At 54.4% G+C, this 115,343-nt stretch carries 96 protein-coding genes, 1 tRNA gene and 3 pseudogenes (1 of these 100 running past the window's edge); 61 read left to right on the top strand and 39 right to left on the bottom strand.

From position 1 onward, the window contains the following. Positions 1-401, bottom strand: a pseudogene (locus JJB97_RS01720) (transposase); the annotation flags it as partial. A 194-nt stretch (positions 402-595) separates the two neighbouring features. Between JJB97_RS01720 and JJB97_RS01725 the strand changes: the two are divergent. Beyond that, positions 596-2,428, top strand: coding sequence for an SLC13 family permease (locus JJB97_RS01725; protein WP_238712080.1), 1,833 nt, complete (start codon positions 596-598; stop codon positions 2,426-2,428). A 102-nt stretch (positions 2,429-2,530) separates the two neighbouring features. Here the strand turns inward: JJB97_RS01725 and yfbR are convergent, their stop codons facing one another. After that, the gene (gene yfbR, locus JJB97_RS01730) at positions 2,531-3,130 is read right to left on the bottom strand and encodes a 5'-deoxynucleotidase (protein ID WP_238712081.1); all 600 of its coding nucleotides are present in this window, start codon (positions 3,128-3,130) and stop codon (positions 2,531-2,533) included. A 122-nt stretch (positions 3,131-3,252) separates the two neighbouring features. After that, entirely contained in the window at positions 3,253-4,467 is a 1,215-nt protein-coding gene (gene alaA / locus JJB97_RS01735) for an alanine transaminase AlaA (RefSeq protein WP_238712082.1), read from the bottom strand. A 946-nt stretch (positions 4,468-5,413) separates the two neighbouring features. Here alaA and JJB97_RS01740 point away from each other — a divergent pair. The 16 genes and pseudogenes from JJB97_RS01740 to JJB97_RS01815 all read left to right on the top strand — a co-directional run bounded on the left by JJB97_RS01740 (position 5,414) and on the right by JJB97_RS01815 (position 23,619). Continuing rightward, complete coding sequence (locus tag JJB97_RS01740; RefSeq protein WP_238712083.1) at positions 5,414-6,349, top strand: LysR family transcriptional regulator; 936 nt, start codon at positions 5,414-5,416, stop codon at positions 6,347-6,349. 632 nt (positions 6,350-6,981) lie between these two features. After that, positions 6,982-7,425: an NADH-quinone oxidoreductase subunit NuoA gene (nuoA, locus tag JJB97_RS01745; protein WP_238712084.1), complete on the top strand. Its 444-nt coding sequence runs from the start codon at positions 6,982-6,984 to the stop codon at positions 7,423-7,425. Positions 7,426-7,440: 15 nt separating this feature from the next. Then, positions 7,441-8,115 carry a NuoB/complex I 20 kDa subunit family protein gene (locus JJB97_RS01750; protein WP_238712085.1) on the top strand — a complete coding sequence of 225 codons (675 nt, stop codon included), beginning with the start codon at positions 7,441-7,443 and terminating at the stop codon, positions 8,113-8,115. Positions 8,116-8,204: 89 nt separating this feature from the next. Further along, positions 8,205-10,017 (top strand): annotated as a pseudogene (gene nuoC / locus JJB97_RS01755) (NADH-quinone oxidoreductase subunit C/D). A gap of 2 nt (positions 10,018-10,019) precedes the next feature. Next, positions 10,020-10,520, top strand: coding sequence for an NADH-quinone oxidoreductase subunit NuoE (gene nuoE, locus JJB97_RS01760; protein WP_238712087.1), 501 nt, complete (start codon positions 10,020-10,022; stop codon positions 10,518-10,520). Then, entirely contained in the window at positions 10,517-11,854 is a 1,338-nt protein-coding gene (gene nuoF, locus JJB97_RS01765; protein ID WP_238712088.1) for an NADH-quinone oxidoreductase subunit NuoF, read from the top strand. Before nuoE ends, nuoF begins: the two co-directional genes overlap by 4 nt. A gap of 222 nt (positions 11,855-12,076) precedes the next feature. Continuing rightward, positions 12,077-14,797: an NADH-quinone oxidoreductase subunit NuoG gene (gene nuoG, locus JJB97_RS01770; RefSeq protein ID WP_238712089.1), complete on the top strand. Its 2,721-nt coding sequence runs from the start codon at positions 12,077-12,079 to the stop codon at positions 14,795-14,797. A gap of 3 nt (positions 14,798-14,800) precedes the next feature. Next, positions 14,801-15,778 carry an NADH-quinone oxidoreductase subunit NuoH gene (nuoH, locus tag JJB97_RS01775; RefSeq protein ID WP_238712090.1) on the top strand — a complete coding sequence of 326 codons (978 nt, stop codon included), beginning with the start codon at positions 14,801-14,803 and terminating at the stop codon, positions 15,776-15,778. A gap of 14 nt (positions 15,779-15,792) precedes the next feature. After that, positions 15,793-16,335 carry an NADH-quinone oxidoreductase subunit NuoI gene (gene nuoI, locus JJB97_RS01780; protein ID WP_238712091.1) on the top strand — a complete coding sequence of 181 codons (543 nt, stop codon included), beginning with the start codon at positions 15,793-15,795 and terminating at the stop codon, positions 16,333-16,335. A gap of 10 nt (positions 16,336-16,345) precedes the next feature. Continuing rightward, the gene (gene nuoJ, locus JJB97_RS01785; RefSeq protein WP_238712092.1) at positions 16,346-16,900 is read left to right on the top strand and encodes an NADH-quinone oxidoreductase subunit J; all 555 of its coding nucleotides are present in this window, start codon (positions 16,346-16,348) and stop codon (positions 16,898-16,900) included. Then, entirely contained in the window at positions 16,897-17,199 is a 303-nt protein-coding gene (nuoK, locus tag JJB97_RS01790; protein WP_238712093.1) for an NADH-quinone oxidoreductase subunit NuoK, read from the top strand. Before nuoJ ends, nuoK begins: the two co-directional genes overlap by 4 nt. Next, complete coding sequence (gene nuoL, locus JJB97_RS01795; RefSeq protein ID WP_238712094.1) at positions 17,196-19,037, top strand: NADH-quinone oxidoreductase subunit L; 1,842 nt, start codon at positions 17,196-17,198, stop codon at positions 19,035-19,037. Before nuoK ends, nuoL begins: the two co-directional genes overlap by 4 nt. 119 nt (positions 19,038-19,156) lie before the next feature. Further along, the gene (gene nuoM, locus JJB97_RS01800) at positions 19,157-20,686 is read left to right on the top strand and encodes an NADH-quinone oxidoreductase subunit M (protein WP_238712095.1); all 1,530 of its coding nucleotides are present in this window, start codon (positions 19,157-19,159) and stop codon (positions 20,684-20,686) included. A 7-nt stretch (positions 20,687-20,693) separates the two neighbouring features. Further along, the gene (gene nuoN, locus JJB97_RS01805; protein ID WP_238712096.1) at positions 20,694-22,151 is read left to right on the top strand and encodes an NADH-quinone oxidoreductase subunit NuoN; all 1,458 of its coding nucleotides are present in this window, start codon (positions 20,694-20,696) and stop codon (positions 22,149-22,151) included. 341 nt (positions 22,152-22,492) lie between these two features. After that, a complete protein-coding gene (locus JJB97_RS01810; protein WP_238712097.1) occupies positions 22,493-22,975 on the top strand; it encodes a cold shock domain-containing protein in 483 nt (160 codons plus the stop codon). A 104-nt stretch (positions 22,976-23,079) separates the two neighbouring features. After that, entirely contained in the window at positions 23,080-23,619 is a 540-nt protein-coding gene (locus tag JJB97_RS01815) for a DUF2058 domain-containing protein (RefSeq protein WP_238712098.1), read from the top strand. Between the two features lie 550 nt (positions 23,620-24,169). Here the strand turns inward: JJB97_RS01815 and rnz are convergent. Next, positions 24,170-25,102 (bottom strand): ribonuclease Z, encoded by a 933-nt coding sequence (rnz, locus tag JJB97_RS01820; RefSeq protein WP_238712099.1) that lies wholly within the window; start codon positions 25,100-25,102, stop codon positions 24,170-24,172. A 411-nt stretch (positions 25,103-25,513) separates the two neighbouring features. On the opposite strand from rnz, the gene JJB97_RS01825 reads away from it, so the two are divergent. The 8 genes from JJB97_RS01825 to menE all read left to right on the top strand — a co-directional run bounded on the left by JJB97_RS01825 (position 25,514) and on the right by menE (position 33,536). Beyond that, positions 25,514-25,957, top strand: a complete 444-nt coding sequence (locus JJB97_RS01825; RefSeq protein WP_238712100.1) for a GNAT family N-acetyltransferase — start codon at positions 25,514-25,516, stop codon at positions 25,955-25,957. A gap of 70 nt (positions 25,958-26,027) precedes the next feature. Continuing rightward, positions 26,028-26,336, top strand: coding sequence for a stress response protein ElaB (elaB, locus tag JJB97_RS01830; protein WP_238712101.1), 309 nt, complete (start codon positions 26,028-26,030; stop codon positions 26,334-26,336). Positions 26,337-26,449: 113 nt separating this feature from the next. Beyond that, entirely contained in the window at positions 26,450-27,754 is a 1,305-nt protein-coding gene (gene menF / locus JJB97_RS01835; protein ID WP_263457828.1) for an isochorismate synthase MenF, read from the top strand. Between the two features lie 83 nt (positions 27,755-27,837). Beyond that, positions 27,838-29,508, top strand: coding sequence for a 2-succinyl-5-enolpyruvyl-6-hydroxy-3-cyclohexene-1-carboxylic-acid synthase (menD, locus tag JJB97_RS01840; protein ID WP_238712102.1), 1,671 nt, complete (start codon positions 27,838-27,840; stop codon positions 29,506-29,508). Continuing rightward, positions 29,505-30,275, top strand: coding sequence for a 2-succinyl-6-hydroxy-2,4-cyclohexadiene-1-carboxylate synthase (gene menH, locus JJB97_RS01845; protein WP_238712103.1), 771 nt, complete (start codon positions 29,505-29,507; stop codon positions 30,273-30,275). The genes menD and menH overlap by 4 nt, the downstream gene beginning before the upstream one ends. 2 nt (positions 30,276-30,277) lie before the next feature. Next, complete coding sequence (gene menB, locus JJB97_RS01850) at positions 30,278-31,135, top strand: 1,4-dihydroxy-2-naphthoyl-CoA synthase (RefSeq protein ID WP_238712104.1); 858 nt, start codon at positions 30,278-30,280, stop codon at positions 31,133-31,135. Continuing rightward, a complete protein-coding gene (gene menC, locus JJB97_RS01855; RefSeq protein ID WP_238712105.1) occupies positions 31,135-32,100 on the top strand; it encodes an o-succinylbenzoate synthase in 966 nt (321 codons plus the stop codon). The genes menB and menC overlap by 1 nt, the downstream gene beginning before the upstream one ends. Next, a complete protein-coding gene (gene menE, locus JJB97_RS01860) occupies positions 32,097-33,536 on the top strand; it encodes an o-succinylbenzoate--CoA ligase (protein ID WP_238712106.1) in 1,440 nt (479 codons plus the stop codon). Before menC ends, menE begins: the two co-directional genes overlap by 4 nt. A 194-nt stretch (positions 33,537-33,730) precedes the next feature. Here menE and JJB97_RS01865 read toward each other — a convergent pair whose 3' ends face one another. After that, the gene (locus tag JJB97_RS01865; protein ID WP_238712107.1) at positions 33,731-34,651 is read right to left on the bottom strand and encodes a LysR substrate-binding domain-containing protein; all 921 of its coding nucleotides are present in this window, start codon (positions 34,649-34,651) and stop codon (positions 33,731-33,733) included. 298 nt (positions 34,652-34,949) lie between these two features. On the opposite strand from JJB97_RS01865, the gene JJB97_RS01870 reads away from it, so the two are divergent. Genes JJB97_RS01870 through JJB97_RS01885 form a run of 4 tightly spaced genes read left to right on the top strand, consistent with a single transcriptional unit; the run spans position 34,950 to position 38,943 of the window. Further along, on the top strand, positions 34,950-36,281 hold the full coding sequence (locus tag JJB97_RS01870) for an MFS transporter (protein ID WP_238712108.1): 1,332 nt from the start codon (positions 34,950-34,952) through the stop codon (positions 36,279-36,281). 51 nt (positions 36,282-36,332) lie between these two features. Beyond that, positions 36,333-37,082: an SDR family NAD(P)-dependent oxidoreductase gene (locus JJB97_RS01875; RefSeq protein ID WP_238712109.1), complete on the top strand. Its 750-nt coding sequence runs from the start codon at positions 36,333-36,335 to the stop codon at positions 37,080-37,082. A gap of 14 nt (positions 37,083-37,096) precedes the next feature. Then, entirely contained in the window at positions 37,097-37,945 is an 849-nt protein-coding gene (locus tag JJB97_RS01880; RefSeq protein ID WP_238712110.1) for a transketolase, read from the top strand. Beyond that, complete coding sequence (locus JJB97_RS01885) at positions 37,942-38,943, top strand: transketolase family protein (protein ID WP_238712111.1); 1,002 nt, start codon at positions 37,942-37,944, stop codon at positions 38,941-38,943. The genes JJB97_RS01880 and JJB97_RS01885 overlap by 4 nt, the downstream gene beginning before the upstream one ends. Before the next feature lie 242 nt (positions 38,944-39,185). Here JJB97_RS01885 and JJB97_RS01890 read toward each other — a convergent pair whose 3' ends face one another. Beyond that, positions 39,186-39,371 (bottom strand): hypothetical protein, encoded by a 186-nt coding sequence (locus tag JJB97_RS01890; protein ID WP_238712112.1) that lies wholly within the window; start codon positions 39,369-39,371, stop codon positions 39,186-39,188. 374 nt (positions 39,372-39,745) lie between these two features. Here JJB97_RS01890 and JJB97_RS01895 point away from each other — a divergent pair, with 374 nt between their 5' ends. After that, the gene (locus JJB97_RS01895) at positions 39,746-40,945 is read left to right on the top strand and encodes a nicotinamide mononucleotide deamidase-related protein YfaY (RefSeq protein WP_238712113.1); all 1,200 of its coding nucleotides are present in this window, start codon (positions 39,746-39,748) and stop codon (positions 40,943-40,945) included. Between the two features lie 293 nt (positions 40,946-41,238). Continuing rightward, positions 41,239-42,588 carry a glycerol-3-phosphate transporter gene (glpT, locus tag JJB97_RS01900; RefSeq protein WP_238712114.1) on the top strand — a complete coding sequence of 450 codons (1,350 nt, stop codon included), beginning with the start codon at positions 41,239-41,241 and terminating at the stop codon, positions 42,586-42,588. 77 nt (positions 42,589-42,665) lie between these two features. Here glpT and JJB97_RS01905 read toward each other — a convergent pair whose 3' ends face one another. From JJB97_RS01905 to JJB97_RS01920, 4 genes are read right to left on the bottom strand one after another with little or no spacing between them, the layout of a single operon-like run. Next, positions 42,666-44,204, bottom strand: coding sequence for an ABC transporter substrate-binding protein (locus JJB97_RS01905; protein WP_238712115.1), 1,539 nt, complete (start codon positions 44,202-44,204; stop codon positions 42,666-42,668). Beyond that, positions 44,205-46,034, bottom strand: a complete 1,830-nt coding sequence (locus tag JJB97_RS01910; RefSeq protein WP_238712116.1) for an ABC transporter ATP-binding protein — start codon at positions 46,032-46,034, stop codon at positions 44,205-44,207. 10 nt (positions 46,035-46,044) lie between these two features. Next, a complete protein-coding gene (locus tag JJB97_RS01915) occupies positions 46,045-46,887 on the bottom strand; it encodes an ABC transporter permease (protein ID WP_238712117.1) in 843 nt (280 codons plus the stop codon). Position 46,888: 1 nt separating this feature from the next. Continuing rightward, positions 46,889-47,914, bottom strand: a complete 1,026-nt coding sequence (locus JJB97_RS01920; RefSeq protein WP_238712118.1) for an ABC transporter permease — start codon at positions 47,912-47,914, stop codon at positions 46,889-46,891. 289 nt (positions 47,915-48,203) lie between these two features. Here JJB97_RS01920 and JJB97_RS01925 point away from each other — a divergent pair, with 289 nt between their 5' ends. The 3 genes from JJB97_RS01925 to JJB97_RS01935 are packed head-to-tail and all read left to right on the top strand — an operon-like array spanning position 48,204 to position 50,777. Continuing rightward, positions 48,204-49,004, top strand: coding sequence for a hypothetical protein (locus JJB97_RS01925; RefSeq protein WP_238712119.1), 801 nt, complete (start codon positions 48,204-48,206; stop codon positions 49,002-49,004). Between the two features lie 41 nt (positions 49,005-49,045). Further along, entirely contained in the window at positions 49,046-50,107 is a 1,062-nt protein-coding gene (locus tag JJB97_RS01930; RefSeq protein ID WP_238712120.1) for an LLM class flavin-dependent oxidoreductase, read from the top strand. A gap of 28 nt (positions 50,108-50,135) precedes the next feature. Continuing rightward, positions 50,136-50,777 (top strand): cysteine hydrolase family protein, encoded by a 642-nt coding sequence (locus tag JJB97_RS01935; RefSeq protein WP_238712121.1) that lies wholly within the window; start codon positions 50,136-50,138, stop codon positions 50,775-50,777. 24 nt (positions 50,778-50,801) lie between these two features. Here JJB97_RS01935 and JJB97_RS01940 read toward each other — a convergent pair whose 3' ends face one another. From JJB97_RS01940 to ubiG, 5 genes are all read right to left on the bottom strand, one after another. Further along, on the bottom strand, positions 50,802-51,794 hold the full coding sequence (locus JJB97_RS01940; protein ID WP_238712122.1) for a helix-turn-helix transcriptional regulator: 993 nt from the start codon (positions 51,792-51,794) through the stop codon (positions 50,802-50,804). A gap of 449 nt (positions 51,795-52,243) precedes the next feature. Beyond that, entirely contained in the window at positions 52,244-52,504 is a 261-nt protein-coding gene (yfaE, locus tag JJB97_RS01945; protein ID WP_238712123.1) for a class I ribonucleotide reductase maintenance protein YfaE, read from the bottom strand. A gap of 2 nt (positions 52,505-52,506) precedes the next feature. Next, the gene (gene nrdB / locus JJB97_RS01950; protein WP_238712124.1) at positions 52,507-53,637 is read right to left on the bottom strand and encodes a class Ia ribonucleoside-diphosphate reductase subunit beta; all 1,131 of its coding nucleotides are present in this window, start codon (positions 53,635-53,637) and stop codon (positions 52,507-52,509) included. Positions 53,638-53,853: 216 nt separating this feature from the next. Next, positions 53,854-56,139 (bottom strand): class 1a ribonucleoside-diphosphate reductase subunit alpha, encoded by a 2,286-nt coding sequence (gene nrdA / locus JJB97_RS01955; RefSeq protein WP_238712125.1) that lies wholly within the window; start codon positions 56,137-56,139, stop codon positions 53,854-53,856. Positions 56,140-56,873: 734 nt separating this feature from the next. Beyond that, positions 56,874-57,629, bottom strand: a complete 756-nt coding sequence (ubiG, locus tag JJB97_RS01960; protein WP_238712126.1) for a bifunctional 2-polyprenyl-6-hydroxyphenol methylase/3-demethylubiquinol 3-O-methyltransferase UbiG — start codon at positions 57,627-57,629, stop codon at positions 56,874-56,876. A gap of 157 nt (positions 57,630-57,786) precedes the next feature. Here ubiG and gyrA point away from each other — a divergent pair, with 157 nt between their 5' ends. After that, on the top strand, positions 57,787-60,420 hold the full coding sequence (gene gyrA, locus JJB97_RS01965) for a DNA topoisomerase (ATP-hydrolyzing) subunit A (RefSeq protein ID WP_238712127.1): 2,634 nt from the start codon (positions 57,787-57,789) through the stop codon (positions 60,418-60,420). A gap of 405 nt (positions 60,421-60,825) precedes the next feature. After that, positions 60,826-63,687 (top strand): two-component system sensor histidine kinase RcsC, encoded by a 2,862-nt coding sequence (gene rcsC / locus JJB97_RS01970; RefSeq protein ID WP_238712128.1) that lies wholly within the window; start codon positions 60,826-60,828, stop codon positions 63,685-63,687. 396 nt (positions 63,688-64,083) lie between these two features. Here rcsC and rcsB read toward each other — a convergent pair whose 3' ends face one another. Then, entirely contained in the window at positions 64,084-64,734 is a 651-nt protein-coding gene (gene rcsB, locus JJB97_RS01975; protein ID WP_238712129.1) for a response regulator transcription factor RcsB, read from the bottom strand. Between the two features lie 15 nt (positions 64,735-64,749). Continuing rightward, positions 64,750-67,419, bottom strand: coding sequence for a phosphotransferase RcsD (gene rcsD, locus JJB97_RS01980; RefSeq protein WP_238712130.1), 2,670 nt, complete (start codon positions 67,417-67,419; stop codon positions 64,750-64,752). A gap of 793 nt (positions 67,420-68,212) precedes the next feature. Here rcsD and JJB97_RS01985 point away from each other — a divergent pair. From JJB97_RS01985 to JJB97_RS02005, 5 genes are all read left to right on the top strand, one after another. Next, on the top strand, positions 68,213-69,316 hold the full coding sequence (locus JJB97_RS01985) for a porin OmpC (protein ID WP_238712131.1): 1,104 nt from the start codon (positions 68,213-68,215) through the stop codon (positions 69,314-69,316). An 852-nt stretch (positions 69,317-70,168) separates the two neighbouring features. After that, a complete protein-coding gene (gene apbE / locus JJB97_RS01990; RefSeq protein WP_238712132.1) occupies positions 70,169-71,215 on the top strand; it encodes an FAD:protein FMN transferase ApbE in 1,047 nt (348 codons plus the stop codon). 72 nt (positions 71,216-71,287) lie between these two features. Then, positions 71,288-72,343, top strand: a complete 1,056-nt coding sequence (ada, locus tag JJB97_RS01995; protein WP_238712133.1) for a bifunctional DNA-binding transcriptional regulator/O6-methylguanine-DNA methyltransferase Ada — start codon at positions 71,288-71,290, stop codon at positions 72,341-72,343. A 2-nt stretch (positions 72,344-72,345) separates the two neighbouring features. Further along, positions 72,346-72,987 carry a DNA oxidative demethylase AlkB gene (gene alkB / locus JJB97_RS02000; protein WP_238712134.1) on the top strand — a complete coding sequence of 214 codons (642 nt, stop codon included), beginning with the start codon at positions 72,346-72,348 and terminating at the stop codon, positions 72,985-72,987. A gap of 86 nt (positions 72,988-73,073) precedes the next feature. Beyond that, positions 73,074-74,720 carry a multidrug ABC transporter permease/ATP-binding protein gene (locus JJB97_RS02005; RefSeq protein ID WP_238712135.1) on the top strand — a complete coding sequence of 549 codons (1,647 nt, stop codon included), beginning with the start codon at positions 73,074-73,076 and terminating at the stop codon, positions 74,718-74,720. Positions 74,721-75,040: 320 nt separating this feature from the next. Here the strand turns inward: JJB97_RS02005 and JJB97_RS02010 are convergent. From JJB97_RS02010 to JJB97_RS02020, 3 genes are all read right to left on the bottom strand, one after another. Continuing rightward, a tRNA-Pro gene (locus JJB97_RS02010) sits at positions 75,041-75,117 on the bottom strand. A gap of 76 nt (positions 75,118-75,193) precedes the next feature. Beyond that, the gene (yejM, locus tag JJB97_RS02015) at positions 75,194-76,957 is read right to left on the bottom strand and encodes an LPS biosynthesis-modulating metalloenzyme YejM (RefSeq protein ID WP_238712136.1); all 1,764 of its coding nucleotides are present in this window, start codon (positions 76,955-76,957) and stop codon (positions 75,194-75,196) included. Positions 76,958-76,976: 19 nt separating this feature from the next. Beyond that, positions 76,977-77,204: a YejL family protein gene (locus JJB97_RS02020; protein ID WP_238712137.1), complete on the bottom strand. Its 228-nt coding sequence runs from the start codon at positions 77,202-77,204 to the stop codon at positions 76,977-76,979. A gap of 234 nt (positions 77,205-77,438) precedes the next feature. Between JJB97_RS02020 and yejK the strand changes: the two genes are divergently transcribed. After that, positions 77,439-78,449 (top strand): nucleoid-associated protein YejK, encoded by a 1,011-nt coding sequence (gene yejK, locus JJB97_RS02025; protein ID WP_238712138.1) that lies wholly within the window; start codon positions 77,439-77,441, stop codon positions 78,447-78,449. A gap of 73 nt (positions 78,450-78,522) precedes the next feature. Here yejK and rplY read toward each other — a convergent pair whose 3' ends face one another. From rplY to cspE, 4 genes are all read right to left on the bottom strand, one after another. Then, positions 78,523-78,807: a 50S ribosomal protein L25 gene (rplY, locus tag JJB97_RS02030; RefSeq protein ID WP_238712139.1), complete on the bottom strand. Its 285-nt coding sequence runs from the start codon at positions 78,805-78,807 to the stop codon at positions 78,523-78,525. Between the two features lie 203 nt (positions 78,808-79,010). Further along, positions 79,011-79,280, bottom strand: coding sequence for a hypothetical protein (locus JJB97_RS02035; RefSeq protein ID WP_238712140.1), 270 nt, complete (start codon positions 79,278-79,280; stop codon positions 79,011-79,013). A 24-nt stretch (positions 79,281-79,304) separates the two neighbouring features. Further along, positions 79,305-79,523, bottom strand: coding sequence for a cold shock small protein YmcF (ymcF, locus tag JJB97_RS02040; RefSeq protein ID WP_238712141.1), 219 nt, complete (start codon positions 79,521-79,523; stop codon positions 79,305-79,307). Further along, positions 79,507-79,719, bottom strand: coding sequence for a transcription antiterminator/RNA stability regulator CspE (cspE, locus tag JJB97_RS02045; protein WP_238712142.1), 213 nt, complete (start codon positions 79,717-79,719; stop codon positions 79,507-79,509). Before cspE ends, ymcF begins: the two co-directional genes overlap by 17 nt. A 330-nt stretch (positions 79,720-80,049) precedes the next feature. Between cspE and JJB97_RS02050 the strand changes: the two genes are divergently transcribed. Next, positions 80,050-80,253 (top strand): YnfU family zinc-binding protein, encoded by a 204-nt coding sequence (locus tag JJB97_RS02050; protein WP_238712143.1) that lies wholly within the window; start codon positions 80,050-80,052, stop codon positions 80,251-80,253. A 145-nt stretch (positions 80,254-80,398) separates the two neighbouring features. Here JJB97_RS02050 and JJB97_RS02055 read toward each other — a convergent pair whose 3' ends face one another. Further along, on the bottom strand, positions 80,399-82,159 hold the full coding sequence (locus tag JJB97_RS02055) for a DEAD/DEAH box helicase (RefSeq protein WP_238712192.1): 1,761 nt from the start codon (positions 82,157-82,159) through the stop codon (positions 80,399-80,401). Positions 82,160-82,309: 150 nt separating this feature from the next. Here JJB97_RS02055 and rsuA point away from each other — a divergent pair, with 150 nt between their 5' ends. The 3 genes from rsuA (at position 82,310) to JJB97_RS02070 (ending at position 85,149) form a co-directional block, all read left to right on the top strand. Then, the gene (gene rsuA, locus JJB97_RS02060) at positions 82,310-83,017 is read left to right on the top strand and encodes a 16S rRNA pseudouridine(516) synthase RsuA (RefSeq protein ID WP_238712144.1); all 708 of its coding nucleotides are present in this window, start codon (positions 82,310-82,312) and stop codon (positions 83,015-83,017) included. 13 nt (positions 83,018-83,030) lie between these two features. Then, positions 83,031-84,224: a Bcr/CflA family multidrug efflux MFS transporter gene (locus JJB97_RS02065; RefSeq protein WP_238712145.1), complete on the top strand. Its 1,194-nt coding sequence runs from the start codon at positions 83,031-83,033 to the stop codon at positions 84,222-84,224. A 580-nt stretch (positions 84,225-84,804) separates the two neighbouring features. Continuing rightward, positions 84,805-85,149: a YejG family protein gene (locus tag JJB97_RS02070; RefSeq protein WP_238712146.1), complete on the top strand. Its 345-nt coding sequence runs from the start codon at positions 84,805-84,807 to the stop codon at positions 85,147-85,149. A gap of 5 nt (positions 85,150-85,154) precedes the next feature. Here JJB97_RS02070 and JJB97_RS02075 read toward each other — a convergent pair. From JJB97_RS02075 to yeiP, 6 genes and pseudogenes are all read right to left on the bottom strand, one after another. Further along, positions 85,155-85,331, bottom strand: a pseudogene (locus JJB97_RS02075) (microcin ABC transporter ATP-binding protein); the annotation flags it as partial. A gap of 312 nt (positions 85,332-85,643) precedes the next feature. After that, positions 85,644-87,242, bottom strand: coding sequence for a cyclic di-GMP phosphodiesterase (locus JJB97_RS02080; protein ID WP_238712147.1), 1,599 nt, complete (start codon positions 87,240-87,242; stop codon positions 85,644-85,646). 176 nt (positions 87,243-87,418) lie between these two features. After that, entirely contained in the window at positions 87,419-87,988 is a 570-nt protein-coding gene (gene mepS / locus JJB97_RS02085; protein WP_238712148.1) for a bifunctional murein DD-endopeptidase/murein LD-carboxypeptidase, read from the bottom strand. A gap of 400 nt (positions 87,989-88,388) precedes the next feature. Next, the gene (locus JJB97_RS02090; RefSeq protein ID WP_238712149.1) at positions 88,389-89,102 is read right to left on the bottom strand and encodes a phosphatase PAP2 family protein; all 714 of its coding nucleotides are present in this window, start codon (positions 89,100-89,102) and stop codon (positions 88,389-88,391) included. Positions 89,103-89,150: 48 nt separating this feature from the next. Then, entirely contained in the window at positions 89,151-90,128 is a 978-nt protein-coding gene (locus JJB97_RS02095; RefSeq protein WP_238712150.1) for a CobW family GTP-binding protein, read from the bottom strand. Positions 90,129-90,434: 306 nt separating this feature from the next. Then, positions 90,435-91,007 carry an elongation factor P-like protein YeiP gene (yeiP, locus tag JJB97_RS02100; protein ID WP_238712151.1) on the bottom strand — a complete coding sequence of 191 codons (573 nt, stop codon included), beginning with the start codon at positions 91,005-91,007 and terminating at the stop codon, positions 90,435-90,437. 163 nt (positions 91,008-91,170) lie between these two features. Here yeiP and JJB97_RS02105 point away from each other — a divergent pair, with 163 nt between their 5' ends. Beyond that, the gene (locus JJB97_RS02105) at positions 91,171-91,425 is read left to right on the top strand and encodes a YkgJ family cysteine cluster protein (protein ID WP_238712152.1); all 255 of its coding nucleotides are present in this window, start codon (positions 91,171-91,173) and stop codon (positions 91,423-91,425) included. Here the strand turns inward: JJB97_RS02105 and setB are convergent. After that, positions 91,398-92,603, bottom strand: a complete 1,206-nt coding sequence (gene setB, locus JJB97_RS02110) for a sugar efflux transporter SetB (protein WP_238712153.1) — start codon at positions 92,601-92,603, stop codon at positions 91,398-91,400. The genes JJB97_RS02105 and setB overlap by 28 nt on opposite strands. 365 nt (positions 92,604-92,968) lie before the next feature. On the opposite strand from setB, the gene fruB reads away from it, so the two are divergent. The 4 genes from fruB to JJB97_RS02130 all read left to right on the top strand — a co-directional run bounded on the left by fruB (position 92,969) and on the right by JJB97_RS02130 (position 97,730). Beyond that, a complete protein-coding gene (gene fruB / locus JJB97_RS02115; RefSeq protein WP_238712154.1) occupies positions 92,969-94,108 on the top strand; it encodes a fused PTS fructose transporter subunit IIA/HPr protein in 1,140 nt (379 codons plus the stop codon). Next, on the top strand, positions 94,105-95,040 hold the full coding sequence (fruK, locus tag JJB97_RS02120) for a 1-phosphofructokinase (RefSeq protein ID WP_238712155.1): 936 nt from the start codon (positions 94,105-94,107) through the stop codon (positions 95,038-95,040). The genes fruB and fruK overlap by 4 nt, the downstream gene beginning before the upstream one ends. A 20-nt stretch (positions 95,041-95,060) precedes the next feature. Then, complete coding sequence (fruA, locus tag JJB97_RS02125; protein ID WP_238712156.1) at positions 95,061-96,743, top strand: PTS fructose transporter subunit IIBC; 1,683 nt, start codon at positions 95,061-95,063, stop codon at positions 96,741-96,743. 96 nt (positions 96,744-96,839) lie between these two features. Further along, the gene (locus JJB97_RS02130; protein WP_238712157.1) at positions 96,840-97,730 is read left to right on the top strand and encodes an alpha/beta hydrolase; all 891 of its coding nucleotides are present in this window, start codon (positions 96,840-96,842) and stop codon (positions 97,728-97,730) included. A 252-nt stretch (positions 97,731-97,982) separates the two neighbouring features. Here the strand turns inward: JJB97_RS02130 and nfo are convergent, their stop codons facing one another. Beyond that, positions 97,983-98,840, bottom strand: coding sequence for a deoxyribonuclease IV (gene nfo, locus JJB97_RS02135; RefSeq protein WP_238712158.1), 858 nt, complete (start codon positions 98,838-98,840; stop codon positions 97,983-97,985). Between the two features lie 330 nt (positions 98,841-99,170). On the opposite strand from nfo, the gene yieE reads away from it, so the two are divergent. The 4 genes from yieE to JJB97_RS02155 all read left to right on the top strand — a co-directional run bounded on the left by yieE (position 99,171) and on the right by JJB97_RS02155 (position 105,647). Next, on the top strand, positions 99,171-100,043 hold the full coding sequence (yieE, locus tag JJB97_RS02140) for a DNA-binding transcriptional regulator YeiE (protein ID WP_238712159.1): 873 nt from the start codon (positions 99,171-99,173) through the stop codon (positions 100,041-100,043). Positions 100,044-100,224: 181 nt separating this feature from the next. Then, positions 100,225-101,694 carry an amino acid permease gene (locus JJB97_RS02145; protein ID WP_238712160.1) on the top strand — a complete coding sequence of 490 codons (1,470 nt, stop codon included), beginning with the start codon at positions 100,225-100,227 and terminating at the stop codon, positions 101,692-101,694. Positions 101,695-102,135: 441 nt separating this feature from the next. After that, positions 102,136-104,124: a catecholate siderophore receptor CirA gene (gene cirA / locus JJB97_RS02150; protein WP_238712161.1), complete on the top strand. Its 1,989-nt coding sequence runs from the start codon at positions 102,136-102,138 to the stop codon at positions 104,122-104,124. A gap of 581 nt (positions 104,125-104,705) precedes the next feature. Continuing rightward, entirely contained in the window at positions 104,706-105,647 is a 942-nt protein-coding gene (locus tag JJB97_RS02155) for an EamA family transporter (RefSeq protein ID WP_238712162.1), read from the top strand. Here JJB97_RS02155 and fghA read toward each other — a convergent pair. After that, a complete protein-coding gene (fghA, locus tag JJB97_RS02160) occupies positions 105,644-106,480 on the bottom strand; it encodes an S-formylglutathione hydrolase (protein WP_238712163.1) in 837 nt (278 codons plus the stop codon). The two genes, JJB97_RS02155 and fghA, sit on opposite strands and share 4 nt — an antisense overlap. A gap of 254 nt (positions 106,481-106,734) precedes the next feature. Here fghA and folE point away from each other — a divergent pair, with 254 nt between their 5' ends. Both folE and yeiB read left to right on the top strand, forming a co-directional pair. Then, positions 106,735-107,403, top strand: a complete 669-nt coding sequence (gene folE, locus JJB97_RS02165; RefSeq protein ID WP_238712164.1) for a GTP cyclohydrolase I FolE — start codon at positions 106,735-106,737, stop codon at positions 107,401-107,403. 21 nt (positions 107,404-107,424) lie between these two features. Further along, the gene (yeiB, locus tag JJB97_RS02170; RefSeq protein ID WP_238712165.1) at positions 107,425-108,558 is read left to right on the top strand and encodes a DUF418 domain-containing protein YeiB; all 1,134 of its coding nucleotides are present in this window, start codon (positions 107,425-107,427) and stop codon (positions 108,556-108,558) included. 447 nt (positions 108,559-109,005) lie between these two features. Here yeiB and sanA read toward each other — a convergent pair whose 3' ends face one another. The 4 genes from sanA to JJB97_RS02190 form a co-directional block, all read right to left on the bottom strand. Continuing rightward, positions 109,006-109,752, bottom strand: coding sequence for an outer membrane permeability protein SanA (sanA, locus tag JJB97_RS02175; RefSeq protein WP_238712166.1), 747 nt, complete (start codon positions 109,750-109,752; stop codon positions 109,006-109,008). 122 nt (positions 109,753-109,874) lie between these two features. After that, positions 109,875-110,759 carry a cytidine deaminase gene (cdd, locus tag JJB97_RS02180; RefSeq protein ID WP_238712167.1) on the bottom strand — a complete coding sequence of 295 codons (885 nt, stop codon included), beginning with the start codon at positions 110,757-110,759 and terminating at the stop codon, positions 109,875-109,877. Between the two features lie 127 nt (positions 110,760-110,886). Further along, positions 110,887-111,582 (bottom strand): CidB/LrgB family autolysis modulator, encoded by a 696-nt coding sequence (locus JJB97_RS02185; RefSeq protein WP_238712168.1) that lies wholly within the window; start codon positions 111,580-111,582, stop codon positions 110,887-110,889. Then, on the bottom strand, positions 111,575-111,979 hold the full coding sequence (locus JJB97_RS02190; protein WP_238712169.1) for a CidA/LrgA family protein: 405 nt from the start codon (positions 111,977-111,979) through the stop codon (positions 111,575-111,577). The genes JJB97_RS02185 and JJB97_RS02190 overlap by 8 nt, the downstream gene beginning before the upstream one ends. A gap of 271 nt (positions 111,980-112,250) precedes the next feature. Here JJB97_RS02190 and dusC point away from each other — a divergent pair, with 271 nt between their 5' ends. After that, complete coding sequence (gene dusC / locus JJB97_RS02195; protein WP_238712170.1) at positions 112,251-113,186, top strand: tRNA dihydrouridine(16) synthase DusC; 936 nt, start codon at positions 112,251-112,253, stop codon at positions 113,184-113,186. After that, entirely contained in the window at positions 113,183-113,353 is a 171-nt protein-coding gene (locus tag JJB97_RS02200) for a hypothetical protein (RefSeq protein WP_238712195.1), read from the top strand. The genes dusC and JJB97_RS02200 overlap by 4 nt, the downstream gene beginning before the upstream one ends. Positions 113,354-113,399: 46 nt before the next feature. Here JJB97_RS02200 and JJB97_RS02205 read toward each other — a convergent pair whose 3' ends face one another. After that, complete coding sequence (locus JJB97_RS02205; RefSeq protein WP_238712171.1) at positions 113,400-113,987, bottom strand: DedA family protein; 588 nt, start codon at positions 113,985-113,987, stop codon at positions 113,400-113,402. A 180-nt stretch (positions 113,988-114,167) separates the two neighbouring features. Here JJB97_RS02205 and JJB97_RS02210 point away from each other — a divergent pair, with 180 nt between their 5' ends. Together JJB97_RS02210 and pbpG are read left to right on the top strand one after the other, a co-directional pair. Then, a complete protein-coding gene (locus JJB97_RS02210; protein ID WP_238712172.1) occupies positions 114,168-114,755 on the top strand; it encodes a Yip1 family protein in 588 nt (195 codons plus the stop codon). Positions 114,756-114,924: 169 nt separating this feature from the next. Next, positions 114,925-115,343, top strand: partial view of a D-alanyl-D-alanine endopeptidase gene (pbpG, locus tag JJB97_RS02215; protein WP_238712173.1) — the 5' end (the start) only. The gene runs 499 nt beyond the window's last position; 419 of the gene's 918 nt are visible here — the first part of the coding sequence; the start codon lies at positions 114,925-114,927; its stop codon lies beyond the right edge, outside the window.

Below are 115,343 nucleotides of genomic sequence, written 5' to 3' on the forward strand. Positions count from 1 at the left end.
TGGAAATAAAAATGGCCCTCACATCGCCCATATTCAGCCCTGACCAGCGTTCCTGCCCCCAGATATTTTGCTTTACTGCTGGCTCGCAACATTTTCAGTTTTAACCATCGTTCAGGAAGACAGGCCAGCCGGAACTGGACGTTTCCCCGTATCCGGCCAATAAAATCCCAGCCCAGTGAGCGGACATGACGGAACCAGGCGCTCTGGAAACCAGCATCAGTAATGATGATGACTTTTTTATCCGGAGAGATGGCTGCTGCAAGTGCATTCAGAAAATCCTTATGCACCTGAGCGTGTTGCTGCCGGGATGAGGGGACAACCTGACTTAGAAGCGGTATAGAACGCCCGTCGCAAACCAGGCTGGCACGCAGAACGTGGAATGCCTGAGAGGGATAGCCACTCCNGGAAAAACTTCTGGCATAATGAACGAACGGGCATAGAGGTGATCTCCCTGAATTGTTAGCACAACCAGTAGATCACAAAACTCTATGCTCGTCCTTTTTTACCCGCCCATTACTGGGGATTCCTCAGCGCATCGCTGGGGCTTTTTTATGGCATGATTTTGTCATCTTTCAACGCATTACAAGGAACGGTTGTGAACAGTGAACTCATCTGGGTGCTGGCCCTGCTTGCCGCCGCTGTCGTGATGTTCGCCACTGGCAAAATCCGCATGGACGCTATCGCGTTGCTGGTGATTGTTGCCTTTGTGCTGAGCGGCACGCTGACCGTCGGCGAAGCGTTTTCCGGCTTTAGCGATCCGAACGTTATTCTCATCGGCGCTTTGTTTATTATCGGCGAGGGGCTGGTACGTACCGGCGTCGCGACTCGCATGGGCGCATGGCTGATACAGATGGCCGGTAGCAGTGAAATTAAAATGCTGGTGTTGCTGATGCTGACTGTGGCGGGCCTGGGGGCATTTATGAGTTCGACTGGCGTGGTGGCGATTTTTATTCCGGTCGTGCTTAGCGTCAGTATGCGTATGAAAATTCCGCCGTCGCGCCTGATGATGCCGCTAAGTTTCGCCGGGCTTATCAGCGGTATGATGACGCTGGTCGCCACGCCGCCGAACCTGGTGATTAACAGCGAGCTGGTACGGGAAGGATTGCAGGGATTTTCATTTTTTAGCGTTACGCCAATAGGCCTGACGGTGCTGGCGCTGGGTATTGGCTATATGCTGGTGATGCGCTTTGCGCTGAAGGGGCAGAAAAATGAAGAGGGCAAAGAGCAGTGGAAGCGCCGCACTTTCCGCGAGCTGATTAAAGAGTATCGCCTGACCGGGCGGGCGCGCCGCCTGGCGATACGCCCGGGTTCGCCGCTGGTGGGCCTCCGGCTTGACGATTTGCGCCTGCGTGAAAGTTATGGCGCGAACGTTATCGGCCTTGAGCGCTGGCGGCGTTTTCGTAAAGTGATTGTCAATGCCACCGGCGGCACTGAGCTTCGCGCGCGCGATGTGTTATTGATAGATATGTCCGCTTCCGATGTCGATCTTCGTGAATTTTGCGGCGAGCATATGCTGGAGCCGATGGTGCTGCGCGGCGAGTATTTTTCTGACCAGGCGATGGATGTAGGAATGGCGGAAGTTTCTATGGTGCCGGAGTCGGCGCTGCTGGGGCAAACGCTGCGCGATATTGGTTTTCGCAGCCGCTACGGCCTGAATATCGTGGGGATTAAGCGCAGCGGCGAGGCGCTGGAAGGTACGCTTATTGATGAGTCGCTCCAGATTGGCGACATTCTGCTGGTTGTGGGGAACTGGAAGCAGATACGCCAGCTTGGCCTGCGTAACCGCGACTTTGTCGTGCTTAACCTGCCGGTGGAAGAGCAGGATGCCTCACCGGCGCACACACAGGCGCCGCATGCGATATTCAGCCTTGCGCTGATGGTGGCGCTGATGTTGACAGACGAAGTTCCAAACGCCATTGCGGCTATTATCGCCTGTTTGCTGATGGGGAAATTCCGCTGTATTGACGCCGTGAGCGCATGGAAATCTGTTCACTGGCCGAGCATTATACTGATTGTGGGCATGATGCCGTTCGCCCTGGCGTTGCAAAAAACCGGCGGCGTGGATCTTATCGTGCGCGGGCTGCTGGAGCTGGGAGGCGGTTACGGACCGCATCTGATGTTGGTGTGCCTGTTTGTGTTGTGCGCAAGCATCGGGCTGTTTATCTCCAATACGGCGACAGCGGTGCTGATGGCGCCAATTGCGCTGGCGGCGGCGAAATCAATGGGGGTATCGCCGTATCCTTTTGCTATGGTCGTGGCAATGGCCGCTTCGGCGGCGTTTATGACGCCGGTATCTTCGCCGGTCAATACGCTGGTGCTCGGCCCGGGAAATTACCGCTTCAGCGATTTTGTTAAAATCGGCGTGCCGTTTACGGCCATTGTTATGGTGGTGTGCGTGCTGCTTATTCCGGCGCTGTTCCCGTTCTGATTACCCGGCGGGGACGGGGCGTTAATCTCGCCAGCCTGCGCTGGCGAGGGCGTTGTGGCGTGAACGTATGCGCTTTATACCGATGCCTGGCGGGCCGCTTTACTACAGCGGTGAATCCTGGCTTATTTCATCCAGCGACAGATGAAAACTGGGGACGAACGTTTGCATAAAGTAGTCCATTTCATCGCCGCGTCGATCGGCCAGCGTTTTCTCCAGACGGCTTTTCGCCAGCACAAATTCATTGTTGCCTGCCGACAGCTCTTCCAGGCACTTCAGATAAGCGCACAGCGCGTCCGCCTGCTTAACCAGCGCTTTTTCCTCGTCGCTGTAGCGCTGTTCATCGATAAGCGGTTCAAAAATATCGCGCAGATCGTCTGGCACCATCTCAATGAGTTTGCGCTGGGCAATCTTCTCAATCGCCTTGTATTCAAGGGCAATCTGGGTATTGAAGTATTTCACAGGCGTGGGGAGATCGCCGGTCAGCACTTCGCTGGCATCGTGGTATATCGCCAGCAGCGCGATCCGTTCAGCGTTGACCTGGCCGCCGAATTTGCGGTTTTTGATAACCGCCAGCGCGTGCGCCACCATAGCGACTTGCAGGCTGTGCTCTGAAACGTTCTCAGTGCGTACGTTGCGCATTAGCGGCCAGCGACTAATGAGCTTCAGGCGGGACAGATGGGCGAAAAAATGACTTTGATTCATCGGCATGTTCCGTACTGCGCAAAAAGGACCGGACGCCCGAATGCGGGCGCCTGTGAAGCTAAGCGTTAAAAACAGTGTGGGGGCTTGCGCGGGAAGTTGCAATAACGCCTTGCCCCGGAGAGTTACTGGTGATAGCCAGACAGGAAACGTCCAAACTTTTGAATGGACATTTCCAGCTCGTCCACCCGTGGCAGCGTCACGATACGCACATGATCCGGCCAAGGCCAGTTAAAGGCCGTGCCCTGCACCAGCAGCACTTTTTCCTGTAGCAAAAAATCGAGCACCATTTTCTGGTCGTCATGGATATTAAACCGTCGGGCGTCGATACGTGGGAACATATACAGCGCGCCGCGCGGTTTTACGCAGCTCACGCCCGGAATGTCGTTTATCATTTCCCATGCGCGGTTGCGTTGTTCATACAGGCGGCCGCCGGGGGCGATAAACTCGCTGATGCTTTGATAGCCGCCAAGCGCGGTCTGGATTGCGTGCTGCGCCGGTACGTTGGCGCACAGGCGCATCGAGGCCAGCATTTCCAGCCCTTCGATATAGCCTTTAGCGTGTTTTTTCGGCCCGTTTAGCACCATCCAGCCCTGGCGAAAGCCCGCTACGCGATAGGTTTTGGACAAGCCGTTAAATGTAACGGTTAACAGATCGGGCGCCAGCGCGGCAATAGAGTGATGTTCAGCATCGTCGTAGAGGATCTTGTCATAGATCTCATCGGCAAAAATAATCAGATTGTTCTGGCGGGCGATTTCCACAATTTCCATCAGCAGCGCTTTTGAATACACCGCGCCGGTAGGGTTGTTCGGGTTGATAATGACAATACCGCGGGTGCGTGGCGTAATTTTAGCGCGGATATCGTCGGGATCGGGAAACCAGTCTGAGGACTCGTCGCATAAATAGTGCACGGCTTTGCCGCTGGACAGGGATACCGCAGCGGTCCACAGCGGGTAATCCGGCGCGGGGACCAGCATTTCGTCGCCGCTGTTAAGGAGCGCCTGCATGGATTGCACAATCAGCTCGGAAACGCCGTTACCGATATAAATATCCTCTACCGTTACATCCAGCATTTCGCGCTGCTGGTAATGCTGCATAATGGCCTTGCGCGCGGAGTACAATCCTTTTGAATCGCAGTAGCCCTGCGCTGTAGGCAGATTGCGGATGACGTCTACCAGAATCTCATCAGGCGCCTCGAAACCAAAAGGGGCCGGGTTGCCAATATTGAGCTTCAGAACTTTATTGCCTTCTTCTTCCAGTCGCTTAGCTTCTTTAAGAACCGGGCCGCGGATGTCATAACAGACATTCTCTAACTTGCTTGATTTTTCGATGGGGGACATGGATGAGACCTTTGTAGTGTTACCGGCTTCCAGCCATGGAAGCAGTCCGTCTGCCAATGTAACTCTACGGCGCTTTATTTTGAAGTATGCTATTGCATAACGAATAAAAACAGATGATTTAACTAAATGGTCGTGAAGGGTATTGGATACGATGCCTGTTATGGGTTGTTTCAATAATGAACGGCTGAACCGGCAGGAGGATGTACGATATATTCATCTTAATGCCGCAAAAAATTATGCCTGTTGCAGCCAGCTAAAACGAATTCTCGATACAGGCAACAGAACCATCATATTCCTAAGGACGGTTAATATTTTCTATGGTAAAAACGGCAACCCAGCGATACGACGCAGCATGAGCCTTATGATAAGTCGCTGTTATTCTTAATCGTAAAACAAATCAGCTTTTTTTTATTAAAACGTTAAAAGTGACGAGTGCCGTTATCTTAAATATTCTGAAACAGGAGGATATATGGCATAAGATGAGATTAATCGCAAATGTGCTTATAAAAAGCATCCGCCTAAGGTAAGATGTGCATCCTTAGGGGCCTGGGACCGGGTGCTGCGAGCTTGCTACATCCAGTTATAGCCCCTTCGTTATGCGGTATTATCCGTAAGGGACATTCTCTGCCGATTAAGTTGCGTCAGCGAAAAAGCGCTGTTACATCGCAACGAAAATTGACAAAAATTACCGACATTTAATTATCTGGACTAGTATGTCAGTTCAAAAGTTTGTATGTTGCATGCGTTGTCTTAACCTATAAGTAGTAACTATGCAGCTGACAATAAAAGATCATTGTCGGTAATGGATCTATCAATAATAAATGCAGGGTTATCTGTCAGATACCGTCTGGAAACTTGATTCGAAAGGGATTGATTTATCTCTTTGATTACACATAGATATTGAACCGGGGCTGCTCTAAAAAAGCACACCTACTAGTGAAAAAATATGATAAACGCGAATCGCCCGATACTTAATCTTGACCTTGATCTGCTAAGAACTTTCGTTGCCGTCGCCGATCTGAATACGTTTGCCGCCGCTGCCGCCGCTGTTTGCCGTACACAGTCCGCCGTAAGCCAGCAAATGCAGCGTCTGGAGCAGCTGGTAGGTAAAGAACTTTTTGCGCGTCATGGCCGTAATAAACTTTTAACGGAACATGGCATTCAGCTACTTGGTTACGCCAGAAAAATTTTGCGTTTTAATGATGAAGCGTGCAGTTTCGTCATGTTTAATGACCTTCAGGGCGTGCTGGCACTCGGCGCGTCTGACGAATGCTCTGACACTATCCTTCCTTTTTTGCTTAACCGCATTAGCGCCACTTGGCCTAAAGTGGCGCTGGATGTCCGCGTGAAGCGTAGCCCTTGCTTTACCGATCTGCGGGCGGATGAACAAACCGATCTGCTGTTGACAACGGTGCATCCCGGCCAGGGCGACTGCCTGACGCTGCGCACCTCCCCGACATTATGGTTCTGTTCGGCCGATTATGTTTTTCAAAAGGAAGAACCGGTGCCGCTGGTATTGCTTGAAGAACCCAGCCCTTATCGTGAAATGATGGTAGAACACCTTAACGAGGTGGGCATTGCGTGGCGCATTTCCTATGTCGCCTCCACGCTCTCGGCGGTGAAGGCGGCGGTGAAGGCCGGCCTTGGGATCACGGCGCGCCCTGTGGAGATGATGGGCCCGGAGCTGCGCGTTCTGGGCTTTTCCGACGGCCTACCGGTTCTACCTGAAACGCAATACCTGCTGTCGCGAAACGCAGATTCTCAAAACGCGCTGGCAGAAGCGATATTTCGCGCGGTGGAGAACGATCTTAACCCCTGGAATATTTACAGCATTTCCGCTGAAGCAACGCTGGCCTCCGTGGGGGAAGACCCGGATGTCTAACTTTTAGCCCGCCCGGCTATCGGGTCGTAAACATTTATAGAGTAAAAAACGGGCTTTCGCCAGGCTTTACCGCCGGAAGGCTCGTTTTTTACTTGTTCGTCTTCTCTCTCTACCACTTTTGTTTAATCCTTATGTTTTTTAAGGGTATATTGTCTCTTTTTTCTTCATGTCTGCGTTACGCTTTACAGATTTGCGTGCATTGGCTACGTTAAAAATTGCGTAACATTAACGCCTGTTTTTTCATATGATTTAATAAAAACGTGTCCTGGATCAAAAAAATAGCCTGCGCGAGGGGGAGGAAAGCGCGCCATTTCCTGCCAAAATAAAAGGGTTATTCCTAATTCACACAGTGACGGACACGACTCAACACTGGCTTCCTGTACTTTGATTTTTGTTCCGTCAGGATTAGATAACGCATTAAGTGTTAATGGAATTGTGCATATGTAACTTAATGTGTGGATACTTTTGTTAAAGTTGACAAAAGGTTATAGAAAGGAGTAAAAACCTCGTAATCTGCTGTCTTACGGTTTTTCTGGTAGATAATTAGGTTTTTTTCCTCCCCGTGAATCGATGCGGCGCTCAACTGTCGGAAAACAGGCAGTGGTATTAGCGCCGCTTTTGATGAGTAAGCAATGAGTATGTCAACATCCACTGAAGTCATCGCTCACCATTGGGCGTTTGCCGTCTTTCTTATTGTTGCTATTGGCCTGTGCAGCCTGATGTTGATCGGAGCCTGGTTTCTGGGCGGGCGCGCTCGCGCAAGGCATAAGAATACGCCTTACGAATCCGGTATCGACTCCGTCGGTTCCGCGCGTTTACGCCTCTCCGCCAAGTTCTATCTGGTGGCTATGTTCTTCGTCATCTTTGATGTCGAAGCGCTCTACCTGTATGCATGGGCAACCTCCATACGCGAAAGCGGCTGGGTTGGGTTCGCCGAGGCCGCAATTTTTATTTTAGTGCTACTGGCAGGCCTGGTTTATCTGGTGCGTATTGGCGCGCTGAACTGGACGCCTGCGCGTTCCCGTCGTGAACTGATGAACCCGGAAACGGACAGTTACACTAACCGTCAACGCTAATCGCGAGGCAATAAAATGGACTATACGCTCACCCGCATAGATCCCAACGGTGAAAATGACCGTTATCCCCTGCAAAAGCAGGAGATTGTAACCGATCCCCTTGAGCAGCATGTGCATCGCAGTGTGTACATGGGCAAACTCGAACACGCTCTTCACGATATGGTGAACTGGGGACGTAAAAACTCCCTGTGGCCTTATAACTTTGGCCTTTCCTGCTGCTATGTGGAAATGGTGACGTCGTTTACCGCCGTTCATGATGTGGCGCGTTTTGGCGCTGAAGTATTGCGCGCATCCCCCCGTCAGGCGGACTTTATGGTGGTTGCAGGCACCTGTTTTACGAAGATGGCGCCGGTGATTCAGCGCCTTTATGACCAGATGCTGGAACCTAAGTGGGTCATCTCCATGGGGGCCTGCGCCAACTCTGGCGGTATGTACGACATCTATTCCGTTGTACAGGGCGTGGATAAATTCCTGCCGGTCGATGTGTATATTCCCGGCTGCCCGCCGCGCCCGGAAGCATATATGCAGGCGCTGATGCTGCTTCAGGAATCTATCGGCAAAGAGCGTCGTCCCCTCTCCTGGGTGGTTGGCGATCAGGGTGTGTACCGCGCCAACATGCAGTCAGAACGTGAGCGCAAGCGTGGCGAACGCATTGCTGTTACGCAACTGCGTACACCAGACGAAATTTAACAGGCGTCCGTCATGGCGGAAAACCACCTCGCATATAAATCAAACACAGCGCGAGGCCGCCAGCGTCAGCCGCCACTGAACCATTTGCAATGGTGAACAATTATGACCGAATTTACCGCGCATGAAGCTGCCCAGCCCGTCTGGAAAACCCGCGATCATCTGGATGATCCGGTAATCAGCGAACTGCGCAACCGCTTTGGGCCGGATGCTTTTACCGTTCAGGCTACCCGTACCGGCGTTCCGGTTGTGTGGGTCAAAAGAGAGCAGTTGCTCGCAGTCGTTGATTTACTACATAAATTGCCTAAGCCTTATACCATGCTATTTGATCTGCATGGAATGGATGAACGGCTTCGTACACACCGCGAAGGCTTGCCTGCCGCGGATTTTTCCGTTTTCTACCACCTGATTTCCATCGATCGCAACAGCGATATCATGCTCAAGGTGGCGCTGGCGGAAAACGATCTTAACGTACCGACGCTCACCTCTATTTTCCCTAACGCCAACTGGTATGAGCGTGAAACCTGGGAAATGTTTGGCATCACCTTCAACGGCCACCCCCACCTGACGCGTATTTTGATGCCGCCAACGTGGGAAGGGCACCCGTTGCGCAAAGATTACCCGGCGCGCGCAACGGAGTTCGATCCGTTTACGCTGACCAAACAGAAAGAAGATCTGGAGATGGAGGCGCTCACCTTCAAGCCTGAAGACTGGGGCATGAAGCGCGGCAATGAAAACGAAGACTTCATGTTTCTGAACCTTGGGCCAAACCATCCGTCTTCACACGGCGCATTCCGCATCATTTTGCAGCTTGACGGCGAAGAGATTGTCGATTGTGTACCGGATATCGGCTACCACCATCGCGGCGCTGAAAAAATGGGTGAACGCCAGTCCTGGCACAGCTATATTCCGTACACCGATCGTATTGAATACCTCGGCGGTTGCGTTAACGAAATGCCGTATGTGCTGGCGGTGGAAAAGCTGGCAGGCATTACCGTGCCGGAGAGGGTTAATGTCATTCGCGTCATGCTCTCTGAGCTATTTCGCATTAACAGCCACCTGTTGTATATCTCCACATTCATCCAGGACGTCGGCGCGATGACGCCGGTGTTCTTTGCTTTTACCGACAGACAGAAAATCTATGATGTCGTAGAAGCCATTACCGGTTTTCGTATGCACCCGGCCTGGTTTCGCATCGGCGGCGTGGCGCACGACCTGCCGAAAGGCTGGGAGCGCCTGCTGCGTGACTTCCTCGACTGGATGCCCAGGCGCCTGGATTCTTATGAGAAAGCGGCGCTGCGCAACACTATCCTCAAAGGCCGCTCTCAGGGCGTTGCCGCCTATGGCAAGAAAGAGGCGCTGGAGTGGGGCTGTACCGGCGCTGCGCTGCGCGCTACCGGTATCGATTTTGACGTGCGTAAATCGCGGCCGTACTCCGGTTATGAGAACTTCGATTTTGAGGTGCCGGTAGGCGGCGGCGTAAGCGACTGCTATACCCGCGTTATGCTGAAAGTAGAAGAGTTACGCCAGAGCCTGCGTATACTTGAGCAGTGCCTGAACAATATGCCTGAAGGCCCATTCAAGGCCGATCATCCGCTGACCACGCCGCCGCCGCGCGAGCGTACGTTGCAACATATCGAAACCCTCATTACCCACTTCCTGCAGGTTTCCTGGGGGCCGGTAATGCCAGCCAACGAATCTTTCCAGATGGTGGAGGCGACGAAGGGAATTAACAGCTACTACCTGACCAGCGACGGCGGCACCATGAGCTATCGCACCCGTATCCGCACCCCGAGCTATGCGCATTTGCAGCAGATCCCGGCGGCGGTGCGCGGCAGCCTGGTTTCCGACCTTATTGTCCATCTGGGTAGTATCGATTTTGTTATGTCTGATGTGGATCGCTAATTATGCACGAAAATCAACAACCACAGACTGAGGCTTTCGCGCTGAGTGCGGCCGAGCGTGAGGCGATTGAGCACGAAAAACATCACTATGAAGATCCGCGTGCGGCGTCCATTGAAGCGCTGAAGATAGTACAGAAGCAGCGCGGCTGGGTGCCGGACGGCGCGATTTACGCCATTGCCGATGTGCTGGGCATCCCGGCAAGCGACGTGGAGGGCGTGGCGACGTTTTACAGCCAGATTTTCCGCCAGCCGGTCGGCCGGCATATTATCCGCTACTGTGACAGCGTGGTATGCCATATCACCGGCTTTCAGGGTATTCAGTCAGCCATTGAAAGCCACCTGAAGATTAAACCCGGTCAGACCACCTTCGACGGCCGCTTCACGCTGCTGCCGACCTGCTGTCTGGGCAACTGCGACAAAGGGCCGACGATGATGGTGGACGACGATACGCACAGCTATCTGACGCCGGACGGCATCCCCGATCTGCTGGAGCAGTACAAATGAAAACGCTTACTCTGACTGCTGAAAGCCATCCGCTGACCTGGCGTTTGCGCGATGATAAACAACCGGTATGGCTGGATGAATACCGCAGCAAAAACGGCTACGAAGGCGCGCGCAAAGCGCTAGGCGGCATGGCCCCTGATGAAATTGTCAATCTTGTGAAAGATGCCGGCCTGAAAGGACGCGGCGGCGCGGGCTTTTCCACCGGGCTTAAGTGGAGCCTGATGCCGAAAGACGAGTCCATGAACATCCGCTATTTGCTGTGCAACGCCGATGAAATGGAGCCGGGCACGTATAAAGACCGCCTGCTGATGGAGCAACTGCCGCACCTTCTGGTAGAAGGCATGCTAATTTCCGCGTTTGCCCTCAAGGCATACCGCGGTTACATCTTCCTGCGCGGCGAGTATATCGAGGCGGCCGTTAATCTGCGTCGCGCCATTGCCGAAGCTACTGAAGCGGGACTGCTCGGTAAAAATATCCTCGGTACCGGTTTTGATTTCGAGTTGTTCGTTCACACCGGCGCGGGCCGCTATATTTGTGGTGAAGAAACGGCGCTGATTAACTCGCTGGAAGGCCGCCGCGCGAACCCACGCTCTAAGCCGCCTTTCCCGGCAAGTTCCGGCGCGTGGGGCAAACCGACCTGCGTGAACAACGTAGAAACGCTGTGCAACGTGCCGGCAATCCTTGCCAACGGCGTGGAGTGGTACAAAGGTCTGTCAAAAAGCGAAGATTGCGGCACCAAGCTGATGGGGTTCTCTGGACGCGTGAAAAACCCGGGGCTGTGGGAGCTGCCGTTTGGCACCACCGCGCGCGAAATTCTCGAAGATTACGCGGGGGGGATGCGCGATGGTCTCAGGTTTAAGGCCTGGCAGCCTGGCGGCGCGGGAACCGACTTTTTGACCGAAGCGCACCTTGATTTGCCAATGGAATTTGCGAGCATTGGTAAAGCGGGCAGCCGTCTGGGTACTGCGCTTGCGATGGCGGTAGACCATGAAATCAATATGGTGTCGCTGGTGCGCAACCTGGAAGAGTTTTTCGCCCGCGAATCCTGCGGCTGGTGTACGCCGTGCCGCGATGGGCTGCCGTGGAGCGTGAAAATTTTGCGTGCGCTGGAGCGCGGCGAAGGCCAGCCGGGCGATATCGAAACCCTGGAGCAGCTTTGCCGTTTCCTTGGGCCGGGTAAGACCTTCTGCGCCCATGCGCCAGGCGCCGTGGAGCCGCTGCAGAGCGCCATTAAATACTTCCGTGAAGAATTTGAAGCGGGCATTAAACAGGACTTTAGTAACCTGAACGCCATTAAAGGTATTCAGCCGAACCTGTTGAAGTCGCGCTGGTAATTATTTGCCCTCATCTGGTGCGGTTTTCCGGGTGAGCAGAGAGAAATTTATAATTAACGCCTTATCAGAAACCCAGTCATTTGTGCTGTGGCAAGGCGGCAACTGAGCGAGTCCCCCGGGCGTTTAGCAACGAAATACCGGGCCGGGGCGAGCGAAGGCAGCCAACACCGCCGCAGTGCAAAGGAGGAAGGTTATTGAGGCTAAACTGGAAGCATGCTGACTATGGCTACTATTCATGTAGACGGCAAAGAGTATGAGGTGGATGGCGCGGACAACCTGCTACAGGCGTGTCTGTCTCTCGGCCTTGATATTCCTTATTTTTGCTGGCACCCGGCGCTTGGAAGCGTGGGCGCCTGCCGCCAGTGCGCGGTGAAGCAATACCAAAACGCGCAAGATACGCGCGGTCGCCTGGTGATGTCCTGTATGACGCCGGCAACTGACGGCGCTTTTATCTCTATTGACGATGAAGAAGCGAAGCAGTTTCGCGAAAGCGTGGTGGAGTGGCTGATGACCAACCATCCGCATGATTGCCCGGTTTGCGAAGAAGGCGGCAACTGCCATCTTCAGGATATGACGGTCATGACCGGCCACAATTTCCGCCGCTATCGATTTACTAAGCGTACCCATCGCAATCAGGAACTGGGGCCGTTCATCTCGCATGAAATGAACCGCTGCATCGCCTGCTATCGCTGCGTGCGCTACTACAAAGATTATGCTGACGGCGGCGATCTTGGCGTGTACGGCGCCCACGATAACGTCTATTTTGGCCGCCCGGAAGACGGTACGCTGGAGAGTGAATTTTCCGGCAACCTGGTGGAAATTTGCCCGACAGGCGTGTTTACCGATAAAACCCATTCCGAACGCTACAACCGTAAGTGGGATATGCAGTTTGCGCCAGGCATCTGCCAGCAGTGCAGCCTCGGTTGTAACACCAGCCCCGGCGAGCGCTATGGCGAATTGCGTCGCATTGAAAACCGCTATAACGGTACGGTTAACCACTATTTTCTCTGCGATCGCGGCCGTTTTGGCTATGGCTACGTCAATCTTAAGGATCGCCCGCGTCAGCCGGTGCAGCGCCGCGGCGAGGATCTTATCGCCCTTAATGCTGAACAGGCAATGCAGGGCGCGGCGGATATTCTGCGTCAGTCGAAGAAAATCATCGGCATCGGCTCGCCGCGCGCAAGCGTTGAGAGCAACTTTGCGCTGCGTGAACTGGTGGGGGCGGATAACTTCTATACAGGTATTGCCGCAGGCGAGCAGGCGCGCATTCAGCTCATGCTGAGCGTGTTGCAGGAAAGCGGCGTGCATATACCTGCGCTGCGTGAGATGGAAAGCTACGATGCGGTGCTGGTGCTGGGGGAAGATATCACCCAGACCGGCGCGCGCGCGGCGCTTGCCGTACGCCAGGCGGTGAAGGGCAAGGCGCGTGAAATGGCGGCGGCCCAGAAAGTGGACGACTGGCAAATTGCGGCCATCATGAATATTGGCCAACGTGCGAAGCATCCGCTGTTTGTGACTAACGTTGACAGCACCCGCCTTGACGATATTGCCGCGTGGACTTATCGCGCGCCGGTGGAAGACCAGGCGCGGTTGGGCTTTGCTGTTGCTCATGCGCTTGACGGCAACGCGCCTGCGGTAGAGGGTCTTGATGATGACCTGAAAGGTAAAGTTGATGTGATTGCGCAGGCATTAGCCGGGGCGAAAAAACCGCTCATTATCTCCGGCACCAACGCCGGCAGCGAGGCCGTGATTCAGGCGGCGGCCAACGTGGCTAAAGCGCTGAAAGGCCGCGGCGCCGACGTTGGTATCACGATGGTTGCCCGTGCCGTTAACAGCGTGGGGCTGGGCCTTATCGGCGGCGGCTCGCTGGACGATGCGTTGTCCGAACTGGAAAACGGCAACGCCGATGCAGTTATCGTGCTGGAAAACGATCTGCACCGCCACGCCTCGAAGGCCCGCGTAGACGCGGCGCTCAGCAAGGCGCCGCTGGTGATGGTAATTGATCATCAGCGTACCGAAATCATGCGACACGCGCACCTGGTGCTGTCGGCGGCGAGTTTTGCTGAAAGCGACGGTACGGTCGTGAACAATGAAGGCCGCGCGCAGCGTTACTTCCAGGTCTACGATCCGGCCTACTATGATAGCAGCGCAGTGATGCTGGAAAGCTGGCGTTGGCTGCATTCGCTGCACGCCACGGTGAACGAGCGCGAAGTGGACTGGACGCAGCTTGATCACGTCATTGACGCCTGTGTCGCCAGGCTGCCGCAACTGGCAGGCATGAAAGATGCCGCGCCGGACGCCGCGTTTCGTATTCGCGGGCAGAAGCTGGCCCGTGAACCTCACCGCTACAGCGGGCGCACCTCCATGCGCGCTAATATCAGCGTGCATGAGCCGCGCCAGCCGCAGGATAAAGACACCATGTTCGCATTCTCAATGGAGGGCAATAACCAGCCAGACGCGCCGCGTTCGCAGGTGCCTTTCGCCTGGGCGCCGGGCTGGAACTCCCCGCAGGCCTGGAATAAGTTTCAGGATGAAGTGGGCGGCCATTTGCGTCATGGCGATCCGGGCGTGCGTCTGATTAAAGCCGCTGACGGTCAGCTAAACTACTTTAGCGATGTGCCGCAGCCTTTTTGCGCCGAAGAGGGCGTATGGCGCGTTGCGCCGTACTACTTTCTGTTCGGCAGCGATGAATTGTCTCAGCGTTCACCGGTGTTTCAGCAGCGTATGCCGCAGCCTTATCTGAGACTAAACCCGGCAGATGCTGCGAAGCTCGGCGTCAACGACGGCGCGCAGATTGCCTTTAATTATGAAGGTCAGTCCATCACTCTGCCGTTGGCCATTGCCGAAGGGCTGGCGCCGGGCCTGGTTGGGCTGCCGATGGGGTTGCCGGGCATAGCGCCGGTGCTGGCTGGCGCGCGTCTTGACAATCTGCGGGAGGCTTAAGTAATGAGTTGGTTAACACCGGATGTTATTGACATCCTCCTGAGTATCCTCAAAGCCGTGGTTATACTGCTGGTGGTAGTCACCTGCGGCGCGTTCATGAGCTTTGGCGAGCGTCGGCTGTTGGGGCTTTTTCAGAACCGCTACGGGCCAAATCGCGTAGGCTGGGGCGGTTCGCTCCAGCTCGCCGCCGATATGATCAAGATGTTCTTTAAAGAAGACTGGGTGCCGAAGTTCTCGGACCGCGTTATCTTTACTCTGGCGCCGATGATCGCTTTTACCTCTCTGCTGCTGGCTTTTGCCATTGTGCCGGTAAGCCCGAGTTGGGTGGTGGCCGATCTTAATATCGGTATCCTGTTCTTCCTGATGATGGCGGGCCTTGCCGTCTATGCAGTGCTGTTTGCAGGCTGGTCGAGCAACAACAAATATTCGCTGCTTGGCGCAATGCGCGCATCTGCGCAGACGTTAAGCTACGAAGTGTTTCTCGGCCTGTCCCTGATGGGCGTGGTGGCGCAGGCTGGTTCATTTAACATGTCTGATATTGTGAACAACCAGGCGCATCTGTGGAACGTGGTTCCACAATTTTTTGGCTTTATCACCTTCGCTATCGCGGGCGTGGCGGTGTGTCACCGCCATCCGTTTGACCAGCCGGAAGCAGAGCAGGAGCTGGCCGATGGCTACCACATTGAATATTCCGGTATGAAATTCGGTTTGTTCTTCGTGGGGGAGTACATCGGTATTGTTACCGTCTCTGCGATGATTGTGACGCTGTTCTTCGGCGGCTGGCATGGTCCGCTTTTGCCGCCGTTCATCTGGTTTGCGATTAAGACCGCTTTCTTCATGATGATGTTTATTTTGATCCGCGCCTCACTGCCGCGTCCGCGCTACGACCAGGTAATGTCCTTCGGCTGGAAAATATGCCTGCCGCTGACGCTTATCAACTTGCTGGCAACGGCGGCTGTCATTCTCTGGCAGGCGCAATAAGGGGTGAGAAGACCATGACCTTAAAAGAATTACTGGTGGGTTTTGGCACCCAGGTCCGCAGTATCTGGATGATAGGCCTTCATGCCTTTGCCAAACGTGAAACCCAGATGTACCCGGAAGAGCCGGTCTATCTGCCGCCGCGTTATCGAGGCCGTATTGTGCTAACGCGCGATCCCGACGGCGCCGAGCGCTGCGTGGCGTGTAACCTGTGTGCGGTTGCCTGCCCGGTCGGCTGTATTTCTCTGCAAAAAGCGGAGACGAAGGACGGCCGCTGGTATCCGGAGTTTTTCCGCATTAACTTCTCGCGCTGTATTTTCTGCGGCCTGTGTGAAGAAGCGTGCCCGACCACGGCGATTCAGCTCACCCCGGATTTCGAAATGGGGGAGTTTAAGCGCCAGGATCTGGTATACGAAAAAGAAGATCTGCTTATCTCCGGCCCGGGCAAATACCCGGAATATAACTTCTACCGGATGGCGGGTATGGCAATTGACGGCAAAGACAAAGGTGAGGCGGAAAACGAAGCTAAACCGGTCGATGTCAAAGGCCTGTTACCTTAAGGAGCCGGGAATGGAATTTGCCTTTTATATTTGCGCCCTTGTGGCGGTGCTGACCACCCTCAGGACGATAACCCATACCAACCCGGTGCATGCGCTGCTGTATCTGATTGTTTCCCTGCTGGCTATCGCCGGGGTGTTTTTCTCACTCGGCGCCTACTTTGCCGGCGCGCTGGAAATTATCGTCTACGCCGGCGCGATTATGGTGCTGTTCGTGTTTGTGGTGATGATGCTTAACCTCGGTAATTCCGTGGTGCAGCAGGAGAGAGAATGGCTCAGGCCGCAGTTGTGGATTGGCCCGGGCCTCGTATCTGCCGTGCTGTTGGTTGTGATGGTATACGCTATTGTAGGCCTTAACGATCAGGGCATTGATGGCAATCCCATCAGCGCTAAAGAGGTGGGCATCGCGCTATTTGGACCGTATGTACTGGCGGTTGAGCTGGCGTCCATGCTGTTGCTGGCAGGCCTGGTCGTCGCCTTCCATATTGGCCGCGAAGATCGGGCCGGGGAAGTGCTGAGCAATCGCAGCGGCGATAGCGTGAAGAGAAAAACGGAGGAGCATGCATGATCCCCTTACAACATGGACTGATCCTCGCCGCCGTGCTGTTCGTCCTCGGACTGACGGGGCTTATGATCCGCCGCAATTTACTGTTTATGCTCATTAGCCTTGAAATTATGATCAACGCTGCGGCGTTGGCCTTCGTGGTGGCGGGCAGCTACTGGGGCCAGGCGGATGCGCAGGTAATGTATATCCTGGCCATCAGCCTTGCCGCCGCAGAGGCCAGTATTGGTCTGGCGCTGCTGCTGCAGCTCCATCGTCGTCGCCAGAATCTGAATATTGATTCAGTAAGTGAGTTGCGCGGATGAATCTGCTTTGGTTAACCATTGTTTTGCCATTGATTGGCTATCTTCTGCTGGCGTTCTCCCGCGGTCGCTGGTCGGAAAACCTGTCTGCGACCGTAGGCATAGGCTCCGTTGGCCTGGCCGCGCTGGTCAGCGCGTTTGCAGGCATGGAATTCCTCGGCGGCGACAGGCAGGCGTTCGTGCAGCCGCTGTGGACGTGGATGTCGGTAGGTAATTTTAACATCGGCTTTAATCTGGTGCTGGACGGCCTGTCGCTGACTATGCTTTGTGTGGTCACTGGCGTCGGTTTTCTTATTCACATGTTCGCTTCCTGGTATATGCGTGGAGAAGAGGGCTATTCCCGCTTTTTCGCCTATACCAACCTGTTTATCGCAAGCATGGTCGTGCTGGTGCTGGCCGATAACCTGCTGCTGATGTATCTCGGTTGGGAAGGCGTGGGGCTGTGCTCGTATCTGCTTATCGGTTTTTATTACACCGATCCGAAGAACGGCGCCGCGGCGATGAAGGCGTTTATCGTCACGCGCGTAGGCGACGTGTTCCTCGCTTTTGCGCTGTTCATCCTCTACAACGAGCTGGGCACGCTAAACTTCCGTGAAATGGTGGAGCTGGCCCCGGCGCACTTTGCTGCCGGTAATACTATGCTGCAATGGGCGACGCTCATGCTGTTGGGCGGCGCAGTGGGTAAATCCGCGCAGCTACCGCTGCAGACATGGCTTGCTGACGCGATGGCAGGCCCGACGCCGGTCTCCGCGCTTATCCACGCGGCAACGATGGTCACTGCGGGCGTGTATCTTATCGCCCGTACCCACGGCCTGTTCCTGCTGACGCCGGAGGTGTTGCATCTGGTGGGGATCATCGGCGCAATTACGCTGGTGCTGGCAGGCTTTGCCGCACTGGTGCAGACGGATATTAAACGTGTGCTTGCGTATTCCACCATGAGTCAGATTGGTTATATGTTCCTGGCGCTGGGCGTACAGGCGTGGGATGCGGCGATTTTCCATCTGATGACGCATGCGTTTTTCAAAGCGCTGCTGTTCCTGTCGTCCGGTTCGGTGATCCTCGCCTGCCACCACGAGCAGAACATCTTCAAAATGGGCGGTCTGCGCAAGTCGATTCCGCTGGTATACGCCTGCTTCCTCGTTGGGGGGGCCGCGCTGGCTGCGCTGCCGCTGGTGACCGCAGGCTTTTTCAGTAAGGATGAAATCCTTGCAGGCGCGATGGCGAACGGCCATATAAACCTGATGGTGGCGGGCCTGGTCGGCGCCTTTATGACCTCGCTTTATACCTTCCGCATGATTTTCATTGTATTCCACGGCAAAGAGCAGATACACGCGCATGCAGGGAAGGGGATTACCCATCACCTGCCGCTTATTGTGCTGCTGGTGCTCTCTACCTTTGTGGGCGCGATGATTGCGCCGCCGCTGGCAGGCGTGCTGCCTCAGACGGCTGAGCTTGAGCATGGTCGCGTACTGACGCTTGAAATCATCTCAGGCGTGGTGGCGATAGCCGGTATTGTGATTGCCGCGGCGCTGTGGCTGGGCAAACGCACGCTTGTGACCGCTGTCGCCAACAGCGCGCCTGGCCGGCTGCTGGGCGCATGGTGGTATAACGCCTGGGGTTTTGACTGGCTTTACAATAACGTCTTTGTGAAGCCGTATCTGGGCGTTGCCTGGCTGCTGAAAAGCGATCCGCTGAATGCGCTGATGAATATACCGGCCATTCTTTCGCGCTTTGCCGGACGCGGCCTGCTGCTCAGTGAGAACGGCTATCTGCGCTGGTACCTTGCCACAATGGGTATCGGAGCCGCCGTTGTGCTGGCGCTGCTGATGGTATTGCGTTGAGTTTGATAAGAATAAGTGAATTTTCGCTGAGAATTCGTTGAAAAACAGGTCTGAAAGGACAGGTATTATCGGCAAGTGAGATAGCCTGAACCAGACTTAAACAAGGAATAAATATCACCATGTTATTACCCTGGTTGATACTAATCCCATTTATTGGCGGCTTTTTGTGCTGGCAGACAGAGCGTTTTGGCGTTCGCGTGCCGCGCTGGATAGCGCTGATTACGATGGGGCTGACGCTGGCGCTCTCGTTACAATTATGGCTACAGGGCGGCTATTCTCTGATGCAGGCAGGCGACCAGCCACAGTGGGGGTCTACTTACCGGCTGGCGTGGATCCCACGTTTTGGCATTAACATTCATCTTGCTATCGACGGCCTGTCGCTGCTGATGGTGGTGCTAACCGGCCTGCTTGGCGTGCTGGCGGTGTTATGCTCCTGGCGTGAAATTCAAAAATATCAGGGCTTTTTCCACCTGAATCTGATGTGGATTCTGGGCGGCGTTATCGGTGTGTTCCTTGCAATCGATATGTTCCTGTTCTTTTTCTTCTGGGAAATGATGCTGGTGCCGATGTACTTCCTGATAGCGCTCTGGGGCCATAAGGCATCCGACGGTAAGACGCGTATCACGGCGGCCACTAAGTTCTTTATCTACACCCAGGCGAGCGGCCTGATAATGTTGGTTGCTATCCTTGCGCTGGTGTTTGTCCATCACGCGGCCACGGGCGTTTGGACCTTCAGCTATGAGCAACTGCTAAAAACCCCGATGTCCAGCGGCGTGGAATATTTACTGATGCTCGGTTTCTTTATCGCTTTTGCGGTAAAAATGCCGGTTGTACCGCTGCACGGCTGGCTGCCGGATGCGCACTCTCAGGCGCCGACCGCCGGTTCTGTCGATCTCGCGGGCATTTTGCTTAAAACGGCGGCTTATGGTTTGTTACGCTTCTCGCTGCCTTTGTTCCCCAATGCTTCCGCTGAATTTGCGCCAGTGGCCATGTGGCTGGGCGTGATTGGTATTTTCTACGGCGCGTGGATGGCGTTCGCCCAGACAGATATTAAACGCCTTATCGCCTATACCTCCGTTTCCCACATGGGCTTTGTGTTGATTGCGATTTACACCGGCAGCCAACTGGCTTACCAGGGGGCGGTCATTCAGATGATTGCGCACGGGCTTTCTGCGGCCGGTCTTTTCATCCTGTGCGGCCAGCTCTATGAGCGCCTGCATACCCGTGATATGACGCAGATGGGCGGGCTGTGGGGCAAAATTAAGTGGTTGCCGGCGATGTCAATGTTTTTTGCCGTAGCGACGCTTGGGATGCCGGGCACCGGTAACTTCGTTGGCGAATTCATGATTTTGTTCGGCAGCTATAAAATTGTTCCGGTGATTACCGTTATCTCTACCTTCGGCCTGGTGTTTGCCTCTGTTTATTCGCTGGCGATGCTGCATCGCGCCTGGTTTGGACGGGCGAAAAGCGATGTGGCGAAGCAGGATATTGAAGGTATGTCACTGCGTGAGCTGTTTATTATTCTGCTGCTGGTTGCGTTGCTGGTGCTGCTGGGCTTTTATCCGCAGCCCATTCTGGATACCTCGCACGCTGCCATGAGCAATATTCAGCAGTGGTTTACCAGTTCAATTTCAACTACAAGGCCGTAATTCGCTCATGACTTTAACTGCTCAACATCTGATAGCACTATTGCCGCTGTTGATCGTTGGATTAACGGTGGTAGTAGTGATGCTTTCCATTGCGTGGCGACGCAATCATTTCCTGAATGCCACGCTATCGGTTATCGGGCTGAACGCCGCGCTGATTTCGCTCTGGTTTGTCGGCCAGGCGGGCGCGATGGACGTCACGCCGCTTCTGCGCGTAGACGGCTTCGCTATGTTCTATACCGGGCTGGTGCTGCTGGCAAGCCTGGCTACCTGTACGTTTGCTTACCCGTGGCTGCAGGGCTATACCGATAATAAAGAAGAGTTCTACCTGCTGGTGCTGATTGCGGCGCTTGGCGGCATCCTGTTGGCTAATGCTAACCACCTGGCTGCGCTGTTCCTCGGTATTGAGCTTATCTCTTTGCCGCTGTTCGGCCTGATTGGCTATGCGTTTCGCCAGAAGCGCTCGCTGGAAGCCAGCATTAAGTATACTCTTTTGTCCGCGGCGGCTTCGTCTTTCCTGCTGTTTGGTATGGCGTTGGTGTATGCGCAATCCGGCGACCTGTCGTTTGGGGCGATCGGCAAGCATCTCACTGACGGCATGATGCACGAGCCGCTGCTGCTGGCGGGCCTTGGCATGATGATCGTTGGCCTGGGCTTTAAACTTTCGCTGGTGCCGTTTCATCTGTGGACGCCGGACGTTTACCAGGGCGCGCCTGCGCCCGTTTCCACCTTCCTGGCGACTGCCAGTAAGATTGCTATTTTCGGCGTGGTGATGCGCCTGTTTCTCTATGTGCCGCTGGGTAATACCGAAGCGGTGCGTATCGTGCTTGGCGTGATTGCGTTTGCATCCATCATCTTCGGTAACCTGATGGCCCTGAGCCAGACCAACGTCAAACGTCTGCTTGGTTTCTCTTCTATCTCCCATCTTGGCTACTTACTGGTGGCGCTGATTGCGCTACAAAGCGGCCAGATGTCGATAGAAGCCGTGGGCGTTTACCTGGCAGGCTATCTGTTCAGCAGCCTTGGCGCATTTGGCGTGGTTAGCCTGATGTCAAGCCCCTACCGTGGCCCGGATGCCGACTCGCTGTTCTCCTATCGCGGCCTGTTCTGGCATCGTCCTGTGCTGGCGGCGGTGATGACGGTGATGATGCTGTCGCTGGCGGGTATTCCAATGACGTTAGGTTTCTTTGGCAAACTTTACGTATTGATGGTGGGCGTTGAGTCGCACCTGTGGTGGCTGACTGCTGGCGTAATTATTGGTTCGGCGATTGGTCTTTATTACTATTTGCGTATGGCGGTAAGCCTCTATCTGAGCGCGCCGCAGCAGCCAAACCGCGATGCGCCGCATAACTGGGCGTATAGCGCAGGCGGGATTGTAGTACTGATTTCCGCGCTGCTGGTGCTGGCGCTTGGCGTATGGCCGCAGCCGCTGATTAACCTGGTGCAAATGGCGCAGCCGCTGATGTAACCCCGCTTTACCTTTTGTAAAACGGCCCTGTATGTATACAGGGCCGTTTTTTCGTCGGCTGTAAAAAAGGTGAAAAAGAGTCTGGTTTTTATTCAGGTATAATATTTCCTGGCGGGCAGGCGTTACGATAAACATCCTTTTCAGGGAAAAGCGGCGCACTGCTTTTCATCGTCTATGCTTAACCGCCGAATGTAGCGTGAAACAGCCTGGTTCGGCGTACTCTCAGGCCTTTCATACCCGAAATTTATCGTCCAGACTTAAGCCAAAGGCATAGTCTGCGCAGGCGTTGTGCTTTACACTGCGCGCTGCAAAAATGTGTAGAAACGGTTAGGTAGGCGGTAATGGCGATGAAAGGCACGATCACAACCTGGTTTAAAGATAAAGGTTTTGGGTTTATCAAAGATGAAAATGGTGATAACCGCTATTTTCATGTGGTTAAGGTCGCTAACCCTGAGCTTATCAAAAAAGATGCCGCGGTGACATTTGAACCTACCAGCAATAACAAAGGTTTATCCGCTTATGCGGTGAAAGTGCAGGCGCAAAGTAAATACCTCTATATCGCGGGCGAGCGCGTCAAGCTCGCGTCTGTTAAGTCCTGGCGGGTTTACAGCGAAGATGTGCCTGCCATTACCCGCATTGATAAAGAAAATGCCGTGCTGTCTGTGGGTTTACTGATGAAAAATATCAGGCCAAAAACGGCTTCCGGGACAGACGATATGCGTTCGCTGAAAAAACTGGCGATTGCCACCTTCCAGGGCACAACGTTAACCTTTAGCGAAGATGAAATAGATATTGATGAGACAGTAAAGCTGCTCAGACGCTGACGGCCTCTTCAGGCGGGCGCTGCGCCAGGGTGCAGCGCCGTCGCCTGCACACTATCGGCGTTAGTCGATGTTTCATCAAATAATTAACGGATCCAGACACGAAGATGACAAAACTTACCTTACAGGAGCAGATGCTCAAGGCTGGGTTAGTGTCCAGCAAAAAAATGGCCAAAGTACAGAAAACGGCGAAAAAGTCGCGCGTTCAGGCGCGCGAAGCCAGAGAAGCAGTGGAAGAAAATAAAAAGTTGCAGCTTGAGCGCGATAAGCAGCTAAATGAGCAGCAAAAGCAGGCTAACCTGGCGAAAGAATACAAAGCTCAGATAAAACAGCTTATTGAAATGAACAGAATAAATATTTCAAAAGGCGATATCGATTTTAACTTCACTGATAATAACGTAATCAAAAAAGTTGTCGTGGATAAACTTATTCAGGCGCAGTTGGTCAGCGGCCGTCTCGCCATTGCGCGCCTGGCTGCGGATAGCCGCGGTGAGAGCGGATATGCGATTATTCCTGCAAGCGTTGCCGATAAAATCGCACAGCGGGATGCGAGCTATATTGTGTTAAATAGTGCGCTGAGTTCGCAAGAGCAGGATGAAGACGATCCGTATGCGGATTTTAAAGTGCCTGATGATTTGATGTGGTAAGTAAGGTTCGCCGTTATCGGTATTTGTTTGCGCTTTGCGCCAGGCTACAGGTTCCTGCCCTGTTTATGGCCAGCGGGGCGCCCGGCATGCACGTTACCGATAGGCGGGCGCTGACGTTAACCCACGGGAGAGCGATATAAGCCGCCTAACGCGTTAAAAATAGCAAGAAACCCCACTGGTGAGGTAACGGGGTTTTTTGTTTACGACTAAAGGTATCGCAGTACGGGATACCCAACAATCCGCACATACTGCTTTGGGGAAATGGTAGGGCTAAGCGGTATGGCTGCACTCCTTACGTAAGGAAAACCGGGTGATTGAGATCCCGACGATTATTAAACTCGTCATCGAAATCATTGCTGCATTCGTGCAACTGATTCTGCTGTTCTTGTAATAGCAGGAAACGTACCTAAGGCGTGGGGGCAACCTTTAACATTTCCGGCTTTGATGCTAATTCAAAACCGGGCGCGCCGCGCCTGTGAAATTGTCGTGCATGCTGAGGGCGATTTTCAACCGGGACGCCGGGCGGCAAAACAGTACGGCTCTGATTTTATCAACGAAACGCATCTGCCCGAACGTCAAACACGGCAAAATCTGCTGCAAGCGCGGTATTGGCAAATACCTCACGGCATTCGGCCAGCAGCGCCGTTGCACCGGCTGAATCATAGCGTGAGCTAAGATGGGTAATGATAAGCCGCCTGACGCCCGCGTCGCGCGCCAGTTCCGCCGCCTGATGCGAGGTGGAATGGCCGCGTGAATTGGCTTTTTGCGCCATAGCGGCTTCCAGGGTGGCTTCATGCACCATGACATCGGCGCCGCGCGCCAGCGCCAGCGCTGCGGGCGTCGGCCCGGTATCGCCAAAAATGGCCAGCGTTTTACCGGGCCTGGGGGGCGCAAGATAATCGAGGCCGTTGATGATACGGCCATCGGCAAGCGTTATCGTTTCGCCGTTTTTCAGGCGCTGAAACAGCGGGCCGGGCTTCACGCCTGCGGCAATCAGCCTTGCGGCATCGAGCGCGCCGGGTATATCGTGCTGCTCAATGCGAAAGCCGTAGCATTCCACCGGGTGCGCCAGGCGCCTGGCGCTTACCCGAAGCTGCCCGTCGTTAAACACCAGGCCTGCGTCAATTTCGACCGTTTCCAGCGGATAGCTGGTCCAGGAGCCGCTCAGGCGCAGCGTAGTGTCGACAAATTCTCGCAGCCCCTTCGGCCCATAAAGCGTTAGCGGCGCTTGACTGCCTGCCATTGAACGGCTGCATAACAGCCCCGGCAGACCAAAAATGTGGTCGCCGTGCAGATGGGTGATAAAAATTTTCTCAATTTTGCCGGCGTTAACGGTGGCGGCCAGCAACTGATGCTGGGTTGCTTCGCCGCAGTCAAAAAGCCATAGCCCGCCGCTGGCAAGCCCCGGATTAAGCACCAGCGCGCTAACGTTGCGCGTGCGGGTGGGCACGCCTGCTGAGGTGCCTAAAAAGTGAAATTGCATGATTACCGATCTGCCCACAAACGTGCCAGAGCGTGAGTATAACAGCGAACGTTTACGCTTAGCACCCGCCGGCCCGATATAACGCTTCATCAGCATACGGGCTAACGGCAATCAGGCTAAGCGTGCGCATGCGGGTGAAAAGTGCTAAGGCGCTGGCGTATCGCCTGAATTTCAGCAGGCTTATTCACGCCTGTAATCCATCCGGGGCGCTTAAAATTACGGCCGCTGGTTTATTTCTTTATAAAGGTAAGGACGCCCGGACAATACAGGAAGAAGGGGGGAAATTGACTGGCCTGCGCAAAAGATAAACATTAATGCCCGTTTATTGGCGAAAGGAATAAAATAGTCGACATACGGATATATGCACGGTGAAGCGTGCTTATCACTTAATCGTTTAAAGAAGGATTAAACATGATTCAGTGGCAGGACCTGCACCATTCACAACTTTCTGTCCCGCAGCTTTACGCATTGTTGCGACTGCGCTGCGCGGTGTTTGTCGTCGAGCAAAACTGCGCCTATCAGGATATTGACGGCGACGATATGGTGGGTGAAAACCGTCATCTGCTGGCGTGGCGCGATAATGCGCTGATTGCGTATGCGAGGCTACTGAAGCAGCCGGGCGAACCGGTAGTCATCGGGCGGGTGATTGTGGCGCCGCAGGCGCGAGGCGAAAAGCTTGGCAACCGGTTAATGAAAGAGGCGCTAAACGTTTGCGCTAACCACTGGCCGGACAGCAGTATTTACCTCGGCGCGCAGGCGCATTTACAGCGCTTCTACAGGCAGTTTGGCTTTATCCCGGTTACCGATGTATACGACGAAGACGGCATTGCGCATATCGGCATGGCGCGCGGCTGAGCGTTACGCAAATGGCGGGGTTATTGTCTATAGTCTGGTAAACCAACTGCCACAATGATGGAGAACCGCAATGGGATTCAAAAACGCTGACAGTTCCAGCCTGGATGACGATTTAACGCTACTGAGCGAAACGCTCGAAGAGATACTGCGCGCCTCAGGCGATCCGGCCGACCAGAAATATATTGAACTTAAAGCGCGCGCCGAGCAGGCGCTGCATGATGTCAAAAACCGGGTCAGCCAGGCTTCCGATACTTATTATTACCGCACGAAACAGGCCGTGTGCCAGGCCGATGATTTTGTTCGTGATAAACCCTGGCAAGGCGTTGGAATCGGCGCAGCCGTAGGGCTGGTGCTGGGGATGTTGCTGGCGCGCCGTTAACACACCCGCCCGCGCCGTTAACGACGCGGGCGTTTGCCCTTCTCCTGAGGTGGAATTCTTTTTGCCTTCTGAACCACGTATACTGCGTCGTTTTCGCAGAGGGTGAGGTCACTTTGAATTCTCTTGCCGACGTGCTGAAGCAGATTCAGCTTGCGCTCTCAGGCGCATTTTCTACGACACCCGGTTTACAGCAAATCACAATGGCATTTTCTCTGGGCGACGGCAGCGACGCGCTGGCATGGCTTGCCGGGCAACGCCTGTGGCCGCAGTTTTACTGGCAGCAACGTAGCGGCGATGAGGAACTGGCGGCGCTGGGGGCGTGCGCGACCTTTAGCGATATGCCCGCAGCGCAGGCGTTTCTGGCGCAGTATGCCGATGCGCCTGAACTTGCGCTTTGCGGCCTTAATGCGTTTGATCCGGCGCAGGGGCGGCTCTTTTTGCCGCGTCTGCTTTGGCAGCGTCGGGGGGCCGTCGCCCGGATGACGCTTAACCTTTACAGCGCCGTTAGCGTAAACGACGACGTTCCCCGGGCGCGCGATTTTCTCGCGCGCCTGTCCTGTTCCCGAGCGCTGAAGCCTTTGCAGCTTGCCTGTATTAAAGAAAGCCAGCAGCCCGACCGCGCGCAGTGGGGCGCGCTTATTGCGCGCGCCACCGATGCCATTGCGGCCGGTGAGTTTGATAAAGTCGTGCTGGCCCGGGTCGATAATCTGCATTTTTCCCGCGCGCCCGATGCGGCGGCGCTGATGGCCGCGAGCCGCAGAGTCAACGGCGGCTGCTACCATTTCTTTATGGCATTCGATGCGGAGCGCGCCTTTCTGGGTTCCTCGCCTGAGCGTTTGTGGCGACGCACTGGCGACAGGCTGCGTACAGAAGCGTTGGCGGGCACGGTTGCAGGCGATCCCGACGATGCGCAGGCCGCGCAGCTTGGCGACTGGCTTATGCATGATGATAAAAACCAGCGTGAGAATATGCTGGTGGTGGAAGATATCTGCCAGCGACTGCAGGGCGTATGCGGCGTGCTGGAGGTGCTTGCGCCTCAGGTTGTGCGCCTGCGTAAGGTGCAGCATCTGCGTCGCTGTATCTGGACTACGCTCAATGCTGGCGGCGATGATCTGCTTTGCCTGGAGCGGCTACAGCCGACGGCGGCGGTAGCCGGGCTGCCGCGCGATGCGGCGCGGCAGTTTATTGCGCGGCACGAGCCGTTTACGCGCGAATGGTACGCAGGTTCAGCGGGCTGGCTTAGCGCGCGGCGTAGCGAGTTTTGCGTTACGCTGCGCTGCGCGCTGATTGAGGGCGCTCGCGTGCGCCTGTACGCTGGCGCGGGCATCGTTGCCGGCTCGCAGGCAGAGCATGAGTGGCAGGAAGTGAATAACAAGGCAGCCGGGCTGCGCTCGCTGTTCTTTGCAACTCCCGATTGAGCGACGCGCACACGATGCATATCAAAATAATACGCGGCGTAATCTTTATAATATTCAGGCAATATTGATACCGGACCACACAGATGTCGACAAGCTCCTTTAACCGCCGCTGGGCCGCGGTCATTCTTGAAACGCTGACCCGCCACGGCGTGCGCCATATCTGCATTGCGCCGGGTTCGCGTTCAACGCCGCTGACGCTGGCGGCCGCCGGAAACGGCGCTTTCATTTGTCATACCCATTTTGATGAACGTGGCCTCGGTCACCTGGCGTTGGGGTTGGCCAAGGCCGGTAAAGCGCCGGTAGCGGTGATTGTTACGTCTGGTACGGCGGTAGCCAATCTCTATCCGGCCATTATTGAGGCCGGGCTGACCGGCGAGCGACTGGTTGTGCTGAGCGCCGATCGCCCGCCGGAACTTATTGACTGCGGTGCGAACCAGGCGATTCGCCAGCAGGGCATTTTCGCTTCCCATCCTTCTGAAACGCTTTCTTTGCCGCGCCCGACGCCGGATATTCCTGCTCGCTGGCTGGTATCCACGCTCGACAGCGCGCTGGGGCGGCTTAGCGCGGGCGCGCTACACGTAAACTGCCCTTTTGCCGAGCCGCTGTATGGCGAGCTTAATGACGGCGGCCTTGCCTGGCAGCAGACATTGGGCAACTGGTGGCAGGATGATAAACCGTGGCTATGCGAGCCACATCAGGCAACCGTGATAAAACAGGACGACTGGCCCGCGTGGCGGCGCAGGCGCGGTGTTATTGTCGCTGGCCGGCTGAGCGCGCGTGAGGGCGCTCAGGTGGCGGCCTGGGCGCAAACGCTGGGCTGGCCGCTGATTGGCGACGTTTTATCGCAAACCGGGCAGCCCCTGCCTTGTGCGGACTTATGGCTGGGTAACGCCCGTGCCGTTACGGAACTGGACGAAGCGGATATTGTGATTCAGTTCGGCGCAAGCCTCACCGGTAAGCGCCTGTTGCAGTGGCAGGCGACGTGTCGGCCGCAGGAGTACTGGATTGTCGATAGCCTTGACGGCCGCCTCGACCCGGCGCACCATCGCGGCCGCAGACTGGTGGCGGATATTGGCGAGTGGCTGGCGCGGCATCCGGCAGAAAAGCGCGCGCCCTGGGCGCAGGATGTGGCAATGCTTTCAGCGCAGGCGCAGGCCAGAGCGGAGAAGATGACCGCGGAATTTGGCGAAGCCCAGGTGGCGCGTCGCCTGCCGCTGCTGTTGCCTGAACAGGGGCAACTGTTTCTTGGCAACAGCCTGGTGGTGCGCCTGGTGGATGCCCTGGCGCGCCTGCCGCAGGGGTACCCGGTATGGAGCAACCGCGGCGCCAGCGGTATCGACGGCCTCATTTCCACCGCCGCTGGCGTACAGCGTGCAAAGGCGCGTCCTACGCTTGCTGTGGTCGGCGATCTGTCTGCGCTCTACGATCTCAACAGCCTGGCGCTGCTGCGCCAGGCGCCTGCGCCGTTCGTGCTGCTTATCGTCAACAATAACGGCGGTCAGATCTTCTCGCTGCTGCCGACGCCGGTAAACGAACGTGAGCGCTTCTACTGCATGCCGCAGAACGTCAGCTTTGAACAAAGCGCGGCCATGTTTGGGTTAAGCTATTCTGCGCCCGACAGTTGGCAGGCGCTGTGCGAGGTGATGTCGGGCGCGTGGCAGCGCCCCGGCGCGACCATTGTTGAACTAAGCGTTGAACAAACCGCAGGCACCCGCACGCTGCAACAACTGCTGGCGCAGGTGAGCCATCTGTGATTTTACATGCGCGGGCAAACAGTGTGGCTGGTCGTCCCTGGCTGGTCTGGCTGCACGGTTTTCTTGGCAGCAGACGCGAATGGCTGCCCTTTGCCGGGGAGTTTACGCACTGGTCGCAGTTGTGGATAGACCTGCCAGGTCACGGCGGCTCGGCGCAGATATTAGCGCGCGATTTTGCCGACGTCAGCCAGCGTCTGCGCGCCACGCTGGCGCATTATGGGGTAACGCATTACTGGCTGGTGGGTTATTCGCTGGGCGGCAGAATCGCAATGTATCACGCCTGTTATGGACATGCCGACGGCCTGGCCGGGCTGGTGGTGGAAGGCGGCAATCCGGGTCTGGCCTGTAAAGCCGGGCGCGAACAGCGAATGCAAAGCGATATGCAGTGGGCGCAGCGCCTGCGCGCGCAACCGCTTCCCGACGTGCTTGACGCATGGTACCGCCAGCCGGTATTTAGCGATCTGACCCCTCTACAGCGTAGCGAGCTGATAGCGCTGCGCGGTCGTAATAATCCACTGTCGCTGGCGGCTATGCTGGAAGCAACCTCGCTGGCGCGCCAGCCGGATCTGGCCCCGGCGCTGCGGGCGTTAACAATACCTTTTACTTATTTATGCGGCGAGCGCGACGCGAAATTTCGCGCGCTGGCCCAGGCGCGCGCGCTGCCGCTGCGGGTTATCCCGGCGGCAGGACACAACGCGCACCGCGAAAATCCCGGCGCGTTTAGTAACGCGCTTCGTGAAATACTGGCTCAGGCCGATGAGGACTAATCATGATCTATCCAGATGAACAAAAGCTCTGCGCGCCGGTTGAATGGCGCGACTGCTCGGAAGGCTACACCGATATTCGTTACGAAAAATCGCCCGACGGTATCGCTAAAATCACCATCAACCGTCCACAGGTGCGTAATGCCTTTCGCCCGCTGACGGTCAAGGAGATGATTCAGGCGCTGGCCGATGCGCGCTATGACGACAGCATTGGCGTGATTGTGCTGACCGGTGAAGGCGACAAGGCGTTCTGCGCGGGCGGCGATCAGAAAATCCGCGGCGACTACGGCGGCTATCGTGACGACAGCGGCGTTCATCATCTCAACGTGCTGGACTTCCAGCGCCAGATTCGCACCTGCCCGAAGCCGGTAGTCGCGATGGTGGCCGGTTACGCTATTGGCGGCGGTCATGTATTGCATATGATGTGCGATCTGACCATTGCGGCGGACAACGCCATCTTTGGACAAACTGGCCCGAAAGTTGGTTCTTTTGACGGCGGCTGGGGCGCTTCTTACATGGCGCGCATCGTCGGTCAGAAAAAAGCGCGCGAAATCTGGTTTTTGTGCCGCCAGTACGATGCAAAACAGGCGCTGGATATGGGGCTGGTGAATACCGTAGTCCCGCTGGCGGAACTGGAAAAAGAAACCGTGCGCTGGTGTCGGGAAATGCTCGAAAACAGCCCGATGGCCCTGCGTTGCCTGAAGGCGGCGTTGAATGCCGACTGCGACGGCCAGGCCGGTTTGCAGGAGCTGGCGGGTAACGCCACTATGCTTTTCTATATGACCGATGAAGGGCAGGAAGGGCGTAATGCCTTTAACGAAAAGCGGGCGCCGGACTTCAGCAAATATAAACGGAACCCGTAATGCGTCAGGCGCAAATCTGGCGTTACCAACTGCCGATGGATGCGGGCGTGGTGCTGCGCGAGCGGCGCCTGAAAACGCGCGACGGGCTGCTGGTGCGCCTGCGCGAAGGCGAAAACGAAGGCTGGGGGGAAATAGCGCCGCTGCCGGGCTTTAGCGCTGAAACGCTCGACGAGACGCAGGCGCAAACGCTGGGGTGGGTAAATGCCTGGCGCGCAGGCGATAACCCGGCATGGCCGGCTGCGCCGTCGGCGGCGTTTGGCCTGAGCTGTGCGGCTGCGGAGCTTACACAGGTGTTGCCGGCTGCGGCGGATTACCGCGCCGCGCCGCTGTGCACAGGCGATCCCGATGCGTTGATCCCTGTGCTGGAAGCGATGCCTGGCGAAAAGGTGGCAAAAATTAAAGTTGGGCTTTATGAGGCGGTGCGTGACGGCATGGTAGTAAACCTGTTGCTGGAAGCGCTGCCTGCCCTGACATTGCGCCTTGACGCCAACCGTGGCTGGACGCCGCTTAAGGCGCAGCAGTTTGCAAAATACGTTTCGCCTGCGCGCCGTTCGCGCATCGCCTTTATTGAAGAGCCGTGCAAAACCCGTGAACAGTCGCGCGCGTTCGCCGCCGAAACCGGTATTGCGATTGCGTGGGATGAGAGCTTGCGCGAGTCGGATTTCGTTTTTGCCGCCGAACCGGGATTAACGGCGGTGATAATTAAACCGACCCTGACCGGCAGTCTTGACATCGTGCGCGGGCAGGTCGCTCAGGCGCATGCGCTGGGGCTGGAGGCGATTATCAGTTCATCGATTGAATCAAGTCTGGGGTTGACGCAACTGGCGCGTATTGCCGCCTGGCTGACGCCAGGCGTGATACCGGGGCTGGATACGCTGTCGCTGATGCAGGCGCAACTGGTACGCCGCTGGCCGGGCAGCGTTCTGCCTTGTCTGGATACCCAGAGCCTGGAGCCGCTGCTATGAGTTTTACCGACTGGCCGTGGCGCTGCTGGCGCAGCGTACGCGGCGATGCCATCGCGCTGCGGTTTGATGAGGCGGCGCTGAGCTGGCGCGCGCTGTGCCGGCGCGTGGACGCGCTGGCGCACGGCTTTGCTCAGCAGGGCGTGATTGACGGCTGCGGCATAGCGCTGTGTGCGGCAAACGGCCCGCGGACGCTACTGGCCTGGCTGGCATTGTTACAGTGCGGCGCGCGCGTTTTGCCGCTGAACCCGAAACTGCCGCAGCCGCTGCTTGATGAACTGCTGCCGGGGCTGACATTGCGCTACGGCCTGGCGCTCGACGATAGCGCCACGCTCCCGGCGCTCCCGGCGCTGCGCTGGCCGGAGCTGCCTGCAGGTTCGCCGGAAACGACGCCGCCGGATGTTAGCGGCGGTCATATAGCGCCTGCCGATGAGGATGCTTTTCGCTGCGCCGTTGCGTGGGATCCGGCCCGCCTGGTCTCCATGACGCTGACGTCCGGCTCCAGCGGTTTGCCGAAGGCGGCCGTGCACAGCGCCGCGGCGCATCTTGCCAGCGCGCAGGGGCTGCTTGCGCTGATGCCATATGGCGGGCAGGATAACTGGCTGCTGTCGCTGCCGCTGTTTCACGTTTCCGGACAGGGGATTTTCTGGCGCTGGCTGTGGGCGGGGGGCTGCCTTACGGTGCGCGACCTGCGCCCGCTGCATACTGCGCTGGAAGGTTGTACTCATGCCTCGCTGGTGCCGACCCAGCTCTGGCGCTTGCTGGCGCAGCCGAAAATGCCGCCGGCGTTGAAAAGCGTGCTGTTGGGCGGCGCGCAGATTCCGGTATCGCTCACGCAGCAGGCCCAGGCGCGAGGCGTGAGCTGCTGGTGCGGCTATGGACTGACGGAGCTGGCCTCTACGGTATGCGCAAAACGTGCCGATGGTCTGCCGGACGTGGGGGAAGCGCTGCCCGGGCGCGAGGTGCGCGTTTGTGATGATGAAATTCAGATTCGTGCGGCAAGCCTGGCCTGCGGCTACTGGCGCGACGGTGCGCTGGTGCCGCTAACGGACAGCGAAGGTTGGTTTCATACCCGCGATCGCGGCGTGTGCAAAAACGGTAGGCTGACGGTGCTTGGGCGGCTGGATAATCTCTTTTTTAGCGGCGGCGAGGGTATACAGCCTGAAGACGTGGAGCGCGTGATTAGCGCGCATCCGTACGTAAGCCAGTGTTTTGTCGTGCCGATAGCGGATGTGGAGTTTGGCCAGCGTCCGGTGGCGGTAGTGGAGTGCGATGACAGCCTCACGCCCGACGCGCTGGCGCAGTGGGTGGCCGATAAACTGGTGCGCTTTCAGCAGCCGGTGCGCTGGTTTCGTCTGCCGCCGCCGCTGAAAAATGGCGGAATTAAAGTTTCCCGCCGGGCGGTACAGGCGTGGGTGGAAAAAGAAGTTCGCCGCTAGCTTCTCAACGTTGCCCTGCGTATGCGGTTTCTTTGTTTGCCGCAAAGCCGTGACGGCGTGCAATGCGCTAAATTTCGGCGGCTTAGGGGCGGGCGGCTGTCGCAGGGGCTTCTTGCTCAAGGGGCGCTTGCTTTTTCCGGCATGAAGGCTGAAAAGTGACGGTTACTTTATCCGCATTAGGCGTAACCTGCGTCCTATATTTCATAACCTTCAGCCGCCAGTTCCTCTCTTATCCAGCTAATAAACACTTTCACTTTGCGGCTACGTTCATTAATGTGCGGCATAACCAGATGATGGGCGTTGACAGGGTAGGCATAGCGCGCCTGGAAAACGGGTTCAAGCTCTCCACGCTCAAGTAATTCGTCTGCTAACAGCGAGCTCTCCAGAATTAATCCCAGCCCCATTTTCCCCGCCTCGAAACTCATATAGGAACGATCGAAACTGAGATGATATTCGGGGTGGCGGGTCGCAATTTTATGAAAAGAAAACCACCTTTCCCAGCTTGCCAGCGTGACGGTGGAGTGCACCAGATTGTGGTTGGGAATATCTTCAGGGCCAGAAACCGGGTGAGTAAGCAGATAGGCGGGTGAGGCCATAACGAGCAGGCGCTCATTTTTAATAGTAAGCGTTTTATAACCGTCCCATTGTGCAATACCGTGGCGGATATCAATGTCAATGTTATCGCGCGAGAATTGCAGGTTTTCGTAAGAACAGGTGAGATTAATCAGTATATCCGGGTGTTTTGCTCTGAAACTACCGAGACGGCGTATTAACCACAGTACTCCGAAGGAGGGCGCAGAATGGATGCGTAAAATATCGCCGTGGGGTTCATTAATTATCTTATCGGTTACGCGCCCAATGAGATTTAATGCTCCGGATATTTGCTGTAAGTAATCTTCACCCAGCGCGTTTATTCGCATGCCTTTTCCACTGCGGATAAATAATTTTCGCCCCAGGAAGGCTTCAAGTGTGGAAATCTGATGGCTGACTGCCGATGGCGTAATATTTAAATTGTCGGCGGCAAGGTTAATACTTCCTGTATTGGCGACTTCAATAAAGGTCTGCAAATTTTTTAATGACGGTAAGGGAAGTTTTTTAAGGGCCGGGTTATGCATTTCTTATACCTGAGCGCGTATTTTACCGCCTCACTGTAAAGGGAAGTGGCAAAAGAAACATTTATGCCATGAAAAATCGCGAAGTGGATCACATAAATTCCTTGCAAGGAACGCAAATTAAGAAACTTGACCGGCGTCACATTTATGGACTTATTTTAATTTCATTAAATTTCTTTCAATATGAAATGAGTTTTTTTGAATTCAAAAACGCGTTCTTATCGATATAGTTAATTTGTACCTGATAAGAGCATCAATGTAATGCTCATATAATAGTTGTTCTTACAAAGAGGTTTTAATAATGTCACGTATAGAACAAATCTTACCTTATGCGAATGCCCGGAAAACAAATTATCGCTTTGTTGTACTGGCACTTATTTTTATTGTTTATGCCCTGAATTATGCTGATAGAACAAATATCGGCGCTGTGCTGCCGTTTATTATTGATGAGTTTCATATCAGTAACTTTGAAGCCGGTAGCATCGCCAGTATGTTTTTTCTGGGTTATGCGCTAAGCCAGATCCCGGCCGGTTTTTTAATTGCGAAGAGAGGCATCCGTGGCCTGGTGGCGCTGTCGATTTTCGGCTTTTCGGCATTCACCTGGCTTATGGGCACCGCGTCTTCGGTGCTGGGATTGAAAGGTATACGCCTTGGGCTGGGCTTAACCGAAGGGCCGTGTCCGGTAGGGCTGGCCTCGACTATCAATAACTGGTTCCCGGCAAAAGAGAAAGCGACCGCAACCGGCGTTTATATCGCTTCCACTATGTTTGCTCCTATCCTGGTGCCGCCGCTGGCGGTGTGGATTGCGCTAACCTGGGGCTGGCGCTGGGTCTTTTTCTCTTTTGCTATTCCGGGCATCATTATCGCTCTTGCCTGGTATTTATTGGTGAAAACGCGCCCGGCTGAAAGCAAATTTGTGTCTAAACAAGAGCTGGGTTATATCAATGATGAATGTACCGCAGGCAAAGGCGCGCGTTGGAATATTGTAATGGATAAGAAGTTCTCTGCACTGGATAAAATGATTCGCGTGCGGGAGCTTACGCCAATTGATAGCGTAAAAGGGGTGTTTACGTCAAAAAATATCATTGGAGACTGCCTGGCGTATTTTATGATGGTTAGCGTGCTTTATGGATTATTAACCTGGATTCCGCTTTATTTAGTGAAGGAAAAGGGTTTTGATTTCATGCGCATGGGGCTTGTCGCCAGTATGCCGTGTATCGGTGGTTTCGTGGGCGCGATTTTGGGCGGCTATATCTCTGATAAACTGCTGGGCCGTCGCCGTAAACCGACCATGATATTCACCGCTATTAGTACAGTGGTTATGATGTTTATCATGCTCAATATTGCGCAAATTACGGCCGACGTTTGCCTGGGTTTATTTTTTGTCGGCTTTTGCCTCAATATTGGCTGGCCTGCTTTTACCGCATACGGTATGGCCGCGTCTGATGCGAAAATCTATCCTGTCACCGCTTCTGTTATCAACACGGGCGGTAATCTTGGGGGCTTTGTCTCCCCGATGCTGGCCGGCTTTTTACTCGATTATACCGGTAGCTTTAATACCGTATTCACTTATTTTGGTATCTGCGCCGCTGTTGGACTTGCGGTCATTTTAATTATTGATGAACCGCGTTAAATAAAAAATCGCCTTTAACACCATCTGAATAATCTATAGCTGGAGTTTATTATGTTACTCAAAGATAAAGTCGCCATCATTACTGGCGCGGCTTCCCCACGTGGTTTAGGTTTCGCAACCGCTAAAGTGTTTGCCGGGCAGGGCGCGAAAGTGGTTCTCATTGACCTTGATGACGGTGCCAGTAAAAAAGCGGCGGCTATGTTGGGCGAACAGCACCTTGGCGTGGCGGCAAACGTTGCGGATGAGCGGCAGGTTAGCGCTGCTATGGAGCAGGTGCTGGCGAAATATGGCCGTGTGGATATCCTGGTCAATAACGCAGGTATTACGCAGCCGATTAAGCTTATGGAGATTAAGCGTGAAAACTACGATGCCGTGCTCGACGTCAGCCTGCGCGGTACGCTGTTAATGTCGCAGTCGGTAATCCCCACTATGCGCGCGCAAAAATCCGGCAGCATTATTTGTATCTCCTCTGTTTCCGCACAACGCGGCGGCGGTATTTTCGGCGGCCCGCACTACAGCGCTGCGAAGGCGGGCGTACTTGGTTTGGCGAAGGCGATGGCGCGCGAGTTGGGGCCGGATAACGTGCGCGTTAACTGCATCACGCCGGGTCTGATTCAGACCGATATCACCGCAGGCAAATTAAGCGACGATATGAAGGCCGGGATAGTGGCCGGTATTCCGTTAAACCGCCTGGGCGAAGCCTCTGATATCGCTAACGCCGCCTTGTTCCTTGGCAGCGATCTGTCTGCCTATTCCACCGGCATCACGCTTGACGTGAACGGTGGAATGTTAATCCACTAATTGAGAGAGCCATTATGTCGCAAACGGTTATACAAAAAGTTGCCGCATCAGCGTGGCGAATTCGCCGCTATGCCCTGCGCATGGGCGAAGTTCAGGGACAGGGATATATCGGGCAGGCGTTAGGTTATGCCGATGTGCTGGCAACGGCGTTTGCCCACATCATGAACTTTCGCCCGGATGCGCCGCAGTGGGAAGCGCGCGATCGCTTTCTGCTCTCCCACGGGCATTACGCGATTGCTTATTACGCCGCGCTGATTGAAGCGGGCATTATTCCTGAAGCAGAGCTTGAAACCTACGGATTTGACGACAGCCGTCTGCCCATGTCCGGTATGGCGACCTATACGCCGGGCATGGAAATTTCCGGCGGTTCGCTCGGACAGGGGTTAAGCATCGCCGTTGGCATGGCGCTGGGCGTGAAACAAAAGGGCGGTCATGCGCGGGTGATTAACTCCATGTCCGACGGCGAGCTGGACGAAGGCTCAACCTGGGAGGCGGCGATGTCGGCTGCGCACTACGGGCTGGCCGGGCTTATCAATCTCGTTGATATCAACAGGCAGCAGGCCGATGGCGATTCGCGCAAAATCCTCGGTTTTGAGCCGCTGGAAGAGAAGTGGGCGTCGTTTGGCTGGTTTGTGCAGCGGGTTAACGGCAACGATGTGGCTGCGCTTGTCGAGGCGTTTGAAAATGCCTGCAATTATCCGCAACAGAAGCCACGCGTAATTTTATGCGACACCCTGATGGGTAAAGGCGTGCCATTCCTTGAAACCCGCGATAAGAACCACTTTATTCGCGTTGATGCCGATGAATGGCAAAAAGCCATTGCCGTACTGGATGCTAACAAACCGGAAGGAGTGAAATCATGAGCCAGAGTACGCAGAATAAACCACGCCTGACGACGTCTGCAATGATTGCCTCCATCGCTGAAGAAGGCCAGGAAACCCGCGCCGCGCCGTTTGGTCATGCGCTGGCGCAGTTGGCGAATTCGCGCCCGGACATCGTTGGTATGACGGCGGATTTATCTAAATATACCGATCTGCATATCTTTGCCCAAGCGCACCCTGAACGTTTTTTCCAGATGGGGATGGCGGAACAACTGCTGATGGGGGCGGCAGGCGGTATGGCGAAAGAAGGCTTTACGCCGTTTGTTACAACCTACGCCGTGTTTGCCACGCGCCGTGCCTATGATTTCATCCACCAGGTGATTGCCGAAGAGCACCTGAACGTGAAAATCTGCGCCGCGTTGCCGGGGCTTACGACCGGCTACGGGCCAAGCCATCAGGCCACGGAAGACATCGCGATTATGCGCGGCATTCCGGGCATGATGGTTATCGATCCCTGCGACGCCGTTGAAATTGCGCAGGCGGTACCGGCAATGGCCGAGCATAAAGGGCCGGTTTATATGCGCCTGCTGCGCGGCAAGGTGCCGGTGGTGCTTGAGAAGTACGACTATAAGTTTGTGCCGGGCAAGGCGCATTTGCTCGAAGATGGAAGGGATGTGCTGATTATTTCCTCAGGCCTGATGACTATGCGCGCGCTGGAAGCCGCTGAAAAGCTGCGCAAAGATAATGTGAGCGTAGCGGTGCTGCACGTGCCGACCATCAAACCGCTGGATGAAAAAGCCATTCTTGAACAGGCGTCAAAACCCGGGCGGCTGGTCATTAGCGCCGAAAACCATACCAGTGTGGGCGGGTTGAGCGAGGCCGTGGCGTCGCTTTTAATGCATAAAGGCGTGCGCGCGGCGTTTAGCGCCATCACGCTGCCTGACGCATTCCTCGACGCAGGGGCGCTGCCTACACTGCACGATCGCTACGGCATTTCGAGTAATGCTATGGTGGAAACTATCAAAGGCAAACTTAAGTGATGTAGTGCCGCCAGGCCTGCGGCGGCGCAGATTGATGACAAAGAGGGCAAAGCGTGGTTTGCCCTCTTTGTGGCCGCTGGAGAAAAAACAATAACTTTTTTTCTGCTCTATTTGATTTTTCGGGCCGATGCCGCATGCGCCGGTGTTTGTCGACAGTCCCTGCCGCCATACCAGGCTGTGGGTAAACAGGGGGGCGAGACTGCTGACAAACCCCATCCTGTCGCAGACAGGATGGATGAAATTCAATAAAAAATAACGAAAATCAATGCATTGATTTTCGCCTGCTTACCACGAAGAAGGAAAAACCCCGTTTTTTCCTTCTTTGTCAACAATCTGGGTGCCTTTGTCATCGCAGGGGTGAAACGAGAGCTATCCGGCCCCCGCGATAACGTTAAATGTGCCTGCGTGCCGAAGCCTTTGGCGGACATGCGGCGTTCGGGCTCGCTTCGTGAACAAAATGGGCCGGTTTTTCAAGTAACCAGGCCTCCTGGAGCCGCATCAGGCCGCGTTTTTGTGCGCTGGCGACGACTGTTAATCTCTTCTTACTCATCGTTATCTTCCTGACGCTAAAGTTTGTTGAATCAGGTGTGATTAGCGGGGCGGGTTCGCTATTGCCGGCTATGCCTTTATTTGCAGCAACCAGGCCCTGTCTATTACAGTCACCTCTTTTTCCTGACAGGTGAAGCGCAAGCGTTTCAAACTATTACACTTAACAGGTTTAACCTTGTCCGACAGAGCCCTGTGTTGAGTTTTTGCCTGAAACGCGCAATAAAAATATGTTTTACCCCTCAGGAGTCAACCGATGATAAATGTTGAAATGCTCTCCACTGGCGATGAAGTGCTGCACGGTCAGATAGTGGATACGAATGCCGCCTGGCTGGCGGACTACCTGTTCAGTCAGGGGCTGGCGATGTGTAGGCGTAGTACGGTAGGCGATGCGCTGGCGTCGCTGGTCGCAGCGCTGCATGAACGTAGCCGGCATGCCGATGTGCTGATTGTTAACGGCGGCCTTGGCCCCACCCGCGATGATCTGAGCGCGCAGGCGGCGGCGCTGGCGTTGGGGCAGCCGCTGGTGGAAAACGGCGAATGGCTGGCGCGTATGACGCGCTATTTTGCCGAGCGGGGCAGGACGATGGCCCCCTCTAACCGCAAGCAGGCATTGCTGCCTGCGGGCAGTGAAATGTTAGATAATCCGGTCGGCACCGCCTGTGGTTTTGTCATCGGGCTTAATGGCTGTTTGATTTTTTTCACGCCTGGCGTGCCGTCTGAATTTAAAGTGATGGTGGAACAGCAAATTTTGCCGCGCCTGCGTGAGCGTTTTTCTCTGCCTGAGCCGCCGCTTTGCCTGCGGCTGACCACTTTTGGCCGTGGGGAAAGCGATTTAGCCCAGCGCCTGGATGCGCTGGCGCTGCCGGCTGATGTTGTATTGGGATATCGAGCCAGCGCGCCGGTTATTGAGCTGAAGCTGACAGGCCCGGCGGCGCAGCGCGATGCGATGATGCCTGTGTGGCAGGCTATTAAACGGGAAGTGGGAGACAGCCTGCTTTTTGAAGGCACTCAGGGGCTGGCGGCGGCGGTTGCGCAGCGCCTGGCGATGCGTGGGGCCTCCCTCGCGGTCAGCGAGCAGTTCTGCAACGGATTGCTAAGCTGGGAGCTTTGCGACGGCGGGGTGGCGCTGGCGCGCAGCGAGGTGCTGCCTGCGGAGGCGGAAACGCTGGCGCAGTGTATGCAATATGCCGCATGTTACGTCGCGCAAACGTCTGCCGATATTGTACTACGGGTGGCGGCCGCTCCCGATGAATCCTTCAACTTTGCACTAGTCAGCGCCGGACGCGGGCAGGGGGTGCGCGTTCGTTTTGGCTTTAGCAACCGTGCCCGACGCATACAGCAGGATACCTGCGTGGTCATGGCGCTTAGCCTTCTGCATCGCTGGCTTGATGATGAACCGCTTGATAATCAATATGGCTGGGTGCGGATACTGGAGCATGTCGCTATGGGCTAAGAGACGTTAACGGGGAGGAGGCATGTTTGTTTTTATGTTCGCGCAAGCCGTCCCCGACGCGCTTTTTTGTTGCATTGCGCGTGCAGTCGAAAACAAAAGGAAAATTTTATGTGCGTTTGGGTACATTTTTGTCTCTTATTTAACAAATAAGACAACATAATGTGCGATAATTCACAGTCATCAGCGCGCGTATTACGTATTATCCGGCGCGAAAAAGAACATCGCGACATACCTGGCTGCGCTGATATTTCTTTAGGTTCGTATAAAAACATAAACATAGCCACGGAGGCTGCATGTTAAGTATTTTTAAACCCGCTGCACATAAGGCGAGGTTACCGTCTGAAAAGATAGATCCGGTCTATCGTCGCCTGCGTTGGCAGATTTTTGCAGGGATATTTTTTGGCTATGCGGCATATTATCTGGTGCGTAAAAACTTTACGCTGGCAATGCCCTATCTGGTGGAGCAGGGTTTTTCGCGCGGCGATCTGGGCTTTGCGCTTTCCGGTATCTCTATCGCCTATGGTTTTTCCAAATTTATTATGGGATCGGTATCGGATCGTTCGAATCCGCGCATTTTTTTGCCTGCGGGGCTGATCCTGGCTGCGCTGGTTATGCTGCTTATGGGTTTCGTGCCCTGGGCGACCTCCAGCATTATGGTGATGTTTGGGCTGTTGTTTCTGTGCGGTTGGTTTCAGGGTATGGGGTGGCCGCCGTGCGGGCGCACAATGGTGCACTGGTGGTCGCAAAAAGAACGCGGCGGCGTGGTTTCGGTGTGGAACTGCGCGCATAACGTAGGAGGAGGTATCCCGCCTTTGCTGTTTTTGTTGGGGATGGCCTGGTTCAACGACTGGCACGCTGCGCTGTATATGCCGGCCTTTGCTGCTATCGTCGTTGCGCTGTTCGCCTTCGCGATGATGCGCGATACGCCGCAGTCCTGCGGGCTGCCGTCGATTGAAGAATACAAAAACGATTATCCCGACGACTACAGCGAGAAACATGAAAAAGAGTTAACGGCAAAGCAGATTTTCATGCAATACATTCTGCCCAACCGCCTTTTGTGGTACATCGCGGTAGCGAACGTGTTTGTCTACCTGCTGCGCTACGGTATTCTTGACTGGTCGCCGACGTATCTGAAAGAAGTGAAACATTTCGCGCTGGATAAATCATCCTGGGCTTACTTTCTGTATGAGTACGCTGGCATTCCAGGAACGCTGCTGTGCGGCTGGATGTCGGATAAAGTGTTTAAAGGCAACCGCGGCGCGACCGGCGTTTTCTTTATGACGCTTGTGACTATTGCAACCGTGGTGTACTGGCTCAATCCGCCGGGAAATCCGTCGGTAGATATGGCCTGTATGATCGTTATTGGTTTTCTGATTTACGGCCCCGTAATGCTGATAGGGTTGCATGCGCTGGAACTGGCGCCAAAGAAAGCGGCGGGAACGGCGGCTGGCTTTACCGGGCTTTTCGGCTACCTGGGCGGCTCTGTCGCTGCGAGCGCGATTGTCGGTTATACCGTTGATTTCTTTGGCTGGGACGGCGGATTTATTGTAATGATCGGCGGCAGCGTGCTGGCCGTTATTCTGTTGCTGATAGTGATGGTCGGCGAGCATAAGCATCATCGCCAGGCTGCGGCGAAATTATAACTGTTGTGCCCGATAGCCGGCTTTCCCGGTCTGCTATCGGGCTTTATTATCAGGCGTAAGGGGGTCAACCCCCCGTTTCACCTTTGTGTATCGCCTCGCGTTTTCTGACGGGGACGTATTTTGAAGAAATCTACCTGCCCTGCCATATTTTCAGGCACGGCTAAATCTGGTTTATAGAGCAGTACAGAGGTGTTCTGAAAAAGAGGGATAGTATATCCCTGCGATACCTGCCAGCGGTCAAAAGTTTTGAATGCCGCTGCGCGCTGATGGAAGTCCGTTATCAGGGAGAGTTTTTGCAGCGCCGCCCTGAGATCGTCGCTTTTCCACAGGCTTAACGCGGCGTCCGGATTCAATAGCAGGCCGGAATAGGTAGCCGGATCGCCCGCTGCAGGGTTCCAGCCCTGTAACAACGGCCCGTCAAATTTATTACTATTTCGGTAACTTACCAGCATGGCTGGCGTTACGATTTGTAACCGCGCATCGATACCCACTTCTTTCCACATATACGCGATGGCGCTGGCTATCTCAAGGTCGCCGGGTAACATGCCTTTGGTCGTGTAAAAGTTTAACTTTAAAGGCTTATGGCGGGAATAACCGGCCTGTTTGAGCAAATGTGCCGCTTTTTGCCGATCCCAGGCAAACGTAAACCCGGGATCGTAACCAGGCATATTTTTTCCCGCCGGGGTGGAGACAGGTAAGGCATGCCCCTGGAAAACAGCTTTTGAAATAAGCGGCTTGTTAATAGCATGGTGCATAGCCAGCCTGACCCGGCGGTCCTGCAACGCGCCTTTATTAACCATTTGCAGCAGCGTAATGCCGGTTGTGGGTTGAAAATACGGCGTCAGATTTCCCTTTGTTGCGACGCTTTGCGCATCCCGCGTAGTGAAGTCGAGGCTTAAATCAATGTGCCCGGCCTCCAGCATAGCAAGCCGCGATAATTTATCGGGCACGATAAGAAACGTTATTCGCTCAAAGCCCGGTCTGCCTCGCCAGTAAAAAGGATTTGCCTCAAGCGTAATATGCATGCCGGGTTGATAGTCAATGAGTCGATAGGGCCCGGAACCGACGGGTTTGGCGCGAAACTGCTGCGGGCCGACTTTTTGGTAATATTCCTGTGGAACAACGTATGAGGGTATATCCACCATCATTGACAGCGCCGTGGCCATAGGGCGGGTAAAATGCACAACCGCCGTGAATGCGTCGGGCGTCTCGATGCGTTCGATATTGCCCCAGATGCCTGAAAGAAGTGTGCCGGGCAAAAGCCGCGCGCGCTCCAGAAATGAAAAAGCAAAGTCTCGGGCGCTAAACGGCTGACCGTTATGAAAAAGAACATCGTTCCTGAAATGCAGTTTCAGTATGGTGTTAAAACGATCAAGCCAGCGAAAGCGGGTGATAAGCGCCGGTACGATATCCAGCGAGGGTGAAAGGCCAAGCGGCTGATCGTATACGCATTTCAGTATGGGTGATTGTATCGGCGTACCTCTGGCCGGATCCCGGCTTAAAACATCGACAGGCCAGGCCACGGTTAACGTTTTCTCCCGCCTGCTGCTGATGCCTGTTGCGGGCATCAACAGTAGCGTAGACAGACAGAGAAAATGGCGGCGTGAAATAGGCATTTAATTCTCCTTATGCCACAGGCTGTGCTGAAGCAACCGGCGGGTGAAAGGGGTTTGCGGATGACGGAATATCGCCTCGCTGTCGCCCGTTTCGATTATCTTTCCCCGATCCAGTACGATTACCCTGTCGCACAGATGATGAACAATCTGCAAATCGTGTGAGATAAAAAGCAGAGCGATGCCGTAGCGCGCTTTAAGATCCCGCAGCAGATTCAATATCCTGGCTTGCACTGATACATCCAGCCCGGAAGTAATTTCATCAGCGATTAACAATTGCGGCATTGTGCAGATGGCCCTGCCAATATTGATGCGCTGGCGCTGGCCGCCCGATAGCTGATGAGGAAAACGTTGCAGCAATACAGGGTCCAGCTCCAGCAGCGCCAGAAGTTCACGCGCGCGCAGCGTTCGGGTTTGCGTATCCGCTGCGCTGTACTCCATGCGTTGCGTCAGCAAGCTTTCGACCGTGCGGTGGGGATTTAGCGCCTGGTTGTAATCCTGCAAAATAATCTGTATCGCTTGCGTTCTGCGCTTTTTATCCTGCCTGCTTTGGCTTACCGCCTGCTGATTTAACAGGATACTGCCGCAGTCGGCGGCTTCTATTCCTGCTATAACCTTTGCCAGGGTGGACTTGCCGCTTCCGCTAACGCCTGTTATGCCGATAAATTCGCCGGGAAAAACGCTGAAATTAATATTGTCCAGCGCCGACGCGGCCGTGGAAGTAAACGCGTCGCCATTTTTATAGCTTTTGGCGATATTTTTTAGCTGTAAAACGGCAGAGGTATGAGGCGTTGCGGCGATAGACGCAGCCTCAGGTTTGGTCTGCTTTAATGGCTCAGGCCAGGGATAGTGACAGCGTACCTGACGCGATAGCGTGGCTTCATCATATCCTGCGCAGGTTGTTTTCATTGCGTTAATAAGACACTGCGGGCGGCAGTAATGGCAGCGAGGAGAGAAACGACAGGACAGGGCGTTCAGTATGTTCACCGCCGCAGGCGCGCCTTTAAGCGTTTGTAGCCGCAGGCCCGCATGTTGCTGGGGTTGCGCCTGTAAAAGGGCAAGCGTATAGGGATGAGCGGGCCTGCGCAGTATGTGTTTCGCGACGCCTTGCTCAACGATTTCGCCCCCGTACATGACCAGCAGCTTTTCACAATAACGCGAAACAAAAGCAAGGTTATGCGTGACAAAAATAACGCTGGTGCCCGTTTGCCTTTGTATTTTCTGGATTAACCTGATGACGTGCGCCTGGCTGATATTATCAAGCGCGCTGGTGGCTTCATCGCAAACAACAAGGACCGGGTTGGTAATAAAAGCCAGCGCGATGACAATGCGTTGGCACATTCCTCCTGAAATCTGATGGGGGTAGCGCGCCAGAAGCTCGCGGGCATCAGCCAGGTTCACCTCCTGCAGCATAGCGATAGCGCGTTCGTTCGCCTGCTTTTTACCGATACCAAGGCGCGCGAGCTGTTCGCGAAAATGGCGGCCAATGGTGTAAAGAGGATTAAGAGCGTTAATGGGATCCTGTGGAATAAACGTTAATTCCACACCAGCCTGCAGTTGCCGGCTTGTTTGCCCATCGCTGTTATACCAGGCAAACGTCCCGCCTGTATGGATAAAGCCGTCGGGTAACTGGTTTGCCAGCGTGCGAAGCAAAAGGCTTTTTCCCGCGCCCGATTCACCAATGATACCGAGCGTTTCGCCGGCGGGTAACGAGAAATGAATCTTATTGAGCAGTGTATAAAGTGTGCCATTCATACGATAGCCGATACAAACATTATCGGCGCCCAGCCATCCGGGGCGGTCTGGGTTATGTGAGACGCTAATGTCTTTCATAAGGTACCTGCTAATCATTTGCCGGGTTTTGGCTAAAGCCGTCGCTAAATAAGGTACAAATCAGCACGAAACTGATAATGCACAGCGCGGGTTGAATAAATACCCAGGGGGCGCTGTAGGCATAATCCAGGCCCTGGGCGAGTAATGCGCCCCATGAAGGGTTTTCGGGATTAACCGAAACGCCAATAAAGGAGACAGTGCTTTCCACGACCACGGCGACGGCCATTTCGATGCTAAATAACATCACAATGTCCTTGAGTAAGTGGGGAAAGATATCGTTGATAATAATTTGCCGATGCGTGGCGCCCAGAGCGCGCGCCACAATAATGAATTGCCGGGCGTTGAGTTGGCTGACCTTACTATGGATAACGCGGCAAAAACGCGTCCAGTCAATCAGAACAATTGCGATAACCATGCTGGCGATACCGGGAGATAAAACAATAACGATAAGTAAAGACAGCACGACGGCGGGAAAGGACATCCATAATTCGATAGAAGCCAGAACGATTTTTTCCGTCCGCCCCCTGAAATAGCCGGCTAAAATGCCGGGCGTAATTCCCACTATTGCGCAGCCTGCCGCTGCTGGCAGCGCGATTTCAATTGCCGTACGGGTGGCGTAAAGCAGCCGGGATAATATGCATTCACCAAGAATGGTGGTGCCCAGAGGATAACGCCAGGTTCCTTCACGCTCCCAGACCGGCGGTATTAACGCAGCCTGTAAGTTTTGCGCATTTGGCGGATGCGGGCTGAGCCAGGGGGCCAGTAAAGCTATTGCGATGATAAATAATAGTAAGCTAACCGCCAGTATGATTCTTTTATTACTCAATAACGACAAACCGGTAAAAATGCCCATGTTACTGCTTCCGTGAATAGGGGGTGAGAAAATACAGAAGAAGGTGAGTTACCGCCTGAATAAAGATAACGGCAATGGCATAACACAGCGCAATACCCTGAATTAAGGGCAAATCCTGAGTGGCAATAGCTTTGAGCATCATCATTCCGCTGCCTGGCAGCCCAAAGATATTCTCAACCAGAAGCGTTCCGCCCACTAACATGCTGGCCTGGACGCTGATAAGCGCAATGACGGGAGGCAGCGCATTAGGTAATGCGTGAAAAAGCAGGATGCGTGTCGTGCTTATACCGCGTAATTTTGCATAGCTTATGTAGTCATGCTGGAAAACGGCGCTGAGCTGGTTAAAGGTGTTTTTTACGATAACGGGTATTAGCGTCAATGACAGCGCATAACAGGGCAGTATGAAGTGCAACAGGCTGTTGAACCAGATTTCGGGGCGGTTGCTGGTAATGATTTTATTAATAAGCGGGGTATTTCCGCTATCAAGCGTCATGCCAGGAGAAACTAACCCAAAAAATGGGAAAAAGTTAGCATAGATACCTAAAAAAAAGATAAGCAGTAAAGCCCATAAAAACGCGGGTATGGAGATGCACAGATTATTTATTGTATCAATAAAAATGATGACGCATTTTCTACGTAGCAGAAAAGCGATCAGCGCAATAAATATGCCGTGGATAATAGCCGATAACAGCGCCATAAAAATAAGTATAGCGGTAACGGGTAGCGTCTCGCGAAGGGTATCGGCAACAGGTTTTCCCGTTTGTATGGCGTTTCCGATATCGCCATGCAACAAATTGCGTAGCCAGATACCATATTGCGGCAATAGAGGTTTATCCAGTAAAAGGTATTGTTTTAATTTAGCGATATCCTCCGTTGTCGCTGTTGGGGATTGTGCCATCGCAGTGGGATCCAGCGGCATAAGCCGTAACAGAGAAAAAAGTAAAAACGTCACGGCGATTGTAATCAAGAAATATTTGATTAATTGCCAGAGGGTTAATTGCAAATAGCGATAAAAATAGTAGCGCATAGTTATTATTTCACCATTGGCAGTTTGTGAATACGGATTATTTGTACATATTCTTTTTCTAAAAATATGCGTTTGTATTTAGCGTTGCTGCAATAAATCAGAGAATAGGCATAGGTGTCTTTTTTGTATAGTCAAATAATTGTGCGCAATAATCCAATTTGTTTTTTCCAGGGTTGAATATGATTAAGAGAATAAAGTGGTGGCAACGATCGGGCGTTTTTTAACGCTTCCTGATGGTGACGGATGTTTTCTTTTATGGCGAGCATCGAAATAATTTGAGGGGACAGGTATGAACGTATGGATCTTTAAAAATAAATTTTTTTCATATTGCTTATATGTGATTTTCCTGATGGCCTTTACAGAAGCCGCTGGGGCGGCTTCACGACCGTTTGTCAATTTTCAGTCGCTGGACGGTTCACTTTATTTCTTTGATCATAACAGGGTTGATCCACGTCGCACTTTTTCAACCGCTGTGGATGCGTGGGGAGATTATAGTATTGGCGATCTTTATGCCTATGGCACATGGCAGACGGCGTTAAACAATGACTATCAGGGAGCTAAAAGTTCCTATTATTATAAGTTCATACCGCGTTTAAGTCTGGGAAAAAATATCGATAAAGATATTTCATGGGGGATATTTAAAGTTACCTCGTTGGCGCTTTGGGTTTCAAGAACCCGCGGGCAGGGAGCCAGTTATTTTCCAGGCCTGGCAATGGACTGGCAGCTTCCGGGCCTGGACTGGTTTAGAACGATTTATTATTTTGAACATAATGATAAAAAGGGGTGGAACGATCAGAGGCTGCATCTCGATTTTGGCTCCGTCTTTTCTACAGATATCGGCGATTTCCGCATTGCCGGCACCTATGATATGACGTTTGGCCAGGGAAGAAACCCGGTGATGATCGATTTTAAACCGGAGCTTCACTATGATTTAGGTAAAAGTCTGGGTTATGCCCCCCGTCACTTATGGATTGGCGCCGTGATTAATCCTGTTAAGAATAAATATAAAATACAGGATACGCCTGCCTTCAGAACCAATCAGTTCCGATATGGATTTATGGTGAGATACAGTTTTTCGATAGTGAAATAAAAAGTAATCCACTTATTTATGTCTAAAACCGGAGAGATTTTATGAATACTGAAAAAGAGTGTCAGTTTGGCGTTTTTCTGCCTGTTGCAAGCGGCGGGTGGATTATTTCTGAAAATACGCCGCCGCTGGATGCGTCCTGGCAACAAAATCGCGATGCTGCTGTATTAGCCGATGAGCTTGGCCTGGATTTTATTATGTCTATGGGAAAATGGCGGGGGTTTGGCGGCAAAACCGACCACTGGGGGCGTTCGCTTGAATCGGTAACCTTAATGGCGGGAATTGCCGCCTGTACAAAGCGCGCCAGACTCATTGCTACGATGCATGCCGGGCTGCATAACCCTGCCGTGGCGGCAAAAATGATCGCGACGCTGGATGCGATTAGCGGCGGCCGGGCGGGGCTGAATGTTGTTTCCGGTTCGTACCGGGATGAATTTTCTCAAATGGGCGCGTGGGACGCATCGCTAAACCATGACGCTCGTTATGAAATGACGCAGGAGTGGACGCAGGCAGTAACGCGTTTATGGACGCAGGAGCGTGTGACATTAAACGGCGAATTTTTTACGCTTGAAGATTGCGTCAGTGAGCCTAAGCCTGTCACGCAGCCGCGCCCCTGGTTAATTTGCGCAGGGCAGTCGGAAAGGGGGCTACGTTTTACTGTGCAGCACACTGATGCCTGCTTTATTGGGGGTAAAGACCTTAATGCGATAAGAAATAATAGCCAGATGGCCCGCAGGCTCGCACGTGAATACGATACAACAACACGGGTATATTGCATGTGCTCGCTTATTATTGCCGCAACAGATAAGCAGGCGCAGGAAACAGAACAATACTACCGGGAAGGTATTGATACTGCGGGCGTTGAAGGAATAATGAAAAGTTATGGTATGGATATTAAAAGCGCCGCCAGCCTGGTCGCGCGCGCCAGCAGCGCGTTTATGAATCACACGATTGTCGGTAGTCCGCAAACCTGCGCCCGGCTGCTGGTTGAGTTGATTCGCTCCTGCGAACTTGATGGCGTGATGCTGACATTTCCTGAATATCGTGACGGTCTGGCGGTTTTCGGCCGGCAAATTATGCCGCAGGTAAAAGCCGCGTTGCGTTGAGGTATCGGGGGAGGCGGGGGGAACAGATATGCGGGAATTACATAACTGGTTGAGACAGGAGCGATGCGCGCTCTGTATTATCGATGTTCAACAGGACTTTGTGCCGCCTCTTTCTGTTCCAGGTGAGGCCTGCGAAGCGGTGCGGTCCGCTCTGGAGAACGTTTCTCGTCTTTATCAGGCGGCCCGTCAGGCCGATATGTGTATTTTCTTTATTGGTCTACACACCAGCCCGGAGACGGACTCGCCGGTTTGGCGGAAATTTATGCGCAGGGCAGGGAAAGATCCCGGGCTAACCTCTCGTCTGTGTCGGGCGCATACCGCAGGCGCTACCTTTTACCCACTTAGCCCATCGCAAACTGATACGGTAATTTATAAGCATAAGTACAGTGCTTTTTTGGGAACGGATTTTAAACAACAGCTTATCAATAAAGGAATAACCGCGCTAATTATCTGCGGGTTAACAACGGAATGCTGTGTGGATACAACAGCGCGTGATGCTTTTCAGCTTGATTACTCCGTTTTTATTGTCAGTGATGGTTGCGCTTCTTACCGGCCGGATTTCCATGATGCTGCATTAAATATTTTATCTCACCATTTTGCTATTACCTGTACAACCGAGCAGGTTGTGTCATTTTTCCATAATTCAGGCAGGCAAAAAAATAAAAGTTAACTACAGTGTTGTTTTTATAGTGGGCTAAACGTGTGATATGTGAGTGTTAATATTTTTTTTAAGCATCTCGCGGTAAGCTCTGGGGGAAATACCGACATGCTGACTGAATACTCTACTAAAGTAGGCCAGGTCGCTAAATCCCCATTTGTAGCATATTTCAGAAATGGATAAATTAGCATAGTGTGGGTTGGCCAGATCGCGTTTACATAGTTCTATTCGTCGCTCACGAATATATTGATTAAATTTCATGCCTGCACTTGTAAATAATTTTTGTATGTACCTTGTTGAAACCTGATTGATGCAGGAGACAGTATGTAGTTTAAGGTCCGCATTTGCTATTTGGGCTTCAATGGAATCACATATACGCTGAAACAACTGTGTTTCTGCATGATTGGTAAAGTTCTTGAGGTTTACATTTTCCGCCAGGCTGGAAAGGAAAAATTCAATCAGAGAAATGTCGATGGCGTGAAAGTCCCGGCTGTTTAGCTGCAAAAGCTTTCTGTCTACGGAAGCAAGCATGCTGTGCAATATGTGGCCGATGCCGTTCGCTGTGTTAAGTACGCCTGGCGGAACAGAATGAGGATTAATGAGCCGTTTATAAAAGATGTTAACCGGCATGCCAATGGTTAGTAGACGGAACTGGCTGGTCATATTGAGTATAATATGGTGGCTGGCGTTACAGGAGCCATAGAGTATGCAGTTATTATCGAATTGAACATTTTTGTTGTTTATATGAAGTGAAGTATCTCCCTGTAATACGATAGCCAACCATAAATTATCAATCTGTCCCGGCGGGGTGCCAATGATAGTTTGAGGTGTGCCGGTTATTGACGCTATGCTCATGCCTGCGGGGGATTTCTTAAATAATATTTCCCCATCTAATGTAGTGGAATAATGATGATTTACGGTGAGGTAAAGATTTCCCATAGCCGTCTGCCATATCTGTTCACTTTGCTCCATAGTATAATTTCTGGTGGATACCTTCCATTCAAATGCATTCTCTAAAGTTAAGGTCATCTTTATTCCTTGTTGGTTTAAAAAATGGCAAGTAAGCGCTGCTCGTTAGGAAATTTACTGGTTTTGATTTAATATAACTTTCGGAAAATAAGCTTAGCACAGGAAGTAAAAGCAAGGCCGGACAATAAATAAATGGGAGAATTCCTTTGTCAGAAAGACTAACATGGTTACATACTTTCGGTGAAGTAATTATTATTTTCCATGTTAAAAATAGTAAACGTTTTAGGAAAGTGAAAAAGAGTAAATAAGATGGTCTGTCAAACTATAGTTCCATGTGTGAAACTATTATCTATAAACTTAAATACAGAATATATTTGCCTGGCAGACCGGCAGGATGGACGTGCCTGTTGCTAAAAAGCCCTGGTAAGCGTCGGGGTTATCGGACCGGGAACTTTACGCAGTATGCTGAAATACTGCGCAATAAGGTTTGCCAGCGCTTTATCTGGCGGTTATAAATCTATTTCAATATCTCCCCGCGCTTTGCAGCAGCAGGGGAGAATTTCATCAGGCTTAATAAAGGCCAGCGGCGTGGTTAGCCAGCAGACCTCTCCTGCCAGCAGCCGCGTGCGGCAGGCGCCGCAATAGCCTTCGCGGCACTGGAATTCCACTTTTATCCGGTGATGCTCCAGCGCCGCCAGCAAAGAAGGGTGTTCCTGCTGGCGGCACTGTAGTTGTGTGCCGGTAGCGCTGAGCAGGATGCGGATCGCCATAATTAAAGCTGAAAATTACTCAGATCGTCGGTATCGATGTTGGAATCGATTTGTCCGACCAGGTAAGAGCTGACTTCCACTTCCTGCGGCGCTACCTGAACGTTGTCAGATACCAGCCAGGCGTTGATCCACGGAATCGGATTAGAGCGCGTCTGGAACGGCAGATCCAACCCTACCGCCTGCATACGAATGTTGGTGATGTACTCTACGTACTGGCACAGAATATCTTTATTCAGCCCGATCATCGAACCATCGCGGAACAGATATTCCGCCCACTCTTTCTCCTGCTGCGCCGCCATCACAAACAGGTCATAGCATTCCTGCTGACACTCCCGGGCAATATCCGCCATTTCCGGATCGTCTTCACCGCTGCGCAGCAGGTTCAACATATGCTGAGTGCCGGTCAGATGCAGGGCTTCGTCACGGGCGATAAGGCGGATAATTTTAGCGTTGCCTTCCATAAGTTCGCGCTCGGCAAACGCGAAGGAGCAGGCGAAGCTGACGTAGAAACGAATCGCTTCCAGCGCGTTAACGCTCATCAGGCACAGGTAAAGCTGCTTTTTCAGCTCACGCAGGTTTACTGTCACGGTTTTGCCGTTGACGCTGTGCGTGCCTTCGCCCAACAAATGCCAGTAGCTGGTCATCTCAATCAGGTCGTCATAGTAGTTAGAGATGTCTTTTGCACGCTTGAGGATCTCTTCGTTGGTGACGATATCGTCAAATACCAACGATGGGTCATTAACAATGTTGCGAATAATATGCGTGTACGAGCGCGAATGAATGGTTTCAGAAAACGCCCAGGTTTCCACCCAGGTTTCCAGTTCGGGAATGGAAATAAGCGGCAACAGCGCTACGTTTGGGCTGCGGCCCTGGATGGAGTCTAGCAGCGTCTGGTATTTCAGATTGCTGATAAAAATGTGTTTTTCATGATCCGGCAGGCTCTGGTAGTCAATACGGTCGCGGGAGACATCAACCTCTTCCGGCCGCCAGAAAAACGAAAGCTGCTTTTCAATTAGCTTTTCGAAAATTTCATATTTTTGCTGATCGAAGCGGGCCACGTTAACCGGCTGGCCGAAGAACATCGGCTCTTTGAGCTGATCGTTTTTCGTCTGTGAAAATGTGGTGTATGCCATGTGCTATGTCCTGTGAAGCAGGAAGAGAGAAGGCTGGCCTCTCCCCCTCAGATTATTGACAAGGCGGTCAAAACAGGCGTTTTGCTCGCTTTGTGGTTAACAGCCGAAATTTAATGCGTTGATTTTCCTGTTTTAACAACCCGATATCTCTGCCTGAATTCGTTCAGCCAGGCGTCAGCCGACAGCTTCGGGGGGAGGCGGGCCTGCCCCTGATCGTCAGATTTTACATGCGCCGCTTTCGCAGCCGTCGTCCTGGATAGACGGCGCCAGATCGTCCTGAGCATCTTCCGCGCCATCGCGGGTGTTCTGGTAATAGAGCGTTTTCACGCCAAATTTATAGGCCGTAAGCAGATCTTTGAGCAGTTGCTGCATCGGCACTTTGCCGCTGGTAAAGCGCGTTGGGTCGTAATTGGTGTTGGCTGAGATAGACTGATCGATAAATTTCTGCATCAGTCCCACCAGTTGCAGGTAACCATCGTTGCCCGGCATATCCCACAGCAGTTCATAGCGGTCTTTTAGTTGCTCATAATCCGGTACGACCTGGCGCAGGATACCGTCTTTGGATGCCTTAATACTGATGTGGCCGCGTGGCGGCTCAATGCCGTTGGTAGCGTTGGAAATCTGCGAAGAGGTTTCCGACGGCATCAGCGCTGAGAGCGTGGAGTTGCGCAGGCCGTGCGTTTTAATTGATTCACGCAGCGCCTCCCAGTCGTAGTGCAGCGGTTCGTTACTGATGGCATCCAGATCCTTTTTATAGGTATCAATTGGCAAAATGCCCTGCGCGTAGGTCGTTTCATTGAACCACGGGCAGGCGCCCTGTTCTTTTGCCAGCGCGTTAGACGCTTTTAATAGCCAGTACTGAATGGCTTCAAACGTTTTGTGCGTCAGATTGTTTGCGCTGCCGTCGGAGTAGCGTACGCCGTGTTTTGCCAGATAGTAAGCAAAGTTAATCACGCCAATCCCCAGCGTGCGGCGGCCCATTGCGCCGCGCTTTGCCGCCAGGATAGGGTAGTCCTGATAGTCAAGCAGCGCGTCCAGCGCGCGCACGGCAAGCGTGGCCAGCTCTTCAAGTTCGTCCAGGCTATCGATAGCGCCCAGGTTAAAAGCCGACAGCGTGCACAGCGCGATTTCGCCGTTTTCGTCGTTTACGTCATTTAACGGTTTGGTCGGCAGCGCTATCTCCAGGCACAGATTGGACTGGCGTACCGGCGCGATACCGGCGTTGAACGGGCTGTGGGTATTGCAGTGATCGACGTTCTGAATATAGATGCGCCCGGTGGAGGCGCGCTCCTGCATCATCAGCGAGAACAGGTCGGCTGCCTTGATTGACTGTTTACGGATACTGTCGTCGTTTTCGTATTTTACATACAGGCGTTCGAACTCGTCCTGATCGGCAAAGAAAGCATCGTACAGCCCCGGTACGTCGGATGGGCTAAACAGCGTGATATCGCCGCCTTTGAGCAGGCGGGTATACATTAGTTTGTTGAGCTGTACGCCGTAATCCATATGTCGCACGCGGTTGGCTTCGGTGCCGCGATTGTTTTTCAGCACCAGCAGGCTTTCTACTTCCAGATGCCACATGGGGTAAAAGAGCGTGGCCGCGCCGCCGCGAACGCCGCCCTGGGAGCAGGATTTTACCGCAGTCTGGAAGTGCTTATAAAAAGGAATGCAGCCGGTATGGAACGCTTCGCCGCCGCGAATCGGGCTGCCCAGCGCGCGAATGCGTCCGGCGTTAATGCCGATGCCGGCGCGCTGCGAGACATATTTCACTATAGCGCTGGAAGTAGCGTTAATGGAATCAAGACTGTCGCCGCACTCGATCAACACACAGGAGCTGAACTGGCGGGTTGGCGTACGCACGCCGGACATAATCGGCGTCGGCAGCGAAATTTTAAAGGTGGAAATGGCGTCGTAGAAGCGCTTTACATAGCCAAGGCGCGTGTCGCGCGGGTAGCCGGAAAACAGACAGGCCGCGACCAGGATATAAAGAAACTGCGCGCTTTCGTAGATTTCGCCGGTTACACGGTTCTGCGCCAGGTATTTTCCTTCCAGCTGTTTGACCGCGGCATAGGAAAAGTTCATATCGCGCCAGTGGTCGATAAAGTCGTCCATCTGGCGGAATTCGTCTTCGGTATAATCTTCCAGCAGGTGGCGGTCATATTTGCCCAGCTCAACCATGTTAACTACGTGGTCGTAAAGCGCAGGCGGTTCAAACTGGCCGTAGGCTTTTTTACGCAGGTGGAAAATGGCCAGGCGCGCGGCCATATACTGGTAATCGGGCGCTTCGCGGGAGATAAGATCCGCTGCGGCTTTGATAATCGTCTCGTGGATATCGGAGGTTTTAATCCCGTCATAAAACTGAATCTGTGAACGTAACTCTACCTGGGAGATAGAAACGTTATTCAGGCCGTCAGCCGCCCAATCCAGCACGCGGTGCAGTTTATCCAGATTGATGCGTTCAGTGCGACCGTCACGTTTTGTAACCAGTAGGTTCTGATTCATGTGGGAATTACCTGTCCTGAATGGAATTATCCCCTGCTTTATACACAGGCTATCGTTTGTGATTAACCCTGTGGATAAATACTATATATAGGGGTATGGCGATTAAGTTATCACAATATGTGAGTATTTTAGTAAGGAATCCGCAGAGAACAAGTATTGATTTTGCGCCCAAATTAGGGTTGGGTCGGGGCGATTTTCGCTAAGTCTATGCCACGTAAGGGCCAGGCAAGGTGTCAATAATTTGCAAAAAAAAATGAAAAATTTATTGCTGCCGATTTCCTGCTCACACAGAACGCAAGCTACATAGTTTCGCTTCATTAACAATAGGAAAACGCGAAAATATCGCCGCGTTTATGAGATGGCGCCGGGCGTGCGGCGGTTTGCCGGCAGGAAGTTAAGTGCAGGTTATGTTTAGCGTTTGCGGTGGGAGGGCAGGGATTGATAATAATGACTAAAAACAAATGCTTGCTAACGTCATGGCGGCCAGGGAGAAGCATAAAGAGATTATTTTTTTGATGTGTCGGGCTGAAATCGTTTGGCCCGGCGTTCGTCAACGGCCCCGATATTGTTTGCGCCGCAAGGCCTGGCGTAAAGCAATGCGCGTTGCCGTTATCGGTTTGGCAACGCGCGCGGTAGGGTGAGAAGGGCGTAGGGGCAGAGAGAAACGCGTCTGACGCAGCGTTCTAAAGCGGCGCCAGCCGCGCGTTTTCAGTAGTGGGGGCGTGCGCCAGGCCTTAAGCATCTTTGGCGATGGGCGGTTGCTCAGCTTCTCTGGCCTGAGTATGCAGCAGGTAGTTGACGTCCACTCCCGGTCCCAGGCTGAAGCGATCGAAAAGCGGGTTGTAGTGTAACCCCGTCATGTGACGCTCCTGCAGCAATGTGGCGTCAACCCAGCCCAGCAATTCTGCCGGTTTAATGAATTTTTTCACATCGTGCGTACCGCGCGGCACTATACGCAGAATATATTCCGCGCCTACAACCGCCATTAGCCAGGATTTGCCGTTGCGGTTGAGGGTGGAAAAGAAAACGTGGCCGCCGGGCTTTACCAGCGCGGCGCAGGCGTTAACGACCGACTGCGGGTTGGGTACATGTTCGAGCATTTCCATGCAGGTCACGACGTCGTAAGCATGGGGGTGCTGAGCGGCATGTTCTTCCACCGTTTGCTGAACGTAATCGACGCGTATGCCGCTTTCCAGGGCGTGTAGCCGGGCCACCTGCAGCGGTTCGGCGCCCATGTCCAGCCCGGTTACCGCTGCGCCTTCGCGCGCCATGCTTTCACTGAGGATGCCGCCGCCGCAGCCGACGTCCAGAACGTTTTTGCCGAACAGGCCGCCTGTGCGATCGCAGATATAGCCCAGCCGTAATGGGTTGATGCGATGCAGAGGCTTAAATTCGCCTTCCTTATCCCACCAGCGTGAGGCGACGGCTTCAAATTTGGCGATTTCATCGCGATCGACGTTCCGGGAGTGGGGCGCGTTTTCAGCATTCATGGCTCTTATGACTCCTTCATTGTGATAACGGCGAGTATATCAGGCCACGCCTGCGAATAAAGCGCCTGCGAGCGTCCTGGCTTGCTTACTTGCCCGTCTGGCTGTGTTATAATTCCAGACTTTGAATCCGGCATACAAACAGAGGGATAGCGGTTACATGAGCGACCTTGCCAGAGAAATTACTCCGGTTAATATTGAGGAAGAGCTAAAAAACTCTTATCTGGACTATGCAATGTCGGTCATTGTCGGCCGTGCATTGCCGGATGTCCGTGACGGCCTTAAGCCGGTTCACCGCCGCGTGCTTTTTGCCATGAATGTATTGGGCAACGACTGGAACAAAGCCTACAAAAAATCAGCCCGCGTCGTGGGTGACGTCATTGGTAAATACCATCCCCACGGCGATTCTGCGGTTTATGACACTATTGTGCGCATGGCGCAGCCGTTTTCGCTGCGCTACACGTTGGTTGACGGGCAAGGCAACTTTGGCTCTATCGACGGCGATTCTGCGGCGGCGATGCGTTATACCGAAATCCGTCTGCATAAAATCGCTCACGAGCTGATGGCCGATCTTGAAAAAGAGACGGTTGATTTCGTTGACAACTACGATGGCACGGAAAAAATTCCGGAAGTGATGCCAACCCGGGTGCCGAACCTGCTGGTTAACGGCTCTTCCGGTATCGCAGTTGGTATGGCGACGAATATTCCTCCGCATAACCTCACGGAAGTGATTAACGGCTGTCTGGCCTATATCGACGATGAGAACATCAGCGTTGAAGGGCTGATGGAGCATATTCCCGGACCCGATTTCCCAACCGCCGCTATCATCAACGGCCGTCGCGGCATTGAAGAGGCCTACCGTACCGGGCGCGGCAAAATCTATATTCGCGCCCGCGCGGAAGTGGAAGTGGATGCTAAAAGCGGCCGTGAAACCATCATCGTGCATGAAATTCCCTACCAGGTGAACAAAGCGCGTCTGATTGAGAAAATCGCCGAGCTGGTAAAAGACAAGCGCGTTGAGGGCATTAGCGCCCTGCGCGACGAGTCCGATAAAGATGGTATGCGCATCGTCATTGAAATTAAACGCGATGCGGTTGGCGAAGTGGTGTTAAACAACCTCTATTCCCAGACCCAACTCCAGGTCTCTTTCGGCATCAATATGGTGGCGCTGCATCATGGCCAGCCGAAAATAATGACCCTTAAAGGCATTCTGGAAGCGTTCGTACGCCACCGCCGTGAAGTGGTGACTCGGCGCACTATTTTTGAGCTGCGCAAAGCGCGCGAGCGCGCCCACATCCTTGAAGGTTTAGCCATTGCGCTGGCGAATATCGATCCGATTATTGGGCTTATCCGCCGCGCGCCGACGCCGGCTGAGGCAAAAGCGGGCCTGATTGCGCAGCAATGGGATCTGGGCAACGTAGCCGCCATGCTGGAACGTGCCGGAGACGACGCCGCTCGCCCTGAATGGCTGGAGCCGGAGTTTGGCATCCATGACGGGAAATATCGTCTGACGGAACAGCAGGCTCAGGCTATCCTCGATCTGCGTTTGCAAAAGCTGACCGGTCTGGAGCATGAAAAGCTGCTTGACGAATACAAGCTGCTGCTGGAGCAGATAGCCGAACTGCTGCATATCCTCGGTAGCGCCGATCGTTTGATGGAGGTTATCCGCGAAGAGCTGGAGTTGATTCGCGAACAGTTTGGCGACCAGCGCCGCACGGAAATTACCGCCAACAGCGCCGATATCAATATTGAAGATTTGATTAGCCAGGAAGACGTCGTGGTCACGCTGTCTCACCAGGGCTACGTGAAGTATCAGCCGCTGTCTGACTACGAGGCGCAGCGCCGCGGGGGTAAAGGTAAATCCGCCGCGCGTATTAAAGAAGAAGACTTTATTGACCGCCTGCTGGTGGCAAACACCCACGACACGATTCTGTGCTTCTCCAGCCGCGGGCGTTTGTACTGGATGAAAGTTTATCAGTTGCCTGAGGCCAGCCGCGGCGCGCGTGGCCGCCCGATAGTCAACCTGCTGCCGCTGGAAGCCAATGAACGCATTACCGCTATCCTGCCGGTGCGCGAGTATGCCGAGGGCGTGAACGTATTTATGGCGACCGCCAGCGGAACGGTAAAGAAAACGGCGCTTACCGAATTCAGCCGCCCGCGCAGCGCCGGGATCATTGCCGTTAACCTTAACGAAGGCGATGAGCTAATTGGCGTTGACCTGACCGACGGCAATGATGACGTCATGCTGTTTTCCGCGTTGGGTAAGGTGGTGCGTTTTAAAGAAGATGCCGTGCGCGCAATGGGCCGTACCGCCACAGGGGTACGCGGTATCAGGATGGCCGAAGGCGATAGCGTGGTCTCGCTTATTATTCCGCACGGCGACGGCGCCATCCTTACCGTCACGCAGAATGGCTATGGCAAGCGTACCGCCGCAGGCGAATACCCCACTAAATCGCGCGCGACCCAGGGCGTTATCTCCATTAAGGTTACCGAGCGCAACGGCAGCGTTGTGGGCGCGGTACAGGTAGACGACTGCGATCAGATAATGATGATTACCGATGCCGGTACGCTGGTGCGTACCCGCGTGTCTGAAGTAAGCATCGTGGGCCGTAATACACAGGGCGTTATTCTGATCCGCACTGCGGAAGACGAAAATGTGGTAGGGCTGCAGCGCGTGGCGGAGCCGGTTGATGATGAAGAGCTGGACAGCATCGACGGCAGCGTAGCGGAAGGCGAAGATGAAATTGCGCCGGAAGCGGACATGGATGACGACGCGCAAACCGACGACGCATAAAAGCAGGCCGGGGAAACCCGGCTTCAGATTGTTGACAAAGAAGGAAAAAACGGGGTTTTACCGTCTTTGTGATAAGCAGGCGAAAATCAATGCATTGATTTTCCATATTTTTATTGTGTTTCATCCATCCTGTCTGCGCCAGGATGGGGTTTGTCAGCAGTCTCGGCTTTTTTACTTTGCGCCTTAGCCGCATCGCGTTTTTTTGTAAACCCAGGCGGGAAAGTAAAGGTTAACAACAGATGTGCGCCTGAGGCTGGCTGTGCGGCGCGGCGTCTCGCTTTAGAAATAAGAACGCGAGGCTATTGCCATACGCGCAGCCAGCCTGCTTTTCGTTGCGGGATCCGCCGATTACCGCTACCTTATGGGATTCTTTTTTCACCGCAGAACACAGGACGCGGAGCTGCTTTGAAATATTTTGTCTCCTTTCGCACCACGCTGAAAGTTTCACGCTATTTTTTCCGCGCGCTGGCTTTGCTGCTGTGGTTTGTGTTTGCGCTGTTTTCCGTATTTTATATTGTGAATGTTCTGCATGAGAAAGAATCAGAAATTCACCAGGAGTTTTCGCTCAGCTACGATCAGGCCCAGCGCTATATTCAGCGTACGTCGGATGTTATAAAAGAGCTGAAATACATAGCCGAAAACCGCCCCGGCGCCGACAGCGCGCTGTTTCACAGCGCCGCCGCCAGCGACGATAAAATAGAACCGCCCACTTTTGTCCCGTTGTTTTCCGATGCCGACTGTTCAGCGCTGGGCAATTCCTGGCGCGGTCAACTGAATTCTCTATCGTGGTTCCTGCGATACTGGCGAGAAAATTTCTCCGTTGCTTACGATCTTAATCGTGTTTTCCTGGTCGATGGCGACAACCAGTGTATGGCCGATTTTGGGCTGCGCAGCGTGCCGCTGGAGCAGGAAAATACGCTTAAGAACCTGCATGAACGTATCATGAAATATCGCAGCGTGCCGCAAAACGAGCGCGCCAGCAGTCTGTTCTGGATGAATCAGGGGCCGCGGCCTGGTATCGGCTATTTCTATACGCTCACGCCCGTCTATATAGCAAATCGCCTGCAGGCGATGCTTGGTATTGAGCAAACGGTGCGTATGGAAAATTTCTTTACGCCCGGCAGCCTGCCGGTCGGCGTCACTATCCTTGATGAGAACGCTCATCCGTTAATTTCCCTTACCGGCGGCGACATGATAAGACCCGATCCGCGTTGGGCGCAGGAGCGCGCGTGGTTTGGCTATACGCAGGGGTTCAAATCTCTGGTGCTTAAGAAGAATTTACCGCCATCTTCGTTGAGCGTGATTTATTCGGTGCCGGTGGATTTAGTGCTGGGGCGCATTCGCATGTTGATCCTCAATGCGGTGCTGCTTAATGTGCTGGCGGGAATCGTGCTGTTTACCCTGGCGCGCATGTATGAGCGGCGTATGTTTATTCCGGCGGAGAATGATGCCCAGCGTCTGGAAGAGCACGATCAGTTTAACCGGAAAATTGTGGCCTCCGCGCCGGTCGGGATTTGTATCCTGCGTACGCAGGACGGTACTAATATTCTCAGCAACGAGCTGGCCCATAATTACCTTAATATGCTGACGCAGGAAGACAGGCAGCGTCTGACGCAGATTATTTGCGGCCAGCAGGTTAATTTTGTCGATGTCCTGACCAGTAATAATACCAATTTGCAAATTAGCTTCGTTCACTCGCGCTATCGCAACGAAAATGTAGCGATTTGCGTGCTGGTGGATGTAAGCGCGCGCGTCAGGATGGAAGAATCGCTCCAGGAGATGGCGCAGGCCGCAGAGCAGGCAAGCCAGTCAAAATCGATGTTCCTCGCCACCGTCAGCCATGAGCTGCGCACGCCGTTATACGGCATCATTGGCAACCTCGATCTGTTGCAAACGCGCAAACTGCCCAAAGGCGTCGATCGTCTGGTTACGGCGATGAATAACTCCTCCAGCCTGCTGCTGAAGATAATCAGCGATATTCTCGATTTCTCCAAAATAGAGTCAGAACAGCTAAAAATTGAACCACGCGAATTCTCTGTGCGTGAGGTTATGAATCATATCACCAGCAATTATTTGCCGCTGGTGGTGCGAAAACAACTTGGTTTGTACTGCTTTATCGACCCGCAAGTGCCGCTCACGCTACAGGGAGACCCGATGCGTTTGCAGCAGGTTATTTCCAATCTGCTCAGCAATGCAATTAAGTTTACCGACGTGGGCTGTATTATTCTGAACGTTACGGTCGATGACTGCTACCTGCGCATTTGCGTTCGTGATACTGGCGTGGGTATTCCGGCGAAAGAAGTCCTGCGGCTGTTCGATCCGTTTTTCCAGGCAGGCACGGGCGTGCAGCGCAATTTCCAGGGAACCGGGTTGGGGCTGGCGATTTGTGAAAAACTCATCGGCATGATGGACGGTGATATCGACGTTGAGACGGAGCCGGGCATGGGGAGTCAGTTTACTATCCGTATTCCGCTGTATTCCGCCAGGTTTTCTGCGTCGCAGTATGTCGAGGAGTTAGCGAACAAGCGCTGTTGGCTGGCCGTGCGCAACGCGTCGCTGTGCCGCTATCTGGAAACGCTGCTTGAGTGTAGCGGCATACGAACCCGGCGCTATGAGGGCGATACGGTGGATGCGGACGACATCCTCATCACAGATGAGCAATCCACGGCAGATTGGGCGGGGCGCGCGGTGATTATGTTCTGCCGCCGGCATATCGGTATACCGCTTGAGCCGACGCCAGGCCGCTGGTTACACAGCGTGGCCTCGCCGCATGAGATTATTGCGCTGCTGGGGCGTATTTATCGCGTTGACGTGGATTTGCCTGGCAGTGTGGGAACCTTGCCCGCGCCTGAGGCGGTGTGTGAACAAAAAGACGATATTATGGTGCTTATTGTTGACGATCATCCCATTAACCGCCGTCTGCTTGCCGATCAGCTTTCAACGCTGGGTTATTTGTGCAAAACCGCTAACGACGGTATCGATGCGCTGAATGTATTAAGCAAAAATGCAATTGATATTGTATTGAGCGATGTCAATATGCCCAATATGGACGGCTATCGCCTGACGCAGCGCATCCGTGAGCTGGGCATGACGCTACCGGTTATCGGCGTGACGGCCAATGCGCTGGCGGAAGAAAAACAGCGCTGCATTGAATCGGGGATGGATAGCTGTCTTTCCAAGCCAGTGACGCTGGACATTATTGCCCAAACGCTAACGTACTACGCTGAAAAAGTACGAAATACGCGTGATTCGCCAGACAACCGATAATGATGTTATCCGCAGCAGGCGGTAGAGGGCTAAACGTGGGTACAGGGCTTCGCGGTTAATCCGCCGATGTGAAGCAGAAGGACGCTAATCGGTTTCATCAGGCGCATCGGCAGCGCTGATGCCGCCTTGTCGGCCATAAAACCGCGCTTTACCGTTACCGGCGCATCCCGGGCCGGACAGGCAATAAAAAGCCGTCAGGCTTTCCTGGCATAAGCTGCACAAAAGGCGCACACATCGGTTTGCCCGCAAGCAGGCGGGATTGGCGGCCAGCGTCGGGGCTTGCTTCGCGCATATCCGACGGCAGGCGGCCCTTTAATACAAGGCGGACGGCTGCTTCAGGCCCGCCGCTCGCCTTGATAAGGCAAGTCTGCTTACACTGTAAGCGCGCGAGAACCGTTAATCTTTGTCCGCTGGCGTCAGGCTAACGGAGGAGAGGTAATTCAGCAGGGCGATATCGTTATCCACGCCCAGTTTCATCATCGCCGATTTTTTCTGGCTACTGATAGTCTTAATACTGCGATTCAGCTTACGGGCGATTTCCGTGACCAAAAAACCTTCTGCAAACAGGCGAAGCACCTCGCTCTCTTTTGGCGACAGGCGCTTGTCGCCATAACCGCCGGCGCTGATTTTTTCCAGCAGGCGGGAAACGCTTTCGGGGGTGAATTTTTTGCCTTTTTGCAGCGCCGCCAGCGCCTTCGGCAGATCGGTTGGCGCCCCTTGTTTGAGCACAATGCCTTCAATGTCAAGATCCAGTACGGCGCTTAAAATAGCCGGGTTATTGTTCATTGTCAGAACAATTATCGCCAGATTTGGGAAATGACGCTTGATGTATTTAATGAGCGTAATTCCGTCACCATACTTATCGCCAGGCATGGAGAGATCGGTGATAAGCACATGCGCGTCAAGCTTTGGTAAGTTATTGATTAAAGCTGTGGAATCCTCATACTCACCAACAACGTTTACCCACTCGATTTGCTCCAGGGACTTGCGGATGCCGAACAGTACGATGGGATGATCGTCGGCAATAATTACGTTCATGTTGTTCATTTTTTGGCTACCTTGCTACAGCAGTTTCTGGACGTAATCGTCGATCCTGCTGATATATTTTTCTACAAACGAGGCATCTTTCTCACGGATATGATGCTCCAGTGTTTCACATAGCTGCTTGCCGGGTATCAGGTTTAGCATGGCAAATACCCCCTTGAGGCGATGAGCCGTCTGCGCCAGCGAAGCAAAGTCGTTGGTTGCGGATTCAGTATACAGTTTCTCAACATCAACCGGTACTGTATCAACGAAGAGCGCATAATAACCGCTGGCATGAAGCTGCACGCTTTCACCGTTTGCAGGCGGAGCTTCGGCCACGGTTTCCTGGGCTAGTTGCTCCTCAATGAGTTGTAGCACTGCCTCCTGCATTGCATAACTGATATTAAAGTTAACCCGATATTGTCCCGGGCCAAGTTTACGCACGCCTTGCTCATCATCGCTTAAAAGCAGCCCTGAAGCAGTAAGATTTGACGGATTATCTGTCAAAAATAGATCAAATGCTTGACTCATTGCTCGTTCATCGGGCGTGATGCAGCTTGCGCCCCAGTTTTCAAGCTGGCGCGTGACTATTTGACGCACTTCGCTTGATGTAATGTCCACCATTGCCACGACATCTTCCAATAGCCTTTCGTGCGAATCAGGTTCTTCAATGTGCGTATCCTGCGCGACTGGCATCCTGATATGCAGGCTGTAACGCGTTCCCAGCTCCTGGTGAGACTTAATATTCAGGTGTCCGCCCATCCGGCGCGCCAGCCTGTCGCATAGCCAGAACGTCAGCCCGTTGGCGCGCCCGCTGTCGTCCTGGCTGGTGGCATTAAGAAACGGGAAATGCACATTATCAATTTCGCTGCTGCTGATGCCGTTTCCGGTATCTATTACGCGTAGCAGCAGACGATCGGCGGCGCCTTCTTCTGCGCTGATATCGAGCGTGATTTTGCCAATCTGGGTGCTGATGACCGAATACTGGATAATCATCAGCACGATGCGATACAGCGCTTCCCGGTCGCCGTAGCGCTCGTCGTCGGGCGCCAGACCGTTATTAATAAGCAGTTGTAGCCCCTTACGCCGGGTAACCGGCAGAACGTCTGTCGCCACATCGTCAATCAGCGACTGTAGAGCGAAACGCTCGCTGTGACTTTTCCATGTGTCTGATTCCAGCGCGTTCAGTAATTGAATTTCCTCTACCAGACGCACAATATTCTGCGCTTCATTAATTAACGCGTGATGGGTATCGTCGCTATGTATACTAATGCGCTCTACCAGACGCTGTACCGGCTCTTTAAGCGCGGCGCCGATATGCTGCATGAATGCGGCCCGGCCCTGCTGATTTTTTTCATAGAGCTTTTGCGCCTGGCGCAGCTTCTTATTGACCAAAATTTCACGATCCTGATCGCGAATAACAAAAATTTGCGCGCGCGGTAATATCTGGCTGCTGAACTGACGAATTTCATAAACTTCGTTATCCACCGTTGCCTGAATTACGCCCTGATGCTGCTCGGCCATTGAGGCGATATTCTGCAAATTAAGATGCGGCAAAAGATGATCGGCGATAGGGTTGCTGATGAGCGTGCGCTGTGATGACGGGTCGTGAACCAACAGGCCAAGAGGCAGCAGCGAAACGATTTCTTCATTCAGGGCGCGCAGCTTTTGTAGCTCTTTGCTGGCGGGATTGGGTTCCGCTGCGCGCGGCGCGCCGGCGTGGCGGAAAGTGGAATAGCCAAACAGCGCTAACGCCAGCAGGCCAATATTCAGCAGCAGCGGCAGGAGAATATTTTGTAGCGTATCGGCAGTCATTGCGCCGAAAGGCACCTGCCATACCAACTGCAGGGGCGTGCTGCCCACGGGGGCGCGGATTTCAATACGCGTGCCGTTAAAAAACACATGTACACGCTCCTGCGGCGTGCCGTCCGCGCCTGTAGCGCTCTGGGGCATATCTTCGCTTTGCAGGCGGAAACTTTCCAGCGCCATATCATGTGGAACGAGGTCGTTAATGGGCATATCGAAGGCGACCACGGTCGCCAGATGACCTGGCTGGTTAAAGGTGGTACGCAGGGTAAAGTAATAACCGTTTTGCCAGCTCAGTCGGCGTAGCGGCGAAAAACTCTCCCGTTCATCCAGCGCATTGGCCTGTTGCAACATTTCTGCCCGACGCGCGTCCACGATGTTTGCGACGCTGGATTCTTTAAAACCGGCGGATAAATCCTTAAGCGGCAACGTTGAAACCAGGATTGTGCTGTTATCCTGGCCGTTAAGGTAATACAACGACCAGGGGATATTTTCCGCGCCCCAGAGCGTATCCAGATAGGAAGAGATGCGTTGGGTCATTTCCAGCGTTGCGCTATCGTGAGAGCCAAAAATCAGGGCTTCGGTTTTGCGGCGCGGCTTTTCCAGATAATAGACATCCTGGCGCAGGCGGGTTTCCTGAAGATCGCTGCTGGCGCCCATTCCCGGCGACGCCGTGGCGGCGATATTGTCATAAATTTGCCAGGTCGCATAGCGATAGGTGTCCACACGTTTGTGCAATGCCTGTGTGATATCGGCTATCTGATAACTCTTAACTTTAAGCCAGGCGTTAATGCCGCTTTGCACCATGACGCCCATCGTCACCAGCAAAACAACTATTAACAGTAAAAAAAAGCGAGTGATGCTGCCTGGCATCAACGAAAATTTGTTGGGGTTTGGGCTCATAGCGCTGACTAACTCGTTCCTGTATAACCCGGTGATCCTGAGCGTTTGCCAAAAAACGTGGGTCACAATGTGTGCAATGAAGTGGCAAGCATACCGGGAAATGCGGGTGACGTCATTGCAACTCTTACATGACATCGCAATTGATAATGCGCGTAAATATTGTGGATACACGCTCCATTGCGGAATATAGCCTGAACGGGCGATGATAAAATAAAGCAAAAATAGCTTACTGTTTCTCCGGGAAATAACTCAGCGAAGCGAGTATAGACGAAAAAAAACGCTTTGCTGAAAAAAATACCTGGATAAATCTGAAGAATAAAGTTGTGTGATTTCTGTTGTATATAACGTTCAAAAGATAGTCTGGCAGGTAATAAGGAAATAAAAAAACCGGATGCAAGCATCCGGTTGAAATAAAAGGGAATGTTCATTCAAGTTAAAATGAAGGTAATGAATGAAATTAATGATGATAGCAGAGGGATTTTATATACACATGTGAGATGTGTTTTGGCAATGCGTGCTTATCTGCATTGCGGCGTACTTTACATAACGCATCAGGCAATTATTCATCTTGACAATTTATGCGCTTATTTTTACCGTTGTGAGCAATAAAAAGTTCCCTGCATTTTACATTCGCTTACATGTAAATTGCAGACTGAAACTTCTTAAAAGTTTTAGTATCTCTATCGCGCTGAGAATAGTTGTTTTACACAAGGGCCGCCACCTGATTTAAGGGGTTAATCAGACGCAGTGGCAAAAGTGGCATTAAAAAGGCATATAATACGAGGGTTAATACATGAAAGTTAAAGTTCTGTCCCTGTTGGTACCTGCGCTTTTGGTTGCCGGCAGTGTACATGCGGCCGAAATCTATAATAAAGACGGTAATAAACTGGATTTGTATGGCAAAGTGGATGCTGAGCACTATTTTTCCGATGACAACGGTTCTGACGGCGATCGGACCTATATGCGTATCGGTTTTAAAGGCGAAACTCAGGTTAACGATCAAATGACCGGCTACGGCCAGTGGGAATACCAGGTTAATGCGAACACGGATGAAAGCGTTAATAACGCCTGGACGCGCGTCGCTTTCGCGGGGCTGAAAGTTGCCGACACCGGTTCGCTGGATTATGGCCGTAACTATGGCGTCCTCTACGATGTCGCCTCATGGACGGACGTACTGCCAGAGTTTGGCGGCGATACTTACGGCGCCGATAACTTTCTTTTCAGCCGCGGCAATGGGGTGTTGACTTACCGTAACACCGATTTCTTCGGCCTGGTAGACGGACTGAATGTCGCCTTGCAGTACCAGGGAAAAAACGGTAGCGCCAGCGGTGAAGATATTACCGGGCGTAGCGTTCTCAAGCAGAACGGCGATGGTTACGGCATGTCACTGACCTATGATCTGGGCGAGGGCTTCGGCATCGGCGGCGCCATCGCCTCCTCAAAACGTACCTGGGATCAAAATAATACGCTGGCTGAGGGGAGAGGCGATCGTGCGACTGCTTACACCGGCGGCCTGAAGTATGATGCCAACAACGTCTACCTGGCGGCGATGTACACCCAGGCCTACAACGCCACACGCTTTGGCGGCTCTCACGATAGCGTCGCTTACGGTTTTGCTAATAAAGCGCAGAATTTTGAAGTGGTTGCACAGTACCAGTTCGACTTTGGCCTGCGTCCTTCTCTGGCTTACGTGCAGTCTAAGGGTAAAAACCTCGGTATCTGGGGCGACCAGGATCTGAAAAAATACGTGGATGTAGGGGCAACTTACTACTTCAACAAAAATTTCTCCACCTTTGTTGACTATCAAATCAACCTGCTGGATGACAACGATTTCACCCGTGCGGCCGGTATCGGTACTGATAACGTCGTTGCGGCAGGGGTTGTCTATCAGTTCTGATTTTCGCCTGCACGCAGCGCAAAAGACGCTTCAGGCCGAAATGCCTGGAGGATAAACCCGAAAAGTCGTTACGTTGGTTTTCGGTTACTCGACCCAAAGAGGGCAAAACTACGTTTTGCTGAGACTGCTGACAAACCCCATCCTGTCGCAGACAGGATGGGTGAATTACAAGTAAAAATAAGGAAAATCAAAGCATTGATTTTCGCCTGCTTACTACAAAGAAGGAAAAACTCCGTTTTTTCCTTCTTTGTCAATAAACTGGGCAAAACTACTTTTTGCGCTCTTTATTCTTTCGGAAAAGGGTTTTGGCCTGACGCCGGTCAGGTAAGCTTAAGCGGCTGTTCCGTTCATTCAGGGCTCGATGCCAGAGGGCTTCATCAACAGTGAACGGACAAAGCGAGCTGCAACGCCCCGTTTTGCAAACGTCTGCGAAAGCGCAAAGGTAACACCGCTTTGCGGTACGCTTACCGCCCGACCATCAGCCTATGGCCGGCCCGACATCCTGCCCCGTTTTGCCTTAGCCTGCCTTGCCTTCGCCTGCGGTTCGCCAGCGTTAGCAGGCGTCGGCAACACCACGCTGCAAGCATGGATACGTTAAAAGCGAACAGAGTTGCCGGGCAAATAAAAAGTGATGAAGTCTGCTAAGTTCGGGACTCGAAATGACATGGTTTTTCGCATTAACTGGAATGGTTAAACACGCAGACTTAACTGGCCAGCATCAGGGCTGCGGCCATTTTTTACCCATGCGCGCCGGGCGCTTTTTCAGCGCTGTAAGCCAAAACCTGCCGAGCTTCCTGCCGTAGCCCGCCGTTTTGTTGTACCCTTGCCGCGCGATGAATTTGAGGAACGCTTATGGAATTACTACGACTACGCTACGGTCTGCTGGCGGCGGTATTGCTGTTGTCAGCCTGCGATAGCGCCGCGCCGCAGGCGACAAAGCAGGCGCTGGTACTTGAAGGCAAAACAATGGGGACGTACTGGCGCGTCAGCGTGGCAGGGGTTGACAGCGCGCGGGCGCCGGCGCTTCGCAAAAAAATACAGGCGCAGCTTGATGCCGACGATCGCCTGCTGTCAACCTGGAAGCCTGACTCTGCGCTCTCGCGCTTTAACCAGTCGCGCAGTACCGCGCCCTGGCCGGTGAGTGAAGCTATGAGCGATATTGTGACAACGTCACTTAGAATTGGGCGGAAGACCGATTCGGCGATGGATATCACCATTGGCCCGCTGGTCAACCTGTGGGGGTTTGGCCCGGAAAAACAGCCGATAAATACGCCCGATCAGGCTCAGGTAGAAGCGGCGCGCGCGCTTACGGGGTTGGAGCACCTGCGTGTGATTAACAGCGCGGGCCAGCAGTGGTTGCAAAAGGATTTACCGGCGCTTTATGTCGATCTTTCTACCGTAGGAGAGGGATTTGCCGCCGATCGCCTGGCGCGGCTGATGGAGCGGGAAGGCATCAGCCGTTACCTGGTATCAGTCGGGGGCGCGGTGACCACGCGCGGCCTGAATGCCGAGGGCAGGGCCTGGCGCGTGGCCATTCAGAAGCCCACCGATCGCGAAAATGCCGCTCAGGCGATTGTTGATCTCAGCGGCCACGGTATCAGCACTTCCGGTAGCTATCGCAACTATTATGAACTGAACGGCCAGCGTATCTCACATGTGATAGATCCTACAACGGGGCGCCCGATACAGCACAGGCTGGTATCAGCGACGGTCATTGCGCCCACAGCGCTTGAAGCCGACGGCTGGGATACGGGTTTAATGGTGCTGGGTGTTGAAAAAGCTAAAAAGGTGGCGCTAAAAGAGGGGCTGGCGGTTTATCTGATCGTAAAAGAAGATAACGGCTTTACAACCTGGATGTCGCCGCAGTTTACATCTTTTCTGCTGAGCGAAAAAAATTAAAAAGCAAGAATGCGGGTTTTTGTAACCGCGTTTGCGCGCACACTGGCGGCGAATCTGAAGAGGAGGCCTGTTATGTCGTATGCTGATAATGATGAACGCCGCTGGCTGGCGGTTGAAAAGCGGGACAGGAGCAGGGACGATGAATTTGTTTATGCCGTGATCACAACCGGCGTTTATTGTCGGCCATCCTGCCGTGCGCGCCGCCCGCTGCGTCAGCATGTTCGTTTTTTTAACGATGCCGGCGCGGCTGAAGATGCGGGTTTTCGTCCCTGTAAGCGCTGCCAGCCGGATAAATCCCACCCTCACGCCGCGCAGCAGGCGAAAATCGTCCAGGCATGCCGCCTGCTGGAGGCCAGCGAAACGCCGCTCACGCTGGAGGCGCTGGCGGATAAGGTGGCAATAAGCCCTGGCTATTTCCATCGCCTGTTTAAAGCGGCCACGGGCCTTACGCCCCGGGCCTGGCAGCAGGCGCGCCGCGCCAGTAAATTGCGCGATGCGCTGAGCGGTGGGCAAAAGGTGACCCGGGCGTTGTACGACGCCGGATATGCATCCGGCAGCGTTTTTTACCAGCAGGCGGATGCGGCGCTGGGCATGACCGCGCGTCAGTTTCGCAACGGCGGAGAAGGCGTGACGGTATATTTTGCCCTCGGCCGCTGCCAGCTTGGCGAATTTTTGGTCGCTGAGAGCGAGCGCGGCGTATGCGCTATTTTGTTGGGCGATGAGCCGCAGGCGCTGGTGGCCGAGCTAACGCAAAGTTTCCCTAAAGCCAGACTGACGCCGGGCGATGCCGCATTTCAACAGCGCGTGGCGCAGGTAGTCGGCTGGCTGGAACGCCCGCAGGGAGAGTTTGCTCTGCCGCTGGATTTGCGCGGTACGGCGTTTCAGCGTGAAGTCTGGCAGGCGCTGCGCGCTATTGCGCCGGGCACAACAGTAAGCTATCAGGAACTGGCGCGCCGCATCGGCAGGCCGCGTGCGTCCCGCGCCGTGGCGGGCGCCTGCGCGGCAAACCTGCTTGCGGTGGTGGTGCCGTGCCACCGCGTGGTTCGTCAGGATGGCGGCCTGTCCGGCTATCGCTGGGGCGTGGCGCGCAAGCGTGCGCTGCTGGCGCGTGAGGCGCAGGAGGAATAACAATGCTCGATTTATTTGCTGATGAGCTTCCCTGGCGGGAAGCGCTGGCGGAGGGGGCAGTGATACTGCGCCGCTTTGCAACCCGGGAAGCCTGCGTGCTGCTTGCGCTTATTGCAGAAGTGGCGAAGCAGGCGCCGTTTCGCCGGATGGCGACGCCGGGGGGGCATACCATGTCGGTTGCCATGACTGGCTGCGGCGAACGCGGGTGGGTGAGCGATGCGCGCGGTTATCGCTACTCCCGGCTCGACCCGCAAAGCGCGTTGCCCTGGCCGCCGATGCCAAAGCCTCTGTTGCAACTGGCGAAGCGTTCGGCTGGCGAAGCGGGATATACCGGGTTCCATCCTGACGCCTGCCTGATTAACCGCTATGAGCCCGGCGCAAAGATGTCGCTGCATCAGGATCGGGATGAAAGCGACCTGCGCGCGCCGATTGTCTCTGTCTCGCTGGGGCTGCCCGCGCGCTTTCTGTTCGGGGGCGCTACGCGTACGGCACCCACGCAGCGCTGCCTGCTGGAGCACGGTGACGTGGTTGTCTGGGGCGGAGCTTCGCGTCTGTTTTATCATGGCGTTCAGCCGCTCAGGCTTGGCAATCACCCGCTAACCGGGGCATACCGTTATAATCTCACTTTCCGTGAAGCTGGTTGAAAAAGAATAAAAATAAGAATTATTCTTGCCCTCGCGAGATGGCTGATTAAACTGCTCGCTTTGTTATGCTGTCCCGGGGGATATTTGTGAAACTTCTGCTTGTTGTCTGGCGCCAGTACCGCTGGCCTTTTCTGATGGTAATGGCGCTCAGCCTTACCAGTGCTGCCCTGGGCATTGGTCTGATTGCGTTTATTAACCAGCGTTTGATAGAGACTGTTGATAAGAGCCTGAGCGTACTGCCGATTTTCCTCGGGCTACTGCTGTTGTTAATGGCGGTTACGCTGGCCTCTCAGTTGGCGCTTACGGTACTCGGTCACCATTTTGTCTACCGCCTGCGCGGTGAATTTATTAAACGTATTCTTGACACACATGTAGAACGCCTGGAACAAGTCGGTAGCGCGTCGCTGCTGGCGGGGCTGACCAGTGACGTTCGTGCCATCACCCTCGCTTTTGTTCGACTGCCTGAGCTGGTGCAGGGGGGGATTTTGACGGCGGCCTGCGCGGCTTATCTTGCCTGGCTGTCGCCGCAGATGCTGGCGGCGACGTCGGCGTGGGTGGCGGTAACGATTTTTGGCGGCTGGCTGCTGGTCTCGCGCGTATACCGGCATATGGCGACGTTACGAGAAACCGAAGACAGGCTGTATCACGACTACCAGACCGTACTGGAAGGGCGTCGTGAACTGACGCTCAACCGCGAACGCGCGGCGGATATATTTCAGAATATTTATATTCCCAACGCCCGGGAATATCGCCGCCACATTATCCGTGCCGATACGTTTCATCTTAGCGCGGTCAACTGGTCTAATATCATGATGCTTGGCGCGATTGGGCTGGTGTTCTGGATGGCGAATAGCCTGGGATGGGCCGACACCCGTGTAGCGGCAACCTATTCTTTAACGCTGCTTTTCCTGCGTACGCCGCTGTTATCGGCTGTGGGCGCGCTGCCTACGCTGCTGAGCGCTGAGGTGGCGTTTAACAAACTTAAGCGCTTTGAGCTTGCACAATATCGTGAAGGCTTTGCGCATCCCCAGGCGTCGCGTGACTGGCAAACGCTTGAGCTGCGTGATGTGCGGTTTAGCTACGGCGACGGCGGCTTCAGCGTTGGTCCGCTGAACCTGACGATAAATCGCGGCGATCTGGTTTTTCTTATTGGTGGTAACGGCAGCGGCAAGTCAACGCTGGCGATGCTGCTGACCGGGCTGTATCAGCCGGTGTCCGGCACGCTGTGTCTTGATGGCCAGCCGGTCGAGGCTAAAGATATAGAGGCCTGGCGCAGCCTGTTTTCGGCGGTGTTTACTGACGTCTGGCTGTTTGACCGCCTGATGGGCGCAGACGGGCAACAGGCCGATCCACGGCTGGTAGCGCAGTGGCTGGCGCGCCTGAAAATGGATAACAAAATAGCGCTGGATAATGGCCGCATTCTGGATCTGAAACTGTCCAAAGGGCAGAAAAAACGCGTGGCATTGCTGCTGGCAATGGCTGAGGAGCGCGATGTGGTGCTGCTGGATGAATGGGCGGCGGATCAGGATCCGCATTTTCGCCGTGAATTTTATCAGGTTCTGCTGCCGCTGATGCAGCAGATGGGGAAAACGATTTTCGCTATTAGTCATGATGACAGCTACTTTGTTCACGCCGATCGCCTGCTTGAAATGCGTGACGGGCAGCTTAGCGAACTGACGGGCGAAGAGCGCGAGCATGCCTCTCGCGACGCAGTCGCGCGCACCGGTACCTGACGGGGGGCGCAGGCACAGCTATCCTGGGGATGTCAGACCGGAGACCTTTGAGCAAGCCTCGTCATGAGGACAGGGTTTGTTTACGGTTGTGGGATCAGTCCAAACACGAGGTAATTTTCATACTACCATTACCAACATTTTTACCAGCAAAAGGGTATGGCTTCGAGTGGTTTTTAGTGAACGAAGGTAAACGTAAAAGAAAGGGTAACATCGAAGCAAATCCGGATATGTAGCGGTAATGGTTTTACCATCGTTTTACCATCAGGATAGTGAAGGCACAAAAAAACCAACCGTAAGTGGTTGGTTTTTTTGATTAAATTTGGTCGGTACGAGAGGATTTGAACCTCCGACCCCTGACACCCCATGACAGTGCGCTACCAGGCTGCGCTACGTACCGAATTGTGGGAGCCAATACTACCGGTTTCACCAGTAATTGCAAGGGGCTTTAGCCTGACTGATTTATAAATAATCAATCAGTTAGCAATAAAGCGTTTTTCATCCGTCAATACCTGCAACAGTAGGCCAAGCTGTGGGCGTTGGTCTTTAATTTCGTTGCCGTTGCGATCCCAGGTTTTGTAATTGCCGTTGTTATCCAGCACCAGCGTCATGTCTGGCGTGGTGATGGACAAGGTATTGCTGTCAGCGCCAATCACCCAATTGTTGCGGCGGCTTGCGGCAAACAGATCTTCTCCCTGAGAATAGTTGCTGACCGGCGTACGTACGCGAAGCAGCCGCTGCATTAGCGTGGCCATCACGTCCAGATGATTGGTAAGCTTATTGATGCGCTGTGCAGGTGTGCCGGGCCAGTGGATTACCAGCGGCACCTGAATGCGCGAGCGATCCCAGCCGAAACTGTTGCGCTGATGGTTGAGCGGTATGCCGTGGCTGGCGGTAATAATAACAACAACCTTATCGAGCTTGCCGCGGTTACGCAGTGTAAGAAGAATACGCTGAATCTGCTTATCCACATCCTGGGCTGCGCGTTCGTAGCGGCGGGAAAAATCGCTTTCCTTACTGCCGCTGTCAATATGCGTGCCGTTCAGGGAGATCCACGAAAACCAGCGGTTATCGTCCGCCGCATATTTATCCAGCCAGTTAATCCACTGTCCGGTCGTTTGAGCGTCGCTTTGCTGATGCGCAGGCGGCAGCGAGAAATCAGACAATAACGCCTGGCGGTAGAGCGGGTTGCTAAAGCCGTCTGAAGCAAACAAACCAAGCTGGTAACCCTGTTGGTTAAGCGCGGTAATCAGTGCAGCCGGCAGCCGGGCGGCGAGCACGCCGTCCATGTAGGTCGGCGAAATGCCGTAGAACAGACCGAATATCCCATTATCGCTACTGTTGCCGGCGCTCATATGCTGCGTGAAGCTGACGTTCTCGTCGGCAAACTGCGTTAGCGCAGGCATAGTTTGCGCCATGCGTGAATAATTCAGGCCATCAACGGTAATCAGCAGCACATTATAATCGTTGCCAGTATCGCCGTAACTGAGCTCGCCTAATGGATACTGTACAGCCAGCGCTTCCGGATTGCCCTGTTCCACCAGCCGACGCTGGTACTCCTGTCCATCCAGCAGGCCGTGTTTTTCAAGGAAACGGCGCGCAGTCATAGGGTAGGAGAGCGGCAGGTTGGCGCGCTGCATGGTAATGGGGCGATAGAAATTGGCATCGGCCCAGATATACATCAGGTGGCTGCTGAAAAAAGCAACAATGAAAAGCGCCACCAGCGGTCGGGCGTAGCAACTGCGGCGGCTCAGGCTGCGCTGCTTTTGCCAGCTCCAGGTGGCGAACAACATTTCGACCAGGAAAATGACCGGCACGCTGATAAACATAAGCTGCCAGTCGCGCGCCATTTCGCTGTGGACGGGGTTAATCACCAGTTCCCAGACGAGGGGATTGAGGTGCAGATGGAAGCGTGTGAACACTTCGCTGTCAATCAGCAGAAGCGTCATTCCGGCGGTAGCGAACGCCGCCGAGAGAAAGCGCATCAGGCGCTGCGACATAACGATAAACGTTAGTGGAAACAGCACCAGCAAATAGGCGGCAAAGACCAGGAAACTAAAATGCCCGATCAGGCTGAACCAGGAATAAATCCGGCCCGCCAGCGTGGCGGGCCAGTCGGCGACTAACAGATATCGGCTGCCCAGTAGCATGGCGACCAGGATATTAAACAGGGCGAACCAGTGCCCCCAGCCGATCATGCGGGAGACTTTTTCGCGGTAGCGCTGACGGTTAGTCACCATATTTCGTAAACATTATTCCTTAGTGCGCTTGCTCATCGTTGACAGAAGCCTGGAGGGCATCGGCGAAAGAACGGGCCAGCAAACTGCGCTGCGCCGCAGAAACATGGGTGTTGATTAAATGGGTGACCATATTACCCAGCACCATCAGCGAGAGATCGGTCGGCGCCTTGTGTTTTTCCAGGACTTCGACCAGCTCTGTCAGCAGGGTTTCAACGCGTTCGTCACTGTAGCGGGATGTTTGCGGCATAAAAATCAATATCACTTTGTGTCATGAAAGGGCGATATCTTACCGTAGCAGACGTTGCTTTTCCGCTTTTTTATCACCTGTTGCGTGCAACGTACAGTGCTACCGATACGTTTAAAGCGTAAAAGTAAGCCGACTGGCCCGTACGGCGGGTTGACGATAGCGCAAAGCCTCATTGGCGATGCTTAGCTGTGGGACTTATGTATAATACCGGCCAGTCTAAAAGGAGAGTTTATCATGAGTCTGGAAATCAACCAGATAGCCTTACATCAGTTAATCAAACGCGATGAACAGACGCTGGAACTGGTACTGCGTGATTCGCTGTTACAGCCTGGCCCGGCGGTTGATGACATGATGGCGGAGCTGCATCGCGTCTACAGCGCCAAAAATAAGGCGTACGGCCTGTTTAGCGACGAGAGCGAACTTGCCGAGGCGCTGCGCCTGTGCCGTAAAGGCGAAGACGATTTTCTTGGCTTCAGCCGGGCGGCTACCGGGCGTCTGCGTGATGAACTGGCGAAGTATCCCTTTGCTGATGGCGGTATTGTGCTGTTCTGCCATTATCGTTATCTGGCGGTAGAGTATCTGTTGGTCGCGGTGCTTAATAATCTCAGCAGCATGCGTGTGAATGAGCAGCTTGATATCAGCGCCACTCACTATCTGGATATCAATCACGCCGATATCGTGGCGCGTATCGATCTGACAGAATGGGAAACGAATCCGCAATCAACCCGCTACCTCACTTTCCTCAAAGGGCGTGTCGGGCGCAAAGTAGCGGATTTTTTTATGGATTTCCTCGGCGCCAGCGAGGGGCTGGATACAAAAGCCCAGAACCGCGGCCTGCTTCAGGCGCTGGATGACTACACCGCCGAAGCGCAGCTTGATAAGCATGAGCGCCAGAATGTGCGCCAGCAGGTCTATAGCTACTGCACCGGGCAACTACAGGCAGGCGAGGAGATTGCGCTTTCTTCATTGTCTGAAGAATTGCCGAGCTTTGGCGAACAGAGTTTTCAGGAATTTACTGCCGTGCAGGGGTATGAACTGGAAGAGCGCTTTCCGGCAGATCGCAGTACGCTGCGCCAGTTAACGAAATACGCGGGTAGCGGCGGCGGTCTGACTATCAATTTTGACGCCATGCTGTTGGGCGAGCGTATTTTCTGGGATCCGGCGACAGATACGCTGACGATTAAAGGCACGCCGCCCAATCTGCGCGATCAGTTGCAGCGCCGCGCGTCCGGCACCAGCCGCTGAAGCTTGTGCAACCGGCTTGTTACAGCCATAAAAAACGCCGCGTTATGCGGCGGTTTTATAACTAAAGTCGCGATTACGCGCGAATAAAGTCGATGTGAGTCACTTTTGGCTTGAACGGGTGACGCTGCACCGCCTGGACTTTCACTTTTTCTTCTTTGCCCGCGACGTTGATTATCAGAACGTCAGAGTAGAAAGCTTCTTCTTTCTGAACGTTGATAACGGCATCGTGGGACAGCTCGATAGCAACCGGCTCAGCGTTGCCGCCGTAGATGATTGCCGGGAACTTGTTAGCTGCGCGCAGGCGGCGGCTCGCACCCTTACCCTGCTCTTTACGGACTTCTGCGTTAAAAGTAAACATTGACTTCTCTCTTAAAAATAGAAGCCTGCTACAGGCGACCCAGCAGCAGGCGAAGATTCTGCTCTGCGGATGCAAAGCGGGCGACATTATAGCCGTAACGGGCGGTTACGGCAACCGCCGTCATGCTTACCGGCGCATAGCGAGCGGTAAAAATAGTCTAAGGCGTATATTTGCCGTTGGCATAATAGCCGTCCGCGCTGGCGTCAGTTGAGTTTATCGCTTGCGCAGAGAAGATCTTTTTGAGAAATATCCCGATCGGCGGCGATAAACAATTCCCGACATTCTCCGTTGGGGGAGAACAGTCTGGCGATCATTATTTGCATTTCCCTTATTTCGCCGTTGGGGTAATGCTCCTGCACGGTGGTTGCTTCGTCAGGCACCGTGCGCACCGTGGCGGGACGCGCGTTAAAAAATACCAGCACTTTTTTCATCGTTATGTCGCCTGAAGATATTGCGCCGGTTTGCCCGGTCATTATTACCTGAAAACGGCGCCGTTTTCAGTTGACCCCCGTGACGGGCTGTTGTGAAAAGAATAACTTTGCTTTATTAAAACCGGGCCGGATGGCCAGCATATTCGACTTGCAAAAAATACATTTTGCGCCGAAAGGATTATTAGCAGATATATCAAAAGCTGACGTTCGGTATTGTGAACCGTGACAGCGGGGACATCTGAAATGTAAATGAAGGCTGGACACGATATTACAGCACAACCACATTGACGGCTGACGGGCCTTTCTGGCCGGCTTCTACCGAATATGTTACCCGCTGGCCTTCAGCAAGCGTGCGAAAAGCATCGCTTTGAATAGCGGAGTAGTGCACAAACACGTCGGTACTGCCATCCTGTGGCGCGATAAAGCCAAACCCTTTGCTTTCGTTAAACCATTTTACGGTGCCGATGATTTTATCAGACATATTTTTTACCTTTTAAATGAAATTGATGAAGCGGCAGTCTGCATTCGCCATTGAATTATTGCGTGATAAAAGAAGCGGTTGCTCAAAAGAGGAGGAGATAGAAGACAAATCCGCCGGAGATGAGGACGACTTAATAACAGACGTGTTAATTAATGTGTTTATCAGACCTGCCCTATCAGTTACGCACAGAAAATTGCTTTAAGCAAGCGAAATGTTTTTTATTCAGATAACAGGCTGAAATTGTCATTCACGCAGGGAAGAAAAAATAAAACGAGCTATTTGTAAAATAACCTTGTACGCTGACCGGAATTATTTAAAAAAGGCATGCTTATGCAGAACAGAAAAAAAACGCAACAGGGGCCGTTCCTGACAGGAATTAGCTGCCCGCAATGTTCCCGGATTTCCGAACATAGCACCATCCGGATTAATAAAAAGAAAACGCTGCTTTGCCCCTTCTGCAACACCTTTATTCCTCCCGTAACGCCTGCAGTAAACCGCCCGAATATGCCGGCCTACAGAAAGCGAAATGCCTGAAAACAAATCAAACATGTTTTGATTGCCCGGAATTGATAAATATGCCTGCGATGCGAGACGAAACGCCCGGCTGTTGCGCGCTGGCGCAGAGCGGCCGGAAACAACCGCGCGACCGCTGCGGGCCTTGACGCGTTGCCAGGCCGTATTAACCGCGTAGTTCATTAGCGCGGCGAAAGCGGCCCTGATAATCGAAAATTTTCTCACGCACCTGCCACCATGCCCCCTTTTTGCGCGCGACCACAAAATCAGGGTGGCGCAGCGCCGGCTGTAGCGCCGCCACGTCGGCAAGCGTTACCCAGCGCAGCGGGACGCCGGGAGCGCGGCTGTGCGGGCGGATAAAAAGTTGCTCAAACGCGGTGCGCTGAGCGGAGGTGCGCGCGCGAAAACGCTCGCTGACGTCGGCGCCGTCCTCGTCATAATAGGTAACCTTAAGCCACGGGCCTTTTTCATCCGCGCCGTGCGTAAGCGTCATACCGCTACAGCGCAGTACCAACGCGTCTTTCAGCTTCAGCGCCGCTTTCAGCATATCGTCAGGATCGACCAGTACCAGGCCGCACTGGCGGCAGCGGCGGGCGGCAATGTCGTTTTCAGCATGGCAGTTTGGGCAGTTTTTAAAGCGAAAGCGGTAGTCGCACTGTTCGCGGCTGCCGTCATCTTCCTCAAACCAGCCCTGGCAGCGGCGCCCATAGTGCTCGATGATAGCGCCCTCGGCAGTGGTTTTACCCCAGAACGTATTAGCGAAACCGCAGGCGGGACAGAAGACCTGAACTGGCGCGTTGTCCCGGCTTTGACGCGGACTGCCCACTTCCGGGGTGTAAATATCGTGCGGGTTGCCGGCGTAGTCCAGGATCAGACAGTTTTCTTTGTCCGGCGCCAGGCGTAATCCGCGGCCAATAATTTGCTGGTACAGACTGACGGATTCGGTCGGGCGCAGGATAGCGATAAGATCCACGTGCGGCGCATCAAAGCCGGTAGTCAGTACAGAGACGTTGACCAGAAAGCGGCAGCGCTGCTGTTTAAACGCCGCGATCAGGGCATCGCGCTCGGGGCCTGGCGTGTCGCCTGTGATCAGGGCCGCCTCGCCGATGGGAAGCAAACCAGTGATTTCGCGCGCGTGCTCAACGGTTGCGGCAAAAATCATTGCCCCGCGCCGCCTGGCGGCAAACTCGACAATCTGGCTGACGATATGCGGCGTAATACGCTTTTGTCGTTTCAGTTCGCGGTTAAGTTCCGCTTCGCTGAACAGAGCGTTTTCCCGCGCCTGCAGGCGGCTGAAGTCATACTGTACCACAGGCATATCAAGACGTTCCGGCGGCGTTAGCCAGCGATTCTTAATCATATAGCGCAGCGGCAGTTCATAAATGCAGTCGCGAAACAGCGCGCTGTCGTCGCCGCGTACCATTCCGTGGTAGTGATACTGGTAAATCCAGCCCTTACCAAGGCGCCAGGGCGTGGCGGTTAGCCCCAGCAGCCGCAGGGCCGGGTTATTGTTTTTTAAACAGGCGAGAATTTGCTGGTACTGGCTATCTTTGTCATCGCTGATGCGGTGACATTCGTCGATAATCACCAGCGAAAAGGCGCCGCTGAAGTGCTCCGGGTTACGCGCCACCGACTGCACGCTGCCAAACACTACTTTACCGTGGCGCTCTTTGCGCTGGAGTCCGGCAGCGTAGATATCCGCTTCAAGGCCCAGCGCGCAATATTTTGCGTGATTTTGCGCCACCAGCTCTTTGACGTGCGCCAATACCAGCACGCGCCCACGCGCAAGCCGCGCCAGTTCAGCGATCACAATACTTTTACCGGCCCCGGTGGGCAGTACGATAACGGCGGGATCGTGACGCTTGCGGAAGTAGCTTAGCGTGGCTTCAACCGCTTCTTTCTGATAGGGACGCAGGCTAAACGGCATGGCAGGTGACGGGCGAGAGATACATGGCGCTATTATGGCATGAATTAAAAGCTTTTTCCCCTCACGCCAGGCCGCTATACTTAGCGCGGCTCCTCCCATTATTTATCTCGATCCCGGTCGAAACTTCAGTACAGACAGGCATAATACTTCATGCGACTTGATAAATTTATCGCCCGGCAGCTTGGCATTAGTCGTGCCATTGCAGGTCGGGAAATCCGCGCCCGCCGGATTACGGTTGATGGCGAAATCGTGCGCGACAGCGCGTTTAAACTGCGACCTGAACACGAGGTGGCGTTTGACGGCAACGCGCTGGCGCAGCAGGACGGCCCGCGCTATTTCATGCTCAACAAGCCGCAGGGGTATGTGTGTTCAACCGACGATCCGGATAACCCCACTATCCTTTATTTTATTGATGAACCCGTCGCGCATGAGCTTCATGCCGCAGGTCGGTTGGATATGGATACGACCGGGCTGGTGTTGCTGACCGATGATGGCCAGTGGTCTCACCGCATCACTTCGCCGCGCCATCGCTGTGAAAAAACCTATCGCGTCGGGCTGGCGTTGCCGGTGGCGAGCGATACGGCAGAACAGTTTGCGCGGGGTATCCAGCTAAACAATGAAAAAGCGCGGACGCTACCGGCGCGCCTGGAGGTGTTAACGCCCACAGACGTACGCCTGACCATCAGCGAAGGGCGTTACCACCAGGTCAAACGCATGTTTGCCGCTATAGGCAATCATGTGGTAACGCTGCATCGCGAGCGCATTGGGGCGATTGTACTCAATGCCGACCTTGGCCCCGGTGAATACCGGCCCCTCACTGAGGAAGAAATCGCAAGCGTTGGCGCTGTGCTACGTTAATCCGGGAGGTTTTGTGACAAACAGACGCCATTCCCCGCTGGGGGTCGTCTTTATTCTTGGCTTGCTGGCAATGCTGATGCCGCTGTCTATCGATATGTACTTGCCCGCGCTGCCGGTGATTGCCCGCGACTTCGCCGTAGAGGCGGGTAGCGCGCAGATGACGCTTAGCGCCTACATTTTCGGCTTTGCCATCGGGCAGTTATTTTATGGTCCGCTGGCGGACAGCCTTGGGCGTAAGTCGGTGATACTCGGCGGCACGCTGGTGTTTATGCTGGCGGCAGTGGCCTGCGCGCTGTCGCAAACTATTGGTATGCTGATTGTGATGCGCCTGCTGCACGGCCTGGCGGCGGCGGCGGCCAGCGTCGTTATCAACGCTCTGATGCGCGATCTGTACGCTAAAGAGGAGTTCTCGCGCATGATGTCTTACATGATGCTGATTACTATTCTCGCGCCGCTGATAGCGCCTGTTGTCGGCGGGGCGGTGATGACATGGTTTAGCTGGCATGTCATTTTCTGGATACTGGCCGCAGCCGCGCTATTAGCCTCGCTGATGATTACCTTTCTGATTCAGGAAACGTTGCCGGTAGAAAAGCGCCAGCCGCTGCATCTTGTAACGACGCTCAGGAATTTCGCCACGCTGTTTCGTCACACGCGCGTACTGAGCTATATGTTGGCAAGCGGCTTTAGTTTTGCGGGCATGTTTTCGTTTCTGAGCGCCGGGCCGTTTGTGTATATCGAACTTAACCACGTTCCGGCTCAGCACTTTGGCTATTACTTTGCGCTGAATATCGTCTTTTTGTTCATAATGACAATGATAAACGGCCGCTTTGTGCGTCGGGTGGGGCCGCTGGCAATGTTCCGTACCGGGCTTATTTTGCAGTTTCTGACAGGGCTGTGGCTGGTTGTCGCTACCGCGCTTGGACTGGGGTTCTGGTCGCTGGTGCTGGGGGTGGCGGTGTTTATTGGCTGTGTATCAATGGTGGCCTCCAACGCGATGGCGGTCATCCTTGATGCGTTTCCCCATATGGCCGGTACCGCTTCGTCGCTGGCGGGCACGCTACGCTTTGGCACTGGCGCGATTTGCGCAACCTTACTGTCGATGATAACGCTGAATACAGCCTGGCCGATGGTGATAGCCATTGCGCTTTGCGCCACCTGTTCTTTGTTTTTTTGCCTCTACGCCAGCCGCCCGCGCCGTGCGCGCTGAAAATAATACGCTTTACTGATAACCTCCTGACGCCTGGTCTTCATAGCGGCCTGTATATTCAGGCCGGAAGATTGATTCGGCTGGCGCGGCGCAAACGCGTAAGGATAAGTAAAGCAGGGGGCTTTATAACGTTAAGAAGGATTGCGTCAGACATTGAACGTTATGGAAGCGGCGGCTTTGCGGGTAATGAATACCCTGTCAGCTCATCCCTGCGCTTCGTACGGCAAACGCGTTTTTTCTGATTCTCCATAAGAGAATGCTCCTCTTTATGTGCGATGATTCCTGGGTTATGCGGCATGTAACTCTCTTTTCGGAACGCGCCTGCGCTTAAATGTTTTTAATTTGTAAATGCATGGATAATAAAAATGGCGGTTACATGTTGAAAAAAGTTGAGTTGGATCTCATAAAGAGGTAATTTCTCGCCCGGTAGCCTAAGCAATCGGGCTTTTTATTCGAAAATTAAACAAAATAGCGTCAGGGAACAGGTACAGAAGGTTATCGGCCGTCTATTTCAATAAAAATATAATACTGACCTGACGTTAAAGGACTATTTGCTTTGGACATGCCCGGGGAAAAAATTTTGAACACACTACCGCTTTCGGTTGTACACCGGTTGCCGCAGGGCTACCGCCGCACAGCAAAACAATCAGGCTTTCATGTTGAACCGATTCCGCCGGGCGTCCGGTGTGAAGAAAATTGCCTTGTTGGGCTAAAGCTGCTTAGCCCCGCAGGTGAAGGGGCCTGGACAATTATTCGCAGACTGAGCCAGGCCCTCAGCGACATCGATGTGGAAAGCGCCGTGCTGGAGTGTGACGGCGGGCCGTGTCTGTTTGTCTGCTGTCGTGACGAATGCACCGCCACCTGCCATCTGAAAAATTTCGGTGTCGCCATCGCGGAAACCTTCTCTCTTACTCGCCCGTTTTAAAGGGGTTACGTCAGCGCAAGTCGCTGACGGGTATAGATGGAAGCCGGGCGTTCAAACACCTGGCGGCACTCTCCCTGCTCAATAACTTCGCCCCGGCGCAGTACTTTTGCCTGGCGGCGCTGCGAACGCACTCCCTGTAAATCATGGCTAATGAACACACAGGCCAGACGGTGTCTGGCCTGAGACTGCTGACAAACCCCATCCTGTCGCAGACGGGATGGATGAAATTCAATAAAAAATAAGGAAAATCAATGCATTGATTTTCGCCTGCTTACCACAAAGAAGGAAAAACCCCGTTTTTACCTTCTTTGTCAACAAACTGAGGCCAGACGGTGTCTGGCCTGAAGCGTTTTTAACAGACTCAGGATCTGCGCCTGTACCGGGCGGTCAGGCGAAGAGGGGAGCATCCCGTATAAGCACTCCGCGGTGGCAGAAAGCGCGCTCTGGCTTTGTCGGCTGCTCGCGGCAGCGCCGGGTTAGGCGTAAAGCAGGCGTCATAAAGTAGCACTGCCAGGCGATGAAATAAATGCCGCCTGTGCGTTGCCGCTTTCCCGGCGGCGCAGTTGCATCAGCGTCAGCGGGCGGCTAAACCAGTAACCCTGAAGGTAGTTAACGCCGCGATCGATAAGCCATTTGGCCTGCTCGGCATTTTCCACGCCTTCGGCCACTGTGGTCATATTGAGGCGTTCGGCCAGCATCAATACCGCGTCGAGTACCGGCGCGGTGACGGTATCCTGACCAATAGCGTTAACGAATCCTCTGTCAATTTTCAGATAGTCGAACTGGAAACGCTCAAGGTAGATAAGCGCGCTGTGGCCGGTGCCAAAGTCATCGATAGCAATTTCAAATCCCTGCCGGTGTAGCCAGTCAAACAGCGCCGGGGCTTCTTCGCCTTTGAGCATATCGCGCTCGGTGATTTCCAACACTATCTGAAAATGACCTTTCGGCAGCGAGGCGCTAAAGCGAAGAATATCATCTTTAAATGCTGGCGAGTGCAGGTGTCCCGGCGCAAGGTTTATGCCAAGACGCGTGCCTTCAGGCAATAGTGTACAAAGCGTTGGAGCGTCGGCGGCGATAAGTTCAAACAGATGTCGGGTCAGCGGGGCTATCAGGTTTTGCGCTTCCGCGAAGCTAATAAAAGCGTCGGGCGGGATTGTCCCGGCGCTGGGGTGCTGCCAGCGCAGCAGAACCTCCACCCCGGCGGTTTTCAGACTTTTTGCCTCAACGATCGGCTGGTAGACGGGATAAAACTGGCCGCGGTTAATGCCGGTAAGAATCTCTTTTCCGCTACGCTGGCGCAAAGAAAACACCCCGCCGCACGTCAGCCCGAATGCAAGGCCGCAGCCGAGACCCACCAGCGCGGCAAGCGCAATTTCTTCCCATGTCCAGCCGCTGACAAACAGCCAGACGGAGACGGGATAACCGGGAAGCGTAATTTTGCGCGTTGGCGTCATTTTCAGCGACTTTACCGGTATAACATGCGGCGAAAAGGTTGCAAGCGCGTTATCGCCAATAATCAGCGCCGCGTCGGCGAGCGTGTGCTGGCGCGTGGTATAAAGCAGATAAGGCGACAGGTTTATATTGAGCGTGGCAAATACGCCGCGATGGTGTGAATCGGGGTTGCGGTACCATATGGCGATAGCGGGTTTTGTAGGCAGCATGGGCGTACCGCTAAGCAGAGCGAGGCTGAGATCTTTTCCTGGATCGAGTTCAGGCATGATTTCATGGAGATTTTCTTGCATATCGCCAGTGGCGGAGGAGCAGTAGACAATGCCGTCGCGCACGAGTAACAACGCCCGAATATGGACATTAAAGGCGGCTTTATAGGTAAGCTGAGCGGAGGCCTGATGGCAGGGTTTGTCGGTAAGGGGCATAACGGCGTTTGCCGTTATGCTGATATCGTTAAAGAAAGCGCGCATGTAATTTTGAATATCGCGCGTCAGCGCATTGTAATTTGCCTGTCGCTCATGCCGCAGCCACAGACAGGTCGCGCCGCCTGTCAGCAATGCGCACAGCAGGCCGAGTAAAATACTTGCTAACAGTATGCGTTTAGACGTGGAAAAGGAGCGTGAAAAAATCGTTGTCGATGACATGGTGAATTCATTTCCTTTGCTTTAGCGCCGGAAAACGCGTCTGTTTAATAAAGCAGCGGAGTGATTAAGTTGTTATTAATCGATTTCACAGGCCGCCTGATAATAAAAAAACGCTGCGGGGCAGCGTTTTTACTTCAACTATTCATCCATGAGGCATTACAGGGATTACAACTGTTTTAAGAGCGATCCAGAACCCGACGCGCCGTATTGTAGCGCTTATTCCAGTATGGTTCGCTGAGTTTAGAAATCATGACGCCGCTGCTGGTCGATGCGTGAACGAACTGATCGTTGCCAATATAGATACCAATATGGCGGCCGGTTGAACCCGCCCGGAAAAGTATCAAATCGCCAGTGCGTAATTTACCGCGGGAAACAAATTTACCTGAAGTTTGCTGCCCGCTGGTTGAGCGGGGAAGTTCAAGACCAAACTGATCGCGAAAGGTGCGTTGTACGAATGCGGAACAATCAATACCTTTTTTCGTACTGCCGCCAAAGCGATAGCGAACGCCTTTCCATGCGGCATACTGGTCCATAAGCCTGGATTTAATATCCAGATTTTGCACCATATTTTCGAATTCATCCTGAGATGCCTGAAGCAATAAACCGCTATTATTGCTGGGGCCATACAGACCCGCGTGGTCATGATTGGCGGTATTCGTCGAGCTACAGGCTGAAAGTACGGTTGCTATTGCTACAGTGGGCAGCGCACGTAAAATATATCTCAAAATTGGCTGAGATTTGACCATTGCGTTTATAATCCCTTGATGTCCTTAACGATAAAACGATAAATATCGTTATTAAAATGCCAAACGCGGCTGAGGGTAATTATCCTCATGTTTTAAGACAATTCCTGATATTTAAAAATGTGGATTAGCGCACGTTTTTAAATTCGGCAGTCTTTGCGCTACAGGCGCATAAACGGGGGAAAGAGTACCCGATAGCCTTCGTTATGGCGAGCACTTTTAGGGGAAATCTTTATTAGAAATTGTCATGGCGTAAGTCAAAATGTTACTAACAATCTGCGTTGTTTAATGCTCTGTTATGCGGCGGCGGGTTAATTTATAATCAGTCAGAGCGGCGTTTATTCCGCGTTATATTCCGGATAAAGCCGGAATATAAACAGGGTATTTTCAGCTCTGCGATGAATTAGATATGGGTTATTTGTTTGTGTTTTCCCGGAAGCGCGGCATTTAATCCGTCAATCAGCCTGTCGCTTAGTGGCGTAATGAGTATCCAGGGCAAACCTACCAGAACAACGGACAGCGAGCCGTTGAACACGTCCGTAAACCAGTGCGCGCCGATCATTATGCGTGGAAGCGCGAAAACCGCCACAATGGCCAGGGCGAGAGTAAACGCCGTTTTGCCAAAGTAACGCAGCATGAAACCGGAAAATATCATCAGCATCATACCGTGGTCGCCCGGATAGCAGTCGCGCGAGGCGTCTTTGGTAGGAAAATGCAGTAAATCGCTTACGCGATAAATGTCGTTTAACGTATGCGTCGGACTGGGACGCACTACCGGCAGAACGTGTCCGACCTGGTTAAGGACAATCGCGCTGAGCAGCATAACGACGCCCATAATAACAATACGGCGCCTGCCCTCGGGCGTCTCGTGCCACCAGTACCACAGCATCAATAACCCCATGCACAGCAGCGAGCAGCCGTCAAAGGCGCGATTGTTGGTAATGGCGAGAAACATTGCAAAAGCGTAGTTGCCCGCCAGCGCGTTATTAAAAAAGCGAAAAACGCCAACGTCTGCCGGCATCCAGAATCCGTGGCCCGGCGGCCAGTACCAGGAGAGAAAAAGTACGATACCTGTAAAATTAAGCAGCAGTATCAGCGCCAGGCGTGAGCGGGTCATGGAGTCCTCTGTTAACAACGGTTGGGAGAGGACGCAACAGTAATCCTCTCAGGATAAACGTAAATTCAACAGCGCTATTTGTAGCGCATTCCAGTCGCACCCGGTACGGTGAATCAGCTCAATACGGCTGTCTGGCGGCGAGCCGGGCAGCGTTTCGATATGAAAATCGGCGCCCTGTCGGTTAACCCTTACCAGGCCTTCAGGAATGCGCATTACGCCCTTTACCCGCTCCGCCGGCGCCAGCCGCGCCCATTCCAGTAGGCCAACGGTATCAAAAACCGTGTCGGCATCAAAAATCCAGCCGCAGGCGTAGTGCCCCTGACCGCTGTTCAGGCTGCGCCGCCAGCGCTGATGTTCAGGTAAGCTTAATGCCGCCAGCCCACGGGCGGCTGTAAGGTTGTGAGCGTGCGCGGCGCTGGCGTTAAGCACATGTTGATTACGCCGTGGTTGATCAAGCAACTTGCCCTCAACCTGCCCGTGACTGACGGTGACCGTTTCACGCTCTGCCTGATTTATGCTAAGCCAGCTTTGCAGCGCTGCGCGGCTGGCATCATTCTGGCGGTCGGATTTGTTAAGCACAATAATGTCGGCGACTGCGAGCTGGGCGAGGAAGTTTTCATCACTGCAATAGCGTTCCTGCATAAGCTGTTCCGGGTCGAGCAAGGTAAGCGTAGCGCGTAAATCGATCCACGGCGTATAAATTTCAGCAGTGAGCATATCAAGGATCTGTTTAGGGTGACCCAGGCCGGTAGGTTCAATCAACAGCCGGTCAGGCTTGCCCTGACGCAGCAGCGTGTTAAGGCCTACCTGCATTGGCAGGCCGTTGACGCAGCACATACAGCCGCCGGGGATCTCTTTTAGCAGCGCGCCGCTGTCCGCCAGCAGCGCGCCGTCGATGCCTGCCTCGCCAAACTCATTGACCAGCACCGCCCACTTTTCACTGGCGGGTTTGCTTGCCAGAAGGTGGCGGATAGTGGTGGTTTTGCCACTGCCAAGAAAACCGGTAATCAGGTTTGTTTTTGTCACGGATGCTCCGGGTTGTCGCCCCTGAGGGGGCAGAGGGATCTATCCTTGCGAAAAAATGCGAAAAAGAAAAGAGCGCCCGATGCGCGCGGGCGCGGTAATGAGATTCTTCTGCTAACCGTTACGCTACGCCGTACTGATACCGGGCGCGCCAGTCCTGCCTGTACACGGATAAAACAGGCGCTGTGGGCAAGGCTGTCAGCGAACATCCATAATGAACAGGCCTTGTTTTCGCGCTTCACTGTCAGCGCGTTCGCGAGCGTTTGTCGGCCGCGCGTAAAAAGTGAGTAAGGTTCGTCGCCCGCAGAATTATTCCGCGCGCCCCATATAGCGGCGTTCGGCGATGTGAATACGGATTTTCTCTGCGGCGCTCAGGTATTCCGGCACCTGAATGACCAGCCCCGTGGACAGAGTGGCGGGTTTAGTGCGCGAGCTGGCGGATGCGCCTTTGATGCCCGGCGCGGTTTCGACTATCGTTAAATCCACTGTCTGCGGTAGCTCAAGCGCCAGCACCTGGCCGTCCCATGTCAATACCTGAATGCCCGGCATGCCGCCTTCGGGAATGAACTGTAGTTCATCGGCAATCTGGTCGTGGGTAAAGCTGTAGGGCGTGTAATCTTCATCGTCCATAAACACATATTCGCTGCCGTCAACGTAGGAGAAGGTGACGGCGCGGCGGGAGAGCACGATGGTATCCAGGATGTCGTCGCCTTTAAAGCGCTCTTCCACCTTCAGGCCTGTGCGAACGTCGGAAAAACGCATTTTATAGAGCGTAGCCGCGCCGCGGGCGCTCGGCGCCTGGATATCAATATCTTTTACCAGCAGTAGCTTACCGTTGTAGTTAATGGCCATACCGCGTTTAATTTCGTTAGCTCTTGGCATGATTAATCCTGTAGAAATATGAGGAGAGCGAATATCGCGTCAAGGTACCCGCGCACGGGGCCACAGGCAAGTCTTTTCCCGCGCCGGCGCATAGCCAAAAATTGCTGGTCAGCCGTTACGTTGCCTGCCAGAATCAACGTTTTCGCTATCCGCAGAGAGCATTATGGAATGCCGGCCTGACTGCGGCGCCTGCTGTACCGCGCCGTCTATTACCAGCGCTATTCCGGGTATGCCGCACGGCAAACCGGCCAATGTCCCGTGTGTGCAGCTCGATGCGCGTCAGCGCTGCAGGCTGTTTGGTTCGCCGCAGCGCCCGGCGGTATGCGCCGGGCTTCAGCCCACGCGAGAGATGTGCGGCGACGCCAGAGCGCAGGCAATGGCGTATTTAATTCACCTTGAAGCGCTGACTGCGCCCTGAACTTCGCGGATCGCCCACAGGCACCACGCGGTCACGGCGATCATGACTAGCGCAATCCAGAAGACCGTATGGTAATTCCAGATTTCCGCTACCACGCCTGCCAGCGATCCGGCAATAATCCAACCGACGCGGGTTGTATTGGTGTAAAGCGTGGTTGCCGCGCCTGCCTGTCCGGGCATCAAATCCTGAAAGTAGAGCATGCCGATACCGGCAAGGATGCCGATATAAACCGCGTTCAGCACCTGTAACGCCAGCAGCAGCGCGGTATGGCGCGCCGTCAACATACCGGTATAAAACAGCAGGCCGCTCGCCAGCGCCACGCGCAACAAAAAGCGTTTGCCGAAGCGGCGCGCGTAATAACCCGCAATCAGCATTGTTGGGATCTCCAGCCCGGCGGCGGTACCCATCATTACGCCCGCCAGTTTTTCTGGCAGGTGCAGTTCGTGAATGATGTAGAGCGGCATATTAATAATGTAAAGGCTGTTGGTGCCCCACATCATAGTACAGGCAATAAACAGCAACAGCGCGTCGCGGCGGTTGCGGCGCGGCGCTTCGGCAACGGCCCCCGCCGCCAGCGGCGCTTTGCGCATTGAGGGTAAAAAGAGGCGCACGACCAGCGCGCAGACCACAAATGCCGCCGCTGCGTTCAGGTACATTGCCGTAAAGCCGAATCCCAGCGCCAGCGCATAGGCCAGCGGCGGGCCGACTACCCATGCCAGCGAGACCTGGGCGCGCAGAATTGAGCTGAACATGACCGCCTCGCGGCCCGTTTGCTCGGCGTGTTCACGGGCCAGCGCAAACATCTGCGGGTTGGCGGTGGAGCCGAAGCTGCTAAGAAATACGCCCGCGAACAGCAGCACAAAGTAGTTGCGATTCCAGGCAAACAGCAAACAGGCCAGCACACCCAGCAGGCAGCAGACGACAATCAGGCTTTTACGATCGCCCCTGCGATCTGAATGACCGGCCAGAAACTGGCTGACCAGAATGCCGATAACGGCGCTGCCGGTAAAAAAGAAGCCGACCATTGCCGGACGGGCGTGAACTTCCTCACTCAGAAACAGGCTCAGGGTAGGCGTTTGCAGAGCGCCGGCGATGCCGGTAAGGAAGGCCACCAGCAGGAAGGCTGCCGAGGTGAAACTGGAGGCGCGGGGGCGCGGTGCGGTAGAGTCAGCGTGCATGAGAAACCATTGGCGAATAGAGAGAACGCGCGCAGTTTACGCGCGTTAAAGTTAAATACATAGCGCTAATGGCGGCGTGAGGCATAAATTTAAAACGCTATTCCAGTTTTACCGCGCGTAGCTGAAATCAGGCTGACGCGCTGCGAGGCGGCGCACAATACAGCACGGAGGATAACAATAACATGCTGAAACGTGCTGAAACTCTAACTTTCGAGAATTTTATGCCCGGATAACTTGTGGTAAACCCTAAATTTTCCCACACTCCCTGAAACGTTTCAGCGAGGTAGTTGAACGTATCTGCGGCTTATCCGCTCTCTCTGCGACGGCAAAAGCTGAAACGATTCCTTTAACAGGAGAAGAGAAACATGTTCCAGTTAACTGTGAAGGCTATCCACCCCGGCGCGCAGGCTGCGGATAAAGACGCGGCGATTCGCCTGGTGGCTGATGCGCTGGTTCAGGCCGGCAACGCCGCGCCTGGTTACGTGGAGGGGATGCTGGCGCGCGAAGCGCAAACCTCCACGTTTCTTGGCAGCGGCATCGCAATGCCGCACGGCACTACCGATACACGCGATTGGGTACTGAAAACAGGCGTACAGGTCTTCCAGTTTCCCGAGGGCGTGGCCTGGGGCGACGATCAGACAGCCTATGTTGTTATTGGTATTGCCGCCCGTTCGGATGAGCACCTGGGGCTACTGCGCCAGCTTACCCGCGTATTGAGCGATGAGTCTGTCGCGCAGCAGTTGCGTACGGCTACGGGCGCTGAAACCCTGCGCGCGTTGCTGATGGGAGAGACGCAGAGCCGCGGACTGGTTTTTGACGCCAGTACGCTGTCGCTGGATGTGGCGGCCGGCGACCTGATGACGCTACAGGCGCTAAACGCAGGTCGGCTGAAAGCCGCCGGCGCGGTGGACGCTGCGTTTGTCAGCAGCGCCGTCAGCCAGCCGCCGTTGAATCTGGGCCAGGGTATCTGGCTAAACGATAGCACCAGCGGCAATACGGAAAACGGCGTGGCCATTGCCCGCCCGGCAGTGCGCTTTACGGAGGGGGGAGAACCGGTCGCGCTGTTGATGACAGTATCCGTAATTGATGAGACACCGCTTAACGTGCTGAACCGACTTAGCGATTTGCTGGCGCGGCGGCAGGCTGAACGGCTGCTGAAGGCCGATGCCGCCACGCTGCTGGCGCTCCTCTTAAGCGATACGCCGACAGACCAACATGCGCACACGCAGTGTGCGGAATTTGTGGTTCGCAATGAACACGGGCTGCATGCCCGACCCGGCACGTTGCTGGTGAACGTGATTAAACAATTTAAAAGTGAGATTACCGTGATAAACCTTGATGGTACAGGCAAACCGGTTAATGGCCGCAGCCTGATGAAAGTAGTGGCGCTGGGTGTGAAAAAGGGCCATTGCCTGCGTTTTATCGCCAGCGGAGACGACGCTGAACAGGCGCTGACGGCTATTGGCGAAGCGATTGCCGCCGGTCTGGGGGAGAGTCTGGCATGAGCAGACGCGTGGCAACCATTACCCTGAACCCGGCCTACGATCTGGTGGGATTTACCCCGGAAATCGAGCGTGGCGAAGTCAACCTGGTGCGCACCACTGGCCTGCATGCGGCGGGCAAAGGTATTAACGTGGCAAAAGTGCTTAAAGACCTGGGTATTGACGTGACCGTGGGCGGTTTTCTGGGAAAAGATAACCAGGATGGCTTTCAGCAGCTTTTCAGCGAACTTGGCATTGCCAACCGTTTCCAGGTGGTGAACGGGCGTACCCGCATTAATGTAAAGCTGACGGAAAAAGATGGCGAAGTTACCGATCTGAATTTCTCCGGCTTTGAGGTGACCTCTGCGGACTGGGAACGCTTTGTCAGCGACTCCCTGAGCTGGCTGGGGCAGTTTGATATGGTGTGCGTCAGCGGTAGCTTGCCGGACGGCGTCAGCCCTGAGGCGTTTACTGGCTGGATGTCGCGCTTGCGCAGCCTGTGCCCGTGCATCATTTTCGACAGCAGCCGCGCGGCGCTGGAGGCGGGCCTCAAGGCGGCGCCGTGGTTGGTAAAGCCCAATCGTCGCGAGCTGGAAATCTGGGCCGGGCGCAGGCTGGCGGAAATTAGCGATGTCGTGGCGGCGGCGCATCAACTGCGTGAGCGGGGCATTGCGCACGTGGTGATTTCGCTCGGCGCGGAAGGCGCGCTGTGGGTTAACGCCTCCGGCGAATGGATAGCCAGGCCGCCGGCCTGCGAAGTGGTCAGCACCGTGGGGGCGGGCGATTCTATGGTCGGCGGCCTGATTTATGGCCTGTTGATGCGTGAATCCAGCGAACATACGCTGCGCCTGGCAACGGCGGTAGCGGCGCTGGCGGTAAGTCAGAGCAATGTCGGCATTGCAGAACGCACGCGGCTGGCGGCCATGATGGCGCGCGTCGATTTGCAACCTATTTAAACTCTCAGGGGAGGGGACTTATGAAAACGCTGCTCATTATTGACGCCCGCTGCGGACAGGCGCGCGCCTGGTTGGTTAAAACGCGGCTTGCCAGCGCGGCTGGCGAGGTTGGCATCACGCTGACTGACAACCCGCACGACGCTGCGCTGGTTATGATAGTGGGCGGCGAGCTGCCAGCGGACAGCGCTCTGGAGGGTAAGCGCGTTTACGTCGGCGAGCTTGATTATGCGGTGCAGCATCCGGCGCAGTTTTTGAAAAACGCACGGGCGCAGGCCGCGCTTTATACAGCGCCTGCGGCTGCCAGCGCGGTGACGCGCCTTGTCGCCGTCACCGCTTGCCCGACCGGGGTAGCGCATACGTTTATGGCCGCAGAAGCTATCGAAGCTGAGGCGAAAAAGCGCGGCTGGTGGGTGAAAGTCGAAACGCGCGGCTCGGTCGGCGCGGGCAATACTATTACGGCAGACGAGATAGCACAGGCGGATCTGGTGCTGGTGGCGGCGGATATTGACGTGGATCTGGCGAAGTTTGCCGGTAAGCCGATGTACCGCACCACTACAGGGCTGGCGCTAAAGAAAACCGCGCAGGCGTTTGATAATGCGCTGGCGCAGGCAAAACCGTTCCAGCCATCCGGCCAGACGCAGACGGTAAGCGGTGAAAGCGGCAAGAAAGAAAGCGGCGGCGCGTATCGCCATTTGCTGACCGGCGTCTCTTACATGCTGCCTGTGGTGGTGGCGGGGGGGCTGTGTATTGCGCTGTCGTTTGTGTTCGGCATTGAGGCGTTTAAAGAGAAAGGCACGCTGGCCGCAGCGCTGATGCAAATTGGCGGCGAAAGCGCGTTTGCGCTGATGGTGCCGGTGCTGGCAGGCTATATCGCCTTTTCTATTGCCGATCGCCCCGGCCTGACGCCGGGTCTGATCGGCGGGATGTTGGCGGTGAGCGCCGGCGCCGGGTTTATTGGCGGCATTATTGCCGGCTTTCTCGCAGGCTATGCGGCAAAGCTTATCAGCGCGAAGGTAACGCTGCCCTCGGGAATGGAGGCGCTTAAGCCGATTCTTATTATCCCCCTGGCCTCAAGCCTGATTGTCGGGCTGGCGATGATTTACGTTATTGGCGCGCCTGTTGCAAAAATACTGGCCGCGTTGACCCACTGGCTACAAACGCTGGGCACGGCGAATGCGGTGTTGCTGGGCGCAATCCTTGGGGGCATGATGTGTTCGGATATGGGCGGGCCGGTGAACAAAGCCGCTTACGCGTTTGGCGTTGGGTTGCTTAGCACCCATACCTACGCGCCAATGGCGGCGATTATGGCTGCAGGCATGGTGCCTCCGCTGGCGCTGGGGCTGGCGACGCTGCTGGCGCGGCGCAAATTTGATAGCGCGCAGCGGGAAGGCGGGAAGGCCGCGCTGGTGCTTGGCTTGTGTTTTATCACCGAAGGGGCGATTCCGTTTGCCGCACGGGACCCGATGCGCGTACTGCCCTGTTGTATTCTTGGCGGAGCGGTGACCGGCGCAATTACGATGACCGTCGGCGCGCAGCTTATGGCGCCGCACGGCGGGCTGTTTGTGCTGCTGATTCCGGGCGCGATTTCGCCGGTGCTGGGATATCTGCTGGCGATTATCGCGGGTACGCTGCTGGCCGGGACGCTTTACGCTTTTCTTAAACGCCCGGAGAGCGAGCGTGATATCGCAGAAAAAGCGGCCTGATGCGAAACGCCGCTGCCTGTCTGCGCCCGTTAGACAAGGCCGCTGCGTTTGTCATAGACTCGTAGCCTGACCTTACTCTTTTCTGAGGGTTGCGCGGTGATTCATTTTATTCGTCTGTTTTTTCTGTCTGTTTTTTTGCTGCTCGCGGGCGTGGGGCCTGGGCTGGCGAGACCGAATATGACGCCGACCGGCCCGAATATCGCCGATACCGGCTCGGCGTTTTATCATTTCCGCAGCGCGAATTTTGACTCCGCTGATAAACAACGTCATTACAAAGTGTGGGTTGCCATACCTGATAAGGCTGCGCCGCAGGCGGGAAGCCGGGCGTTGTTTATGCTTGACGGCAACGCGGCGATGGCGCAGCTTGATGACGCGCTGTTGGGACATATTGTCGCCGCAGGCGCGCCGGTACTGGTGGCGATAGGCTATCAAACGCCGCTGCCCTTTGATATCAAATCCCGCACGCTTGATTACACACCGCGTGCGCCAGAGTCCGGACACGCTATTTATAAAGAGGCTAACGGCGGCGGCAGCGCTGAATTTCGCAGGCTTTTGCTTGATAAGATAATGCCGTGGGTAAAAACTCAGACGCGGCTGAACCCAAAACAGCTTAGCCTGTGGGGACACTCCTACGGCGGGTTGTTTGTGCTCGATACGCTCTATAACGCGCCTGGCAGTTTTCGTCATTATTATGCCGCCAGCGCGTCGCTGGGGTGGGGTAAGGATGTCATGTTACAGCGTGCGCAAGCGCTTCGCAGCCCGGCGCTGGCGGGGCGTACTTTGCTGCTGGCGGAAGGCGATAGCGGGAATGTCAGTCATGGCCCTGCGAGTGAGAATAAAAATGCGCGGCTGGCGGCGAGCCTGCGTAAAAAGGGGGTAATAGCGCGATATCGATACTATCCGGGGCTAAGCCACGGGCCGATGTTCGGCGCCTCGCTGCGGGATACGATTAACGCTGTGGCGAAGTCAGAAACGCCGGTCAACTAGCTTGCGCAACGCCCGGGCAGGCCAGGCAGGCGAATTTTAATCGCAGGCGCGCGGATTTCACAGGCAGGCGTTAACCTGCCCGAGACTGCTGACAAACCCCATCCTGTTGCAGTCAGGATGGATGAAACACAATAAAAAATAAGGAAAATCAACGCATTGATTTTCGCCTGCTTACCACGAAGAAGGAAAAATCCCCGTTTTTACCTTCTTCGTCAACAATCTGAGGCAGGTGTTAACCTGCCCTTTTTCGGTTTATGCGGCAACTTCCTGCATCTGCTGCGCTTTCAGCCAGGCAATCTCTTCGGCCCAGATATCCGGATTTGTGGTTTCAAGGATGAGCGGTATGCCGTCGAAGCGGCTGTCACGCATAATCCAGCGGAACGCATCGTAACCGATGTTGCCCGCCCCGAGGCTGTTGTGGCGATCCACCCGGCTGCCAAATGCGCTTTTGGCATCGTTGAGGTGCATTGCGCGCAGATACTCAAACCCGACAATACGTTCAAACTCGATGAAGGTCTTTTCGCAGGCTTCGGCGCTGCGCAGGTCATAGCCGGCGGCGAACGCATGACAGGTATCAATGCAGACGCCGACGCGGGATTTGTCCTCCACGCCCTCGATAATGGCCGCCAGTTGTTCAAAGCGAAAGCCGAGGTTGCTGCCCTGGCCTGCGGTATTTTCAATAACTGCGGTTACGCCCCGGGTTTTATCCAGCGCGATATTAATGGACTGCGCTATACGCGCCAGACACTCGTCTTCTGAGATTTGCTTCAGGTGGCTGCCGGGATGAAAGTTCAGCAGCGTCAGACCCAGTTGCTGACAGCGATCCATTTCATCAATAAACGCCTCGCGCGATTTCGCCAGCGCGTCTTCAACGGGGTGACCGAGGTTAATCAGATAGCTGTCGTGCGGCAAAATTTGTGATGAATGATAGCCGTATTTTTCGCAGGCGGCCCTGAAGCGGCTTATTATCTCCGGCGTAAGCGGCGCGGCGCGCCACTGGCGCTGGTTTTTGGTAAACAGGGCAAAGGCCGTGGCATCCAGTTGCGCTGCGCGGATGGCGGCGTTTTCCAGCCCGCCTGAGGCGCTGACGTGCGCTCCAATAAACTTCATGGGTGTTCTCCTCATACCCGCTGTTGGGGGCGTTACCTTAATGATAACGATTATGCCGCAGGATTACCCGCGCTCTCGCATCGTTGCGCGCCGACGCCCGTCAGCCCCGAAAGGGTGACGAAGACCAGCGCGCACGGGCCTGAGCGCGTTAAGGCTATGGCGATGACGGGGCGCGGCAAAGGGGGGGAGCGCCAGCCGTAACTTGCCGTCGCAGCGGTACTCACCGGGCAGGTAAACGGTGATGGTATAAATAAAAAATCGTTTATAATTTTAACATTAACCACTAATAATGGTAACGTGATGACTTTGGTGAAATAAGAGCGTTAACCGATGCATATCACTTTGCGCCAGCTTGCGGTTTTTGCTGAAGTGCTGAAAAAGGGGTCCACTACCCAGGCGTCGCCAGTACTGGCGCTGTCGCAATCGGCGGTAAGCGCTGCGCTGGCTGACCTGGAAAATCAGCTCGGCGTGCAGCTTTTTGATCGCGTCGGCAAACGGCTGGTGGTAAATGAACACGGCAGGCTGCTTTATCCACGGGCGGTGGCGCTACTGGAGCAGGCGGGGGAAATTGAACAGTTGTTTTGCGATAATAACGGCGCGGTTCGCGTTTATGCCAGCAGCACTGTCGGAAACTATATTCTGCCTGAGGTTATTGCCCATTATCGCCGTGATTTTCCCGCTCTGCCGCTGGAGTTGAGCGTGGGCAACAGCCAGGAGGTGATCAACGCGGTCATGGACTTTCGCGTGGATATTGGCCTGATTGAAGGGCCGTGCCATAACGTAGCTATCATTACTGAACCCTGGCTTGAAGATGAACTGGTGGTATTTGCCGCGCCCGGCGCTGCGCTGCTTAACGTACCGGTGACGCTGGAAACCCTCGCCGCTGCGCCGTGGATTTTGCGTGAGCGGGGTTCCGGCACCCGTGAAATTGTCGATTATCTGCTGTTGGCCCGGCTGCCGCGATTGCGCCTGGCGATGGAGTTGGGAAACTCAGAAGCGATTAAACACGCGGTGCGTCACGGGCTTGGGGTGAGTTGTCTGTCGCGTCGGGTTATTGCCGAACAGTTACAAAGCGGTTCGCTGGTGGAGGTGCCCGTGCCGCTGGCGCGCCTGACGCGCACGCTGTACCGAATCCACCATTGCCAGAAGCATCTCTCCTGCGCGCTGCTGCGCTTTTTACGCTACTGTGAAGCGCAGCCGTAGCCCCGTGCGCCGTTTTTGTTAACGCAGGGTAGGTTTTTTTCAGCTTCACTCGCGGTTTGCGGTGTTGCTTATAATTGCCTGGCGATCATGAAGCTCTCTTATAACCGTGCTTTTCAGGCGAGTGGCTGCCTGCGTTTCTGCTACAATCGCGCCTCATTTTTTGGATAAGCAGCATTTTTATATGGTTTCTCAAAATAACAACACAGCATCCTCCGGGCTGCGCCGTGAACTGAAGGCGCGCCATCTGACGATGATCGCCATCGGCGGTTCTATCGGCACCGGGCTTTTCGTTGCCTCCGGCGCAACTATTTCTCAGGCAGGCCCCGGCGGCGCGTTGTTTTCCTATATTATTATCGGCCTGATGGTTTATTTCCTGATGACAAGCCTGGGCGAACTGGCGGCTTATATGCCGGTTTCCGGTTCGTTTGCCACATATGGGCAGAATTATGTAGAAGAGGGATTCGGCTTCGCACTGGGCTGGAACTACTGGTATAACTGGGCGGTCACGATTGCCGTTGACCTGGTGGCTGCGCAACTGGTGATGACTTACTGGTTTCCGGACGCGCCAGGCTGGATCTGGAGCGCGCTTTTCCTGTGTATTATGTTCCTGCTCAATTATATTTCGGTAAAAGGCTTCGGCGAGGCGGAATACTGGTTCTCCCTGATTAAAGTGGCGACCGTCGTTATCTTTATTATTACCGGCCTGCTGATGATTATGGGTATCTTTAAAGGCAGCCAGCCGGCGGGCTGGAGCAACTGGTCGGTGGGCGACGCGCCCTTTGCAGGCGGCTTCTCCGCGATGATAGGCGTGGCGATGATCGTCGGTTTTTCGTTCCAGGGCACTGAGCTTATCGGTATTGCCGCAGGCGAATCCGCCGATCCGGCGAAGAATATTCCCCGCGCGGTGCGGCAGGTGTTCTGGCGCATCCTGCTGTTTTATATCTTTGCGATTCTGATTATTAGCCTGATTATTCCGTATACCGATCCGAGCCTGCTGCGTAATGATGTTAAAGATATTAGCGTCAGCCCGTTTACCCTTGTGTTTGAACATGCAGGCCTGTTATCGGCGGCGGCAGTGATGAACGCCGTTATTCTTACGGCGGTGCTGTCAGCGGGTAATTCCGGCATGTATGCTTCCACGCGTATGCTCTATACGCTGGCGTGTGACGGTAAAGCGCCGCGTATTTTCTCGAAGCTGTCCAAAGGCGGCGTGCCGCGCAACGCGCTGTATGCCACAACGGTTGTCGCAGCGCTGTGTTTTCTGACTTCGATGTTCGGCAACCAGACGGTTTACCTGTGGCTGCTTAATACTTCCGGGATGACCGGTTTTATCGCCTGGCTGGGTATTGCTATCAGTCATTACCGTTTTCGCCGCGGCTATGTGTTGCAGGGCAACGATATCAGTAATCTGCCGTATCGTTCAGGCTTCTTCCCGGTTGGTCCCATTTTCGCTTTCGTGCTGTGCCTTATTATTACGCTGGGCCAGAATTATGAAGCATTCCTGGCTGACCGTATCGACTGGGTAGGCGTGTGTGCAACCTATATCGGCATTCCGCTGTTCCTGGCTATCTGGTTTGGCTACAAAATCGTTAAAGGTTCGCGTTTTGTGCGCTATAGCGAAATGACGTTCCCCGAACATATGCAGAAATAGTTGCCGGGCCGTGAATATGGCTTAGCTGACGCGCTTGCGGCCCCGGTAAAGGCGACTTTTCCGGGGCCGTTTTTTATCCCTGCATTCCTTCCCGCCGCGTATTTTTACTCAAAAGTTGGCCACTGCGCTGCGCAAAATTACTTTTATATATCAATTTGATTGATAACCATTATCATTTGCTTTATCGTTTGCACAAATTGATCAAACAGGAAACTCAGCGCGCCAGGAGGCCAACTATTCCTCACTTATCTTTACACGCCCTGCGGCAGTATGCAGCCGCAGGGCGTGTGAAATTGCTGTTCGCCTGTGCCGGCAGGGCCGGGAGACGGCGGTGATAAGGGGGGATGTTCCGCTGTATAAAACGCAACCTCCGCCAATGTCGCGATCGGTGCATCTGCTGTGTGGGCAGTATTTCATTTTGTTATCTCATGGAGAATTGGAATGTTTAGGTTAAATTCTGTGGTCCGGGGAGGGCTGTGCCTGTCGGCGTTATCTCTGAGTCTGCCGGCGGCTGCGGCAGTTAACGATGCCGGGCGTCATGGTAAAGAGGACGTCATGGTGGTCACCGCTTCCGCGGTTGAACAAAACCTGAAGGATGCGCCTGCCAGCATTAGCGTTATCACCGCTGAAGATTTGCAACGCCGTCCGGTACAGAACCTCAAAGATGTGCTCAAAGATGTGCCGGGTATTCAGTTGACCAACGAGGGCGATAACCGCCAGGGCGTAAGTATTCGTGGTTTGAGTAGCGGCTATACCCTGATTCTGGTGGACGGTAAACGCGTTAGTTCGCGTAACGCGCTGTTTCGCCATAATGATTTCGATCTGAACTGGGTGCCGGTTGACGCCATTGAGCGTATTGAAGTCGTTCGCGGGCCGATGTCCTCGCTTTACGGTTCCGACGCGTTGGGCGGCGTGGTCAATATTATTACCCGCAAGGTTGGGCGCGCCTGGCACGGCACGCTGAGCGCTGATACCACCGTGCAGGAGCATCGTGATCGCGGCGACAGCTATAACGGCAACTTTTTTGTCTCCGGCCCGCTGGTTGACGATCTGCTTGGCATGAAGGCCTACGGCGGCCTGGGTAAGCGGGAAAAAGACGCTCAGCAGCCTTCTGCCGCCAGCGCCAGCGGCCAGTCGCCGCGCATTGAGGGATATACCTCACGCAACGGTAACGTTGAGTTTACGCTGACCCCCACGCAGAGCCAGGATATCGCCCTGGCCTACGGTTTTGACCGCCAGGATCGCGAGTCTGACTCGCTGGATAAAAACCGCATGGACAGGCAGAACTATTCGCTGTCACACAACGGGCGCTGGGATTTTGGCACCACAGAGCTTCGTTTTTACGGCGATAAAACCGATAACCGCAACCCCGGCAACCGCAAGGCTATCGTTTCGCGCAATAATACGGTCGATGGCAAGGTGGGATTGGCGCTTAGTGAATACAACCAGGTGCTGACCTTCGGCGGTGAGTGGCGTAACGACAGGCTAAGCGATCCGGTTAATATTACCGGCGGTACCAGCAGCAAAACGTCGGCTAATCAATATGCGCTGTTTGTGGAAGATGAATGGCGCATTTTTGATCCGCTGGCGCTGACCGCCGGACTGCGTATGGACGATCATGAAACCTATGGCGAGCACTGGAGCCCGCGCGCGTATCTGGTTTATAACGCCACCGACACGCTGACGTTAAAGGGCGGCTGGGCTACTGCGTTTAAAGCGCCGTCATTGCTGCAACTGAGCCCGGACTGGCAGAGCAACTCCTGTCGCGGCGCCTGTAAAATTGTCGGCAGCCCGGATTTAAAACCGGAAACCAGCGAAAGTTTTGAGGTGGGTCTGTACTATGCGGGCGATGAGGGCTGGCTGGATGGCGTAACCGCAAGCGTCACCGCCTATCAGAACAATATCGACGACATGATTAATATCAATCGCACCGCTAACGCCGGGCTGGCGCCAGGCTATCCTAATTTCGTCGGCATTATTGATGGTAAACCGACTTTCCATTATTACAATGTGGATAAAGCGCGTATTCGCGGTGTGGAAACTGAGCTGAAGGTGCCGTTTGACGAGCAGTGGAAACTGACGCTGAACTACACCTATACCGACGGGCGTAATCTGAGCAACGGCGGCAATAAACCTCTGGAGGATTTACCGTTCCATAACGCGCACGCCACGCTGGACTGGCTGGCGTTTGCCGACTGGACGTTCTATGTACAGGCCGACTACACCGGCGAGCGGCGCACCACTACCAGCGGCAACCCAACGCCAGGCGGTTATACCGTGTGGAACACGGGAGCGGCCTGGCAGGCGACAAAAGCGCTGAAGCTGCGCGCTGGCGTACTGAATCTGGGGGATAAAGACCTCAACCGGGATGACTACAGCTATAACGAAGACGGGCGTCGCTATTTTATCGCGGCAGACTATCGTTTTTAACAGGTTATCCGGGCGTAAGCCGCCCTGTACGGTTAGCAAGCCCCATGCTTTTTGCATGGGGTTCTTCGTTTGGCGCCAAAGCGGGCAAGGCGTGGTTTCGCCTGCTTTAGCGCGATCGGCTAAAATGCAAACTTTTGATTTTACTGATTTATTTTTCAGTTGTCACGGGCCAGAATCGTTTGTCCCGGCGTTTGGGAGAGCAGAGCGCTTTGTGTGGAGGCGGCTTTTATTATCTGCGCGGGTTTACGTAAATAATCTTCCATCTATTACATCCTGTTGCGGGCCTGGCCGCGCCGTTATTTCCGGGAGCCGCGTATTGCGTTAAGCGCGTGTCGATGCGCTCAGCTTTCGGGTATTATCGCCCTGTGGTACATCCTGTGGGGTAAATGTCCTGCCAGGGCCTTCAGGCTGGCGTGAATGTATCAGACCGGGCGCCGCAATAGTCGGTTGTTGCGGCCATAGCCTGCTCCTGCCCGGCCGGCGTAAAAAGCCATTCGGGCAAATAACCGCAGTGAGACGTTGCGCGGACAGTGAAATAGCCGCAGCGGACCCATGTGTATTTAGTATTACTGGAGTTAACAATGGGGCAGACTAAAAAGGGTATTTTGTTTGTGCTGCTGGCGGCGGTGCTCTGGGGTAGCTCCGGCGTGGCGGCCCAGTATATTATGGAAAACAGCCGTGCCTCGGCACAGTGGCTGACGATGGTGCGGCTGTTATTCTCCGGCCTGATTTTATTAACGCTCTCATTTATGCAGGGTGAGCGCGTGTTTCGCATCTTTACTGCCTGGCGGGATATTCGCCGCCTGCTGCTGTTTACCTTTTTTGGCGCGCTGCTGGTGCAGCTCACTTTTCTTTTGACCATTCAGAATTCTAATGCCGCCACCGCGACGGTATTGCAGTTTCTGTCGCCGTCTATCATCGTGGCCTGGTTTGCGCTGGTGCGAAAGAAACGCGCCGGCCCGTTTGTTTTTGCCGCTATTATGACCTCGTTGGCCGGAACGTTTCTGCTGGTTACCCACGCTAACCCCACCTCGCTAACGATTTCCGGCGCAGCGCTGTTCTGGGGGATAGCTTCTGCGTTCTGCGCTGCGTTTTATACGACTTACTCATCGGGGCTGATAGCCTGCTACGGCACACTGCCGGTGGTGGGCTGGAGTATGCTGCTCGGCGGCCTGACGCTCACGCCGTTTTATGGCGTAAGCCGTATTGAGCTTGTCAACAGCGGCAGCGTGCTGCTTGCGTTTTTCTATTTAGTGGTAGTCGGTACGGCGATTACTTTTAGCCTCTATCTCAAAGGCGCTCAGGTCATAGGCGGGTCGCGCGCCAGTATACTGAGCTGCGCTGAACCGCTTAGCAGCGCGCTGCTTTCACTGCTGTTGCTGGGCGTGACGTTTACCCTGCCAGACTGGCTTGGCACGTTGCTTATCGTATTTTCGGTAATACTGATTGCGCTTGATTCGCGCCGGCGTCACGTCAATGGCCGGGAGGGCGTGCCGTGCGTTGACGGCGGCGCGCAAGACTAATTAAACAGGTAGCCTGCGTGAAAGCGCAGGTGATCCTCAATGAAGCTGGCGATGAAGTAATAACTGTGGTCATAGCCGTGCTGAATACGCAGCTCCAGCGGCCAGTCCCGGCTACGCGCCGCTTCGGCAAAGCGCGCAGGCTGTAGCTGCACGGCGAGGAAAGCGTCGGCGTCGCCCTGGTCAATCAACATCGGCAGCTTTGCGCTATCCGGGGCCCGAAGCAGCAGTTCACAGCTATCCCAGGCATGCCACGACGCTTTATCCGCGCCAAGATAAGCGCTGAACGCCTTCTCGCCCCACGGCGTCTGAGAGGGGTTTACTATAGGCGCAAAGGCGGAGGCTGAGCAGTAGCGCCCGGGATTTTTCAGCGCCATCAGTAGTGCGCCATGCCCGCCCATAGAGTGACCGCAGAGGGCGTTTTTTGCGCCCACGGGGAAATGCCGCGCCACCAGCGTGGGCAGCTCATCGCGCAGGTAATCATACATGCGGTAGTGCGCAGCCCAGGGCTGCCGGGTGGCGTTAAGGTAAAAGCCTGCGCCCTGACCCAAATCCCAGGCGTTGTCGTCGGCTACCGCTTCGCCGCGTGGGCTGGTGTCTGGCATGACCAGCGCGATGCCCAGTTCGCTCGCAAGGCGTTGCGCGCCGGATTTAGCGGCGAAATTTTCATCGTTGCAGGTCAGGCCTGAAAACCACCACAGTACCGGTGGGGCGTTTTCCTCGTGTGCGGGCGGCAGGTAGATGCTGAATGTCATCATACAATCCAGCGCCGTCGAGCTGTGCCGCCAGCGCTGCTGCAGCCCGCCAAAACAGCGGTGTTCTTCGATCTTTTCCATTTTGCTTCCTTATTCACCGGAGGTTGCCGCATGATAGCAGCGTGGCGCAAAATTTCACCGTCGATGACGCAGTTTCACTTTCTTACGCCCGGCGTTTGAGGCACGCTTTCCTGACCTTCGCGTTCGCGCAGGAGTCGGGGAAATTTCAGTAATTATCGCCGCTGGCTCTGGATTCTGCGCGTTTGCTGCCGCACAATGAGCGCTTACTTTGCCCCCATGCAGGGCAAAGAACGCCACACCTGCAGGAGAGAAAAATGTCGTCACTCAGTAAAGAAGCAGCCCTGGTTCATGAGGCGCTGGTTGCGCGCGGTCTTGAAACGCCGCTGCGCCCGCCGCTTATTGAAATGGATAATGAAACCCGCAAGCATCGCATTGCCGCCCATATGACGGAAATTATGCAACTGCTGAATCTCGATCTGAACGACGATAGCCTGATGGAGACGCCGCACCGCATTGCGAAAATGTACGTTGACGAAATCTTCTCCGGCCTTGATTACGGCAACTTTCCTAAAATCACCGTCATTGAGAACAAAATGAAGGTGGACGAAATGGTGACGGTGCGCGATATCACGCTGACCAGCACCTGTGAGCACCATTTCGTCACTATCGACGGAAAGGCTACCGTGGCGTATATCCCGAAAGATTCAGTCATAGGGCTGTCAAAAATCAACCGGATTGTGCAGTTTTTCGCCAGCCGTCCGCAGGTGCAGGAGCGGCTGACACAGCAGATACTCATTGCGCTGCAAACGCTGCTTGGCACCAATAATGTGGCGGTTTCAATTGATGCTGTTCATTATTGCGTGAAGGCGCGCGGGATTCGCGATGCCACCAGCGCCACTACTACCACTTCGCTGGGCGGCCTGTTCAAATCAAGCCAGAATACGCGCCAGGAGTTTTTGCGCGCCGTTCGCCACCACAGTTAAACCACCGTTGGGCAGGAGCGCATGGAGAGAAACGTTACACTGGATTTTATTCGCGGTACTGCGATTCTCGGTATCCTGCTTTTAAATATTTTCGCCTTCGGCCTGCCGAAGGCGGCTTACCTCAATCCTGCCTGGTATGGGAGCCCCACGCTGCGTGACGCCTTAACCTGGGCGTTGCTTGACCTGGTTGCGCAGGTTAAATTCCTCACCCTCTTTGCGCTGCTGTTCGGCGCAGGCCTGCAAATGCTGCTTAAGCGCGGAAAACGCTGGATTCAGGTGCGCCTGAGCCTGCTGGCGCTGTTGGGTTTTTTGCATGCGCTGCTGCTGTGGGAGGGCGATATCCTGCTGGCCTATGGGCTGGTGGGCCTGATTTGCTGGCGCATGGTGCGCGATGCTCACGATATTAAACAGCTCTTTAATACCGGCGTGCTGCTGTATCTTGTGGGCGTCGGTATGCTGGTGTTGCTGGGGCTGATTCAGGGTGACGGCACCAGCCGCGCCTGGACGCCGGATGCCTCTGAGGTTCAACTTGAGCAGCTCTGGCGGCATGGCGGCGGAGCTGCGGCAATGCAGGCGCGGTTGTCCATGCTCGCTGATAGCCTTATGGCGCTGGGGGTGCAGTACGGCTGGCAGCTAGCGGGTATGATGCTGCTTGGCGCGGCGCTGATGCGCAGCGGCTGGCTACAGGGGCGTTACAGCCAGCGTCACTACCGGCGCAGCGGCTGGCTGTTGGTGGCGTTGGGTTTCGCCATTAATCTTCCCGCTGTCGCCGCCCAGTGGTGGTTGCAATGGGACTATCGCTGGTGCGCATTTTTGCTCCAGGCGCCGCGTGAGGTGAGCGCGCCGTTCCAGGCGACAGGCTACGCGGCGCTGGCGTTCGGTTACTGGCCGGCGCTGGCGCGTCTGAGGCTGGCAACCGCAGTAGTCTGCGTAGGCCGCATGGCGCTGACGAATTATTTGCTGCAAACGCTTATCTGCACCACGCTGTTCTGGCGTATCGGTCTGTTTATGCAGTACGACCGCCCGACGCTGTTGATCTTTGTCCCCGTTGTGTGGACGATAAACCTCCTTTTTTCCACGCTGTGGCTCAGGCGGTTTCGCCAGGGGCCGGTGGAATGGCTGTGGCGCCGCCTGACGTCGCGTTTTGTTTTGTAATGTGATACTCCCGATTTAAATTGCATCCGTTCACACTGTTGCTGTGGCCGTTTTCATCGGCGCTATGCGTTTTACGCGGCCTTGCGGCTCACGGCCAGAATAGCCGCCTTATGCGGGGTGGCGCGAGATGGGCGCAACCGGCAGCGGGGGATTGTAGATGGCCTCGTGCGTGAGGTTGCATAATCGGCAAGCGTATTGTTTAGCTTTAGCGCGGTGAGCGGGATAATTATCTTTACGGTTGTTAACTATGGCCCGATCGCTATCGCTGTGAAACTTCAGCAGAGGGCAGTGGGGCAGTTGACGGCAGGTAAAGCGCGTTAACGCAAATTATGTTAATAATGGCGTATCGGCACAGCCTTCATTAGTTCGAATAGAGAAGTTATTGCTGATTGCATGTGTTTTTGCCCGGGGTAGCGGCACTGGCGTGGTTTACCGGCGTACTGCCTTTCAGGGCGCAGCCTGCGCCCCGGTGACTTTCTTCTCCAGCCTCTTTTGCAATTCCAGAAGCTGCTCTGGCGTTACCGCCGGATAACCCTGGGTATTTTCCGGAACCGCGTTATGCGCCGGAATAGGCACCAGCGGGCCGAGGAAACGTGGTTCACGCTTGAAAACATACAAATCGGCCAGCGCGCCGAGGCGGGCGCCAAACTCACGCAGGCGCACCGTTAGCATATTTTTCGGTGACGGCACCGCGTAACACTGGGCCTGGATGCCCATATGCAGCGCGATAAACAGCGCACGCTCGCAGTGAAATCGTTGAGTGATGATGATGAAATCATTAGTATCAAAGACTTTGCGGGTACGCACTATCGAGTCCAGCGTGCGAAAACCTGCGTAATCGAGCACGATATCGGCAGGATTAACGCCTGCGGCAATCAGATCGCGGCGCATCGTTCTCGGCTCATTATAGCTCTGTTGCGCGTTGTCGCCGCTTAGCAGTAAATAATCCACCTTGCCGCTGTTATAGGCGTTAATCGCCCCCTGAATGCGATAACGATAGTACTGATTAATCGCCCCGGCGCGATAATACTTGGCGGTGCCGAGCACCACGCCCACCTGCCGCCAGGGTAAGTCCTGAATTTCATCGTAAACGTAGGGCGCGGTTTTCCAGCTCATCCAGCGGTCAAGCGCCAGCGCTGATAACAGCATCAGGCCGATAATTATCAGCAGGCTGTAGAACAGACGCTTCAACATGGCTTCTCAGGCTCGGCAATAGAAAAAATTTTCACCCAAGGCTACTTTATCCACCGAAGCCACGCAACCGTACGCCGCGTAAATGCGGCAAATTTCGCCGTTTCGCCAGTCAGCCGGCGGCCTTAGTTCAGCAGCACGCGATCGATGCTGCGGCAGTTAAGCGAGCGTAGCACCGCGACGCTCGTTTCCCACTGGGTGAGGGGGGCATCCGGGCGTTCAGCCAGCAGCGCGCGCAAAATATCCTGGCTTTCGTAGCCGCTCAGGTAGGCCAGATTTAGCGCGGCCTGCAGCGGCGGCAGCGACGGATTATAGGCGGCGTTTTCAGCATAGCTGCCGCTGAAGATTGTACCGTCTTTCATTTCCAGCGCCATGCCGGACGGCGCGTTACTGTAGGGGGCGTGGCTGCGGTTTGCGGCGGCGATGGCGGCCTGGGTTAGCGTATCGCCCTGTAGGGTGAAGCGGTGGCATTCTTCATCCAGCAGGCGCGTTTTGATGTTCAAATCGCCCGGGCCAAAGGCATCCGGCAAATAATCGCCAAGCGTGGATGGCGGCCGGCCGGGCAGGTTGATGAGTAGCCGGGTGCCGCTGTTAAGTTCGTTCATAAACTGACGGCAGTGGCCGCACGGTGTGTAGTTGACAGTAATAGCGGTCAGTTGTTTTTCGCCGCGTAGCCAGGCATGGCTTACGGCGCTCTGCTCGGCATGAAGCGTTTGCTGGAGCGTGGTGCCGGGGAATTCCATATTCGCGCCGAAATAGAGGTTGCCGCTCACGCCACGGGCGATGGCCCCCACCTGAAAACGGGAGATAGACGGGCGGGCGCAGGCGGCGGCAAGCGGGAGCAGGGAAAAGGTAAGCGTGGCCTCGTCCATACCGGTCTGCTGCCTGAGCGATACCCCTTCTGCGGCGCTTAGCATTGCGGGAAAAGCGTTAACGCTAAGCAACGGGCGCAGCGCAGCTTGTAGGCTTGCGGGAAGTTGTGCAAAGACGTTCTGAAAACGTGGATGCATGGCGGGCCTCAAATCGGTTTACGGGAGCACCAATTGACAGTGCGAACAGAGCGTAATTTGTGATTAATATAACATTTTGTATGTAATAAATGTATTTTATTGCATTTTTATGAGGTGTGGGTCTGATTTACGCCGCCAGCGCCATGATGAGCGGGAACAGTAATGGCGCCAGCAGCGAGGTAATAATGCCGCAGATAACCAGCGCCAGCGATCCAAACGCTCCTTCCTGATAATCCAGTTCCGCGCAGCGTGCGGTTCCCAGGGCGTGGGATGCAGTGCCCATCGCCAGCCCGCGGGAGGCTTTTGTGCGGATACGCATAATATTCAGCAGGCTGTGGCCTGTCACCGCGCCAAGTATGCCAACGTAAATAACGCATACAGCGCTGATAGCCGGGATGCCGCCGATACTACCGCTTACCGCCATCGCAATTGGCGTGGTGACGGATTTGGGCATGACGGATGCGGCAATTTGCGGTGTGGCGCCCAGCAGCAACGCAAGCGTTGTGCCAGTTAACATCGCCAGAAGGCTACCGATAAGGCAAATGATAATGATGGATTTCCAGCGTGCGCGAATCTGGTGAAGCTGTTCGTAAAGCGGAAAGGCAAGGGCGACCACGGCGGGCTGCAACAGATCGTTAAGCGCTTTGCTGCCGCTAAAATAGCGCTCATAGCTGATGCCGCTAAAGACCAGTAGCGGAATAATCACCGCCATTGATACCAGCAGCGGATTGAGTAGAGGGGTTTTCAGCCAGCCGCCAAGGCGACGCGCAGCGAAGAAAACAACCAGCGTTAAAGGCAGCGACCACCCGATATTTTCAATCATTCCTCTTAACCTCGCTTTGCCCAGCAATGCTGCGCTCGCCATGCACCCGGTGGGAGAGAAAGCTCACCGCAGCGAGCACCACCAGCGTACTGACAGTGCAGGAAACCACAAGCGGGCCAAACTGCGCGCTTAGCAGATCGTAATACTTCATTACACCAACGCCAACCGGCACAAAAAGGAGCGCCATATAGCGGATAAGAAGGTGGCAACCGGGCTTAACCCATTGCGCTGGCAGAATTTGTAGCGACAGCAGTAAAAAGAGAAGCAGCATGCCGATAATACTGCCGGGTATGGTGACAGGCAGTATTGCAGCAAGGCCGGTACCGGCATATAAGCAGGCGTAAATCACTAAAAAAGCCCGTATATAGTGCCAGACAAGGAGCAATAGTTTGCGCATAGCGTTTATCCTCTGGGAAACGCATTTATCATACAATTAAAGCGGATACTGTGCTACCGATCGCAACATGAAATAACAGCATCATTGCGATTACTCTTATGACTGTAGCGGGAAATAGTATCGCTGGGCAGTTAAATCGCCGCGAGTAAAGCTTGCCCTCTCAGGCGCCCGCGTAAGGATAAAAAAATCGCCGCAGGCGTTGGCTTACGGCGCTTTATCCGGCTGACAAGAGACGTTAACATAGCGCCTCTTTTTTTAACGGATGTGGCGAATGCGCGTATTACTGGCGCCGATGGAAGGGGTACTCGATCCTTTGGTGCGCGAACTGCTAAGTGAAGTAAACGATTACGATGTGTGTATTACCGAGTTTTTGCGCGTGGTGGATAAGCTGCTGCCTGAAAAATCCTTCTATCGGCTCTGCCCGGAATTGCATAACCAGAGCCGCACGCCGTCCGGTACGCCGGTGCGTATCCAGTTGCTGGGCCAGCACCCAGGCTGGCTGGCGGAAAATGCCGCCCGCGCTGTGGCGCTTGGTTCCTGGGGCGTGGATCTTAACTGCGGCTGCCCGTCTAAGGTGGTTAACGGCAGCGGCGGCGGCGCCACGTTGCTCAAAGATCCGGCGCTCATTTATCAGGGCGTGAAGGCAATGCGTGCCGCCGTGCCTGCCCATTTGCCGGTAACGGTGAAAGTACGCCTTGGCTGGGATAGCTGCACGCGCTGTTTTGAAATTGCCGATGCGGCGCAGCAGGCAGGGGCGAGCGAGCTGGTTGTCCATGGCCGTACTAAAGAAGACGGCTATCGCCCCGAGTGTATTAACTGGGCTGCGATTGGCGAGATCCGCGCCCGGCTGGCTATACCGGTTATTGCTAATGGAGAAATCCGTGACTGGCGCAGCGGGCAGGCGTGCCTGGCCGCAACAGGCTGTGATGCGCTGATGATTGGCCGCGGCGCGCTCAGTGTGCCGAACCTGAGTCGGGTGGTGAAGTATAACGAACCGCCGATGCCGTGGCGCGAGGTTATTAGCCTGTTGCAAAAGTACACGCGCCTTGAAAAACAGGGCGATACCGGTTTGTATCATCTGGCGCGCATCAAGCAGTGGCTGGGTTACTTACGTAAAGCCTATTCAGAAGCCAGCGATCTGTTTGCGCAGGTGCGCGCCTGTCAAACCTCCTGCGCAGTGGCGCAGAGGATTGCCCGCGCGGGATGACGGGCGAGTTTTATCCGATGCGCCGTAATCCCCATTCTTTAGGGAAGAAAAGTTGTCAAGTTTATCGTGACGACAGCGGCAACGGCACGCTGGCGCGCACGCGCAAGAAAAGCTTTAACTGGTATCGTGACGTCATTGCCAGCAACGGCGCGAATCTGAAAAGGTAAGGCGCTTGTCTCGCCGTTCAGGCGGGCATCAGACGATAGCGCCTGCTTATCGGCCCGAACGGTTTTCTTTGCTGTTATGGCGCGCGCGTCGCTTCAGCCAGTAGCGCGCCGCCGCTACCAGCGCAACGGCCAGCGCCAGCCAGATAAGCTGCTTAATGTGTTTATCCACGCTGTGCAGCCACGGCGCAATCAGCTCACCGCCTGCATAGCCCAGCGTGGAAAAAAGCGTTGCCCAGAGGATGGCGCCCAGTATATTGAGCGGCAAAAAAATCCCCGGCGGCAGCCGGCTGGCGCCAATCAAAACTGGCCCAACAATACGAAAACCGTACATAAAACGGACACCTATGACAAACAGCCACGGGTGGCGGTTAATCATTTTGCGCGCGCGGGCAATGTGCTTTTGATGGCGGGTAAAGCGTTTGAGCAGCGAGACGCCAAAGCGCTGGCCAATGAAGTAAAGAACCTGATCGCCTGTCATACCGCCCAGCGCGACAGCCGCGATAACCAGCGGGAATTTCAGTAGACCCTGATGAGCCGCCACGCCGCCGAGCAGGGTTATGGTTTCCCCTTCTGCGATGCTGCCCACGACCAGCGCGGCATATCCATAGTGTTCAATCAGGCTATTGATATCCATGGTTGATAACGTTCTCTTCAGCAGGCTATTCCCTAAGCATACATGCTGTTTGTCACAGTCACTTTACTTTGGGAGCGCCATCGAGGCTAAAAAATACGCGCCAGACCTGCTAAAAGGCAGCGGTGAATTATACTTGCTCATATGTGGGTTTTTACGCTTTTCTGCCGATGAGGAGGTTGTATGAACCATGTTTGGGGATTGTTCTCCCATCCCAACCGTGAAATGCAGGCGATTAAACGTGAAAATGAAACCGTTACTCATCACTACAGCCACCATGTGCTGTTACTTGCCGCGATACCCGTTATTTGCGCATTCATTGGTACCACGCAAATAGGCTGGAATTTTGGCGACGGGGCGGTTGTGAAGCTCTCTTTATGGACAGGGCTGGGGCTGGCAGTGCTGTTTTATGCTCTGATGCTCGGCGGCGTTGCTGTGATGGGCTACGTTATTCACTGGATGGCGCGTAACTATCCGCAAAGGCCGTCGCTGGGGCGCTGTATGGTGTTTGCCGGGTATGTGGCGACACCGCTGTTTTTGAGCGGGGTTGTCGCGCTTTATCCGCTGGTATGGTTCTGCGCGCTGGTGGGCACGCTGGCGTTGTTTTATACCGGTTATTTATTGTATGTGGGAATACCTACCTTTCTGGATATATCCCGCGATGAGGGGATAAGTTTTTCCAGCTCAACGCTTGCCATCGGCGTGCTGGTGCTGGAAGTGCTGCTGGCGTTAACCGTGATCCTTTGGGGATACGGATACCGATTATTCTAAAAACCGCTGCGGCGCTGGCTTTTTTGCAGCGCCGCAGCATTTGGTCACGTTAATCCTGTGGCAGCAGGGCCTGGCCGCAGAGTATCATGCCCGGCGACTGCTTCCATTCGTTTTCAGGTTTGCGGGGCGGAAAATATTATCATTTGAGTGAATGGATTGAGATCCGTCTATGCCGAAATTTCCTGTTTTTTTTCTTAGCCTGGCGCTGCTGTGCGCGTTGCCGCCTGCGCCCGGCGCGGCGGCGGTACAAGACGTTGCCGCAAGCGTCGCCCAACCCCAGATTGCCGCAGGCAGCGCCATGATAGTCGACCTCAGCACTCATGAGGTTTTGTATTCCAGCCACCCCGATCTTGTGCGACCCGTTGCTTCTATCAGCAAGCTGATGACCGCGTTGGTGGTGCTTGACGCGCATCAACCGCTTGATGAAAAAATAAGCGTTGATATCAGCCGCACGCCGGAAATGAAGGGGGTTTATTCGCGTGTGCGCCTGAACAGCGAAATCAGCCGCCATGACATGCTGCTACTGGCGTTGATGTCTTCGGAAAACCGCGCGGCGGCGAGCCTGGCCCATCATTATCCGGGGGGATA

It is taken from the genome of Tenebrionibacter intestinalis (assembly GCF_016632365.1).
GTDB lineage: Bacteria > Pseudomonadota > Gammaproteobacteria > Enterobacterales > Enterobacteriaceae > Tenebrionibacter > Tenebrionibacter intestinalis.

Coding starts and splice junctions, on each gene's coding strand:
- yeiP (WP_238712151.1), bottom strand. CDS start 91,007: ATGCCAAGAGCTAACGAAATTAAACGCGGTATGGCCATTAACTACAAC.
- nfo (WP_238712158.1), bottom strand. CDS start 98,840: ATGAAGTTTATTGGAGCGCACGTCAGCGCCTCAGGCGGGCTGGAAAAC.
- JJB97_RS01825 (WP_238712100.1), top strand. CDS start 25,514: ATGATTCAGTGGCAGGACCTGCACCATTCACAACTTTCTGTCCCGCAG.
- glpT (WP_238712114.1), top strand. CDS start 41,239: ATGTTAAGTATTTTTAAACCCGCTGCACATAAGGCGAGGTTACCGTCT.
- menD (WP_238712102.1), top strand. CDS start 27,838: ATGTCGACAAGCTCCTTTAACCGCCGCTGGGCCGCGGTCATTCTTGAA.
- JJB97_RS02090 (WP_238712149.1), bottom strand. CDS start 89,102: ATGACCCGCTCACGCCTGGCGCTGATACTGCTGCTTAATTTTACAGGT.
- yeiB (WP_238712165.1), top strand. CDS start 107,425: ATGGAGAGAAACGTTACACTGGATTTTATTCGCGGTACTGCGATTCTC.
- nuoK (WP_238712093.1), top strand. CDS start 16,897: ATGATCCCCTTACAACATGGACTGATCCTCGCCGCCGTGCTGTTCGTC.
- alaA (WP_238712082.1), bottom strand. CDS start 4,467: ATGTCCCCCATCGAAAAATCAAGCAAGTTAGAGAATGTCTGTTATGAC.
- nuoI (WP_238712091.1), top strand. CDS start 15,793: ATGACCTTAAAAGAATTACTGGTGGGTTTTGGCACCCAGGTCCGCAGT.
- JJB97_RS01740 (WP_238712083.1), top strand. CDS start 5,414: ATGATAAACGCGAATCGCCCGATACTTAATCTTGACCTTGATCTGCTA.
- nuoH (WP_238712090.1), top strand. CDS start 14,801: ATGAGTTGGTTAACACCGGATGTTATTGACATCCTCCTGAGTATCCTC.
- JJB97_RS01930 (WP_238712120.1), top strand. CDS start 49,046: ATGAATACTGAAAAAGAGTGTCAGTTTGGCGTTTTTCTGCCTGTTGCA.
- nuoL (WP_238712094.1), top strand. CDS start 17,196: ATGAATCTGCTTTGGTTAACCATTGTTTTGCCATTGATTGGCTATCTT.
- folE (WP_238712164.1), top strand. CDS start 106,735: ATGTCGTCACTCAGTAAAGAAGCAGCCCTGGTTCATGAGGCGCTGGTT.
- ubiG (WP_238712126.1), bottom strand. CDS start 57,629: ATGAATGCTGAAAACGCGCCCCACTCCCGGAACGTCGATCGCGATGAA.
- yfaE (WP_238712123.1), bottom strand. CDS start 52,504: ATGGCGATCCGCATCCTGCTCAGCGCTACCGGCACACAACTACAGTGC.
- JJB97_RS01810 (WP_238712097.1), top strand. CDS start 22,493: ATGGCGATGAAAGGCACGATCACAACCTGGTTTAAAGATAAAGGTTTT.
- cspE (WP_238712142.1), bottom strand. CDS start 79,719: ATGTCTGATAAAATCATCGGCACCGTAAAATGGTTTAACGAAAGCAAA.
- nuoE (WP_238712087.1), top strand. CDS start 10,020: ATGCACGAAAATCAACAACCACAGACTGAGGCTTTCGCGCTGAGTGCG.
- JJB97_RS01920 (WP_238712118.1), bottom strand. CDS start 47,914: ATGCGCTACTATTTTTATCGCTATTTGCAATTAACCCTCTGGCAATTA.
- nuoF (WP_238712088.1), top strand. CDS start 10,517: ATGAAAACGCTTACTCTGACTGCTGAAAGCCATCCGCTGACCTGGCGT.
- JJB97_RS02190 (WP_238712169.1), bottom strand. CDS start 111,979: ATGCGCAAACTATTGCTCCTTGTCTGGCACTATATACGGGCTTTTTTA.
- fruB (WP_238712154.1), top strand. CDS start 92,969: ATGTTCCAGTTAACTGTGAAGGCTATCCACCCCGGCGCGCAGGCTGCG.
- JJB97_RS02145 (WP_238712160.1), top strand. CDS start 100,225: ATGGTTTCTCAAAATAACAACACAGCATCCTCCGGGCTGCGCCGTGAA.
- JJB97_RS01890 (WP_238712112.1), bottom strand. CDS start 39,371: ATGTCCGCCAAAGGCTTCGGCACGCAGGCACATTTAACGTTATCGCGG.
- nuoM (WP_238712095.1), top strand. CDS start 19,157: ATGTTATTACCCTGGTTGATACTAATCCCATTTATTGGCGGCTTTTTG.
- JJB97_RS02020 (WP_238712137.1), bottom strand. CDS start 77,204: ATGCCGCAAACATCCCGCTACAGTGACGAACGCGTTGAAACCCTGCTG.
- ymcF (WP_238712141.1), bottom strand. CDS start 79,523: ATGTGGTTGTGCTGTAATATCGTGTCCAGCCTTCATTTACATTTCAGA.
- nuoN (WP_238712096.1), top strand. CDS start 20,694: ATGACTTTAACTGCTCAACATCTGATAGCACTATTGCCGCTGTTGATC.
- JJB97_RS01895 (WP_238712113.1), top strand. CDS start 39,746: ATGATAAATGTTGAAATGCTCTCCACTGGCGATGAAGTGCTGCACGGT.
- yejM (WP_238712136.1), bottom strand. CDS start 76,957: ATGGTGACTAACCGTCAGCGCTACCGCGAAAAAGTCTCCCGCATGATC.
- JJB97_RS02200 (WP_238712195.1), top strand. CDS start 113,183: ATGACGGGCGAGTTTTATCCGATGCGCCGTAATCCCCATTCTTTAGGG.
- JJB97_RS02035 (WP_238712140.1), bottom strand. CDS start 79,280: ATGACCGGGCAAACCGGCGCAATATCTTCAGGCGACATAACGATGAAA.
- JJB97_RS02080 (WP_238712147.1), bottom strand. CDS start 87,242: ATGTCATCGACAACGATTTTTTCACGCTCCTTTTCCACGTCTAAACGC.
- JJB97_RS01925 (WP_238712119.1), top strand. CDS start 48,204: ATGAACGTATGGATCTTTAAAAATAAATTTTTTTCATATTGCTTATAT.
- nrdA (WP_238712125.1), bottom strand. CDS start 56,139: ATGAATCAGAACCTACTGGTTACAAAACGTGACGGTCGCACTGAACGC.
- rplY (WP_238712139.1), bottom strand. CDS start 78,807: ATGTTTACTTTTAACGCAGAAGTCCGTAAAGAGCAGGGTAAGGGTGCG.
- JJB97_RS01935 (WP_238712121.1), top strand. CDS start 50,136: ATGCGGGAATTACATAACTGGTTGAGACAGGAGCGATGCGCGCTCTGT.
- JJB97_RS01940 (WP_238712122.1), bottom strand. CDS start 51,794: ATGACCTTAACTTTAGAGAATGCATTTGAATGGAAGGTATCCACCAGA.
- JJB97_RS02050 (WP_238712143.1), top strand. CDS start 80,050: ATGCAGAACAGAAAAAAAACGCAACAGGGGCCGTTCCTGACAGGAATT.
- JJB97_RS02105 (WP_238712152.1), top strand. CDS start 91,171: ATGGAATGCCGGCCTGACTGCGGCGCCTGCTGTACCGCGCCGTCTATT.
- JJB97_RS01875 (WP_238712109.1), top strand. CDS start 36,333: ATGTTACTCAAAGATAAAGTCGCCATCATTACTGGCGCGGCTTCCCCA.
- JJB97_RS01865 (WP_238712107.1), bottom strand. CDS start 34,651: ATGCATAACCCGGCCCTTAAAAAACTTCCCTTACCGTCATTAAAAAAT.
- JJB97_RS02055 (WP_238712192.1), bottom strand. CDS start 82,159: ATGCCGTTTAGCCTGCGTCCCTATCAGAAAGAAGCGGTTGAAGCCACG.
- menB (WP_238712104.1), top strand. CDS start 30,278: ATGATCTATCCAGATGAACAAAAGCTCTGCGCGCCGGTTGAATGGCGC.
- elaB (WP_238712101.1), top strand. CDS start 26,028: ATGGGATTCAAAAACGCTGACAGTTCCAGCCTGGATGACGATTTAACG.
- JJB97_RS01750 (WP_238712085.1), top strand. CDS start 7,441: ATGGACTATACGCTCACCCGCATAGATCCCAACGGTGAAAATGACCGT.
- JJB97_RS01815 (WP_238712098.1), top strand. CDS start 23,080: ATGACAAAACTTACCTTACAGGAGCAGATGCTCAAGGCTGGGTTAGTG.
- nuoA (WP_238712084.1), top strand. CDS start 6,982: ATGAGTATGTCAACATCCACTGAAGTCATCGCTCACCATTGGGCGTTT.
- yieE (WP_238712159.1), top strand. CDS start 99,171: ATGCATATCACTTTGCGCCAGCTTGCGGTTTTTGCTGAAGTGCTGAAA.
- mepS (WP_238712148.1), bottom strand. CDS start 87,988: ATGGTCAAATCTCAGCCAATTTTGAGATATATTTTACGTGCGCTGCCC.
- apbE (WP_238712132.1), top strand. CDS start 70,169: ATGGAATTACTACGACTACGCTACGGTCTGCTGGCGGCGGTATTGCTG.
- rsuA (WP_238712144.1), top strand. CDS start 82,310: ATGCGACTTGATAAATTTATCGCCCGGCAGCTTGGCATTAGTCGTGCC.
- nrdB (WP_238712124.1), bottom strand. CDS start 53,637: ATGGCATACACCACATTTTCACAGACGAAAAACGATCAGCTCAAAGAG.
- rnz (WP_238712099.1), bottom strand. CDS start 25,102: ATGCAATTTCACTTTTTAGGCACCTCAGCAGGCGTGCCCACCCGCACG.
- JJB97_RS01880 (WP_238712110.1), top strand. CDS start 37,097: ATGTCGCAAACGGTTATACAAAAAGTTGCCGCATCAGCGTGGCGAATT.
- JJB97_RS01985 (WP_238712131.1), top strand. CDS start 68,213: ATGAAAGTTAAAGTTCTGTCCCTGTTGGTACCTGCGCTTTTGGTTGCC.
- JJB97_RS01870 (WP_238712108.1), top strand. CDS start 34,950: ATGTCACGTATAGAACAAATCTTACCTTATGCGAATGCCCGGAAAACA.
- JJB97_RS01915 (WP_238712117.1), bottom strand. CDS start 46,887: ATGGGCATTTTTACCGGTTTGTCGTTATTGAGTAATAAAAGAATCATA.
- gyrA (WP_238712127.1), top strand. CDS start 57,787: ATGAGCGACCTTGCCAGAGAAATTACTCCGGTTAATATTGAGGAAGAG.
- rcsD (WP_238712130.1), bottom strand. CDS start 67,419: ATGAGCCCAAACCCCAACAAATTTTCGTTGATGCCAGGCAGCATCACT.
- menE (WP_238712106.1), top strand. CDS start 32,097: ATGAGTTTTACCGACTGGCCGTGGCGCTGCTGGCGCAGCGTACGCGGC.
- nuoJ (WP_238712092.1), top strand. CDS start 16,346: ATGGAATTTGCCTTTTATATTTGCGCCCTTGTGGCGGTGCTGACCACC.
- fghA (WP_238712163.1), bottom strand. CDS start 106,480: ATGGAAAAGATCGAAGAACACCGCTGTTTTGGCGGGCTGCAGCAGCGC.
- dusC (WP_238712170.1), top strand. CDS start 112,251: ATGCGCGTATTACTGGCGCCGATGGAAGGGGTACTCGATCCTTTGGTG.
- alkB (WP_238712134.1), top strand. CDS start 72,346: ATGCTCGATTTATTTGCTGATGAGCTTCCCTGGCGGGAAGCGCTGGCG.
- setB (WP_238712153.1), bottom strand. CDS start 92,603: ATGCACGCTGACTCTACCGCACCGCGCCCCCGCGCCTCCAGTTTCACC.
- JJB97_RS02210 (WP_238712172.1), top strand. CDS start 114,168: ATGAACCATGTTTGGGGATTGTTCTCCCATCCCAACCGTGAAATGCAG.
- JJB97_RS01910 (WP_238712116.1), bottom strand. CDS start 46,034: ATGAAAGACATTAGCGTCTCACATAACCCAGACCGCCCCGGATGGCTG.
- yejK (WP_238712138.1), top strand. CDS start 77,439: ATGAGTCTGGAAATCAACCAGATAGCCTTACATCAGTTAATCAAACGC.
- rcsB (WP_238712129.1), bottom strand. CDS start 64,734: ATGAACAACATGAACGTAATTATTGCCGACGATCATCCCATCGTACTG.
- cirA (WP_238712161.1), top strand. CDS start 102,136: ATGTTTAGGTTAAATTCTGTGGTCCGGGGAGGGCTGTGCCTGTCGGCG.
- fruK (WP_238712155.1), top strand. CDS start 94,105: ATGAGCAGACGCGTGGCAACCATTACCCTGAACCCGGCCTACGATCTG.
- nuoG (WP_238712089.1), top strand. CDS start 12,077: ATGGCTACTATTCATGTAGACGGCAAAGAGTATGAGGTGGATGGCGCG.
- fruA (WP_238712156.1), top strand. CDS start 95,061: ATGAAAACGCTGCTCATTATTGACGCCCGCTGCGGACAGGCGCGCGCC.
- JJB97_RS01905 (WP_238712115.1), bottom strand. CDS start 44,204: ATGCCTATTTCACGCCGCCATTTTCTCTGTCTGTCTACGCTACTGTTG.
- yfbR (WP_238712081.1), bottom strand. CDS start 3,130: ATGAATCAAAGTCATTTTTTCGCCCATCTGTCCCGCCTGAAGCTCATT.
- JJB97_RS01885 (WP_238712111.1), top strand. CDS start 37,942: ATGAGCCAGAGTACGCAGAATAAACCACGCCTGACGACGTCTGCAATG.
- JJB97_RS02185 (WP_238712168.1), bottom strand. CDS start 111,582: ATGATTGAAAATATCGGGTGGTCGCTGCCTTTAACGCTGGTTGTTTTC.
- JJB97_RS02205 (WP_238712171.1), bottom strand. CDS start 113,987: ATGGATATCAATAGCCTGATTGAACACTATGGATATGCCGCGCTGGTC.
- sanA (WP_238712166.1), bottom strand. CDS start 109,752: ATGTTGAAGCGTCTGTTCTACAGCCTGCTGATAATTATCGGCCTGATG.
- cdd (WP_238712167.1), bottom strand. CDS start 110,759: ATGCATCCACGTTTTCAGAACGTCTTTGCACAACTTCCCGCAAGCCTA.
- menC (WP_238712105.1), top strand. CDS start 31,135: ATGCGTCAGGCGCAAATCTGGCGTTACCAACTGCCGATGGATGCGGGC.
- ada (WP_238712133.1), top strand. CDS start 71,288: ATGTCGTATGCTGATAATGATGAACGCCGCTGGCTGGCGGTTGAAAAG.
- JJB97_RS02155 (WP_238712162.1), top strand. CDS start 104,706: ATGGGGCAGACTAAAAAGGGTATTTTGTTTGTGCTGCTGGCGGCGGTG.